Here is a 115,343-nt window from a genome sequence, read left to right on the forward strand (position 1 = left end):
CCCGCAACGCTATAATTGGCGTTCGATAGAGTTGCAGTGCTGTTGCTGTCGTAAGTCTTCGACACGGTGCCGGTCAAAGACACCGTCAACGTCGGCACGGTCACGAATCGGAAACCGTTGCCAGACCCCAGGAGAGGACCGCTAGTACCATATTGGAGAAAATCGGGAGTGAGGCCGCCTGCGGCCAGCGTGGTCGGATCGAGCGCAGTGACGAGCCAATGGCCGGCAGAGGTGACCAGCGCACCTGCGCCGCTGTTGTTGGTGAACTGGTTTTGGGCGGCAAGCGCAATGGCTGTGCCGGAAGCGGCACTCGTCAGAGTCACACCGGCATCAAGGGTAAGGTTGGTGGCTCCCCCCATCGTTATGGTGCCGGCGCCAGAGGTGGTTGCGCTCAGATCGACGTCGATTGCGCTGCCGTTGCCGACCACGCGGAGTGATTTGCCGGCAGTCGGGGTCAGCGTCGAGCCGGCACTCGCGTAAATAATGTCGGTGCTGGTCGACGACGCTTTGGCAGAGACCAGGTCGGACAGCTTGATCGCCGCGCCATTGCCATAAAGTGAGACCGTGTTGCCCAGCAGATCCATGCCGGTCGCGGTGCCGCTAAGGAACGTTTCGGCCGCATTGGCCTTGAAGCTGGCGCCGGTAACTGTCGTCAGCAGCGCGCTGCCGCTGGTAACGGTGCCGTTGTCGAGCAGGAAATAATAGTAACCGCTGGCTGCACTCGTCGCCTGCGCAAGCTGGGTGCCACCCTCGAGCAGGCTGATCGTGCTGCCAGTGGCCGCAAGCATTCCGGCACTGTCCTTGTAGGCTGTCCCGGCGATGATTTGCGGCATCGAACCGGCATAGCGCCAGCTTAACAAAGGATAGAATTTTCCGTCGAGAATGACCCACGGGCCGGCATTGAAGTTGTAACCCTTGCCAGCGAGCAAGGTAGCGTTTTGCGCTTGCGCGGTGGTCAGGCCGAGCGCCGCGGATACCGCCGTACCCCCTCCGGCGCCTGCGGCCTGACCGGTCGTGCCGATGTCCCAGAACGAATCGGCCGATACCGTGCCGCTGTTGGTGCCGAACAGGCCGCCCAGCGAACTGGCACCAGCCGCACCCGACACGGTTCCATAAGCGAAGGATTGCGATACACTGCCCTCGTTGTCTCCGACAAGGCCGCCCAGATCGACGCTGTTGGCGCCTCCGCTGACAGTCGATGACGCATAGGACTGGATCACCTGGCCGAGATTCTTGCCGATCAGTCCACCAATCAGCGCATTGTCCGAACCCGCCGCAACGGTGCCCGTGCTGTAGGACAGGTTGACCGCGCCGTCATTTTCGCCGACCAGACCACCCACGCCCTGGAAACTGGCTGCGGTCGTGACCGGCCCGGTCGAATAGGACTGACGGATGGTGCCTGTAGCCTCGTTGAGGCCGATCACGCCGCCAATGTTCGAACCGATCGCAAAGCCGGAGATCGTGCCCGCGGAATTGGCGTTGGAGACGGCCCCCCCATTGTCGCCGACCACGCCGCCAATCGAATAGCTGCCCGACACCGCGCCCGTGTTCGAAACGGCACTGGCTGTGCCGGTGTTGAATCCGAGAATGCCGCCCACACCGACGCTGGATGAATTGCCGGTGATTGCCCCGGTGTTGCTGACGCCGCTGACCGAGCCACCCGCAGAACCGGCGATGCCGCCGATAAACAGGTCGCCACTGATCGTGCCGGCGTTGTCCGACGCGGAAATCGTGCCATCCGTCTGGCCGACGATACCGCCGACGCTGTTGGCGCCGACGACCGTGGAACTGTTGTGGGAACCGGTGACACCGGATGCCGAACCGAGCGACTGGCCAACGATGCCGCCGACGAAAGCACTGCCGGTAACCGACCCGGTAACCGAAACCGATTGGACGCTGCCGGCACTCGTACCGACAAGACCACCGACGAAATTGCCGCCGGTGACCGCGACATTGGTCAAAGTGAGGCCTTTGGCTGTTCCACCAGCGCCCAACTGTGAAATCAGGCCGACATGATCCTCGTTTGGACGGTTGATCATCAACTGGTCGACAGTATGGCCGTTGCCCAACAGCGCGCCGGTAAACGCCGTCCCGGAACTGCCCAGCGATGCGAAGCCTGCACCCGCGTTCCAACCTGCGGTCGCGCTGGCGTCGATATCGCTTTGCAACAGATAATTGGCAGAAAGGTTATTCTGGACGTTCTGCAGGTCCTCTGCACTAGTCACGATCATCGCTGCGGTCAGGCCGGCGCCATGGCTGCCGAGCAGGACTTCGCTGACATATCCGGCGCTGCCGCCGGAATAGCCGATCGTCGATGTATAGCGCGCCGAATTGACCGTGTTGCTTGCAGCGCCGTCGAGCGGATTGTAACCTATAAGGACCTGGCCCGAACTGTTGGTAAAGTCCACCTTTGCGCCGGCGCCAAAGCTTACAGTGCCGCTGCCGGTGCCAGTGTTGTCGGCCAGCAGTTGCAATATGCCCGCACCGGTTTTGCCCGCATTACCGTTGCTAATGGTGATGCCCGAGCCGACCTGGACATCGTGATACGCGCTCAGAGTCAACGAAGCGCCGCCATTCCAGCCGATGTTGCTGGTAACCAGAATATCGCCCGTACCGGCCCCCCCACCGGCTGATGTCTGCTGGGTGACGTTGCTGCCATTATTGAGCGTAGTCGTGATTGTCGCCGCAGCGGCGGCGTCGATGGTCAGGCTTGCGGGATCAAGCAGCCAGCGCCCCCCAACACCAGGATTGATCGTCGCGCCCGAAAAATTGACTTTGCCGCCCGACGTCTCGATCTGGCCACCAACCGTACCGGTGGTTGCCAGTGCGCCCTTGATGGTTGCGCTGTTCCCGCCGCATATCGAGATGACGCCGCCGGCCGATGTCGTTCCTGCTGCGGTGATCTGCGAACCCGAGCCGACTGTCACATCGCCGCCATCCGCAACGAGCCATACTTTGCCATTACGGTTTGCGACAGCATTCGCGGCAATGACGCCACCGCCATTGCCCGCCAAGGCATAAATATTGCCACCTGCAGCGCGCAATTCAACACTGGCAGCGGTGATCGCACCCGAAGTGGTAAGGTTGCTGTCGCTGCCGACCTGGATGAAAACGCGCTGGTCGCCGCTGCCGTCCTGCAACAGGATTTGGGTGCCTGCGGCAAGTCCGATGGTGCCCGCCGCTGTCAGGCTGCCTTGGTTGCTGATGTTGCGGGCAATCAGGTAAACATCGCCGGCGCTGCTGGAAATCTGGCCCAGGTTGACGACGCTTGCCGTGGAGTTGCCCGAAAAAACGAATGAGCCGCCTTTCATGAAGGATGTATCCTCCATGTCGAGCGTCGAGGCCACGAAACCGCCGCGAGCATTGATCACCGCGTTGTGGCCAATCAGGATCCCGGCTGAATTGATCAGATAAACGCTGCCGCTTGCATTGATCGCACCCAATATCGCCGAAGGGGCATCGCCGATTACCCTGTTGAGCGTTGCGCCGCTTCCGTTCTGGAAACTGACGCTTGCCAGTTCACCGACCGAAAAACTGTTCCAGTTGATGATCGCGCGCGTCGTAGACTGGTTGATATCGAGATGCGTGCCGGCCTGAACCAGGGTGCCAGCGCCAGAAGTGAATGTGCCGCCTGCCGGTAGTGCGGCAGAGCCCGCAAGGGCAGGGACAGGCACAAAGACAAAACCGACGGTGGCTGTGGCGGCGGCAAAGGCAGCGCGGCGCTTGGCAAGGCGCGTCAGGCAATCGGCCCTGGCGATCGAGCCGGCTGAAGTATCGCCCAAAGTCTTCCGCACGCTCTGCCAGCGGGCAAAGCGAGACCTCGCAGTTGATGCAGTCACGCAGACTTGTCCTTCCGCTTGCAGGATTGCGTCCATTCCCGGCCTGGCCTTGAAATGTCGTGCCCCGATTCCCCAATCATCGTGGGCAATAACCGGATGAACCGCAAGGGACAACTACCCATTCAAAGAATGTGAGGAATTCATGACCGTGGTCTGTTTAATTACCAGCGAACCGGATGCCGATCTCGCGTGAATTTAAGCCGATCAGATTTGCAGTATTTACAGCAATATTTAGTATTTTCCTTTGATTCCAATATATCGTGATCATTGATGCGGCAATCGCGTCAAATTGCCTTGCGCAAACATCAACGCGGCAATACCCATCAATCTCATCAAGATTCTGGCATGACGGGATCGGCCTTGTCATGCAATCGCGCCCCAGGATTGGGTGCGGTGGGTGCTTGAATGTTTCGGAAATGTTTCAAATATTTCCGGAATAGCTTGGATTTGCTGGGGGGGCATATGAATAAGCCTTTAAACGCCAAAGATTTTTTGCTCAGTGGCCGGTCTATTTGGGCCAGGCTTCCGAAGCGTTCCACCAAACAACGGCTGCTTGAAGGCGTTGGTGGCGCTCCTTTGATAATCGAAGCGCTCGAGCCGAGAATCTTGTTGAGCAACACGCCAACTGGCACTGTCATTGCCAGCGATATCAATCCGGCGGCAGTCAAAGACACTGACGGTACGCAGATCCAGATCGTCATGACAGGTGCGGGCCACTGGCAATTGTTGCAGGGTGCCGGTGCGGATCCAACTCTTCAGTTCACCGGAACCAACAGCACCACGACCGTGACCATTCTCACTTCGGGGGGGGACGGTCGTTTCGCGCTTTCGGATGTCACGGTCGGCGGCTCGATCAAGGCGATTTCGGCCAGCAAGGTCGATCTCGACGGCAACGTCGCCATTTCGGGCAGCATTACCTCGCTGGTGCTTGGCAATGTCAATGGACCTTCAACTCTGTCGGTGACCGGTTCTGCAACGATCGCCAAGCTTTCGCTTGGATTGGTCAAGGATCTTACCGTCAATGCTGCCGGTTCAATCGGCACGCTGTCCGTGCAGGATTGGTCGAGTTCAGCGTCGGGCGTGAACCTGATCACAGGTTCGTCGATCGGCTTGTTGTCGAGTGCGGGCAATTTCAATGCCTCGCTCAACTTGTCCGGGCAAGGCACCGTCGGTGCCGTCCTGACCAGTGCGTCGATCAATGGAACGCTGGGTGGCGGAACCTGGTATGTAAAAGGCAATGTCGGCCAGATTTCGGCCAAAACGGTGGCGCAAGGCTGGCGCGGCGACGTCGTCGGCGCGATGAGCCAGCTTTTGACCAGCGGCGATTTCGATGGTCAGGTGGCAGTCGCCGTGCTCAACAGCCTGGCAGTCGGCGGCAATCTGGCAAATGCCGATATTTTAGTCGGGGCCGATCTGGGCCAGGATGCTACGCTTGGCGGCACTGGTCTCAATGCGGACACGTTTGGTCAAGGCGTGCTGGCCAGCGTGCGCGTTACGGGCGCTGTAACCAATTCGCAAATCCGAGTCGGTGTCGATCCGGTCGATGGCGTGTACGACAACGGTAACGACGTCCTGGCCTCGGGCAAGGGTAGTCAAATCCAGCAATTGGTCGTCGGCGGCGCACTCGACACGAATTCGCTGATCGAAGCACGCACTTTGCCGGTCAATGTCCGCGTCAACGGCAAAACGATCGATCCGTTAGCCGATAACCATTTCGTGACCAAGCCGCTCAACACGGTAGGAATCGCGCTGACGGGGGCGCTTGCTGTCGATACGGGCGTGTCGGCCAGCGACGGCATCACGTCAAACCCCGCGATCAAGGGCACGGCGATCGCAGCCGGTGGCAGCCAGGGCATCGCCAGTTTTACCGCCGGGCTCGATTCGGCGCCAACATCGGCCTATGTCAGTGAATTGGCCTCGGTCGCCTCAAACGGGTCGTTCCAGATCACCCAGGCGATGCTTAACGCCATGGCCGGAGGGACTCTGGCCGATGGCACGCATACAGTCCATCTGATCGCCATCGACAAGTCCGGCGCCAAAACCACGCTCGATATTACCTTCACGCTCGATACGGCAGCACCGACGACGCCGACATTCGATCTGTCGACGGCTTCCGATACCCCACCGACCGGCGATCATGCCACGGACCAGTCCACCGTCACATTGTCGGGTGTTACCACTGCCGGCACCACCGTGACGCTAGCGCCCGGCAACGGTTCGATCGTGGCCGGTACTGATGGCACTTTCAGCTTTACCAACGTGACGTTGAACCTGGGTGCCAACGCCCTTACCGCGACGGCGACCGATCTGGCAGGCAATACCTCCACTTATGCTCTGACGATCACGCGCACCGCGACCCCGACCGTCATCATTGCGCAACTCGCCAACGACACCGGCGCAAAATCAGACGACAAGATCACGTCCGATCCGTCGATTTCCGGCACGCTGACCAAGGATGCCGGGACCACCATCGCCAGCTTCACCGCAGGTTTCGACAACGCTGCCGGCAACACTTATGCCAATATCCTGAGCACGCTCACCAACGGGACGTTTGCGCTCAGCAAGACGTTGATCAACACGATTGCCGGCGGAACGCTGGCCGACGGTCAACATGTTCTGCATCTGATCGCGAAGGATGGCGCGGGCAATACCACGCAGTTGGATTTTAGCTTCACACTGCTGAGCGCCGCCCCTGCCGCGCCTGTCTTCGATCTTGCCGCCACCGACAAGATTGGCTCTACCGGGCATCAGACCAGTTCCGCCAATGCCGGCATCACCGGTACGGCCGTGGCGGGCAGCACCGTTACCCTGGGCTCGCTCACCACAATCGCCAGCAACAGCGGGACGTTCCAGTTCAGTTCGGTACCGCTGACCACCGGCGACAACGTGCTGACGGTGAAAGTCATCGATCCGGCGGGTAACACCAGCAGCGCTTCGCTGACCGTAACGCGCGTGGCGCCAACCAGCACCACCAACCAGTCGCTTGACTGGAACAAGATCACGCTACAGGCGGTCCAGAACGACGGTTCGGCGCCCGAAATCGCGTCTCGCACGCTGGCGATGGAAAGCATCGCGGTCTATGATTCGCTCGGCGCGATCAACGGCACGCCGGGCTATTACGTGACAACGACCGCACCCGCGGGTGCTTCGGCCGACGCGGCGACTGCTGCAGCGGCCTATGCGATCCTGTCCTATATCTACCCTGGACAGCAGGCCGCATTCGACTCGCTTTACGCCGCCGCCCTGGCCAAGATTCCCGACGGACAATCCAAGCTCGACGGCATGGTGCTGGGCAAGACGATTGCCGATCAGATCATCCAGATCCGCTCGACCGACGGCTTCAATGCCTATACGACATATGACGGCAGCACCGCGGTCGGACAGTGGCGCCCGACCGCGCCGATGTACAGCAACGCTGAAAACCCGCAATGGGCCAACCTGACCCCGTTCGCGATGACCAGCCCCAGTCAGTTCCGCCCGGCAGGCCCACCCGACATGACTAGCCAGGCCTATGCCGACGCGGTCAACAAGACCGAATCGCTTGGCGCCGCCAACAGCACCACCCGCACCGCCGACGAAACGCAAATCGCGCGGTTCTGGGCCGATGGTTCGGGCACGTATACGCCGCCCGGCGCCTGGAACCAGATTGCCGAAGACGTGTCGACGGCGAAGGGCACCAGCCTGCTGCAAAGCGCCAAGATGTTCGCGCTGCTCAACATTGCCGAGGGCGACGCGGCGATAGCGGCCTGGGATGCCAAATATGCCTTTGGGGCCTGGCGCCCCGACACCGCGATCCAGAATGCCAACCAGATCGGCAACAGCGCTATTACCCAGGATTCGACCTGGCAGCCGCTGTTGCTCGATCCCGCGTTCCCCGAATATATTTCGGGCCATTCGGCTTTCAGCGCGGCGGCCGCGACCGTGCTGGCCAGCATTTTTGGCGACAACACCAGCTTCACCACCACGTCGACCAGTCTCCCCGGTGTTACCCGCAGCTACACCAGTTTCAGCCAGGCCGCAGCCGAGGCCGGGGAAAGCCGCATCTATGGCGGTATCCACTTCGAATTTTCCGACCAGGATGGCCTGACGCTCGGCGCCGAAGTCGGGAACTGGGCCATCCAGGCGTTCAACCAGAAACAGGACACGCAACCGCCACGGCTGCTGATCGATCAGCCTGAAGGTATCTACACCAATCAGGCCCTGTCCGTTACCGGTCATATCACCGACAATCTGTCGGGCGTCGCCTCGCTTACCGTCTCGATCGACGGTGGCACGGCGCAGGCGGTCAGCTTTGACGCCAAGACCGGTGCGTTTTCGGTCGCAACAGGGCTGAAGCTGGATGGCACGGCAGATGGCGCGCACAAGCTGGTGTTCAACGCCGCCGATGCCGCCGGCAATGCGATCGCGCCGTTCACCTTTGATCTCACGCTATTGACCAAGGCTCCCGCCATCACGCTCGCCACCGGCAGCGTGACCGATGGCGCCACGCTGGATCCCACCGGCGCCTATCTGATCGGCACAGCCAAGCCAGGTGCAGGTGCGCTCGCCGGCCTGTCGTATCAGATCGACAGCGGCGCCAAAACCCCGATCAGTTTCGACAGCGCGGGCGCGTTTGCCCAGACTCTCGACCTGTCGGCGCTGGCCACAGGGGCGCACGCGATCACCCTGTCTGCCACCGATCTTGCCGGCAATGTCACCACCCAGGTGCTCAACGTTTCGCTGCCATCGCTTGTGCCGCTGACGGTATCCTCGCTGACCCCGGCTGATGGCGCGGGCGACATCGGCGTGACCCAGCGCCCCAAGATCACGTTCACGCGGGCGATCAACCCCGCTACACTGACCAGCGACAGTTTCTACGCGACCGACGCCTCGGGCAATACCGTGGCGGCAAAGATCGTCATCGCCAGCGACAACATGTCGGCCTACCTGTTCTTCACCGATCCGCTGCCGGGTTCATCGAATATCACGCTGCATGTCGATGGCAGCAAGATTCGGGGCGCCGCCGACGGCACGTTCCTCGATGCGGCCGGCACCGGCACCGCCGGCAGCGTGCTGACCCAGACTTTCACCACCGTCAGCACCAGCTTTGTCGCCAACACCAGCCTGACCGGCGTCGTGCTCGATCCGGGTCCGGACCTTCAACCGATGACGTTCGATGACGTCCGCGCCGGGCCAGACCAGACCTTGCATACCGCCGATGACAAATACCTGCTGCCGATCGCGGGGGTGAAGGTCTATATCCTCGGGCACGAGGATCAGGCCGTCTATACCGACGCCACCGGCCATTTCACGCTGACCAATGTGCCGACCGGCGATGTCAAGGTTGTGCTCGACGGCACCACCGCGACCAATGATCCGGCCAATTATTATTTCCCCACCATGACGATGGACTCCACGATCAAGGCGGGGCAGTCCAACACGCTGATGGGGTCGATGGGCACCGCTGCCGAGGCAGCGGCGAACGCGACGTATCCCGTAGTCTATCTGCCACGCGTGCAGATGAACATTCTGCAGACCGTGGCGGCCGCCGGCACGACCACCGTGACGGCGGTCCAGGGATCAACCGCAGCCACCACGATCCCGATCACCGATGCACAGCGCCAGATGATCAGCCTGACCGTGGCGGGCGGCAGCGTGCTCGACGCCAATGGCAATCCGTTGGCCAACCCGCAAGTGGGCATCAGCACCGTGCCGGCGGCGCTGGTCAAGGACATGCTGCCGGCTGGGCTTATGCAGCACACGTTCGACATCACCATTCAGGCGCCGGGCGCGTCGGTGTTCACGACGCCCGCGCAATTAACGATGCCGAACGTGTTCAATCTGGCGCCGGGGTCGAAGACTTATATTCTTTCGTTCGACCACCAGACCGGCAAGCTGGTCATTGACGGCACCGCGACGGTGTCTGCAGATGGTCTGACTGTTACGAGCGACCCGGGATCAGGCGTTACGGCGCCGGGTTGGCACGGGATTACGCCTGCCGGAAGCAACACTAACGACAACGCGTCAGGACCGCCCGCAACTGCGCCGGGAACTGCGCCTGGGGATTCAAACAGCAACGATAACGGTGGCGAAACGGGCGGCGATAGCAATCCTAAAGGCGGCCCAACTGATGGGCCCTCTCCGCCAAGCACTCCGCCAAAGCCAGACGACGGATATACAGAGTTTGAAATTGACGCCAGCCTCGTTGGAACGTGGAATGGGTTTACGTTCGACGCTCAAGCAAACGCGTCGCTACCCAGCTTCGGTACTGGCTCAGAAATTGCTTCTGCAGGTACCACCTTCAGCGATCCGGGGCTCGGATGGTTATCATATGCAGGTGAAGCAACCGCCAAACTGACTTCTACGAGCATTGCGCTGGATGCAAACGTTCATCTACCGATTGATCCCGTAACTTTTACAAAAGTACTTAACCCGATCTATGTTCAGGTTCCCGATTCCATCGCGCAATTTATTTCAGATGATTCAACGTTCAATATCGTAACTGCGCAGGGATCTTTGCAGCTTACTGGCAGTGTTGGCATCGAAGGTAAAGTTTCGATCGGCCCTTCCGGAGCCAGTATCTCTGGAACATTGGGGCCTTCGCTTTCGGCTTCTGGCGATTTCAAGATAACCAGTGGTATTCCCTATATCGGTAAGTACCTCAATATTGACGTTCCATTCACTATTCCTCTTGCAGGTCTGCCAACCAAAGATTTCACCATCAATGTTCCGCTGCCAGCCTCCCTGACACCAAGCACAACGTATTCTACGAAAATTGGCGCGGATGCTAGTATTTCGGCGAGCACATCGGGATCAGGATCGGTCAATGTCCACGTTTTCAAGATTGGTTCGACGAGCACTGCAGCTGCGACAAATGATGCTGTTGGTGTTGTCCGGAAGCTTGCTGGGTCGCTTTCAGCCCCGGTTATTGCCGATAGTTCTGCGCAGCAACCTGCAACAGCGGATGTAGCCGCGACACAGAGCCTGCTCGCTGCGACGTCGCCAACGGCTGACATTTTGGGGGTGTCTACATCGACCGGTTTCGGAACAGACAAGTCAATCTATTACCTTTACGTCTTGCCGGACGGTACTGAGATACGTGGGAAAACGGATTTATCCGGAAATTTTGGTGCATTTTTACCACCAAACACGGCATATAATCTCTATCTTTATCAACCATATACCAACTCATCTGGGATATTTAGAGGGACAAGTGGTGAATCTGGTCAGGATATGAACCACAGTTACAAATTTACGCATATTGGCGGTTTTGACGCTAACAATAATGGCATTCCAGACATAGGCGACTATGTGCTGGGGATTGGCATTGCAAATTCGAATGCCGATGGGCTGTCAGATGTCGCAAATCTCCAGCTTGGCATAAACCCCGCTGGTAATTCTGGTCTGAGCACTGGTGTCGTCAGCACTGCCAGTCTGACCGGCAATGCCCAAAGCATTGCGATAGCTGCGGCAAACGACAATTCCGGTATGACTGCCTATGTCGCCAGCGGTACAGGTGGCCTTGCGATTGTCGATGTTTCGAACTTCACCAAACCGACTGTTCTGTCGCAGCTTGCCCTCTCGGGGGACAGCACCGATGTCGCAGTAGATACCACCCGCAACGTGGCGGCAGTCATCACCGACGGCACGCTGAGTCTCATCGATATTTCCAATTCCGCGGCTCCCAAACTCAGCCAGACGGTTACCTTCAACGATGCCGCCAGCCGCGTCGTCCTGCGCGACGGCCTCGCCTATGTCGCCACCGGCAGCAGCATCAGCACCGTCAACATCCTGACCGGCGATATTCTCCAAACCGTCGATCTGTCCTCCAGCGGCGGCGGCACGCTGACCGACCTCACGTTCGATGGCGATACGCTGCTGACGTTCGACACCAATGATACTTTGCGCGCCTTCACGCTCAACGGCGAACTGCTCACCGCGCGCGGCACGCTGGCCGTGCCCGGCAGCGGAGTCGGTGATTCCGGCTTCAGCCGCTCCTATGGTCAGGGACGCATCTCGGCCGGCGGCGGCGTGGTCTATATCGAGGCCGGCAATGGCGGCACCGGCGGCTATCTGACCGTCGATGACAGCAACCCAGATGCGCTGAAGCTCGACAGCGATGTGCAGAAGTTCGGCATCGCCGGGACTGCCATGGCGCTCAATGGGTCTGGGCTAGGTGTTGCCGTCGGCGGCAGCAATTTCGTCTTCGGCGGCTTCCAGAGCCTTGATGTGCTCAACGTTGCCGATCCCACCAACACCGGCAACTTCGTTACCCGCATCAATCTGCCCAGCGCGCCCAGCGATGTCGCCATCGCCAATGGCATTGCCTTTGTGGCTGACGGCACCTCGGGCCTGCAGGTGGTCAACTACCTCGGCTTCGATACCAAGGGTGTCGCGCCAAAGGTTACAGTCAACGTGGGTGCGGTGGACCGCGATCCGAATACGGCGGGCGTTCAGGTGGTCGAGGGCGATGTCATCCACATCACGCCGACCGTCACCGACGATGTGCAAGTGCGCAATGTCGAACTGCTGGTCGATGGCAAAGTGGTCGAAAACGATCCCAGCTATCCGTTTTCGTTCTCCACGCTGGCGCCCAGCATCGCCACCGGCGGCACGTCGCTGTCGCTGCAAGTGCGTGCGACCGACACCGGCGGCAATGTAACCACCAGCGATCCGATCACGCTGACCGTGGTCAAGGACACGTTCCCACCGACCGTGGTCAAGACCAGCGTGGCGGAAAACGCCAAGCTGTTTTTTGCCAAATCGATCGACGTCACGTTCAGCAAGACGCTCGACCTGACCCAGCTATCCGCAGCAGGCGTTTCCTTGGTCAATGTTGGCCCGGACGGCGTCGCCGGCACCACCGATGATATTTCGGTCGCGTTCAAACTCGATACACGCGCCAATGGCCAGATCGTCTCGGTCCTTCCCACCGGCGACTTGCCGGCGGGGACGTATAATCTGACGATCGCCGCCGCCTCCATCGTCGATCATTCGGGCAATGTCGGGACCAGCCCGGTCACGCTCGATTTCACCATCCGCCCGGCCAGCAATATCAAGGCGACCAGCGGTGCGCCCGCCGCCACCCAGGCGCCGTCGGCGAACCCCGGCCAGTTGATCACCGTGCCGGTGCCGTTCGACCCTAGCACCGGCTATGCCACATTCAACGTGATCGATGGCAGCGGCGCCAAATCCACACGCGATGTCCAGGCCACCAGCTACGACAAGACCAAAGGCACAGCGACATTTGCGGTGCCCATCGACGCGGTCAGCGGCGATATCACCGTCTATGGCAAAGTCGGCACCACGGTCACCAATTTCACCGAAGGTACGTTCCCGCTTCAGGTCATACCTGTTGTGACGGGTGTGAGTTCGGTGAGCGTGAACGGGGATGGTACGGCGACGATCACGTTGACGGGCCTGGGCTTTGTCGAGGGCAACGGCAGCGTGTATCACATCGGCGGGAGCGATGTGTCGGATCCGAGCGTGAGCGCTGGGCCCGATGTGAGTTACCGCTACGACAGCACGCTGGGTTATGTTTACAACGGCGCGGTAACACTGCGGGTGCCGTTGGGTGCGGTGAGCGTTGGCGCGATCAGCGTGACGACGGCGGGCGGGACGAGCGCGGCATTCAGCGCGGGGCTGAGTTCGATCGTGGCGACGGCGTTGTCGGGGACCCCTGCGAACGCGGCGCTGGCGTCTGCGAACCCTGGGCAGGCGGTGACGCTCAAGGGCACGGGTCTGACGACATCGAGCCAGGTGGTGCTCAGCTATCTCGACAGCAACGGCACGCAGCAATGGACGGTGCTGGCACCCAGCCAGGCGTCGACCGACGGGACCAGTGCAACGCTGCAATTGCCCAACTATGTCAACGGCGCGTTCAGCGTGCAGATGTTTGGTGCCAGTGCGGCGCCGGTGCTGCAGATCGTGCCGGTGGTGACGGCGGTGACCGAGAACGGCACCACGCTGACACTGGGCGGTGCGGGTTTTGCCGAAGGGTCGGCAACGTCACCTGCGACGTACACCATCGGCAATGCCAGCGTGACCGACACCGCAGGCATTGCCGGGCCGGATGTGACCTCTGGCTACATCAACGGCGCGTACACGGCGGGCAATGGCCTGGTCAATATCACCGACCCCACGCATGGCACGGGCAATGTCACCGTCACCACCGCAGGCGGCACCTCGGCGGCGGTGAGCCAGCCGGTGATCGAGCCGGGCCTGGGCAATCTGGGTGAAGTCGCGGTCGATACCACCAGCGGCGCAACCTGGGTTGTCTCGGGCAGCAACCCGTCGGCAATCACCAAGATCAATCCGGCAACCGGCGCCACGCTGCAGACGATTGCGCTGCCCAGCGCAACCTTTGGCAATACGCAGATCGGGTATGCAGGCCTGCAGATTGCGCCGGCCGCGTTCACGCTGGGCACGACCAGCGTGGCCAAGGGCAGCCTGCTGTACTTCAACGGGTATAATTACAACGGTGCATCGGTGTTCGCACTGAACCCGGCCACAGGCGCGGTGATCGCCTCGCTCAGCCTGGGCAGCTTTGGCGGATACTTCACCAGCGGCCTTTACGATCCCACCAGCGGGCATTTCTTCCTGGCATCCACCAGCGACGGCAAGATCCACGAAGTCAACGCCCAGACCGGGGCAGAAGTGTCCAGCTTCGCTGCGCCAATGGGTGTCAGCTATAGCGGCCTGGCGATCGACCCGGTCACGGGCAACTTGTGGTTCGGCAGCAACGCCACCACGATCTACCAGATCGACCGCACCGGCACTGTGCTCAAGCAAGTCGACCTGTCCACCCAGGGCTTCTCCGGTACAATCTCCGGCCTTGCCTTCAATGCCGCAGGCAAACTGCTGGTCACCAACATCAGCGGTACGGTCCTGGTCGCCGACCTTGGCTATGATCCGGCGGTGAAGTCACCGACCTTGACGTCGGTAACGGCGCTGGCAGCAGATGGCACGCCACTGGCGACAGGGGTGGCTTCGGCCAACGTGGGGCAGGCGATCTTGCTGACCGGCACCAATTTCGGCGCGGGCAGCGAAGTGATTTTCCAGACTCGCGCGCAGGACGGAACGCTGGGCCAGGTGACGGTGGCGCCGAACGATGTCAGCGCCGATGGCACGACGATGCAGGTGATCGTGCCGACGCTGGCGGCGACCGGCAATATCCAGGTGGTCAATGTCGGTGCGCAGAATCTGGGTATCAACGGTACCGATGCGATTTATCGCAAGGTCACGCTCAGCTTCACGGCAACCGGCGCCACATCGACGCTGAGTTTTGGCGATGAAGGCTTGCAGAACGGGCTGAGTTGGGGTCTCGACAATGTTGCGGTGAGCCAGGGTGCGACGCCGGTATTCTCGGACACTTTCGAAGGCGGGGCCAAGACGAACTGGAGCAGCCAGGCCACCGACACCAGTGCGCCTGGCACGTTCAGCCAGTTTTCCGGCCAGTTCAGCAATGCCACGCAAAAACTCAGCCTGACCGGGCTGACCGCGGGCAAGACCTATACGCTCAGCTTTGACCTCGATGTACTGGGCAATTGGGCCGGAACGAGCGGATCCGATTTCTTCGATGTCACGGCGGACGGCACATCGCTGATGCACCAGGCATTTGTCAATGCCAGCCCCTACGCCACAAACAACGGTGCGGTGCAGACCTACAACACGAGCGCGGGTCATAAGTTGCAGATCGTGCCGACACTGAACGGACGGAGCGGTGCGGAACTGCTGGGCAGCGGCTTCCAGGCCGGTGCGACCACGGTGACCGTGGGCGGGGTGAAAGTTTCAGAACCCTATGCCAACCAGTCCGATCTCTATGTCAACAATTCGTCCAACAGCGACTTGCACTATACGGCGCCGTTGAGCCTGGATGGTCCGATCCAGGTGACCACCGATGGTGGCTCTGTCCAGATCGCAGGGTCTGCCTTTGCCGCACAACCGCCCGTGAACTTTACGGGTATCCAGTCGGTGGCCGCGCAAGGAACGGTTGCCGATACGTCGAAGGCCTCGGCCAATGCCGGGCAGACGATCACGTTGGTGGGTCAGGGCTTTACTGGAAACACACTGGTGCAGTTTGCCGCCACCGACGACAGCGGCACATCGGGCGTGGTGACACGCACCGGCACGGCCAGCAGCGATGGCACCAGTCTGACGATCGTGGTGCCTGAACTGGCGAAGACCGGGACGGTCAAGGTGCTGGGCAGCAATGCCAGCTATACCTTGCAGGTGGTGCCGGTGCTGCGCTCGGTGGGCGGCACGGTCACGGCGGGCCAGACGATCGAACTGGATGGCAGCGGGCTGGTCGGGTCCGAACTGCAAGTGGCGATCGACGGGATTGGCGTGGGCACGTTTGCCGTGCGCACGATCTCCGACGGCTCGCTCGCCAGTGGCAACCTGCCGCAGCAGGTGTTGACGCTGGTGGTGCCCAACGGGGTAGGCGCGGGCAAGATCACGCTGTCGACCAACGGCGGATCGGCCGCAATCCAGACCGGCACGACGATCGCCGCGCAAAGCGCGCTGACGCTGACAGGCACTGTCGACAACACATTGGCGAGCGCAACCGCGCTGACGCTCGGCCTGAACAGTTCGCAAGCGATCAATGCCTCGACCGACGATGCCGCGCATGACGGGCTGAACGTCAATCTCTATAAAGTCACCCTGACGGCCGGTGATCTGCTCAACCTCGGTTTGAACAGCAGCACGTATGAGCATCTGCGGATATTCGATGCCACGGGCAAGGAACTGCTGTCGCAATATACCAGCGGTACTACCACGTTGCAGTGGACAGCGCCGGCCGCGGGGACCTATTACATCGGGGTCAGCGGCTATTATAACACCAGCTACGACCCGGCCAAGGCGAACAGCGGCGCCAGTGGCGGGTATTATGGTACGTATCAATTGACGCTGGCGCGGCAGGCGTCGGGCAGCACCACGTTGACCGGGATCACCGCTTCGGCAACCTCGGGCACACCTGCCAAGACGGGTATCGCCTCGGCCAATACCGGCCAGACGATCACGATTACCGGCAATGGGCTGACGTCGTCGGATCAGGTGGTGTTCACCCAGGACTATAACGGGACGATCTCGACAACGACCGTTACGCCGGTCAGTGTTGCGGCCGATGGCAAAAGTCTGACGGTGGTAATACCAACGCTGGCGACAAGCGGCATGGTACGACTGGCGCGCGAACAGGCTGGCATCTTCCTGCAGGTGGTGCCGACGCTGGGCACTGTCACCATGAGTACCGGCGACGGGTTTGCCGGCCAGCAGTACACGATTACCGGAACCGGTTTCACCCAGGATGCCGAGAGCGTGACGATGGGCGGCGCGACGTTGAACGCGGTGGGCCATTATTACTACAACAACACGCAAGTTTACGTGACCGTGCCGAACGGGACAAATGTAGCAACCGGCCCGATCAGCGTGACCACGCTGGGTGGGACGAGCACGACCTTTCAACGTAGCCTGACCGGGATCACTGCCAGCGCGACGAGCGGCAGCGCGAAGACCACGGGCAAAGCCTCGGCCAATCCGGGGCAGACGATCACGATCACCGGTACCAACCTCACCGCCGATACGGTGGTGCTGTTCCAGACGATCGATGGCAATGGCACGGTCAGCGTGACCAAGGTCAATCCGGCAACGGTTGCCGCCGACGGAACTTCGGCGCAAGTCGTGGTGCCGCTTACGGTGGTCAGCGGCGTGGTGCGGGTGCTGGGCGACACCACCAACAGCGCACTGGCGCTTCAGGTCATACCTGTTGTGACGGGTGTGAGTTCGGTGAGCGTGAACGGGGATGGTACGGCGACGATCACGTTGACGGGCCTGGGCTTTGTCGAGGGCAACGGCAGCGTGTATCACATCGGCGGGAGCGATGTGTCGGATCCGAGCGTGAGCGCGGGTCCCGATGTGAACTACCGCTATGATAGCGTGCTGGGTTATGTTTACAACGGCGCGGTAACGCTGCGGGTGCCGCTGGGTGCTGTGAGCGTTGGTGCGATCAGCGTGACGACGGCGGGCGGGACGAGCGCGGCATTCAGCGCGGGGCTGAGTTCGATCGTGGCGACGGCGTTGTCGGGGACCCCTGCCAATGCGGCGCTGGCGTCTGCGAACCCTGGGCAGGCGGTGACGCTCAAGGGCACGGGTCTGACGACATCGAGCCAGGTGGTGCTCAGCTATCTCGACAGCAACGGCACGCAGCAATGGACGGTGCTGGCACCCAGCCAGGCGTCGACCGACGGGACCAGTGCAACGCTGCAATTGCCCAACTATGTCAACGGCGCGTTCAGCGTGCAGATGTTTGGTGCCAGTGCGGCGCCGGTGCTGCAGATCGTGCCGGTGGTGACGGCGGTGACCGAGAACGGCACCACGCTGACACTGGGCGGTGCGGGTTTTGCCGAAGGGTCGGCAACGTCACCTGCGACGTACACCATCGGCAATGCCAGCGTGACCGACACCGCAGGCAACGCCGGGCCGGATGTGACCTCTGGCTACATCAACGGCGCGTACACGGCGGGCAATGGCCTGGTCAATATCACCGACCCCACGCATGGCACGGGCAATGTCACCGTCACCACCGCAGGCGGCACCTCGGCGGCGGTGAGCCAGCCGGTGATCGATCCGGGCCTGGGCAATCTGGGTGAAGTCGCGGTCGATCCCACCAGCGGCGCAACCTGGGTTGTCTCGGGCAGCAACCCGTCGGCAATCACCAAGATCAATCCGGCAACCGGCGCCACGCTGCAGACGATTGCGCTGCCCAGCGCAACCTTTGGCAATACGCAGATCGGGTATGCAGGCCTGCAGATTGCGCCGGCCGCGTTCACGCTGGGCACGACCAGCGTGGCCAAGGGCAGCCTGCTGTACTTCAACGGGTATAATTACAACGGTGCATCGGTGTTCGCACTGAACCCGGCCACAGGCGCGGTGATCGCCTCGCTCAGCCTGGGCAGCTTTGGCGGATACTTCACCAGCGGCCTTTACGATCCCACCAGCGGGCATTTCTTCCTGGCATCCACCAGCGACGGCAAGATCCACGAAGTCAACGCCCAGACCGGGGCAGAAGTGTCCAGCTTCGCTGCGCCAATGGGTGTCAGCTATAGCGGCCTGGCCATCGACCCGGTCACGGGCAACTTGTGGTTCGGCAGCAACGCCACCACGATCTACCAGATCGACCGCACCGGCACTGTGCTCAAGCAAGTCGACCTGTCCACCCAGGGCTTCTCCGGTACAATCTCCGGCCTTGCCTTCAATGCCGCAGGCAAACTGCTGGTCACCAACATCAGCGGTACGGTCCTGGTCGCCGACCTTGGCTATGATCCGGCGGTGAAGTCACCGACCTTGACGTCGGTAACGGCGCTGGCAGCAGATGGCACGCCACTGGCGACAGGGGTGGCTTCGGCCAACGTGGGGCAGGCGATCTTGCTGACCGGCACCAATTTCGGCGCGGGCAGCGAAGTGATTTTCCAGACTCGCGCGCAGGACGGAACGCTGGGCCAGGTGACGGTGGCGCCGAACGATGTCAGCGCCGATGGCACGACGATGCAGGTGATCGTGCCGACGCTGGCGGCGACCGGCAATATCCAGGTGGTCAATGTCGGTGCGCAGAATCTGGGTATCAACGGTACCGATGCGATTTATCGCAAGGTCACGCTCAGCTTCACGGCAACCGGCGCCACATCGACGCTGAGTTTTGGCGATGAAGGCTTGCAGAACGGGCTGAGTTGGGGTCTCGACAATGTTGCGGTGAGCCAGGGTGCGACGCCGGTATTCTCGGACACTTTCGAAGGCGGGGCCAAGACGAACTGGAGCAGCCAGGCCACCGACACCAGTGCGCCTGGCACGTTCAGCCAGTTTTCCGGCCAGTTCAGCAATGCCACGCAAAAACTCAGCCTGACCGGGCTGACCGCGGGCAAGACCTATACGCTCAGCTTTGACCTCGATGTACTGGGCAATTGGGCCGGAACGAGCGGATCCGATTTCTTCGATGTCACGGCGGACGGCACATCGCTGATGCACCAGGCATTTGTCAATGCCAGCCCCTACGCCACAAACAACGGTGCGGTGCAGACCTACAACACGAGCGCGGGTCATAAGTTGCAGATCGTGCCGACACTGAACGGACGGAGCGGTGCGGAACTGCTGGGCAGCGGCTTCCAGGCCGGTGCGACCACGGTGACCGTGGGCGGGGTGAAAGTTTCAGAACCCTATGCCAACCAGTCCGATCTCTATGTCAACAATTCGTCCAACAGCGACTTGCACTATACGGCGCCGTTGAGCCTGGATGGTCCGATCCAGGTGACCACCGATGGTGGCTCTGTCCAGATCGCAGGGTCTGCCTTTGCCGCACAACCGCCCGTGAACTTTACGGGTATCCAGTCGGTGGCCGCGCAAGGAACGGTTGCCGATACGTCGAAGGCCTCGGCCAATGCCGGGCAGACGATCACGTTGGTGGGTCAGGGCTTTACTGGAAACACACTGGTGCAGTTTGCCGCCACCGACGACAGCGGCACATCGGGCGTGGTGACACGCACCGGCACGGCCAGCAGCGATGGCACCAGTCTGACGATCGTGGTGCCTGAACTGGCGAAGACCGGGACGGTCAAGGTGCTGGGCAGCAATGCCAGCTATACCTTGCAGGTGGTGCCGGTGCTGCGCTCGGTGGGCGGCACGGTCACGGCGGGCCAGACGATCGAACTGGATGGCAGCGGGCTGGTCGGGTCCGAACTGCAAGTGGCGATCGACGGGATTGGCGTGGGCACGTTTGCCGTGCGCACGATCTCCGACGGCTCGCTCGCCAGTGGCAACCTGCCGCAGCAGGTGTTGACGCTGGTGGTGCCCAACGGGGTAGGCGCGGGCAAGATCACGCTGTCGACCAACGGCGGATCGGCCGCAATCCAGACCGGCACGACGATCGCCGCGCAAAGCGCGCTGACGCTGACAGGCACTGTCGACAACACATTGGCGAGCGCAACCGCGCTGACGCTCGGCCTGAACAGTTCGCAAGCGATCAATGCCTCGACCGACGATGCCGCGCATGACGGGCTGAACGTCAATCTCTATAAAGTCACCCTGACGGCCGGTGATCTGCTCAACCTCGGTTTGAACAGCAGCACGTATGAGCATCTGCGGATATTCGATGCCACGGGCAAGGAACTGCTGTCGCAATATACCAGCGGTACTACCACGTTGCAGTGGACAGCGCCGGCCGCGGGGACCTATTACATCGGGGTCAGCGGCTATTATAACACCAGCTACGACCCGGCCAAGGCGAACAGCGGCGCCAGTGGCGGGTATTATGGTACGTATCAATTGACGCTGGCGCGGCAGGCGTCGGGCAGCACCACGTTGACCGGGATCACCGCTTCGGCAACCTCGGGCACACCTGCCAAGACGGGTATCGCCTCGGCCAATACCGGCCAGACGATCACGATTACCGGCAATGGGCTGACGTCGTCGGATCAGGTGGTGTTCACCCAGGACTATAACGGGACGATCTCGACAACGACCGTTACGCCGGTCAGTGTTGCGGCCGATGGCAAAAGTCTGACGGTGGTAATACCAACGCTGGCGACAAGCGGCATGGTACGACTGGCGCGCGAACAGGCTGGCATCTTCCTGCAGGTGGTGCCGACGCTGGGCACTGTCACCATGAGTACCGGCGACGGGTTTGCCGGCCAGCAGTACACGATTACCGGAACCGGTTTCACCCAGGATGCCGAGAGCGTGACGATGGGCGGCGCGACGTTGAACGCGGTGGGCCATTATTACTACAACAACACGCAAGTTTACGTGACCGTGCCGAACGGGACAAATGTAGCAACCGGCCCGATCAGCGTGACCACGCTGGGTGGGACGAGCACGACCTTTCAACGTAGCCTGACCGGGATCACTGCCAGCGCGACGAGCGGCAGCGCGAAGACCACGGGCAAAGCCTCGGCCAATCCGGGGCAGACGATCACGATCACCGGTACCAACCTCACCGCCGATACGGTGGTGCTGTTCCAGACGATCGATGGCAATGGCACGGTCAGCGTGACCAAGGTCAATCCGGCAACGGTTGCCGCCGACGGAACTTCGGCGCAAGTCGTGGTGCCGCTTACGGTGGTCAGCGGCGTGGTGCGGGTGCTGGGCGACACCACCAACAGCGCACTGGCGCTTCAGGTCATACCTGTTGTGACGGGTGTGAGTTCGGTGAGCGTGAACGGGGATGGTACGGCGACGATCACGTTGACGGGCCTGGGCTTTGTCGAGGGCAACGGCAGCGTGTATCACATCGGCGGGAGCGATGTGTCGGATCCGAGCGTGAGCGCGGGTCCCGATGTGAACTACCGCTATGATAGCGTGCTGGGTTATGTTTACAACGGCGCGGTAACGCTGCGGGTGCCGCTGGGTGCTGTGAGCGTTGGTGCGATCAGCGTGACGACGGCGGGCGGGACGAGCGCGGCATTCAGCGCGGGGCTGAGTTCGATCGTGGCGACGGCGTTGTCGGGGACCCCTGCCAATGCGGCGCTGGCGTCTGCGAACCCTGGGCAGGCGGTGACGCTCAAGGGCACGGGTCTGACGACATCGAGCCAGGTGGTGCTCAGCTATCTCGACAGCAACGGCACGCAGCAATGGACGGTGCTGGCACCCAGCCAGGCGTCGACCGACGGGACCAGTGCAACGCTGCAATTGCCCAACTATGTCAACGGCGCGTTCAGCGTGCAGATGTTTGGTGCCAGTGCGGCGCCGGTGCTGCAGATCGTGCCGGTGGTGACGGCGGTGACCGAGAACGGCACCACGCTGACACTGGGCGGTGCGGGTTTTGCCGAAGGGTCGGCAACGTCACCTGCGACGTACACCATCGGCAATGCCAGCGTGACCGACACCGCAGGCAACGCCGGGCCGGATGTGACCTCTGGCTACATCAACGGCGCGTACACGGCGGGCAATGGCCTGGTCAATATCACCGACCCCACGCATGGCACGGGCAATGTCACCGTCACCACCGCAGGCGGCACCTCGGCGGCGGTGAGCCAGCCGGTGATCGATCCGGGCCTGGGCAATCTGGGTGAAGTCGCGGTCGATCCCACCAGCGGCGCAACCTGGGTTGTCTCGGGCAGCAACCCGTCGGCAATCACCAAGATCAATCCGGCAACCGGCGCCACGCTGCAGACGATTGCGCTGCCCAGCGCAACCTTTGGCAATACGCAGATCGGGTATGCAGGCCTGCAGATTGCGCCGGCCGCGTTCACGCTGGGCACGACCAGCGTGGCCAAGGGCAGCCTGCTGTACTTCAACGGGTATAATTACAACGGTGCATCGGTGTTCGCACTGAACCCGGCCACAGGCGCGGTGATCGCCTCGCTCAGCCTGGGCAGCTTTGGCGGATACTTCACCAGCGGCCTTTACGATCCCACCAGCGGGCATTTCTTCCTGGCATCCACCAGCGACGGCAAGATCCACGAAGTCAACGCCCAGACCGGGGCAGAAGTGTCCAGCTTCGCTGCGCCAATGGGTGTCAGCTATAGCGGCCTGGCCATCGACCCGGTCACGGGCAACTTGTGGTTCGGCAGCAACGCCACCACGATCTACCAGATCGACCGCACCGGCACTGTGCTCAAGCAAGTCGACCTGTCCACCCAGGGCTTCTCCGGTACAATCTCCGGCCTTGCCTTCAATGCCGCAGGCAAACTGCTGGTCACCAACATCAGTGGTACGGTCCTGGTCGCCGACCTTGGCTGACAATGGCTGAGGAAGCGAACCGAGTTCCCCGCTATAGCGCGCATCGGGATTTTGGCTCGCGTCGGCGAAGGTGCAGTTCAGGTGCCGGAGATTTCGGCGAATCTGACCTGGCACTGCAGACCGGCGGGTAGCACGCGGCGGGGATTGGCCATTATCAGGCGTATGCCAAATGTCCCGCTGGCGGCATCGATCACGCTGTCTACAACGTCCACCCGCGCCGGATAGGCTCCCTTAAGCGGGGCTTCGGGCGAGACCATTGCGATTGAATTGCGGCGGATACGGCCGAAATAGCGGGTCGGAACGTAGACTTCGACACGCAACGGATCGACTTGTGCCAGTTTGAGTATGGCCGATTTCTCGTCGCGAAATTCGCCAGGATGCAACAAGATTTCGGTCACATAGCCTGAAAACGGACTGCGGATCATCTTTTGATCAAGGACCTTTTGAGTCTGAACCACTTCCAGTCTGGCAACTTGTACCGCTAGCCGGGCTTGTTCGAGTTGTTGTTCCGCAACATGCGCGTCAGAAACCACCTCATCGCGCAACGCGGGTGTGACAAAATGCCGCTCGACCAGTTTTTCGGCGCGTGCTTGGCGCGCATGCAGAAACGCCAGCTTGGCCTCAAGCGCGCCGATCGAAAAGCGGTCCTGCGACCGGGTCTGGGCGAGCGACAGATTTGCCTTCTCCACGTCGTCGGCAAGCCTGCCGAGGACCTGACCCTTTGCCACGAAGTCCCCGCGATCGAAGTAAAGTTTGCTGACAACCCCGACCGCCTGGGTGGCAAGCTTGATAGTCTGATAGGGTTCGATGACACAATTGAAACCGTTGCCGGCGTGCGAAGCGCTGGTGGTGATTGGCATGGCGACTGGGCGGTTTGCCCTTGCTGTAGAAACAACCAGGGCGGCCCCGGTGGCTAGAATCGCCACGAGCGCAGTGCCGATTCGGCGATAGGGCAGGCTGCCAAGCACGGCGGGTTCAGTCTGAGATTTCATGATACCGATTTTCTTGAAATTATAACAAAACAGTTCAACCGCAATGATTAATCGTTACAACGCATTAGTGACATTCATAAGCACGGAAACCATCATAACAAGTGATTCTTGTGCTGTTCAAGTCAAGCTATCAAGCTATGAGCTTGGTGAACTTCTAGTAGGCGGTTGGGAAGTACGTGCCACAATTGTGGCCTAGTTCGGGGCGGGGGCCTGGTGATTCGGCAACAAGATGCAGGACGATCGTCGGCGGCCGGCAATGCGGAACGCACTGCCGCTGGATTCGTGCTGCCGGTCGACGAATCTGCGGTCGCGGATTTCCATGTCCGTTGGTTGCGGTGGCAATGTGGAGAATTGGCAGGCGCCACTGCCGGAATGCTGGTTGTGCAGCATGACCTGACGGGCACATATCGGGTTGCCGCAAGCTGGCCTGATGCAATGCTCGACCTTGCCCATCTGGCCGAAATTGCACGGCAGGCTCTGGCGGGGCAGCATAGTCTCGTTGTCGAGCAGAATGTCGCTCCGTCGATCGGTCGCGCACCTGCAACGATTCCATCGCGGCGCATAGTCATCGGCGTGCCAGTCGCAATTGCGCACGGCGAGCCGCCAGTCGCCGCGGTCGCAGTCGAAATCGACCAGCCGGGCAAAGGCGACGCCGAGCTTCTGACGCGCCGACTGGAATTTGGCAGCGGTTGGATCGCTGCCGTTATGGGCCAAACATTGTTGACGAAGGCGCGCCAAGACGCTGCGCGCGTCGCAACTTTGCTTGATCTTGTGGCGCTGGCCGGGGAACACGACCATATCGGCAGCGCGGCACTAGCAGTGGCCAACGAGCTGGCGGCAACTTTGGAATGCATGCGCGTTTCATTCGGCACTGTCCACGGGACAACGCCTCGGCTGCTGGCCCTGTCGCATTCTTCAGCCTTCGACAGGCGTAGCCAGTTCGCCGAATTGATCGAAAATGCAATGGTAGAAGCCATTCACCAGAAACGCATGCTAGTTATTCCGGAGCACTCGGTGAGCGGCAGTGGAGTAGTGCTGGCTCATCGCCAACTTGCACGGCAGGGTGGGGCAGATACAGTTGTCTCAGTCATGCTGCGCGGACGGGGCGAGGCTGTCGGTGTGCTCACCGCGGAGCGTGGCAATGACCGGGTTTTTCAGCGGGGCGAACTCAGATTACTTGAAACCCTGGGTGCGACTCTGGGGCCGGTCTTCGAACTGATGCAGGAGCGGGATCGGTGGCTGGCTGGCCGCCCGCGGCAATTGCTGCGCGGCGCGGGCCGGCAACTGCGGCGGCGTGACCGGCCCATGATCAAGATATATTGCGCGATGGCCGTGCTGGCGCCGATCGCGCTGTTGCTGATCCCGGCCCCATTCCGGATTTCTGAAAAGTCGGTTCTGGAAGGACAAGTCCAGCGGGTGCTGGTGGCGCCCTTCGATGGCTTTATCCGCGAGGCGCCGGCCCGGGCAGGGGATGTCGTAACGGAGGCGACGGTTTTGGCACGCCTCGATGATCGTGACTTGCTGCTCGAACAGGCGCGCTGGAAAGGCGAGGTGCAAACCCTGCGCGCCAAATACGCCGATGCGTTTGCGCAAAACGACCGTTCCAATGTCATGATCCTGGAGGCGCAACTGCGCGAGGCCGATGCCCAGCTTGCCCTTGCCGACAGCAAGCTCGGCAAGACACGGGTCATCGCGCCGTTTGCCGGGGTCATCGTGTCGGGCGACCTCAGCCAGTCGCTCGGTTCTCCTGTCGAGCGCGGTAAGTCGCTGTTCGAGATCGCGCCGCTCGATCGATTTCGCGTGATAGTGCAGGTCGATGAGCGGGATATGCGGTATGTCCGCGTCGGGCAACATGGCCGCATCATGCTCGCAGGGCTGCCGAGCGAAATCATCCCGCTGACGGTGACCAGGACGACGCCGATTGCGACGGCTGAAGGCGGCCGCAACTATTTCCGCGTCGAAGCCAGCCTTGATCGTCCTGACCCGCGTCTGCGTCCGGGTATGGAAGGTGTCGCCCGGATCGATGTCGGAACGAGCCCGCTGCTGTGGGTCTGGAGCCGCACGCTGGTCGACTGGCTACGGCTATTTTTCTGGAAATGGCAGCCTTGAGGTCATGAGATGACCGCGCCGCTGCTTAGCTCTTCGTGGTACCGCATCGCCGGCCAGCGCGTGCGCTTGCGCGAGCATGTTACGGTGAGCGTGCACCGTTATCGCAAGCAGGTGTGGTATGTGCCGCATGATAACCTGACAGGCAATTCGATGCGGCTTGCAATGTCGGCCTATATGTTTCTGTCACTGCTCGACGGAGATCGGACGATCGATCAGGCGTGGCGGGACTTGGTGATGGGCATGGGCGAGACCGCGCCGAGCCAGGACGAGATCGTCAATCTCTTGTCGCGGCTGCATTATGCAGACATGCTGCTTTCCGACATGCCGCCCGACACCGGCGAACTGATCGTGCGGCGTGATAGCGGGCATCGGCGTAAATGGATTGGGCGCCTGCTCAATCCGATGTCGATTACATTGCCGCTTTGGGATCCTGACGCCCTGTTGACCCGCTTGCTGCCGCTCGCGCGGTTGATGTTCGGCCCGACCGGTGCGCTCGTCTGGTTGGCGGTGGTGGTGCACGCCGCAGTGCTGGCTGGGCAACACTGGAACGAGTTGACCAGCGGTGGCCCGGACAAGCTGATCGGCGTTCAGAATCTGATGGCGTTGTCGGTTTCTTTCCTGGTGATCAAGTTTCTGCACGAAATGGGGCACGGGTTGGCCGTCAAGGCTTTCGGCGGCGAAGTGCATGAACTAGGGGTCATGCTGATCGTCCTGCTGCCATCGCCCTATGTCAACGCGTCGGCGGCAAACGCGATGCGTAGCAAATGGCAAAGGGCGCTGATCGGCGCGGCCGGCATGGCGGTGGAACTGTTCGTTGCTGCGTTGGCCATGCAGCTTTGGACCGTGGTTGATCCCGGCCTGGTCAAATCGCTTTGTTACAACGCGCTGGTCGTGGCGAGCGTTTCGACGCTGCTGTTCAACGGCAATCCTTTGATGCGCTACGACGGCTATTACATTCTGTGCGATCTCATCGAAATGCCCAATCTGGCGCAGCGTGGATCGGCGTGGTGGGGGCGCCAGGTCGACAGGCTGCTGCTCGAACTGCCCGATGGACGGGCCCAGATACTAACCCGGCGCGAGCATTGGTGGCTGATGATCTATCCGCCCTTGTCGCTGGTTTATCGCTTGGTGGTGATGGTCAAGATCGCACTTTATGTGGCCACGGAATATTTCATCATAGGCGTGGTGATGGCGCTGTGGAATGTCGCCAGCGGCCTGGTCCTTCCTGCAATACGCAGCCTGGCAGGCCTGTGGCGCAGAGTCGCGAACCACCGGCAGCCGGTGCGGATGCGGATCAGAGTGGCCATGGCGGGGGCGGCGATTGCCGCATTGCTGTTTGCGATCCCTTTCCCCCATCATGCCACCGCCGAAGGTGTGACATGGCTGCCTGAATCGGCGATCATCCGAGCCGGTGCAGACGGTTTCATCGACCGGCAGACGGTGGCATCGGGCGTGCAAGTTCATAGCGGGCAGGTCCTGTTCCAATCGTCCGATCCCGAACTTGCGCTGCACATCGACGTCCTTCGCGCGAAAATCGATGCGCTCGATACACAGCGGCGCACCGATTTTTTCGGCGATCAGGCACGCGAAAACCTGACAGGAATAGCACTGTCGCAAGCGCGCGCCGAACTGGATCGCGAGGAGGAGCGAACAAGCGGGCTCGTGTCAATCAGCCGGACCAGCGGCGCTTTGATCGTCACGCGCGCCGACGAACAACTGGCCGATTTCCACAAACGCGGGGACATCCTCGCTTTTGTGCCTCCGGCGACATCACGCATCATCCGCGTTACGGTCAGCCAGGACGACGTTGGGTTGGTCAGGAACGAGTTACGTTCGGTCAGGGTCGTTCTTGCCAATGACCTGACCCGCAGCGTCCCGGTAACTTTGATCCGTGAGGTACCCGAAGGGTCCGAGGAATTGCCGAGCCGGGCGCTGGGCGAACAGGGCGGGGGAGGCGCTGCGACTGACCCAACCGACCCTCACCGTGAAAAGGCGATTGGACGTCTGTTTCAGTTCGATCTCGCTTTGCCGCGCGATGCGCCGGCCAGCATGATCGGGGTGCATGCCTATGCCCGCTTTGATCTGGGGTGGGAACCGATCGCGCAGCAATTCTACCGCCGGATGCGGCAGTTGTTTCTGTCCAGCCTGAACGCATAAACGGATGCACACTGAGCCGCCAATTGCCAATTCCGCGCCCTATGCGGAGCGCCCACCTCGACCGTCCATGTCTGCGATTGATCGCGCTGTCCTGCGTGCGGCAGGTCGGTTTCATGCGCGGTTCAATCTGCAGAACGGACGACTAAGGCGCTTTGCGCGCGAAGTGGCTGCGTATGGTGCCGCGCTGGAGACGCTTCGCCCAGAGGCGTTTTCCGCACGTGTCGATGATTGCAGGGCGGCGCTGGTCCGGTCGGATGGCGGCAGCGAACGGGACAATGTCGCGTGTTTCGCGCTGGCCCGGGAAGCGACCCGCCGCGTGCTCGGCTTTGCCCACCATCCGGTCCAAATCATGGGTGCGCGGGTCTTGCTTGAGGGCAATCTCGCCGAAATGGAGACTGGTGAGGGCAAGACCATCACCGCGCTCCTCGCCGTCGCGGCCCGCGCTCTGGGCGGAGCCCCCGTGCATGTGGTGACCGTGAACGAATATCTTTCCCAACGCGACGCCGAACAATTGCGGCCGGTTTACGCGCTGCTCAAATTGTCGGTTGGGCTTGCGCTGCCCGATCAGTCACCCGACGATCGCCGGACGGCTTATGCGCAGGACGTGACATATTGCACCAACAAGGATCTGGTATTCGACTATTTGCGCGACCGGATGGCTATTGGACAGCGGCGCGGCGTCGCCCGCCGGCTGATCATGGACATGCACGAGGATGGCGATGCCAGCCGCGCGCCGTTGCTGTTGCGCGGTCTGCACTTCGCGATTGTCGATGAAGTCGATTCGATTTTGATCGACGAGGCGCGCACGCCTCTGATCCTGTCACGCAACACGCACAACGACGACGAGGATGCGGCGCGACTGATCGCTCTCGACATTGCCGTCGATCTTGTCGAAGCGGTTGATTTTCGGCGCAGCCCGCATGGTAGGCAGATAGACCTGCTCGCCCCGGCCAGCGCGAGAATACGACAGGCAACCGAAGCACTTGCCGGCAATCCTTTGCTCGCGAGGGCGTCGGGTGAAATGGTTAGCCAGGCGCTGAGTGCGCTGCACTGTTACGCAAAGGACATCGATTACATCGTCGATCAGGGCAAGATACTGATCGTCGACGAGTTTACCGGCCGTGTCATGCCCGATCGCTCGTGGGAAAACGGGCTGCACCAAATGGTCGAGTTGAAGGAAGGGTGCGTTTCGACCGCCCAGCGCCTGACCATCGCGCGGATATCGTACCAGCGCTTCTTTCAGAGGTATCTGCGGCTGTCGGGCATGAGCGGAACTATCTCGGAAGCTGCCGGCGAGCTCTACGAGCATTTTGGCATGCGAACGGTCCGCATTGCGCCAAACCGACGGTCGCGGCGGCGCGACTGCGGGATGACCGTGCTGGTGGGTGAGGCGGCAAAGCTGGATGTGATTGCCAGCAGTGTTCGCCGCCATGGCGCAGAACGCGGCAGGCCTGTGCTGATCGGCACACGCTCGGTCGAGGTGTCGGAAAAGTTGTCGGCAACCTTGGCGAAAATGGGTCTCGACCATGTCGTGCTCAATGCACGCCAGACGAAACATGAAGCCGAGATCGTGGCCCAGGGTGGTCAGGCCGGGCGGGTCACGGTCGCGACCAACATGGCTGGACGCGGCACTGACATCAGGCTGTCGACAGAAGCCGCGGATGCCGGTGGTTTGCACGTCATCTTGACCGAATATCACGAATCGGCCCGCGTTGACCGGCAGTTGTTCGGTCGGAGCGCGCGGCAGGGCAATCCCGGTTCATTCGAGGCGATCGTGGCAAGCGATGACAAAATTTTCACCGATTTCCTGCTGCCGCACGAGCTTGCGTGGTTGCACCGGGCCGCGACGACTCCCGATGGCCCGAAGCGCCGAACCTGGCTGCACGCCCGGTTGCGCCGCATTGCGCAAAGTCGTGCGGAGCGCGCAAACCGCCGGATTCGCGATATGGCGGTGAAGCGGGACATCGATTTTGAAAGTGCCATGGCTTTTGCGGGCAAGGGAGAATAGCTATGCCGGGATCTGGAGAGTGGTCCAGCGCCGCACAGCGGTTCGACAGGATCGGAGCGTGTCGTACAATCGCCTTCACGCTGAAAATGACCAGCCGCCCAGGGCAAGGACAGTGTTCGAAGCGCATGGCAGGGTCATCACTTGCGCGGATCGCGAGCCTGCTCGCCTTGATCGGCCTTGCTGATTTCGCGCGGGCGGAGGATCTGCGTTCTGCTCTGGCTGCCGCCTATCGTTCCAATCCGACGCTTGCCGCATCGCGCGATGAGCTCAAAGTTGCCGACGAAACCGTGTCGATCGCGCGTGCTGACGGCTTGCCGTCGGCGAATCTGAGCGGTTCGGCGACCGATTTCCTCAAACGCAATCCGCTCGTCACACCAAATCCTGCGCGCAGCGTCACCGTGTCGGGTGGAATGTCCGTGCCGCTTTACATGGGCGGCGCGGTCCACAATGCCGTGCGTGCTGCGCAAGTACGGGTCGAGGCCGGCCGAGCCGACCTCGGTGGCAGCGAAAGCACGGTTTTTTCGCAAGTTGTCGGCGCCTATGTCGATGTGTTGCTCGGCAGTGAGACAGTGCGTGCCAAGCTTGCCAATGTCAAAATGCTGCGTGCCAACCTTCAGTCGGCCCAGGGGCGATGGGAGCTTGGCGATGTCACCAGCACCGACGTCGCACAGTCACAATCGCGCCTCGCGCTTGCCGAAGGCGATTGGCACAATTCGGAATCGAATCTGGTTGCTGCGCAGGAAAAATATGTCGAGATCGTCGGGGGCCCTGCCTATGATCTTCAGTCACCCCCGCCGCTTCCCGGTCTGCCGGTCGATGTCGATGATGCCGTTGAAATGGCGCTGAACAAAAACCCGGATCTTGCCGCTGCTCGCGCCCGCGCCCGCGCAGCAGGTTACGACGTCCACGTTGCCTCTGCCTCTCGCCTGCCTAAGCTTTCGCTCTTTGCTGACGGTCAACGCGACAATTACCTGGGGTCCTTGCCGAGCACGATTTTCGGTTCTCTGGCCAATGCGGTGACCACAGCTGACGTGGGTGTGCGTGCAACCATCCCGTTGCTGACGGGGGGGCGACCCGGCGCGCAGGTGCGGCAGGCCCATGCGCAAGAGGCTGTGGCGTTCGATCAGGAGATGCGCGCCCAGCGCTCTATCATCTATCAGGTGCGAGCCGCTTTCGCCGCATTCGTGGCGGCCAAAAAGGTGATCGCGTCAACCCAGATTGCGCTTGATGCCGCGCGCCTTGGTCTCGAAGGCGTGCAGGCGGAAAACAGCGCAGGCAGTCGGACAATTCTCGATATTCTCAATGCCGAACAGGAACTGGTCAATGCCGAAGTGCAACTCGCCACTGCACGGCGCAACGCTTATGTTGCCGGTTTCACCTTGCTAGCGGCCATGGGGCGGACCCAGGCCAAGGATCTGGGGCTCGATGGCGGACCACTGTTCGAACCTGACCTGCGCGATCGTGAAATGCGATCCGAATCGTGGAATTGGGGCCAGGATCCCATGCCGAACCACGCAAGTCCAGATCCCGGTGACCCAAGCTACTCTGAAAGCTCCATATCCGCAAATTAGCAATATAAAAATTCGGTTTTATTCAAAAAATTTCGAATGGAGATTTCTCAAATTGAGAGCAGCGAATTAGCGCGACAAGAAGTGTAGCTTAAAAGTTTAACTAGGCCGTGTTGACAAAAAATTGCAACCATAGTCTTGCTGCGGCGAGATTCAGGAAGCTCTCGAACGACAGGACTGTCTTGTCATAGCGCGTGGCGATGCGGCGCTGTTGCTTCAACTTGCCGAACATGCGCTCGACGCGGTTGCGATCCTTGTAGCGCCGGTAGTCCGGATGGGCTGGGACCTTTCGGTTCGAGCGGGGCGGAATGACGGGCAGAATGCCCCGCATCAGCAGGTTTTCTCGGAACCTGTCGCCATCATAGCCCTTGTCCGCCAGCAGTCCTTTAGGCGTAGGCAGCGGCAAGTTCATCAGGTCGTCAGCGGCGGTATAATCCGATGCCTCGCCACCGGTCAGGATGAAGCCAATAGGGAGTTCCTGATTGTCACACCGGGCGTGGACTTTGCTCGTAAAGCCGACGCGTGATCGACCAAAAGCCTGCACACAAGCCCCCCTTTTCCGCCCACTGCCGAAACATGGCCGCGAACCGTGGTGCTATCGATCATGTGTTGCCAATCGTCGGTCAGACCCAGATCGACCAGCGTTTGCAGCAGGGCATCCCAGACGCCCTGCTCGGCCCAGCGCCGGAACCGGACATAGACCGAGTTCCACTTGCCGTAGCGCTCGTGCATGTCGCGCCAGGGACAACCAATCCGCAGCACAGGAAGCATGCCATTGAGAAAACGGCGGTTATCACCTGCAGGTCGCGACCAGCGCCCGCGCTCAGATGGCAAAAGCGGTCCGATCAGTTCCCATTCCGCATCTGACAAGTCCCCACGTCCCATGACTGCTCCCCAAAGAGCAGCCTTGAATCAGAACTCGACCCGTTTGGGAATCTGGAGGGTTCTGTGAGGTCGCGCTGCGCCGAGGGTCGGGCTTGGCGCTGTGCGCGACCTCATTGAAGCCGGATTGAGCGAACCCGCTGACGCGCGCGGTACCTATGGGATTAGTGCGACAAAACTTGTCGCTGTGGGCCGGATTTGGATGATCCAAGACCACCATGCCAATGATGACGACGCCGAATTGATAACATCGGACGAGGCGATCGGCGCGCCGATCGGCAACTTGCACTGGTTTTCTGGAAGTAATTCTGTTCGGCGAGCGGATCTGCAAGATACCAGGCATGGGGGAGCGTCGCGTTCGGCGGCGCTGGTACCGCAACGCTGTTGTGTTTGATGCCGGATCGATCTCTTGTGGTCATGATGTATCTGGCCAGGGTTGCGGTCTCCTGATGCGCCATCGCGGCAGCGCAGCCGTGATCCGCAGAATGCCGCCACAGCATGGGCACTGGGTTGGGTCAAAGTGCGGAAGCTGCCTCGTGGTCTCGCCGACTTCGGCGGCAGCGGCTGCAGTCGGCTCCGTCAGCATCAAAAGTTGCCGGATGGTGGCGAGCCGTGCGCGGCGACAACCATTGGCGAGAAAACCATAGTGGCGGATACGATGAAAGCCGTCCGGCAGGCTGTGGATGAGGAAGCGGCGAATGAACTCGTGCGGATTGAGCGACATAAGTTTGGACGCGTTGCCATGACGGTAATCGCGCCAGCGGAAGGTCACGCTGGTCTCATCAGCGCTGACGAGGCGGCTGTTGGCAATCGCAACCCGGTGTGTGTAGCGGCCAAGATAGGCGAGAACATGTTCGGGCGATCCGAACGGCGGCTTGGCATAGACGATCCAGTTCTTGCGACGCAGCTTCCGGATCGCCGCCGCGAAGACATCGGGGTCGTCAAACCCATCCAGCTTACCGGAGAAGCGCAACCGTCCGGCCACATGTGCTGCCTGAAGCCGTTCGAGGAATAGCCGACGAAACAGGCGTGACAGAACATGGACGGGTAGGAAGAAGTTCGGTCGGCAACCGAGCCACCGACCATCCCGCGAGAGGGCGCCACCAGGGACAAGACAGTGAATATGCGGGTGATGCGTGAGCGCCTGTCCCCAAGTGTGAAGAATGGCCAGGAACCCGATCTCCCCGCCGAGGTGCTTGGGATCGGCGGCGATGGTCTTGAGCGTTGCCGCTACGGCGTCGAACAGGATCGCATAGACCACAGCCTTGTTGTGGAAGGCGATCTCGGCGACTTCGCTTGGCACCGTAAACACGACGTGGAAATAGGGCGCCGGCAGCAGATCGGCCTGGCGGTCGGCAAGCCAGCGTTCGCGCGTCGCACACTGGCACTTCGGACAATGCCTATTGCGGCAGGAGTTATATGCTACGCGGGTATGCGCACAGTCCTCGCAGGCTTCGACATGGCCACCGAGCGCAGCAGTTCGGCATAGTTTGTCAATCGGCGTCCAAACGGGACCCGCTATCGGCGTGCAAAAGGGGACCACTTGGCGGCGTTGCACTTGGGTTGATGCCGGGCGCTGATTTCGCGCTGGGGCTGGCGTAGGGAGGGCGTAGCCCGACCGGAGGCAGCCCCAGCGCGAAGTAAATTTTTATCGAGGTTTGGCCGGGTCAGTTGCGGTGTTTGAAGCGCCAGCTGTCGTTGCCCGTTTCGATGATGTCGCAATGGTGGGTGGTGCGGTCGAGCAGCGCGGTCGTCATTTTGGGATCGCCGAACACGGTCGGCCATTCGCCAAACGCCAGATTTGTGGTGATGATTACCGAGGTCTTTTCGTAGAGTTTGCTCATCAGGTGGAACAGCAATTGGCCGCCGGAACGGGCGAACGGCAGATAGCCCAGTTCATCGAGCACGACGAGTTCGATGCGGCTGAGCTGGGCGGCGAGCGCGCCGGCCTTGCCGATGCGCGCCTCATCCTCAAGCCGCGTGACCAGATCGACGGTGTTGAAGTAGCGGCCACGGGCGCCGGCGCGCACAACGCTGGCGGCGATGGCGATGGCCAGGTGGGTCTTGCCGGTTCCGGTGCCGCCGACCAGCACGATATTGCGCCTGCCCGGCAGGAATGATCCGGCCTGTAACGAGCGGACCAGTTCCTCGTTGATCGGCGTGCCATCGAACACGAACGCGTCGAGATCCTTGATCACCGGCAGTTTGGTGGCGCTCATGCGGTAGCGGATCGAGGCCGCGTGGCGGTGCGCGGCTTCGGCGCGCAGCAGATCGGTCAGGATCTCGGGCGTGGTGCGCTGGCGTTGCACGCCGGTGGTTACCGCCTCGTCGAACGCGCTGGCCATCCCCTTGAGGCCCAGCGCGCGCATGGCGTCGATCATCTCATGCCGCTGCATTGTGGCCTCGCACCGTGTCATAGATCGCGCAATCAGCGCGGGGCGGATGCTTGAGCTTGAGATCGACTACGACGCTGAGTGGCTGATCTGTTGGTGGTTCGCGCCGCCGCGCCAGAATATTGAGGATCACCTCGTCGCTGGCAGCGCCGGTATCGAACGCTTCGCCGATGGCGGCCTCGACCGCCTCCAGTCCGTCGGTGGATATGGCGGCCAGAACCCGCACAAAGCGGCGATCGGCTTCGTCTCCGCTGCCCAGCTTGCGCCGCAGCCGGGCCAGCGCCGGCGGCAGGGCCCAGTCCTGGAATGGCGCGCCGTTGCGCAGCGCACCGGGTTTGTGCACCAGCACCGGCAGATAGTGCCACGGATTATAGAGCGTGCGGTCGCGCCCAAAGCAGCGCGGGTGCTCGGCGACAACCTCATCCCCCAGGCGCACCACGATCCGGTCAGCATAAGCGCGCACCTGAACCGCGCGGCGCACCGCCCGCGCCGCCACGGAATAGCGGTTGCGGTCAAAGCTGATCAGACAGGTGCCGGTCACTGCGTGGCTCGTCTCGTGAAAGCCGTCGAACGGCGACAGCATTGGTTGCAGTGCGGGCCGCTCGGCCTCCAGGCATTGCGCAACGGTCATGTCCTTTTGCTCGGGGTGCGAGTGCATCGCCGCCCAGCGCAGGCACTCGGCCTCAAGCCAGCCATTCAGTTCCTCGATGCTGGCAAACTTCAGCCGGGGCTGGAAAAAGCGACCACGGATCGTCTGGACTTGGTTCTCGACCTGGCCCTTCTCCCAGCCTGCCGCTGGAGAACAGGCGGTCGGCTCGACCATGTAATGATCGGCCATGACCAGAAACCGGCGGTTGAACACGCGCTCCTTGCCGACAAATACCGTCGTCACTGCGGTCTTCATGTTGTCGTAGATGCCGCGCAACGGCACCCCGCCAAAGAACGCAAAGCCGCGGGCATGGGCGTCGAACACCATCTCTTGCGTCTCGCGCGGATAGGCCCGCACATACACCGCTCGCGACGCACACAACCGCATGTGGGCGACCTTCACCCGCATCGGCTTGCCCGCAATCTCTACGTCCTCGTGGCTCCAGTCGAACTGGTACGCCTCGCCGGGTTTGAACAGCAACGGAATGAATGCAGGCACGTCGCCGCCGGGATCCCTGCGGCGGCCATCCGCCCAGCGCCGGGCGTAGCGCCGCACCGCATCATACGAACCCTCGAACCCTTCACGCAGCAGCAGATCGTGGATCCGCGTCATCCGCAGCCGGTCACGCCGATGCCGCGCCTCGTTCTCGCTCAGCAGCGTATCGAGCCGTTCCTGAAACGGCCCGAGCCGAGGCCGCGGCTGAACCGTGCGATGATAGTCAAACGCGCCTTCCGTCGCATTGATCGCCTTGCGCACCACCTTGCGCGACAGCCGTAGATCCCGCGCGATCTCCCTGATCGCCTTGCCGCCCGCGTGCTCGCGCCTGATGCGTACAACTGTCTCCACCACCAACATCCCGATCTCGCCACCTGAAAATCCAGGCCGCTGTCTAAACCATCGGAATGGTGGTTCCCTTTTGGACGCCGATCACCCCGCTAGCCGGGTCCTTTTTGCACGCCGATCCACACTACTGTCCCACAGCTATGATCTCGTCCATTTCGCGGGGCATGCAAACGCCGAGGGCATCGAGTTGTTGGACGACGAAGGGTATAAGTTGACGTTGGAATACACCACTCTTGGAGAGATGCTGCGTGAACAAAAAAATCTCCAATGTCTTTTGCTGAACGCTTGTGACTCTATGAATGGCATCGCAGAGGCAATTGCTCCGTTAGTAATCGGGATGATCGATGAGATCGACGATGAAGAGGCGATTGAATTTACCAAGGGCTTTTATGACGCGTTGGCATCTGGGCGGAGCCCTGATGACGCATTCAGCATTGGATGCCAAGCAATGGCCGCCAAGGGGATGGACTCCAATATTGTTACAAAGATGTATCGAAGTGCAGTCAAAATTTCCGGCTTAGATAAAGTTTATTGAATTGGTGCATTTAAACTACTTTATTATCGATATAACATTGCGTCCCTTCTTGGTAACTACTCTTTTTACGTGGCTAGTGATATCTGAAACCGAGTAATCTATAGCCAGTTCCACAGCCCGTTCCGTTCGGCCTCGCCGTGAACGCCAATGGGCGTAGGGATACTGCGGTATGCGAGAAAAGATGCTTTCATCGCGTGGGTGTGGCATCGGTTTGGTGCAGCCACTGTTTATAGGGCAGAGCCAAATCTTATCGCGGTGGGCGTCTATCAGCGATCGAGTATCCACTTCGAGAATATCATGCTCATCATCCCGATAGGCCTCGGCTTGGGTGAGCTTGTGCAAACGATCCACCGACAGCCAGAAAAAGACCTTGGAGTTAAGGAGAGCGTACCAGTCGCTCGGTTCGAGGCGCGACGGGAGGGCCCGCTTTAGACCGGCGTCGCTCATTGGTATCTGATCGCGTATAACCGCGCCAGGTAGGCCATTAGCGGCAATGGAAATGCTTTTGGGCCGATGTGAAAGCTCGATTTGCGCCCGCCGCGCACCCTCGATTTCATATAGGTCCATGAGTGCCGAGGTGCTGCACAACCCGTATTGTTCGATTGCGGGCCACGAGCCGCGCTCTGCCATATGGTAAAGCGTGGGGCAATTTGAAATGAGCTCGTCTAACTCGGCGTCGGTCACCAAGATCTCCTATCAATCACGTTGCGCCAATTAAAATCGGTTGAGAGCAGGGAAACTGGCCGCCCCGAGACCCTCTCGACCTCTTCTACAAACCTTATAGTTTCGGGAGTAAGTTGCTCGAAACGAAAGGCTTTGCGGTTTTTGATCCCGAAGTAGTCCACAAAGGTCAGCGCTATGTCAGTAGGTCCATTTAACTGCACCGAATCCTTGAATTGAGCCCAATCAAATTCGGCGATGCGCCGTTCCTTGTTCGTCGTTGTGGTTCGCTCAGCAAGTTTCAGAGGATCAAGCGGAATACCGCTACGACGGTGAATCTCCTCCATATCTACCTCATATTCCATCGGGCCCGACGGCCCCCCCACTCGAATTGGGTAGGTTCTGCAGACCATGATGACACGGCGGACGTTCGACGGCGCGATGCCGGCGTCGGCCAGGCATCCGGCGACTGTCGTATCGCGGCTTGTGACATGAGGGTATTGCCCATGGTGGAGGCTAAGTGACGTGCCTTGGGTTCCTTCGAGGAGGATGCGATGGCCTCTTACAAATGCGTCTGCTAAGACTTTACGCGCATTGCCAAGAAAGGGTTGCAGATCGTCGCAATCCTTGGCCAGAAACAAGTCGGTCCCGGCTTTGTAGTCTGACCTGCCCGTCAATTTACGCGCTGAAGCGATCCCGACGCCTTGGGCGGTGGAACTAATATTGCCAAAGCGCACCTTTTCCTGTTCGATGTCGTCGTTGCTGATGACTATAGCCTGCCGATCGATGATTAGGCGCTCGTTTGATATTCCATGCTTCGCGATCTCGTCTAGCAGCTTCGTGGGATTGATCACAGCGCCGGGGCCAAGCAAGAGCTTAGCGTTGGGTGCGCGTTGCGTACCCGATGGCAGATGGAAGTATTTTTCCGGCTCAGGCTCGGCGAAAACCTGATGCCCGGCGTTGGGGCCTCCGACCCGAACGAGCAAATCATATTCGGGTGCGATGTGCCCGACGATATTGCCTTTTCCCTCGCTGCCGTATTGGCCGCCGATCAACACGTCGACTAATTTTTCGGCACCGCGAGGATAGAGATTGAGAAGTGCGGTCGCTCGCACAAGCACACTGGCGGATGAGCATCGACCAGTATCAACGACCACGTCCGCAATCTCCGCGAGAGACTCGATATTGCGTTCGGTCTTGTTTTTCTTCAGGGAATCATATTCGAGACCGGCATCGTCAGCGCGAGAGCGAGCGAGAAAACGCTGCTTCAACACTTCGGGATCGGCCTTGACGTGGATATGGAAAACCTCTGGGCCATGTGCCAGGCGTATGGCGTTCACCTGCCCCTCGATGCGGACGCAGTCGACTACGTAAAGGCCTCTTGGTGTTTTGTGACGCGGATCGGCGTCAAGTTCCCGCTGTAGAGCTTCAGCAACCCATTGGCCACCATCGTTCTTGTCGAGCTTCTCTCCGGCACGCTGGAGCGACCGCCGTTCTATCTCAACCTTCGGAACCTTCCGGATGATGAGATCCTTGGTTTTGATTACCCTCGCGCTATGGTTTTCGCGTAACAGCTCAACCAAGGCGGATTTACCGGAACAGATTGCCCCCGAGACAAGCACCACCCGAAATGACGCTTGCCCGTTCATCAGTTGAAAAGCTCGAATTGCTCGCGCTTGGGCGGAAGATAATAAACGGTTACAGTCAAGCTAGCTCGGACCAATTCGTCCTCAATGATCTCTTCGACAACCCCCCAATCGCCCCCTGCGGCGCCTGTTGCGATCCTCGGCATGTGTATGCCTGCGCCGATCTGTCTCGCATGCACTGCCACCTCTCGCAGACCAGCCTGAAGGGCCCCATAGCGCAATCGTGGATATAGTGATGGCCCGAAACCCTCCTGTGCCACAATGCTAGCCAACCACACCCCCTTACCCAATTCGACAATCAATGCTCGCCCGAGGCGATGGTCGGAGGGCATACTCATAAAAAACTTTGTATATTCTAGCTCAGCTTCGGGATACTTTCGCGCGAACTTCTTTGCTACGCCACCACCCCATTTTAGAGCGCGATCATTGACTAACTGACAAATGATCTTCGGCTCTTCGCCAAGTGTGTCAAGTATATTCCCATGAATATACCGTATCGGGCTCTTGCCGAATTGCCTCGATGCGAACCGAACTACACCCGCTACCCTCGGATATCTCGAGCCGGGATACCCCGGAATACCGACGAATTCGATGGGGGTTGGGCTTCCAGAAAACCAGCTTTCGACTGAACGGTCGGTGTGGCCGATCGCTGTGCAATTGCGGGCGGCGCTTTGCATCGGGAGCACGAGCCCTTCAACCTTCAGGAAAGGCGCTAGAGGCGAGGGCACCGCGTAATCGACACGATAGCGGCGATCGTTATCCAAACCGGCGATCGGGGACGCAAAGAAGACCGATATCGGGGTTGCGGCGATTTTTGCCAGGCGGATGAGAAACGCCTCCGCGGAGACATCGTAGCGTCGCCGCTCGCGCATAAGCTCTTCGATGGGCGCCACTTCAATCGCGGCGGGTAGGCTGCCAACAGGCAGTACGAATTCCGAAGCCGCGATGTTACAAAGCATTTCAAGCTGCCAATCGTCCGACGCAGCGGTTTGTGCGCTTCTGTTGCGGACCTCCTCGCGCCAATCGGGGAATAACATGTGGGCAAGCTCATGGGCGATAGAAAAGCGCACCCTTTCTCTAGGTTGCTGGGGATTGAACTCAATGGTTGCACCGTCGGATGTAGCGAGGAGGCGCGCGTCGGCGATATTTGAATTAGCTGATATCTTCGCACCGAGCAGTTCGACGATTTTGACGGGATTAAACGGAGGTCCTTCCCATCCCGCTTCCCGCGCTTTCAAAACGAGCTTGCGCGCGGCGTCTTGGATTGCAGAAACTGGATCTGTCCGGTTTGCCAGAGCCAAAGCGGATTTATTTGTCCAAGTGATGCCGTCTGTGGTTCCCATTGCTCAGTGGTAGCCCAACAATGTTGATACGGCCAGAGCGCACGACGCATAGACGCCAGGGCTATGCGGCGGGTGCTGCCGTTTCACTGGCGCGGCAAGCGCCTCGAAATCCGTCGTTCGTTCACGTGTGTCCCAAGAGTATTTGGTCTGAGCGGTAGGCCCGATGGAGCCGGTGAGGAAAGATGGATCGATGCTAAGGCTTCGGCATAGGCTACCGTGGCCTTCCGTTCTCGATCCGCCGCCGAGTGCCGGCAGCCTAGCTAGGTGTCTTCGACGGAGGCGGTGCTATCGGCCGGTGTCCATGGTGCACGCTGGCCGCGAGGCGGGATCATACCCGGGCGCTGGACCACGACGACTGCGCCTATCCTGCGATCGCGTTGAACTAGCGCCGCGCGAAGCGTGTCGTAGCGTTCCGAGTGGTGCACATCACAGTCGTCGTATACATAAACGATCATGCGGTCCCAGTTTCTCGGGTCGCTGAAATAGAGGCCCAGGTCACCGGCGACTTCCTCCTCGATCTTGGCGAAATCGCGCAGGCTGCGGACGATCTTCACTTCGACGATAGTCTTAAGCGCGCGGACGGCGAAGTCGAAGCGCGCCTGCTTTTGGCCGAAGCCCGGGAGGTACTGCTCATCGACGAGATCGTCGCCGAAGCGCGGCTCGAGAATGGCCCACAGAAACGCTTGGAGGTGGGCCTCGGTGTCGATCAGCCAGCGGGCGGGGCCAATGAAACGCCGATTGGGCTGGGTATCCCATACCCAGCGCCGAAAAGCCGATTGCGTCGCCTCGAGCGTCGTCACCAGACTGCTATAATCCGGGACGAGCTCGGCGGAAATGCGCTGCACGAGCTGACCAGCCGCTGAGAGCCAGATTGCCGCGCGCTCGAGTTCGCCCGGAGCCGGTGCGGCTGTAGAGAGCAGCGCCGCCATCAACTCTCGACGCTGCTCGACGGTAATCGGCGGCACTGTCGCAAAGGCGCGCGGCCAGCGCTGGCGCAGCACCGTGTCGAGTGCCATGGCATCGGCCTGGCCCTGCGGGTCGGCGCGGAGCCGCCCGGCGCCGTCGAGCAGGTCCGCCGCTAGCTGGCGCGCCCGGTTTGACCAAGAATTCGGTTCGGCATTTTCATTAGCGAGGTCGAGCAGCCATCGACGCCGCTCAGCATCGGATCCATCTTTGTCATCTACCGCAGCGAGGCCGGCCGCTATGCCAAGAATGGCAAGGTCGTCAGGGCCCAGCTGTCCGCGCCCAGCCTTGCCGCGGCCCCGCAATCGATCAAGTGCTCTGATGAAGCCGGCGGGATCGAAATCGGCGCTCCCCGCAAGAAATCCGGCGCGGGCCAAAGCGGGGATGCCACCATAGTCTAGGTCGCCCGCAGCGCGCGCGCTGTTCAGGAGCTCTGCGCGGCCAGCCAGCACGGCTTGGGCAAAACCGAGCGAGGTTTCCGATGCCAGCTCCAGCGAGCCGGTGACCGCAGCCTCGAGCGCTGCGCGCTTCGCCGCGAGGAGATCCCAGGCGCTCAGAGAAACCACATCCGGCTGCGCAGGTGTCCGACTGTCAGTGAAGTGCTATTCCAGCCGGGGACTGATCGCAGGTTTCCCAGCGCGTTTGCGATCAGCCGCGAATAGGTGATCGAGACCGGCTCCAGCGCTGGGAAGTAGCTGCGCCATGATAGGTATGAGAAGTGGTAGACTTGGCGCGCAAGATAGGTGAGATCGCTGAAATCGGAATCGGGATGGAGCGTGAGCCGCAGTGGGCGCGGCAGGCCCTGCTCGGCGGTCTTGACCTCCTTCGATCCTGTCAGCTGGAGCAGAGCCGAACGCTGGTCGAGCTGTATGCAGATGCCGCGCAGCGGAACGCCCACGCCCTTCAAGAGCTGCCGCCTGTCGGCATAATAAGTCACACCTTCTTGTGAGGGGTCAAACAGCGCAAAATCGTGGAAGCGCGAGATATCGAGGAAGGCGAATTCGACCTCATGCTCGCCTTTAAGCAATTCGGCAACGAGCCGCTTTATCGCGTGGATCTCGATGTGTTTGAGCGGCTTATAGACATGAAAGACCAGCCGCACGCGGTCGCGCGGCTGCCAGTTGTTGTCCTTGCGCACTGAATCGATTGTCGTTTTGAGGCTCGCGAGTAACGCATCGGCATAGTTCTCAAATTCGACCTCGCGCGTCTGTCCCCAGACCAGGTAGCGCCCATCGCCTTGGAAAACCGTGGTAATGCCGACAAACCTCGACTTGGGGCCGAACCGTCCTTCACTTACCTCAGTGTAGCCGAGCCCCACGACCAGTTCGTGCGTCGCCGGCATCCGGGTTGAGATCACGAAGGGAGATCCACCCAGCTTCGCATATGCGGCGAGCGCCAGATTATTGGTCATATAGGCGAGGTTGGCAAGCTGCATGTCCGCGGTCTCAGCCTGGACGCTCTGCACCGGCACGCCTACCGTCATGAATGCGGCCTTAGCGGCGAAGTAGGGATTGCGCTCGTTGCGCAACTGCTTGAAATCGGCCCGGACTTGGACGAGTGCCAGATCAGGCGTCTCGGGGAGTCGCGCGAGCAGTCGCTGAATCGCCTGGCGATAGGCCTCGGGCGTCGGCTCCGTGACCTCCTCGAACTCGAATTGCACGCGCGAAAGTCGCAGCTTGCCAATCAGACCGCCGCGGAAAGGATTGTCCGGAACCTTGCTGCGGCCGCGCATGGCCTCCTGCCAGGCATTCTCGTCGGCTCCGTCCCTGAGCGTTCGGGCAAGCTGGTCGATCCGCCCGCGAAACCGCGATTCACAAATTACTGCGACGATCGGTTCGTTGCGCTCGTGCTGCATGTATTTGTAGGGACCATGCTGCTTGATACCGTGATCCGGATAGGCGCCCGTCTCGCGCCCTTGGGGACCGAACAGGAAGCCGGGCCGCTCGGTTGAGACAAGCGGCGGGAACAGCGTGCTGCTTCGCTGCAGGAGGGCCCCGATCTCGACAGACATGCCAGCGATGCGCAGCGTCTCGAGATAGCCGGCAACGCCGCCATGAACCTTGCGGATCTCAGCAAGCTTGGCGTTAGCGGTCGCGTAAGGCGCACGCCGCTTGCGCAGACCTTGGAGGATTTTGGGCGCATTGCGCGGATAGAAATGGCGGATCAGCGCTTCGAGATTCTCCTGCCGCGGCTCAAGGATGACGGCGCTGGGGTTGACGAATTCCTCGCCAGTAAAGTCGTTGAGCTGTAGCTTGCCATTCTTTAAACCGAGGATGCGACCGAGCGTTTCCAGGCGGGCAAGGACGTTGGCTTCGCCGCTGTCGGCGCGGGTGCAGATGTAGCAACCCCTGGGATCGAACTGCTCCTTCAAGAGTTCGTCGAGGGAAATGTCGAGCTCGTTCGAGGTGCTGACGTCGAGCACCAGCGCCAAGTAGGGTTCGCTCGCATGGTGGGGCGCACCGAGCACGCGCAGGTCGAAGCTGTGACGGACCAGCACGTCGAGGCCGGACTTCGCCTCAAGACCCTGATCACGTATAGCGGCCGAGAGCAAGGCGGCCTTGCGGCTACCTAAAGCCTGCAGCGGGCGCGCTCGCCGCAGGATGGTGCGGCGGGGGGTAAGCCATTCGAGCAGGGCGTGGTTGACAGCCTTGCCCAGTAGCGCGAGGTGCTCTTGCGTTCTCAAGCTGATCGGTGCGCCCAGCGGCGCGGCGTCAATCACCATTGCGATGTCGTAGATTGCCCGGTCGCGCACGTCGTAGCGAAACGCATGGGTCGCCTGATGCTTCTCGCGAAGTCCCCGGTATTGCGCGTCGTCTTCGTAGGGTGTTCGGCCTGCTTCGAACGTGTCTTGTGAGAAACTCACTGGCGCAAGATTAAGGCTCAGCCCATCCGAATAGCTGAACTGTTTAATGAACGGTCCGGAAGCGGCGGTGCGGCTACCGGTATCGTCATGCTCGCGGGTCTGTAACTGGGCTTTCACTCTGCCAGAATAGCACTCGTTCCCGATATGTCCAAGCTGACCGGACTTGAATTCCACAAGAGATTCGGTCTGCTGATCTCGATAATAGCGACGGCCGTCCGGCTGGGCATCGCGCTTCATTTCCGCGAAGTCTGAGGGACGCCTCGGCAAGGGGGAGGAGCGCGGCCTAGTTCGGCCCTAAGCCTGGGGATCCAAGCCCTAGCCTGGTTGGGCGACAATCCTCGCCGTGGGTGTCCTTAAAATTGATGAACGACCGCTTCGGTCCACGGCAAGCCAACAGGACATTCTTCGGTCAGTTTCTATTAGCCGTAAATTCGAGCGAAGTTTGGCCGGGCGCCAATGTGAAAATGTCAGCGGCCGAAATTGTCCGGAAAAGCCACCGATTTTGAAACTGTACTAGGCATTTTCGGGCCGGAGAAAGGCGGCAATGTCAGTCAGAAGTTGGATAGCAAAACTGCTCTCCATAGTGCGGTTTGGCTATTAAAGATCCCAGACTTGCGCCATTTTCGTGTCATTGGTCCGAACCAAGGCCCAAATCCATGACTCGTTGGCTGAGCAAGCAAGATTCGAAACTCGAAATTACAGCCTCGGCAACTCATTGAAAAGTCGCCATTAATTTTGGGAGTGTCAACCACAGAGAACGGCCCAGAGTTGCAGTCGCCCGCGACGGGCCAATTTGGCCGTTGCAGAAACGCTCCTTGGGCACGTCGCCTTAGCAGGCGCGTAACAGCAGCAATTGGGCCGACAGTGGACGGGCGGCTTCAAACGAGCCCATCTACAAAATGATCCAGCGTGCCGACACGCCGGCGCCTTTCAGATCAAATGTCGGGCGCATGTCGATGCTAACTCGTATCAAACCGAACAAATTCTACGACCTTGTCATCTAGGTCGCCGATCGTTGGCAAGGCTTTGCGCCGGTCGAAGCCAACCAGTTGCGAGGCGCCATGGCGACTTTAAAGCTCGCTGGCGGCGTCAGCCATTTCTACGACAAACAGGTCGGCGGTATGGCTACGCGCGGTTGTCCCGAAGACTTTGCGGAGTGGACTTTTAAACAGATCGCGGGGTTTGGCTGTGGATCGGCGTGCAAAAAGGACCCGGCTAGCGGGGTGATCGGCGTCCAAAAGGGAACCACCATTCCGATGGTTTAGACAGCGGCCTGGATTTTCAGGTGGCGAGATCGGGATGTTGGTGGTGGAGACAGTTGTACGCATCAGGCGCGAGCACGCGGGCGGCAAGGCGATCAGGGAGATCGCGCGGGATCTACGGCTGTCGCGCAAGGTGGTGCGCAAGGCGATCAATGCGACGGAAGGCGCGTTTGACTATCATCGCACGGTTCAGCCGCGGCCTCGGCTCGGGCCGTTTCAGGAACGGCTCGATACGCTGCTGAGCGAGAACGAGGCGCGGCATCGGCGTGACCGGCTGCGGATGACGCGGATCCACGATCTGCTGCTGCGTGAAGGGTTCGAGGGTTCGTATGATGCGGTGCGGCGCTACGCCCGGCGCTGGGCGGATGGCCGCCGCAGGGATCCCGGCGGCGACGTGCCTGCATTCATTCCGTTGCTGTTCAAACCCGGCGAGGCGTACCAGTTCGACTGGAGCCACGAGGACGTAGAGATTGCGGGCAAGCCGATGCGGGTGAAGGTCGCCCACATGCGGTTGTGTGCGTCGCGAGCGGTGTATGTGCGGGCCTATCCGCGCGAGACGCAAGAGATGGTGTTCGACGCCCATGCCCGCGGCTTTGCGTTCTTTGGCGGGGTGCCGTTGCGCGGCATCTACGACAACATGAAGACCGCAGTGACGACGGTATTTGTCGGCAAGGAGCGCGTGTTCAACCGCCGGTTTCTGGTCATGGCCGATCATTACATGGTCGAGCCGACCGCCTGTTCTCCAGCGGCAGGCTGGGAGAAGGGCCAGGTCGAGAACCAGGTCCAGACGATCCGTGGTCGCTTTTTCCAGCCCCGGCTGAAGTTTGCCAGCATCGAGGAACTGAATGGCTGGCTTGAGGCCGAGTGCCTGCGCTGGGCGGCGATGCACTCGCACCCCGAGCAAAAGGACATGACCGTGTCCCAGGCGCTGGAGGCCGAGCGGCCCGCACTGCAACCAATGCTGGCGCCGTGAGCCAAAGTCGTTTTGGGGCTTTCACGAGACGAGCCACGCGGTGACCGGCACATGCCTGATCAGCTTTGACCGCAACCGCTATTCCGTGGCGGCACGCGCGGTGTGCCGTGCGGTTCAGGTCCGCGCCTATGCCGACCGAATCGTGGTGCGCCTGGGGGATGAGGTTGTCGCCGAGCACCCGCGCTGCTTTGGGCGCGACCGCACGCTCTATAATCCGTGGCACTATCTGCCGGTGCTGGTGCACAAACCCGGTGCGCTGCGCAACGGCGCGCCATTCCAGGACTGGGCCCTGCCGCCGGCGCTGGCCCGGCTGCGGCGCAAGCTGGGCAGCGGAGACGAAGCCGATCGCCGCTTTGTGCGGGTTCTGGCCGCCATATCCACCGACGGACTGGAGGCGGTCGAGGCCGCCATCGGCGAAGCGTTCGATACCGGCGCTGCCAGCGACGAGGTGATCCTCAATATTCTGGCGCGGCGGCGCGAACCACCAACAGATCAGCCACTCAGCGTCGTAGTCGATCTCAAGCTCAAGCATCCGCCCCGCGCTGATTGCGCGATCTATGACACGGTGCGAGGCCACAATGCAGCGGCATGAGATGATCGACGCCATGCGCGCGCTGGGCCTCAAGGGGATGGCCAGCGCGTTCGACGAGGCGGTAACCACCGGCGTGCAACGCCAGCGCACCACGCCCGAGATCCTGACCGATCTGCTGCGCGCCGAAGCCGCGCACCGCCACGCGGCCTCGATCCGCTACCGCATGAGCGCCACCAAACTGCCGGTGATCAAGGATCTCGACGCGTTCGTGTTCGATGGCACGCCGATCAACGAGGAACTGGTCCGCTCGTTACAGGCCGGATCATTCCTGCCGGGCAGGCGCAATATCGTGCTGGTCGGCGGCACCGGAACCGGCAAGACCCACCTGGCCATCGCCATCGCCGCCAGCGTTGTGCGCGCCGGCGCCCGTGGCCGCTACTTCAACACCGTCGATCTGGTCACGCGGCTTGAGGATGAGGCGCGCATCGGCAAGGCCGGCGCGCTCGCCGCCCAGCTCAGCCGCATCGAACTCGTCGTGCTCGATGAACTGGGCTATCTGCCGTTCGCCCGTTCCGGCGGCCAATTGCTGTTCCACCTGATGAGCAAACTCTACGAAAAGACCTCGGTAATCATCACCACAAATCTGGCGTTTGGCGAATGGCCGACCGTGTTCGGCGATCCCAAAATGACGACCGCGCTGCTCGACCGCACCACCCACCATTGCGACATCATCGAAACGGGCAACGACAGCTGGCGCTTCAAACACCGCAACTGACCCGGCCAAACCTCGATAAAAATTTACTTCGCGCTGGGGCTGCCTCCGGTCGGGCTACGCCCTCCCTACGCCAGCCCCAGCGCGAAATCAGCGCCCGGCATCAACCCAAGTGCAACGCCGCCAAGTGGTCCCCTTTTGCACGCCGATAGCGGGTCCCGTTTGGACGCCGATTGACAGGTTTGGCAGCTACGTCTTCCCCAGAGCTACTTCGCCTCATTCGCCAAAATCACTCGCCGTTCGCCAGATCGGTGTACTGCAAACTGGAGATCGGTAACCCGTACCCGCTCCGCAGGCGCCATAAGGCTCAGTGTAGATTTAAGAAAGTGCGCAAGCGGCGCAATTTGCGGCCGAACCGCATCGGACCGCAGCAGGCCTATAACGAGTTCTCCATAACTCCCGTCGAGGCGCACGCCCGCAGGCTGCTCAAAATTCAAGGTGCTTGCGGGCAGCAGCGAAGCGCAAAATCCGTCGGTGACCGCGGCCTGGATGCTCGCTAGGCTGGTTGACCTGAACGCGACGCGAAATGCGCCCTGTTGGCGTTTTGCGGCGCTCAGGGTCATGTCGCGCAATGGGCAGTCCACGTCAAGAAGCCCGATCGGCAATGGCTGATCGGCGCCGCAGAACCTGGCAGGCTGAGCCCAGACAAGCGCTTCACGCCAAAGGATATCACCTTCGTCAAGGGCGGGTTCCAGCGTGATTATGGCCAAATCGAGCTGATCGCGTGCGATCTTTTCACGCAACCGGCGACTGAGGTCGCATTCGACCGAGACAATGACGCCGGGAAAGTTGGCATTGAGATAAGGCAATGCGACCGAGAGCAACGACGGTGCGTAGTCGGTTGGAACTCCGATCCTGATCTCTCCCGCCAGGCGTGTCTCGTGCATGTCACCCACCGCAGCGGTCTCGAGCCGGAGCAAATTGCGCGTGTGCGCGCGCAGTTTCTCACCGGCCGGCGTAATCCTCAAGCCCTGGTTGCTGCGCTCCAGCAGCCTTTGCCCGAGCACCTCTTCAAGGCGCTTGATCTGCATGCTGACGGCGGATTGGGTCAGATTGCTGTGTTCAGCTGCACGTTTCAGACTGCCCGCCAGACACACCGCATCAAACGTCTGGAGCAAGTTCAGATCAAGTCTCGCGCGCATCCCAATCCTACGTCTAAATCACAAATGTTGAACCACTGATCGACATAAATTCGATATCGTGATGATCACACGCCGCGTAGAGCAACGCAACACCTGATGAGGAAACAGCGAGATGCCTGATCAAACCTCCGTTGCAGGCGATAGCGCGGACGTCCGGCACTACCGACTGGCGCGGGTGCGCGCTGCGCTGGTTAAAGCTGGCCTCGATTGCGCCGTGCTGTTCGACCCGATCAACATTCGTTATGCGACCGGGACCCGCAACATGCAGGTCTGGTCGATGCACAACATCTGCCGCTATGCCTTTGTTGCGGTCGACGGTCCGGTGGTGCTGTTCGATTACGCCGGAAGCGCTCACCTTGCGCGCGGCATAGAGACCGTCGGCACGATCCGCCCGGCCCGGTCATGGGACTATTTTGCCGCTGGCAGCAGGAACGTCGAACAGGCCCGTAAATGGGCGGCCGAAATAGCGGATCTGGTCAGCGCCCATGGCACCCGCCGCCGGATCGGAGTGGACAGGTTGGACCTGCTGCCCTTGCGGGCGCTCGAGGCGCTCGGCCTTGACGTCGAGGACGCCAAGCCCGCCCTGGAGCGCGCACGATCGATCAAGTCGGACCAGGAAGTTCGCCAGATGGAGTTCGCTTATGCAGGCTGCGCCGATGCAATACGAACTATGCGCGAAAGTCTTCGCCCCGGTATGCGCGAGAGCGATGCGCTGGCGACCCTGTCGGCCGCGAACATCACATTTGGCGGGGAATATTTGGAAACCCGTCTGCTGACTTCGGGCCCCCGAACCAATCCCTGGCTCCAGGAAACTTCGAACCGGGTGATGCTGGACGGAGAAATGATGGTCTTCGATACCGATCTGGTTGGCGCCCATGGCATTTTCACCGACGTCTCGCGCGCCTGGGTAATTGGTGACACGAAGCCCGATGCCGAGCAGAGAATGCTCTACAGCCTTGCCCACGAGCAGCTACAGCACAACATCGGGCTGCTTGCGCCGGGCGTGGGTTTCCGCGAATTTGCCGACAATGCCTGGCCGATCCCAAGCAGGTACGAGGCCAACAGATACGCAGAACATGTGCATGGTGTCGGCTTGGCTGTCGAATATCCGCTCGTCTACCACAAGCAGGATGCGGCCGAATGGCAATATGACGGCGAGTTCGAACCCGGCATGACCGTTTGCGTTGAGAGCTACATCGGCGCGGAAAATGGCTGCCAAGGCGTAAAGCTGGAGCAACCGGTCTTCATCAGCGAGAACGGCGTGCGCGTGCTGTGCGATTATCATTTCGAGCAGGACATGATTGGCTGAGGCTGGTCTTGAAAAGGAATATTGCATGAAAATCGGCTTTGTCGGCCTGGGCAGCATGGGCGCGCCTATGGCAAGAAATCTGTGTGCAGCGGGTTATGACGTAACGGTCTGCGATCTTGATCCGGACCGCATGCTGCCTTTTACGGAAGCCGGCGTGAAGACAGCGACGTCTGCGCTGTCCGTTGCCGCCGGCGTCGACGTGCTGATGACTTCGTTGCCGGGTCCAAAGCAATCACGCGTCGCGATGCCCGCGTTGATCGCGGCACTGGCGCCCGGAGCCTTGTGGATAGACCTGACCACGAACGATCGGGATCTGCTGGCCGAATTGGCCGCCGCCGCCTCTGCGCGGGGAATCGAAACCTTGGAAGCGCCAGTCACAGGGGCAGTCGACGGGGCCCGAAAAGGCGAACTGACGCTGTTCGCTGGTGGTGAGCTGGCGGTGCTGTCACGAGCCGCAAACTTCCTGGCGCCACTTGGCAAGGTCGTCCATTGCGGCGGCCTTGGCACGGGCACGGTCGTCAAGCTGCTCTCGAACCAGCTCTGGTTTATTCATGCGGCGGCAGTGGGCGAGGCACTGACCCTTGGTGTCAAAGGCGGTGTTGATGTCCTTACCGTCTGGAATGCCCTCAAACAAAGCGTCGGGGATTCCTTTGTTTGTCGTCATGATGTGCCATCGATCTTCGCCGGGCACTATGACCCTTCGTTCAGCCTGGATTTGTGTTGCAAGGACCTGGACCTTTTGCGCGGGCTCGGTAACGAGCTCGCGTTGGATATGCCCATGACGCTTGCTGCCCGTGACCGTTTTGCCCTGGCCCGCCGCATGTACGGCGGTGGCGCGGCCGAACTCCACGTATGCAAGCTTATCGAAGAACAGGCGGGGATTTCGCTACAAGTGAGCGGCGATTGGCCTAACCACTCCGAGGCGTGAAACATCTCACTCTGGCGAGCCTCTATTGTTTTGCAATCGCTGGTGCAAAGCTTGTCATAGCGGTCATCGGCGGATTTCGCCGCCTGCGGGGCGGTCGCTGCACGCATAGGCCCGAATTTACCGGGTCTTGGTCCGGCCGTACCCGGACTGAGCGCAGGTGCTGTCGTCTCGTCGCAAACAATCGCTCAAAGCGAGGATCATTGGCGCTGGTCCCGATGGCTCGCCGACATCGTTCGGCCGCCGGGGCGGCGGGTGAGAGCGCCAAAGGCTGGTTTTCTGCAGCCTGTCGGGACTGCCGCTCAATCTGCATCGCCGCGCCTGGCTATTCACATCTCCGATCCTGGATATCAAATACCGGCAAACTGCTCGGCGAGCCCCTGTTGTTTGAAAGCGTTGACGATCCAATCGACAAAGGCGCGCGTTTTTGCGGGCAGGAGCGTGCGCGAAGCATAGTAGATCGAAATTGCGCCCGCATCGGCGTACCATTCGGGCAAGAGGCGGACCAGACGACCGTTTTCGATTGCTGACAGCACATCAGGAACCGCGACCATGGCGACGCCCAGCCCGAGCAGCGCCGCCTCGCGCATTGCGCTCGGGTCGTTGACGATGAGGGATGGCGTAAGAGCTCCAAGCATCTCGCGGCCTGTCGTATCGCGCATCATCCAGTGTCGCAGGCGGCCGGTTTGTAGTGAGCGCATGCCGATACCGTCGAGCGCCTGAAGGCCTTCCGGATCGGCTGGCAGCGCGCGACCAAGCATATAGGCGGGCGAAGCAACAGCAATGATGTGCGCGGGGGCCAGCGTCCGCGTGATAATTCCCGGGGTCAGTTCGAAACCACCGCCGATCGCTGCATCGTAGCCTTCTTCAACCAAGTCGACCGTGCGGTTTTCAAAGTGCCATTCCGGGCGGATGCGCGGATAGCGTTCGAGAAACTGGGGCAACAGTGGCAACAGGTGCGTCATGCCCAATGTCGGCGCCATGCTGATTTTCAGCGTGCCGGTCGGTGAAGCGTCCGCAGCGGCCACACCCGCAATCGCAACTTGGATGCCCTCCAGATTGCTGGCGATCGCGAGGCGAAAGGCTTCCCCCGCTTCGGTCAGCGTCAGCTTGCGGGTGGAGCGGTGGAACAACCGAATTCCCAGGTTGCGTTCCAGCATTGCCACATTCCGGCTGACCGCCGCCGGCGTCACGGAAAGCCGCCGGGCGGCTTCGGAAAAGCTGCCACAAGAGGCGCTGCGAATAAAGGATTCCAGATTTGCGAGTGTTTCCATACCCCATCTTACAACGGATAATTGAAAGACAGGCAAGCCATTTAGGGCTAAACCGAATGGAATTCGCGGGCCATTATCACTTCATCGAACAACCTGAGGAGTGACCATGATGACCCGGATTTCACAGCCACTTGCCGGCAAAGTTGCGCTCGTTACCGGTGGATCGCGCGGGATCGGCGCGGCCATTGTCCGACGGCTGGCGGGTGACGGCGCCGATGTCGTTTTCAGCTATGCCGCATCACCCGATCGCGCCGATGACCTTGTGCGCGAGCTTCAGGACCTTGGCAGCCGGGTCGTTGCGATCAGAGCGGATCAGGCGCTTGCCGCAGACGTCGCAATGCTGGTCCGGCAGGCCCATGCCACATTTGGCCGGCTCGACATTCTCATCAATTCCGCAGGCGTGTTCGTAACCGGCATAGTCGGCGACGAAAGCGCCGATATCGCGGCTTTTGACCGGCAGATCGATATTAATGTCAGGGGCGTGGTGGCAGCGGTTCGCGCCGCGGTGCCTGTGATGTCCGATGGCGGCCGGATCGTTTCGATCGGCACCACGGGTGCGGTGCACATCCCGTTCGCCGGCGCGGCCGACTACGTCGCGACCAAGGCTGCGGTGGCGGCTTACACGCGCGGGTGGTCGCGCGATCTGGGGCCGCGCAACATCACGGTCAATGTCGTGCAGCCCGGCGCGATCAACACCGAGATGAACCCGCAGGACGGGCCCTTTGCCGAAACGCTGAAGGGACTGACCCCGCTTGGTCGCTATGGCCAGCCCGAGGATATCGCGGCGGCGATCGCCTTTCTGGTCGGCCCCGATGCCGGATACATCACCGGCGCCACGCTCAACGTCGATGGCGGACAGTCCGCCTGATAGGCACAATCTTGCACGCTTGGAAAAATTGGATAAGAAAATGGCTCAGATCATCCGCATGCATGAACATGGCGCGCCCTCAGTCCTGCGCCTGGAGACCATCGAAGTCGGCAAGCCGGGGCCCGGCGAAGTACGGCTGGTGCAGGACGCAATCGGCGTCAACTATGTCGATACGATGGTGCGCGACGGGCGTTTCGCAATGCCCCTCCCGCTGGTTCCCGGGTTCGAAGGCGCAGGCGTGATTGCTCAGGTCGGACCCGGCGTCGATCATTTGAAGGTTGGCGACCGGGTCGGCTATTTCTTTGCGATCGGCGGATATGCATCGGAACGGCTGATCGCGGCGAGCGCCCTGGTCAAGCTTCCCGACGATATCACGACCAGGCAAGCCGCCATGTTCCTTTCCGCTGGTCTGACTGCGTGGATGGCCTTGAGATCGTTGCATCAACTCCAGGCCGGCGAGACTGTTCTGGTGCTGGGCGCGTCAGGAAGCGTTGGATCGATCCTGGCGCGGTGGGCGAGGATGCTTGGGGCGACTGTTATTGGCGTTGCCGGATCGCAAGCCAAGCTTGCGCAAGTCACAGCGGGCGCTGATCACGCCTTCCATTCCGGCGACCCGCGACTTGTGGACAAAATCCGCGCGATTGCTTCTGATGGCGTGGACGTCGTCTACGATTTGGTGGGGGCAGCCACAGCAGCGCTGACGATCGCTGCACTGCGTGACGGCAGCAAAATTGTCGCCATCGGAGCTGCGTCAGGGCCACCCGCTTTCGACCCGGCCGAACTTGCTCGGCGCCGGATCGAAGTAACCGGCGGCGGGACACCGCAGCATGTTCACGCCGGTACGGTCGATGGCGCTTCGTCGGAGCTGTTTGCGGCAATCCGCGGCGGTCTGTTCGCGGACCTGCCCGCCGTTGGGTATCCGCTCAGCGACGCGTCGCAAGTCCATGAAGACATTGCCGCACGCCGCATTGCGGGGCTGCCAATCCTGCTTCCGTGATTGAACAAGCTGCGCTGACGCGCTGTCAAGCCAGCGCGTCCCTTCAAACCTTGCAGAGAGGTGCCACGCCATGTCGATATCCCCTGAAGAAGCCGCAAAAGCTATCGTTCGTCGCAATACGCAAGAGGTCCAAGTGGGCGGAGACTTCGCCCTGTTCGATCAAATCTTCGCCGATGATTTCGTCGATCATACCCCACAACCCGGTGCCGGGTCGGACAAGGATGGTGTCCGCATGCTCTATACCGCACTGCGCGCCGCTTTTCCCGACCTGCAATGTGATATCGGATGGCAATCGGTAGAGGGCGATCTGGTGACGACCTATAAGATATATTCCGGAACGCATTCGGGGCCATTCCTTGGCCTTGAGCCATCCGGCCACGCTGTCCATTTTGAAGCGGTCGATGCCATGCGTGTCCGTGCCAGCAAGATCACCGAGCACTGGGGCGTCGGCAATCTCTACTCGGCTGTTCAGCAAATATTACAAACACGGGGCAGCAGCATACTCGCATCGCCAGATCGGTTGATCTGAACGCGATCCGACGGGCGTCTACAAAGTTTTATGCCAACTTGTTTGACGCTTGAACTCGGCCTTAGCGGGACGCTGCCCGCCCTCGGGAGCCAGCCCGATGAAGCGCATATTTAAATGGCGGCAAGGATGGGATTCATAGCATGCTGCGCGTCCGACACTGGCGTCGACTATGACGGTGTCATGCATATTGTGCGTTAGGGAACTGCAGCTCGCTCATTGGGATCACACGAAATCTGCTGACAGCAAACGGCCAATTTCAGGCATTTCCGCAATAGGGTTCGGAAAAATGCCCGACCCCAATAGTGTCAACCACGGGAAATGGCCTTAGAGAAAGGGCCAATAGAATCGGCTTTTTGACGGGCATAATTTGTCTCTGTGGTTGACGCCGACCACCGGAATGCCGCGGAAGTCCGCCACTTATGCCGTAGCGGGAAAAAGTCCTTCCAAAACAAGGACTTACTGGCTGGGGCGGCAGGATTCGAACCTGCGGATGCCGGCATCAAAAGCCGGTGCCTTACCACTTGGCGACGCCCCAACACGAGGCTTGCGCCTATAGCGCGTGGGGCGCGGATGGAAAGGGGGGATTGTGGCCTATCTGTTGCAGTGTGGGGATCAGCGCGTCGAAATGGTCGATGACCGCGTCGGCGCCGAGGTCTTGCGGGGGCTGGTCGCAAAACCCGAAGCTGACGGCGACGACCGGCAGGCCGGCGGCGCGGGCGGCGCCGACGTCGTAGGTGGTGTCGCCGACAAACGCGGTGCGGTTGGCGCTGGTTCTGCGGATCATTTCATGCAGCATGTCGGGTTTGGGTTTTGCGCGGTCGGGGCCCAGTGTGTCGCCGCCGATAATCGTGGCGAAGCGATGGGTGAGGCCCAGGGTGTCGAACAGGCGTATGGCCAGCGCTTCGCGTTTGTTGGTTGCGACAGCCAGGGTGACGCCGCGTGCCGCCAGGTCGTTCAGCATCGCTTCGCCGCCGGGGTAAAGCCTGGTGTGGCACGCGATGTTGGCTTCGTAATACGCGACCAGTCTTTCGGTCAGGTCGGGCAGGATTGCCTCATCCACGCCGCCGGTGCGCGCCATGCCGTTGCGCAGCATCTGGCCGGTGCCGCCGCCGATCAGGCTGCGTACATCCGCCAGCGGTATGGTGGCGCGGCCGATCGAGGTCAGCGCGTGATTGAGCGCGTGGCCCAGGTCCCAGGCGGTGTCGAGCAAGGTGCCGTCGAGATCGAATCCGACGCAATCGTAGGGAAAATCAGCCATAGGGGCGCCGAGTGCCGGAGCGTTCTGGAAACTGCAAGAAAATGCTGGCAAGGACCGATTCATGATCGAGACAACCCCCGATATCGCCGCTCCGCTCGCTGTCGTCATCCTTGCCGCCGGCAAGGGCACGCGCATGAAAAGCGATCTGCACAAAGTGCTGCATCCGATTGCGGGACGGCCGATGCTGTTGCACCTGATGGCCAGCGTGGCGCAGCTGGCGCCGGCGCACCAGGTGGTCGTCGTCGGCAGCGGGCGGGAGCAGCTGGAAAAGGCGGTCGGTGATACTGCGACGATCGCGGTGCAGGATCCGCAGCACGGGACCGCGCATGCGGTGCAGCAGGCGCAATCGGCGCTGGCAGGGTTCACCGGCGATGTGCTGGTCTTGTATGGCGATGTGCCGTTTGTGCGCGCAGAAACGATGCGCACCATGATCGCGCGGTTGCATACCGATGATGCGCCCACCGTGGTCGTGCTGGGGTTCGAACCCGATGACGCGCTGGCCTATGGACGGGTCATTGCCGAGCAGGGGCTGGTGCGCAAGATGGTCGAATTGAAGGACGCGAGCGCAATCGAGCGCGCGACCACCTTGTGCAATTCGGGCTTGCTGGTGGCGCGCGCGCAGGATCTGTTTGCGCTGCTGGCGCGGGTGGGCAACGACAATGCGCAATCCGAATTCTATCTGCCCGATGTCGTCAATATTGCGCTCGCCGATGGCAGGGGCGCAGCGGTGGTCGTGACCGGTGATGCCGATGAAGTCGCCGGGATCAACAGCCGCGCCGAACTGGCGCAGGCCGAGGAACGCTGGCAGGTGCGCCGGCGCGAGGCGGCGATGGCCGATGGCGCGTCGCTGGTCGCGCCGCATACAGTGTGGTTTGCGTGGGATACGGTCGTGGGCCGCGATGTCGTGATCGAACAGAATGTCGTATTCGGCCCTGGCGCCGTGGTTGCGGACAAGGTCGTGATTCACGCGTTCTGCCATATCGAGGGTGCACATGTGGCGAGCGGCGCCTCGGTCGGGCCCTTTGCCCGGTTGCGACCCGGTGCAGATCTGGCCGAAGACAGCAAGGTCGGCAATTTTGTCGAGGTGAAGAACGCGAAGCTCGGCAAGGGGGCCAAGGTCAACCACCTCAGCTATGTCGGCGATGCCGATGTCGGCGCCGCGGCCAATCTGGGCGCGGGCACGATCACGTGCAATTATGACGGGTATTTCAAGTATCGCACCGTGATCGGCGAGCGCGCGTTTATCGGATCGAATTCCGCGCTGATCGCGCCGGTGCGGATCGGCGCAGATGCGATCGTGGCAGCGGGCAGCACGGTCAGCCGCGATGTGTCCGACGGCGAATTGCGACTGGTGCGCGCCGAGCAGCTGGTCAAACCGGGTTGGGCCGACCGCTTTCATGACGCGATGAAAAAGAAAAAGGCCGAAAAAAAGGGCTGACGGGCAAGGCGTTGTTCACTTTGCGCACCGCATGTGACAGCACGCTACGGGGGCGGCGTGCTGCGCCTCCTGCAAGATTGAGGGCGTCATAGCATGTGCGGAATTATCGGAATTGTCGGCAAGGATCACGTGTCGGACCGACTGGTCGACGGGCTGCGGCGCATGGAATATCGCGGCTATGACAGCGCTGGCGTATGCACGATTTACGAGGGGCAACTGGTCCGCCGCCGCGCCGAGGGCAAGCTGAACAATCTGGTCGTCGAACTGGCGCACAATCCGGCGCCCGGCGCGATCGGTATCGCGCACACGCGCTGGGCGACGCACGGTGCGCCCACCACCAGCAACGCACATCCGCATGCCACTGGCGAAGTTGCGCTGGTCCATAACGGCATCATCGAAAACTTCCGGCCCTTGCGCGAAGAACTGATCGCGCGCGGCCGCACGTTTGAAAGCGAGACCGACACCGAAGTCGTCGCGCATCTGGTGTCCGAACAGATCGAGGCCGGCGCGTCGCCGACCGACGCGGTCAAGGCCGTGCTGCCGCGCCTGCGCGGAGCATTCGCGCTGGCGATCGCGTTTCGCCAGCATCCCGATCTGCTGATCGGTGCGCGGCTGGGCTCGCCGCTGGTGGTCGGGTATGGTGATGGCGAAACGTTTCTGGGTTCCGACGCGCTCGCATTGGCCCCGCTGACACAACGCGTCAGCTATCTTGAAGAGGGCGACTGGGTAGTGATCACCCGCGAAGGCGCCAGCGTGTTCGACATTGCCAACAATCCGGTCACACGCGCGATCGTTGCGTCGGGCGCATCGGCGGCCGCGATCGAAAAGGGCAATTTCCGCCATTTCATGCAAAAGGAAATCTACGAGCAGCCGATCGTCGTGGCCCAGACGCTGCGCTCGTATCTGCGCCGCTATGAGCAGCAAGTGTCCCTGCCGCAGATCGATTTCGACCTGGCGAGCATCAAGCGCGTAACGATCGTTGCCTGTGGCACCAGCTATTATGCCGGCATGGTCGCAAAATACTGGTTCGAACAGTTCGCCCGCCTGCCGGTCGATATCGATGTCGCCAGCGAGTTTCGCTATCGCGACCCGGTGCTCGAAGCCGGGGGCCTGGCGATCTTCATCTCGCAATCGGGCGAAACCGCCGATACGCTGGCCGCGCTGCGGCATTGCAAGGCCGCCAAGCAGACGATCGCCGTCGTCGTCAATGTGCCCACCAGCACCATGGCGCGCGAGGCCGATCTGCTGTTGCCCACACACGCCGGGCCTGAAATCGGCGTCGCCTCGACCAAGGCGTTCACGTGCCAGCTGGCCGTGCTTGCGGCGCTTGCGGTGCATCTGGCGGTCAAGCGTGGCAAGATCAGCCACGAGGAAGAAATGCATATCGTCGGGCAGCTCGACGAGACGCCGGCCGCGCTCAACGCAGCGCTGGCCCATGACGAGGATATCGCCAGGATCGCGCCATTGATCGCGCCGGCGCGCGACGTGCTGTATCTCGGGCGCGGTCCGGATTATCCGCTGGCGCTCGAAGGCGCGTTGAAGCTCAAGGAAATCAGCTATATCCATGCCGAAGGCTATGCCAGCGGCGAAATGAAGCACGGACCGATCGCGCTGATCGACGACAAGGTGCCCGTGATCGTGCTGGCGCCGTCGGGGCCACTGTTCGAGAAAACCGTCTCGAACATGCAGGAAGTGCGCGCGCGCGGTGGCAAGATCGTGCTGATTTCGGATGCGCAAGGCATTGCCGAAGCGGGCGAGGGGTGCATGGCGACGATCGAGATGCCCAAGGTGCATCCGCTGATCGCGCCGCTGGTCTATGCGGTGCCCGTGCAGTTGCTGGCCTATCACGTCGCGCTGGCCAAGGGCACCGATGTCGATCAGCCGCGCAATCTGGCAAAGTCGGTCACAGTCGAATAAAGCGGCAATCCGGACGCCACGCTTACGATTGGGCAAGCATTCACGGGGTAAACACCGGGCGTGACTCACCCGCTGCGCCCCCCTGCTTTTGCTGGTCCGCCAGATCAGGCCAAACCTCTCCTGCCGTCGCGCCTGCCGTGGCTGGCGGTGCTGGGGCTGGTCGATCCTGCCGATGGTGACTGGGGCCGGTTGCGCAGCCTGCAATTGTCGGGGCTGACCCGGCGCACCGTTTCGCGTATTCTGGCGCAGGCGCTGTGCGCGGTGCTGATGATGCGTGTGCTGCTGCCGAGTACGGGGCTGGCGCTGTCGACCGGCTGGCTGGTCATGATTATCATGGCAGTGATCGGTACGGCGATGCTCGATCGGCAGATGTGCCCGGTGGATCAGCGGCGCGTGGGCTTGCGCGAAATCCGGATCCAGGCGCTGGGTACTGCGGGTCTGGCCGCCGCGTGGGCGCTGCCGATGCTGGTGTTCGGCCCATGGCTGCGCCCGACCGACATCACGCTGGTCTGGGCGATCATGGCCACACTGATGGCGGGCATGGCGTTTGCGCTGGCGGCGGTGCCGCTGGGTGCCGAAGTGTTTGCGATCGTGCTCGGTCTGTCGGGGATTGCCGGATTTCTTGCGCATGGCGAAATGACCGGGGCGGCGGTCGCGTCGTGTTTCCTGGTGTTCATCATGGTCGGCGCGTTCGAAACCGCGCGCACCGCGCTCGATGCGCGGCTGTTGCAGGCAGGGCTGGTCGACAAGGATGAAGTCGTTTCGCTGCTGCTGCGCGAATTCGAAGAGGGTGAGGCCGACTGGCTGTGGCAGGTCGATCCTGCGCGCCGCGTGCGCAATGTATCCCCGCGCTTTGCCTTTGCCCTGGGCGAGGATGCCGACGAGATCGAGGGCAAGCCGCTGGTGCAGTTGATCGCCGGCGACAGCTGGAGCACCGGCGCGTTCCATTCGTCGCTGCACGATCTGGCCGAGCGGTTGAAACGGCGCGAAAGTTTCAGCGACCTGATGGTCCGCGCGACACTGGCCGGGCAAAACCGCTGGTGGGAATTGTCCGCCAGCCCGCGGTTCGATGAAAATGGCGTGTTCGTCGGCTTTCGCGGCGTGGGCTCCGATGTGACCGAGCGTCGCGCCAGCGAAGACCAGATTGCGTATCTCGCGCGGTTCGACACGCTGACCGGGCTGCCCAATCGCATGCAATTGACCGAATCGCTCGACGCAGCCATGCGCCGCGCCGATCAGTTCCGCAGCCGCTGCGCCTTCCTGATGATCGATCTCGACCGGTTCAAGGCGGTCAACGACACGCTGGGCCACATGATCGGCGATCGCCTGCTCGAGCTCGTCGCCGAGCGGCTCGGGGCGCTGGTGGGCGAAACAGGCCTGGTCGGGCGCCTGGGTGGCGACGAATTTGCCGTCGTGCTGAGCGAAAAGGTCGACAGCGGCAAGATCGACGCCGTGGCGCAGCACATCATCGGCGGGCTGTCGGCGGCGTATATGGTCGATCACCATGTGCTGTATATCGGCGCCAGCGTCGGCTCGGCGATCGGGCCGCGCGACGGCGCGACGGTCGAAACGCTGATGCGCAATGCCGATCTGGCCATGTACCGCGCGAAGAACGAAGGCGGCGGCCGACATGCGCCATACGAACCATCGCTGCACACCGATGCCGAACAGCGCCGCGTGCTCGAAGTCGCGCTGCGCACCGCGCTGGACCGAAACGAATTTTCGCTGGTCTATCAGCCGGTCGTCGATGCGCAAACGAGCAGGGTGCTCAGCTTCGAGGCACTTGCGCGGTGGACGAGCGCCGAACATGGCACGGTCAGCCCGGCAAGATTTATCCCCGTTGCCGAAGACGCGCGGCTGATCGTGCCGATCGGCGAATGGGTACTGCGCACCGCGTGCCTGGAAGCGGCGCGCTGGCCCGAAGCGATCAAGATCGCGGTCAATGTCTCGGGCGAGCAATTGCTCGACGCGCGCTTTTCGCAAACCGTGGTGTCGGCGCTCGCCGCCAGCGGATTGCCGCCGCACCGGCTGGAAATCGAAGTGACCGAGACGGTATTCCTGCGCGACGGCACCGCCGCGCTCGAAACATTGCGGCGGATCATCGCGCTGGGCTGCGGTGTGGCGCTCGACGATTTCGGCACAGGCTATTCCTCGCTGGGCTATCTGCGCAAGATCCGCTTCTCGACGATCAAGGTCGACCGCACATTCGTCCAGGGTGCAGCACGCAACAATGCCGAAAGCCTGGCGATCGTGCGCGCGGTGGTCGCGATGGCCGACAGCCTGGAGATCTCGACCACAGCCGAAGGCGTCGAGACCGAAGACGAATTGACGTCAATGCGCGAACTGGGCTGCCGCAAGATCCAGGGATACTATTTCGGCCGCCCGATGGCGCCAGCGGATGCGTTTGCACTGGTCGCATTAAAGGCAAAACCGGTGAAGATCGCGGCGGGCTAAGGTGGGGGCCGCCGGCTGCCAAGGGCGATGGCCCATAGGCGCTAACATAACAATACAGTCGCCCCGGGCTTGATCCGGGGTCCCGCTTCTTCGGCACGGAAACGCGCGAATTTGAAGGTACCGAGAAAGAAAAGCGGGATCCCGGGTCAAGGCCGGGAAGATGAAAACAAACACAGTCAGCGCCTATGGGCGATGGCCCTTGGCCGCAGGAGGCTCTGTAAAACCAGACCCGGATTTACGCCGCAACACCCACCGCGCGCAGCACGCTCTCGAACACCACGCGGCCATCGCTGCCGCCGTGCGCCGGCTCGATCATGCGCTCGGGATGCGGCATCATGCCCAGCACATTGCCCGCGTCGTTCAGCACGCCGGCGATAGCGCGCTGCGACCCGTTGACCGGCTCGGCATAGCGAAATGCCACGCGGTCTTCGCCTTCCAGCCGGTCGAGCGTATCTGCATCGGCATAGAAATTGCCATCATGATGCGCGACCGGGATCGTGATCCGCTGGTCCTTGAAAAACCCGTTGGTAAACAGCGACTGGCTGGTGCCTACGGTCAGCGCGATGTCGCGGCACACGAACCGCTGACCGCCATTGCGCAACAGCGCGCCGGGCAACAGACCCGCTTCGGTCAGCACCTGGAACCCGTTGCACACGCCCAGCACGGCAACACCGCGCGCGGCCTGTGCGATCACCGCCTGCATGATCCGCGACCGCGCCGCCATCGCGCCCGACCGCAAGTAATCGCCATAGGAAAAACCGCCGGGCAGCCCGATGAAATCGAGCCCTTCGGGCAAGTCGCTGTCGCCGTGCCAGACGCGATGAACGGTGCCGCCGGTGATGTCTTCGATCGCGACGGCCATGTCGCGATCGCAATTCGATCCGGGAAACGTGATGACAGCGGCGGTAAAACCCATGGGTCAGCTCACCTTTTCAATGCGGTAATTTTCGATCACCTGATTGGCCAGCAACTTTGCGCACATCTCGTCGATGGCGGCGTCGGTCACATCATCGGCCAGATCAAGCTCGATCAGGCGCCCGGCGCGCACATCGTTGATCCCGACAAAGCCCATGCCTTCCAATGCGTGATGGATGGCGCGGCCCTGGGGGTCGAGCACGCCGTTTTTCAGGCTGACATGGACACGCACTTTCATCGCCTGCACTCTTTCGCCGGAGTCTTCGTATGACGGCCCTATGCCTCCACCACGCCTGTGGTGCAAGACCAGACCGGGGTGGGCCAGTCGCGCCAGGGCCCCCGTGCCTGTTCATACCAATGCGACACGCGCAGCACGCCGATATCGTCAAACCTGCGCCCGGTGATCTGCAACCCGATCGGCAGACCGTCGGCGGTCTGGCCGCAATCGATCGAGGCGGCGGGCTGCTGCGTCATGTTGGCGGGCATCGTGAACGCGATATGGTCGAACGGACGCTGCGGATCGTTATTGGGCCCGGGCAAATGCGCGGCAAACGCGGCCATCGGCGCAACCGGCGACACCACGTAATCGAACCGTTGGCTGAACCGCACGCCGGTTTCGTGGATCGCGGCCAGTTGCTGGTAGGCCTGATACACGTCAAGCCCGCTCGCCTGCGCGCCGCCTTCGACCCATTGGCGGATGTACGGCAGGATCAGGTCATACCGTTCGTGCGGCAATTCGCGCGTGACGGCCCAGAACCGGGTCCGGAAAAACGTGTCGAAACCGTCGAGCATCGCAGGCGTCAGCCAAGGCGCGACCGGCTCGATAACCGCGCCGCCCGCCTCGAACACGCGCGCCGCCGCCTCGACCGCCGCGCGCACGGCGGGCTCGGTCGGCGTGCCGGCACCGGCATCCAGCATCAAACCGATGCGCAGTCCCGCGACATCGCGCTCAAGATCCATCCACGGCAGGTCGGCGGGTGGCAGGCTCATGAAATCGCGCGGGTCGGGCCTGCTGATCGCGGTCATCATCAACGCCGCGTCGGCCACGGTGCGCGTCATCGGCCCGGCCACCCGGCCCAGATACGGCGGATCGATCGGCACCCGGCCATTCGACGGCTTCAGCCCGAACACTCCGCACCATCCGGCAGGCAGGCGGATCGAGCCGCCGATATCGGTGCCGACATGCAACGGGCCATACCCCGCCGCCGCCGCCGCGCCTGCGCCGCTGCTCGATCCGCCCGGCGTGCGGGTCAGGTCCCACGGGTTGCGGGTCAGCGGATGAAAGCTCGACAGGCCCGATGACAGCATGCCGTAATCGGGCGCGGTGGTCTTGGCGAAAATCACCGCGCCGCTTTCGCGAAGCCGCGCCGAGACCGGCGCATCGTCAGGCGCAGGCGTCAAATCCATCGCCGCTGTCCCCATTGGCACTGGCACGCCTTTGGTCGCGATCATCTCCTTGATCGTCACCGGCACGCCGTCGAGCGGCCCCAACGGAATTCCCCGGCGCCAGCGCGCTTCTGACGCATGCGCCGCATCACGCGCCTGATCGGGATCGCAAGCATATGTCGCACACAGCGCGCCGTCGTGCGCATCGACACGCGCGAGCACCGCCGCGATCACATCGACCGGCGACAACGCGCCGCTGGCAAAGGCGGGGGCAAGCTCGGTGGCGGACAGGTCGGCCAGATTCGTCATCGTTCGGTCATGCGCGCATCATGACGCCACAACGGCGCAGGTCAAAAGACAACATGCGTGAGGCCGCATTTTTTTAGCCATTATAACGCTTGCATGGACACCGCCAGATTGACTGAAAGTGGAGGGAAGCGGACGTACTTAGTCGAAGAATTTGCGGGAGTCATAATTCGCAATCGTCAATGCCAATGAGCGCGGGCTAACGCCATGATGATTTGTTTGGTAAGGATCGGCACCGGCTGCGAGCAGCACCGTGATACACTCCGCTTCTCCACGATATGAAAATACAGCTCGGAAGAGTGGAGAGTTGCCATGAATGTCATGCGCGGCAGGCGATGCGCCACCTTTCAATAGTATGGCTGCGATGCTGGCGTCGTTGTTTTGAGCGGCGAAATGTAGCGCAGTCCAGCCGTGTTGATCGGCGGCATTTGGATCAGATTTGCGCGCAAGGTTTCGTACGACCGCGTCGGTGTCACAGTCGATCACCGCGTTTATAAGGTCCGTCCGTCCATAAAGGTCATGCGTCATTTCATGAGCCAATCCCAAAAAAAGTGACAGCAATTGCGGCGCAAACCGCCGTCAGAAAATCTCGCCGTTTCGATAGGCCAGCTTGGCAGACCCTGCGACGCGAGTGCCTCTTCTCGTCACTTCCAAGCCGATCTGACGGTCAATTCTGGTCATCAGGATGCCGATGCAGTCGTATTTCGCCAGTCCGACATCTCGATCAGTTTCAACGTGAATATCAAGGCGCTTTGGGTCCGGGCCGAAATTGCGCAAGACCGCGTCTTCGCCATAAAACTGCCTCACCGTGTCGGCGATAAAGCTGGCTTCCTCTTTCGCCAATTGCGCCGGAGCGACGGGTTCGCTTTTGGGTCGAGCAGGAGGCATGCTAACGACCATAATCCGCTCCGGAACGTTTACAATAAGCGAGATGGGGGATCGGTTGGAGCGGTAAGTTTCAGGATGGCTATCTGGCGCATTGAATTGCCGGAATTGGGGCGTTAGCTGTCATGCGCCAATTCGCATTGAAAACGATCTAGCTGCCAGCCTTCTGCGCCACTTTCGCACCAGCCGGCACCACCAGAATTTCCAGCGCGCGATCTGGTTGCAGATACCGCGCCGCCGCCGCCTGCATATCCCCCGCCGTCAGGCTCAGCAATATGTCCCTGGCCGCCTCGTGTCGCACGATCCGGTCGGGCCGCGTCTGCGCACGCGCGACCAGCGCCAGCCAGCCGGCGTTGCCTTTCAGCCCGTTGTCGATCCGCTCGACCAGCGGCGCGCGCGCCCGCGCGATCAGGTCGGGATCGGCCGGCGCCGCGATCAGCGCGGCGATCGTCTTGCGGATCGCCGCGCGGGTCGCATCGACATCGGCCGTGGTCACAGACGCCTGCACCGCGAATGTGCCCCAGCCCGGCCACAGGTCCGATTGCGACGAGGACGCGCGCGGCGAATAGGTCTTGCCCATCGTTTCGCGCAAGGTGTCCTCGACTGCGATCGTGACCATGGCCTGGATCATGTCGAGCGTCAGTTCCAGTTTTTCGTCGTGATCGTCAGTCGTCGGCCATTCGAAGCGGACGATCGCTTGCGCCGCCGGGCCCTTGTGCGTGACGATCAGGGGCCCGCGCCGGTCGGTAAACTTGCGCTGCACGGCTGCAGGATCGACGTGAAAATCGGCCTCGCGCACGGGCAGCGCGGCGAACGTGCGCGCAATATCGGCGATCGCGGTGGCTTCATCGAAATCACCGACCATGCCGATCTCGATCGCGCCATGCGCCAGCCGATCACCGATCACGCCGCGCAGCTTTGCGAAATTCAGCGCGCGATAGGTCGCGATATCGGCCAGCGTAAAGCGCGGGTCGCCATCGCTTTCGATCCTGCCCAGCGCATTGGCAAGCGCGGCATGCGGGGTCGCATCGCGCCGCACGATCACATTGGCGATCCCTTCATGGAACGCCAGCTCGGCCTCGGGCCGATAGCCCGGATCGCGCACCATCGCTGCCAGGTACGCGCATTCCAAGGCCAGGTCGCGCGGGGTAATTTCGGCCGCGGCGACGAACGCATCGCCCACCGCCGTCAGCGATCCGCCGACCGAATGCCCGGCCAGCAGCGTCTGCAGATCATCCGCGCTGTGTTTGCGCAAGCCCCCGGCCGCCATGAACGACACCATCGTCACGGCTTGCGGATCGGCACGCGTGGCCAGCGGCAGCCCGCCGGCCAGCGACAGGCTGATCCGCACGCGGGCGCGATCGAGATCGGTGTGCTTAAGGTTCAGCCGCACGCCGTTGGCAAAGCGGATCATGCGAATGCCCAGCACCGGATCACGCTGGTCAGATACGATCGCGCCGGGCGATCCGACATCGCCATAGCCGAACGGTCCCGCGACCGGGGTAAATACCGCGCCCGGCGCGGTTTCGCCCTCTGCCCACGCGCGGCGCACATCGGCCGCGCCGCCCTTTGGCGCATGGCGGCCCTGAAACCGCAACAGCGGCGCGTCGAGCGGCAGCGCATCGGCGCGCAACGCTTCGAGCACAGCGGCGGGCGTGATCGTCGGCATAAAGGCGTTGAACCGCGCCAGCGCATCGGCGGGCGTTGCGGGCACTTTGTCGTCGGTTACCGCGGCCAGCGCGGTACGCAGCAAGGCGGCGTTGGAGCGTGTCTGCGCTTCGGCTGCGGCATTTTCCAGGCCTTCGCGCAGTTCGGCGATCTGTTCGTCAAGCTCGGCGCGGGTAAATCCCCGGGTCAAAGCCTGGCGCAGCGCGGCGCTCGCGGTGATCAGGCCGCGGCGCCATTTGCCGTCTTCGGTATCGACCACCAGATTGGTCGTGCGTCCGGCATGAAACACGTCCGCGGTGCCGAACCCTGCGCCGTGAAACGGCGGATCGGCGCGGCGCGACAAACTCTGGAACCTGCGGTTGACAATGCGATAGCCGATGTTGCGCAACAGCGCGCGGCGCCGGTTGGCAATCGTGTCGGGCTCGTCGGTCCACGGCCCGTGGCGCGATGCCGTCACCCGTTCGCTCAACGCCGGGTCGGTCCATATATCGACGCGATCATGCCTGTTGCGATCCACGCGGCCGGCATCGATCCGGCCCGGCGGCGGCGCGGGATTGGGCTGCCAGTCGCCGAAATGCGCCTTGATCGCAGCGTCCATCTTTGCGGCGGGAAAATCACCGATCACCACCACTGTCGTGCGATCGGGCCGATAATGCGCCTGCCAGAATGCGCGCAACGCGGCGGCATCGGCCTGCATGATGCTATGCTCGGTTCCGATCGGCAGGCGCTGGATATACGTCGCCTTGGGGTACAGGAACTGCGCCATGTCGTGCCAGTCGGTCAGCGTGAAGCCTTTGCCCTCGCGCAGTTCGGACAGCACGACGCCGCGTTCGCGATTGACCGCATCGGGGGTAAACCGCAATTCGCTGGCGGTTTCGCGCATCAGCATCAGCGCGGTGTTCAACAGCGTGGGATCCGCGCGCGGCAGGTCGAGCTGATAAATCGTGCGCTCGAACGAGGTCGAGGCATTGGTATCGGCGCCAAATGCCAAGCCGGCGCGCTGCAATACCTTGATCATGTCGCCGTCGGGCAGATGCGTGCTGCCCTCGAACGCCATATGCTCGACGAAATGCGCCAGGCCGCGCTGGTCGTCGCGCTCGTCGAGCGATCCTGTGTCGATCACCATCCGCACCATCGCGGTGCCCGCAGGCGTTGCGTTGGATCGCACGATCGTGCGCACGCCATTGGCCAACCTGCCGAAGCGATAGCCCGGATCGGGCGCGATATCGCTGCTCGCCATCGGCCAGACGGGTTTTGGCGCGGGCGCGATAAGGCGCGTGTTTTCCGTCGCGCAACCGGCGAGCAGGGCGGTGGCGAGCGCAACAAGCGCAAACCTCACCCCATGCGTCGCCCCGGACTTGATCCGGGGTCCCGCTGCCTTTTCGATGTTGCGCATAAAGAAGCTTGGTCCCGGATCAAGTCCGGGACGACGAATGCGGGCTAAGCTGTTGCGTACAAAGGGCGGTTTCGTGATAGGCATCGTTAATCAGCTTGTGGCCCCAACCGAGTGGCCGGGCAATCCCCACCATATTACAATGCGGTCAGGTCATTGCACCACGGGCAGATCGATATACGTTCCGTCAGCGCCGCCCACGCTCACTTTCTGCACGGTCTTCACGTAATCCGCCGGCTTGGCGTCCATCACCGAGGGTACGAACGTCTGCGGATTGCGATCATACAGCGGAAACCAGCTCGACTGGATCTGCACCATGATGCGGTGCCCGGGCAGGAATACGTGGTTGGCCTGGGGCAGCGCGAATACGTATGCCAGCGGCGTATCGGGCGTGATCGGCTCTGCTTTCGACAGGCTCTGGCGATAGCGGCCACGAAAAATATCCATGCCCACGGCCAACTGATAGCCGCCCATCGCCGGATCGGTCGCGACTTCATCGGGGTAGACGTCGATGAGCTTGACCACCCAGTCGCTGTCGGTGCCGCTGGTCGATGCGGTCAGGTGGACCATCGGCATCCCGGCGATCGTCACTGCATGATCAAGCATCGGGCCGGTAAAGGTCAGCACGTCGGGACGGCCGGAGACCGGACGCTGATCGGTGGTCAGCCAGGTCTTCCACGGATTGTTTTCATACCCGACGAGCTTGTTCGGGCGCGGCAGGAACGTGACCGGCGTGGCGGGATCGGACACATAGTCGATCCGCGCAGCACTGTCCGACGGCGCCATGCCGAGCGACCGGTCGGCATGCAGATACAGCTTCGTCGTCGCCGGCGCAGTCGGCCAGCCGGGCAGGCGCTGCCATTCGTTGGTGCCCGACTGGAACGCGGTGACAGTCGCGACATCCATCGGCTTGTCGTACAGGAAATGCGCCAGGAACGGCGCCAGCACATGCATGCGCCACCATTTCGCGGTGTCGGCATCCCACCGGATCGGGCCGAGCATATCGGCGCGCTCGATTTCCTGGCCATGATACCACGGCCCGATCGACATATACAAATTGCCGGCCTTGTCGGCGGGTTTCAGCGCGCGCCACACCGCGGGCGAGCCATAGATATCTTCCTGGTCCCACAGCGAATGCACCAGCATCGTCGGCACGGTCAGCGGCGCGCGCGCCAGGATCCTGTCCATCGCCTGCTCCTGCCAGAAACTGTCATAGGCCTGATGCGCCTTCAGCTTTTGCCAGAACCCGATCTGGTCGAGCCCGTGCCCGCTGGCCAGCGCGCCGGCCGATCCGGCGCGCATGAACATGTCGTAGACATCGGCATTGGGCGTTTCGAAATGGTCGGAATTGTCCTTCGTGCCGACCTGTTCCCACACATAGTCGTCGTTGTACTGGCGATAGGCGCCGTTGTGGAACCAGTCATCGCCGCGCCAGCCATCGACCATCGGGTTCATCGGCACCGCGACTTTCAGCGCGGGATGCGGATTGACCAGCGCGGCGAGCGCGGTAAATCCGTCATAGCTGATCCCCAGGATGCCGACGCGCCCGTTGGATTCGGGCACATGCTTTACCAGCCAATCGATCGTATCGTACGTATCGGTCGCGTGATCGACTTTGGTCGGATTGAGCGAGGAGCCGACGAACGGCCGGTTCATCACATACGTCCCGCTCGAGCCGTATTTGCCGCGCACGTCCTGCACCACCCGGATATACCCGCCGCCGATCACCACATCGGGCGCGCTGTCATAGCCGTCGAGGCGGCTCGCCAGATGCGGCGAATGGCCATAGCTGGTCTGGTCTTCGGCATTGTACGGCGTGCGGGTCAGCAACATCGCCGCGCCCTTGGCGCCCTTGGGCACCAGGATCACCGTGTGGAGCTTTACCCCGTCGCGCATGGCGATCTCGACCACGCGGCGGTCGAAATCGCGAAAATCGTTCGGGTTGGCAAGCTTGGCGGGGCGTTCATCATAGGTCGCGGGCGATGCGATCGCCGGAACCGCTACGCCGAGCATCAAGGCCAAGCCCAGCGCATATTTCCAGACCATCGTTTCGCCCCACCTTGCCGATTCTGCGCGAAGGCTATCGGCTTCATCCAACTGAGGCAACGGCCTATACCGGAATGCCCCGGTGCAAACCAAATCCCCGGGAGGGGGGGGATTATATCTCGGCGTGATCCAGCCGATCGGCGATCAGGCTGCCCAGCCGTGCCAGTTGCGCCTTCAATAGCCGGTTCTCCGCCTCGATCTGCCCGGCGTGCAGCGCCGCCATCGCCAGAGCGACATCATGCGCCGCCCAGCCGAGCACATCGACTTCATCAGGCCGGTACAGCGCGCCGGGACCTTTCAGGTCCAGCAGCACCAACCCGGAAAGCACGCCGTGATCGAGCATCGGCAGCGCCAGCACACCGGGCAGGTCGGTCAGCGTGTCGGACAGGTCGATCGCACGGCGTTCCGCGCGCATCAGCGCAAACGCAGGGTCATCGACGGGCAGGGTGCGCGGCGCGGTGTCCCACGATCCGGCCATGCGTTCCAGGATCGCGTCATGCGTACGATCGCGCCGCCGGTACAGTGCAACCCGCGCGTCGCCCGAAAACCGCGACAATTCGTCGGCGAACGACCGCGCCAGTGCGCGCTCATCCTCGAAATGCGGGGCCGATGCGACAAACCGGCGCAGGATCGCTTCGTTGGCATGCCATCCGCGAAAGAACACATGCTCGACCCGGTTCTCGACCGCCTCGTGCACGCGGTGGAACGCCAGATAGACCAGCAAAGCGGCGCCTGCGTCGATCCATACGCTGGCCTTGACCCAGCTTTCGGGCAGCCAGTGTTCCACGCCCCATTCGATAAGGCCGAAACAGCCCAGCAAAAGCGCGCTGATCGAACCGAACGCCAGCGTGCGGTTGACGACAAAGCCAAGGTCGATGACACGGTGGCGCAGCAGCGCATAAGCCAGCAGCAGGGGAAACACGACCGAGGCAATCAGCGTCGAAGCGGTCTCAATCGTGAATTGTGCAGAACCGTGCAGCGACTGCAACCCTGCGCCAGCCACCAGCGAAAGCAGCGCTCCGATCACGACCAGAGCATCGGCGAGCAACAGCACGGTAAACCGGTTGCGCACCGCACCGCTGCCGTCGCGCATTCCGCGCCATGCCCAATAGACCGACACGCCAGGGCCCACGACAAGCAGCGCGGCAATCGCATTCGCGATACCAGGCGGCAAAGGCCAGGGCCTCCACGCAATGACGACCGAAAACCCGAGCTCGCAAGCCGCCAACGTCGCCACGAGTCCGACGACGAGCCAGGCACGCCACCCCACCCTGGCAACCGCCTTGTCGTAAAGCAGCACCGGCAGGACCAGCAAGCCGATGCTGCAGCAATTCAGCAGCACGATTCCTGCGAGAAATAACGGCATCGCGTCCGACACCGTCATCCACCAAGGAACATCCGCGCCCGCGACATACCCGATCAGTCCAAGGCCGAGCGCCAGCGCGGCACGATTGCCCCAGCCGCGCCACAGTACGACCACGCCCAGCGCAATGGCAAACAAACCGCCACCGATGATGGACAGCCACAGCGCCGGTCTGGCGGCAGGAGTATCCATGCGGGGCATTGCCGCGAAATGCAGCCAGACATGATGCACACCATAAATTACCGCCGGGCCGGAACTGCGCTTGGCGGGCGGACCATGCGCCGGCTCCCCTGCAGTCAGACCGGCGATGGCCCCCGGGGGCGGGTTCGAGGCGATGATCTTGTCAAAACGGATCAGCCCACCAGGGCGGATGCCGGCGAGCTCGGCGGCTCCGCCGCGATCGACGTGATCGACTGTCAACCATCCGGGTGCAACGCTGGAGGGATGATAGCCCATGCCCGCAGATCCGACGCGCGTCTTGCCCAGCAGGCCGGTGCGGCCCGCGACCGCGGTCAACTGCGACAAACACAATGCCACCGCCAGCACGCAAACCAGTGCGGTTATCCACCCGCGTAAGCCGGTGAACAGCCGATCGGGCGTCGTTTCTGGCAATCTCCCGTTAACCATGAAAAAATCCCCACCGCATCAGCGGCAGGGGTAGCAATCGTTGGTTAACGGTCAACCGGAGATGCTTCCGGTAAACCCCTTACTTTTTGGTGCGCAGCTTGCGATGCGCGCCAAGGTCCAGCACTTCGGACGGTCCGCCATCGTTTTCGAGCAGGCCCAGGCGCCGCGCGACTTCCTGATAGGCTTCCTCTTCGCCGCCCAGATCCTGCCGAAACCGGTCCTTGTCCAGCTTTTCGCCGCTGACCATGTCCCACAGCCGGCAGCCGTCGGGGCTGATCTCGTCGGCCAGGATCACGCGCGCATAATCGCCGTCCCAGATACGACCGAATTCGAGCTTGAAGTCGACGAGGCGGATATTGACGGCGGCAAACATGCCGCACAGGAAATCGTTCACGCGGATCGCCATCGAGGAAATGTCGTGCATTTCCTCGTTGTTGGCCCAGCCGAAACACGCGATGTGCTCCTCGGAAATCAGCGGATCACCAAGCGCGTCGTCCTTGTAGTAATATTCGATCAGCGTGTGCGGCAGCGGCTCGCCCTCGGCGATGCCCAAACGCTTGGAAATCGAGCCGGCGGCGACATTGCGCACGACGACTTCGATCGGAATGATTTCGACCTGGCGCACGAGCTGTTCGCGCATGTTGAGCCGGCGGATGAAATGCGTCGGGATGCCGATATGCGCCAGGCGGGTGAACACATATTCGCTGATGCGGTTGTTGATCACGCCCTTGCCGTTGATCGTGCCACGCTTCTGCGCGTTGAACGCGGTGGCATCGTCCTTGAAATACTGGATCAGCGTACCGGGCTCCGGGCCCTCGTACAGGATCTTGGCTTTGCCTTCATAAATCTGGCGGCGACGGGACATGGAGCTATCTTCCTGTAGCGGCGGGCAACCCCCACTAGCGCCTTTCGGGTCGGCGCAAAACGGGGTGAGCCAAATATCCCCGGCAAAACAAGGTAGGCCGAGGGGGATGTGAAGGCTGGGCGCATAGGCCAAAACGGCGCCTCGCGCAATCATGCCCGGCTATTCGAGAAAATCAAACGAGGCGTGTCGTTTTATCCGGCTGCACAGGAAAGTTCTGACGCGCCATTGGAACAACGGTCGCCATGGGCGCTTGGCAAGACCATGGTGATACCCATTCTTTACGGAGCTGTCTCATGAGCAAAGTCCTCGTCCTGTACTATTCCAGCTATGGCCATGTCGAAACGATGGCCCACGCCATCGCCGAAGGTGCGCGCGCCACGGGCGCCAGCGTCGATGTCAAGCGCGTGCCCGAAACCGTACCGGACGAAGTGGCCGCTGGCGCACACTTCAAGACCAACCAGTCCGCGCCGATCGCGACGATTGCCGATCTCGAACATTATGACGCGATCATCATCGGCACCGGCACGCGGTTTGGCCGGATCGGGTCGCAAATGGCGGCGTTCCTCGACCAGGCCGGCGGCCTGTGGATGCGCGGCGCGCTGAACGGCAAAGTCGGCGCAGCATTCACGTCGACCGCCAGCCAGCATGGCGGCCAGGAAACGACGCTGTTCTCGATCATCACCAACCTGCTGCACTTCGGCATGACCATCGTCGGCCTCGATTACGGCTTCCAGGGCCAGTTGGGCCACGACGAAGTCCTGGGCGGCGCCCCCTATGGCGCCACCACGATCGCCGGCGGCGACGGCAGCCGCCAGCCGAGCAAAATCGAACTGGCCGGCGCGCGCTATCTGGGCACAAAAGTGGCCAATACCGCGACCAAGCTGTTCGGCTGATCAACGAAAAGTGGCCTCCGGCGGGCAAGGGTTAACACCCTTGCATCCCGGGTTCTTGATCCTCCCCGGCACGGGGAGGGGAACCGCGCGCAGGGTGGTGGAGGGGCGTGGCCCAACAAAACCACGCTCCTGCCCCAAGGCGTTGTGAGCGTCCCCCACTCGCGTCATCCCGGGCTTGATCCGGGATCAGGCTTACTTTCTGCTCGTCGAGCGTCGCAAAGAAGCTTTATCCCGGGTCAAGCCCGGGATGACGCGAGGGTGGGTGGATTACGGATTAAGACGGCAGATGCGAAAACTGCCAAATCGGGACGTACTTCCCATCGTTCCAACTTCGCCAAGACATCTGGTGGATGTCGGACCAGGAAGCGTTAAACGTCTCATCAAATGCCATCCCCGGCCGGTGGCGATTCCAACTTCGCTCGGTCAAGGTACGCCAGCATATCACTGGGCTGGGTCGTGCCGCCACGCCGCTTGAGAAAATCGGCTGCGGTTTCCACAACGCCAATCTTCTGCGCGATTGCCACGGCAATCCACTGGTTCAGCGACACACCGTCTTCCCTGGCAAGCCGGGCAGCAGCTTCCTTGACCGATGCCGGGAGCTTGAGCGGATAAGATACTTTGCTCATGATCGTAATTCCTTCAACAACTCTCCGGGTCTCAGCACTCTCAATCCGAACCGGGCGGCGCCTTTGGCAAAATCCCGCATATTGTGCGTAACCAGCGCGTCGGCTTGGCCGTTGACCGCCGCTTCCAGCACCATTTCGTCATTCGGGTCCGATAACTGTGGTCGCCATTGAAAACTGACTTCCACCGCATCGCAGGCGCTCGCAAACGCGGCCAGGAAGTGGTCCACGTCGCCCAGTCCAAGGCCAAGGGCCAACCGTTGCTCGGCGCGCTTCAGCACAGACTCGTATTCCAGAAACAGCGCCGGAGTCACCAGCGGCGTCAATCGTCCATGGGCAGCTTCGCGTAGCACCGCATTGCTGCCGCCAGACGCACTTCGCAGCGCTGTCACGATAACGTCGGTATCAAAAACAACGCGAAGCATATCCTATGAGATATCATACTGCCAGCAATATTCCAATGGAATCCCACCAAAACCCCCCATACATTTTTCTGATCCCGCCATTTTGCCATAGCGCGCCCGGGCGGTGGCATTATGAACGAGGCCAGACCGCTATCCGGAGACGACCAATGCCGCGCGCCGCCACACTCGCCCTGCTCGAACACTATTACGCCGCATTCAACGCTGGTGACTGGCAGGGCATGCTCGATTGCCTGTCGGACGATGTCGCGCACGACCTGAACCAGGGTAGCCGCCAGACCGGAAAGGCGGCGTTCAAGGCATTCATCGCGCATATGGAGCGCTGCTACAAGGAACGGCTCGACGACATCGTACTGATGGTCAGCGAAGACGGCACGCGCGCGGCGGCGGAATTTGTCGTGCATGGCCAATACCTCGCCACCGACGAAGGTCTGCCCGAGGCGGATGGCCAGACGTATGTGCTGCCCGCCGGCGCATTCATCGCGATCGACGCGGGCAAGATCACGCGGCTGACAATGTATTACAACTTGGCCGACTGGACCGCGCAAGTCGATCCAGCCGCATGACGATTGCGGTTCGCCCGCTGACCGGTGACGAACTCGCCGGTGCCCTGGCGCCGCTGGCGCAACTGCGCATCGCAGTTTTTGCGGCATTTCCGTATCTGTATGACGGCGATGCGGCATACGAGACGGATTATCTGCGCGAATTTGCCGCCGCGCCCGATGCGGTGCTGGTCGCGGCGTTCGATGGCACCGTGATCGTCGGCGCGGCCACCGCGGCGCCGATGGTGCATCAGAAGTCCGAATTTCGTGATCCGTTTGTCGCGCGCGGCATCGATGCCGCGCGACTGTTCTATTTCGGCGAAAGCGTGTTGTTGCCGCAGTATCGCGGGCGCGGGGTCGGCCATGCGTTTTTCGACCACCGCGAGGCGCAGGCGCGCAGATGCGGCGCGGCAGCGGCATGTTTTGCCGCCGTCATCCGCCCCGCCGATCATCGCGCGCGCCCCGCCGATTATGCGCCGCTCGATCCGTTCTGGGTGCGGCGCGGGTATGCCCCAGTGCCGGGCCTGGTCACGCAACTGGGGTGGAAAGACCAAGGCGATGCGGATGAAACGATGAAACCCATGCAGTATTGGATGCGCGAATGGTGACAACCCGGTGGTGATGTCTCAATGGCGCGTGGCCGCCGCGCAATATCCGATCGACGCACTGGCCGACTGGGAGGCCTATGCGGCCAAGCTGACGCGCTGGGTCGGGCAGGCGGCGCAGGCGGGCGCGGCGCTTGCGGTGTTTCCCGAATACGGCGGCATGGAATTGGCCAGCCTCGATCCGGCGACGATGGGCGATCTGCAAGGGTCGATCGAAACGGTTTCGGCGTTGTTGCCCCGCGTCGATGCGCTGCACGCAGACCTTGCTCGCACGCATGCGATCTGGATCCTGGCCGCAAGCGCCCCGCGCAAGCGCGCCGATGGCCGGTTCGTCAACACCGCGCGGCTGTTTTCGCCCACCGGCGGCGTCGCGTATCAGGACAAGTTGCTGATGACCTGCTTCGAAAACGAGGACTGGGGCATTGTGGCGGGGGACCGGCTTAATGTCTTTGCCACTCCGCTGGGGCGCCTGGCGGTGCTGATCTGTTACGACAGCGAATTTCCGCTGCTGGCACGCGCCGCGGTCGAGGCCGGCGCGCAGGTTCTGCTGGTGCCGAGTTGCACCGAGACGATGCGCGGATACTGGCGCGTGCGGCTGGGCAGCCAGGCGCGCGCGCTCGAGGGGCAATGTTACGCCGTCCACAGCCCGACCGTGGGTGAGGCAGCGTGGTCGCCTGCGGTCGATCATAACCGGGGCGCGGCGGGGATTTACGGCCCGCCCGACCGGCATGACGGGTTTGCCATGCCCGAGGACGGCGTGCTCGCGATCGGCGAGGAATCGGCGGCGCAATGGGTCTATGCCGATCTCGATCTCGATCATGTCGCGACCTTGCGCGCCGACGGCGGCGTGCTGAACATGCGCGATTGGGCGTTGCAGGCAGGCGCCGGGCCTTTGCCAGCAGTGACTGTCGTCGATTTGACCTGAACGCGTGCCACGGTACTGTACAGATCTGAACGGGAGCTTTTGATATGCGGATGGCACGGCGCGATTGTCTGGTAGCGGGCGGCGGCCTGGCGGCGGCGCTGCTGACCGGGCTGGGCACGAGCGCGCATGCGGCGAAACGCCCGGCCACGCCGGTCGTGCTCGGCCATCGCGGGTGCAGCGCGCTGCGGCCTGAGCATTCGCTGGGGTCCTACGCCAAGGCGATTGCCGATGGCGCCGATTATATCGAACCCGACCTGGTCGTGACCAGGGACGGCGTGCTGGTCGCGCGGCATGAAAACAACATTGTCGAAACCACCGACGTGGCGATGCATCCCGAATTCGCCGGACGCAAGACGACCAAGATCGTTGATGGCGCGTCGCAGACCGGCTGGTTTACCGAGGATTTCACGCTCGACGAACTGCGCACGTTGCGGGTGAAGGAACGCATGGTCGGCGAGGGGATGCGCACCGAAAGCCATTCGTACGACGGCATGTTCCGCATTCTGACTCTGGCCGAGATCGCCGATTTCCTCGCCGCGGAATCGGCGGCGCGCGGGCGTGTCGTCGGGCTGATCCCCGAAATCAAGCATTCGACGTATTTCGCCGGGATCGGATTGCCGATGGAGGACCGGTTTTTGAAGGGCCTGGGCGAAAGCAAATATCTGGCGACCGCGCCGGTGATCGTCCAGTCGTTCGAAATCGCCAATCTGAAAATGCTGCGCCGCGCGCTGCACGACAAGCCCAATATCCAGTTCATGCAACTGATCGACGACGACGCGCAACGGCCGGCCGATGTGGTCAAGGCCGGCGGCGCCACGACCTATGGCCAGATGACAAGCGCACGGGGCCTGGCCGAAATCGCAACTTATGCCGACTGGGTTGCGCCTTGGACGCGGCAATTGATGCCGCTGCGCGCCGATGGCAAGTTGGGCGAACCCAAACCGATCTTTGCCGATGCGCACCGCGCCGGGCTGCTGGTCGGGTGCTATACCTTCCGCCCCGAAAACCAGTACTTGGCCGCCGACTTTCGCAATGATGCCGGCGCCAACGCGCGCAATCCCGAGGGCAGCGTCGCCGAAATCCGCCGCTATGTCGCGGCCGGGCTCGACGGGTTTTTCACCGATGACCCGGCATTGGGGCGGCGTGCGCTCGCGACCTAGCGCCATAATGGACGAATTTGTGGCGAACCGCCCAAGATGCTGGACATTCGGGTCCATAACGGGTTGGATCGCGCTTGGAGAGGATGTGAACCTGATTGGTTGATTCCATTCAACCTGAGGATCTGCATCCCGCGATGAGCCAAAAAGCCGTTCTGTTCGTGTGCCTGGGCAATATCTGCCGTTCGCCGATGGCCGAAGCCGCCCTGCGCGCCGAAGCGGTGGCGCAAGGCCTGGCGCTGACTATCGATTCTGCTGGAACCAACGGGCTGCACACCGGCCAGCACGCCGACCCGCGCGCCATCGCCGAGGCGGCCCGCCACGATATAGACCTGACCCGCCATCGCGCGCGTCAGCTTACCGAAGACGATTTTCTGCACTTCGGCCATATCTATGCGCTCGATCACCAGAACCTGCGCGAGATCGGCCGCATCGCACCGCGCCGGCATTCGGCCAAAGTCGCGTTATTGCTAGATATGGTGCCCGGCCGTGGCGGCCAGGCGGTGCTCGACCCGTACTATGGCGATGCCGAGGATTTCGCGACCGCGTGGGACGATGCGGCCCAGGCGGCAAAGTATATCGTGGCGCAGTTGGCGCGCTAGGCAGCGTGGACAAATTCGGGCCACACATTGATGGCCGCTTACGGCCTTGCGAAAATCTAAACCTGCGTGCCAGCAATCGCCCCATTAGCAGACGCTTGACCTGTCATCATCGGCTCCCGTTAGCGGCCATCTGCAACTCCAAAAACCAAAGATTGCAATGGTCCTGATAGCGTTCCATGCTCGTCGCCATGCAGGACATAATAGGAATAGCATTTTTCTGCGTGATTTTTGTGGGTGTGCCGCTATTTTGCTTTTGGCTTGTTATTCACAGCATTCGCAATGGGGTGGTTCGCGCTAGGGGCGCATCTTACAAGCGCACAGACAATCCCAAGTCCTTTTGGATGATGGTCGCGGTTTACGCCGCACTGGGTATTTGGATTGTTTACTTAGCATCACTCATCGGCGTAGACATTTGGCGACATCCGTAGCCGCTTACTTTAACGCAGACGGCGGCTATTTCGCAGCAGCAACCAAAAAGCGAATGGCAGCTTTCCTCCACTCCCCGCCGTTCAATGGCGAGAGGCTCGCGCGATTATTGCCACGGCAGCTTACGACCTTTTTGAAGACACGGACCAATTACGGAGTTCGCCAACCAAGCACGGTTAAACGCCCCAGCGGATTGATGCTCATAGCAATGACGAGCACCATAAAAGCCATCGTGATGTATCGCAGCCAACCACGCAATCTTAGAACCTGGCAACCGAGCACGATGAGGCTGATGGCAGTGGCAATGGCCCAAAATCGCAGAAGCTCACCATATTTTCCTGTTGCACTTGAGGCATACCCAACGAACCCACCGCTTAATGCAATTAACACTCCGAAGAGGGTCACTGCAAAATTCAATGCTTGGCCGCGTGCAATCATTTAGATAAAATGCAACGGTTCGCGCAACAAAGCAACGGCAGCTTCCCTCCATTTCTTGCCGTTCGGGACGCACGCACAACATCCTCAATGTGGACATTCCGTTCGCGCAATTTGTGCATGATGCCTGGAATTGCTTTTTACACGTGCTTTATGTGATCCATTTTGTCTGTCCGGGGTGACGATAGTCCTATGCTGGGCGTGGCCCGCGGTGTCGCGCTTGCGCAAAGCGGCTTGAGACGTTGCAGCTTGCGGCGGGTTGCAAGAGCTGGATGGCAAACAATCCAGGATAGTAACGGGATCCAAGGGCATTGGCCCTTGGCCGCCGGAGGCCCTAATAACGCCCGCCGGAGGCCCTAAAAACGCCCGCCTAAGCCGTCTCGCGCACGATCAACTGCGGCGTGAATTGTATCGATTGCGTATCTGCGCCTTCCATCCGGCGCAGCAGCAGGTCGACCAGCATGCATGCGCCGCCTTCGACATCCTGGCGGATGGTGGTCAGCGGCGGGTGGCACAGGCGGGCCAGCAGGATGTCGTCGAAGCCGATGACGGCCATATCGTGCGGGGTGACAATGTCGAATTCGCCGGCGGCGCCGATCACGCTGATCGCGCCGACGTCGCTGGCGGCAAAGACGCCGTCGGGGCGGTTTCCGGCGGCGAAATAGTCGTGCGCGGCGATGTGGCTGGCTTCAGGCGCGACGGAGCTGGCGACGACGGTGGTGTCGCGGCGGATATCTTCGGGCAGGGCGGAAAGGAAACCGGCCCGGCGCGCAGCGAATTCTGGCGTATCGCCGTGGCCGAAATACGCCAGGCGGCGGCATCCGCGCTGGAGCAGATGGCGAGCGGCAAGCACGCCGCCGGCGTGGTTGTCGGAGCCGACAGTGGTATAGGCGTTGCCGGGATCGTGGGCCCCCCACACAACGATCGCGCGATGGTGTCTGGCGGCGCGATCGAGCACGGCGTGCTGGTCTGACTGGCCGATCATGATGATGCCATCGGTGCGGCCCGAGCGGATGAAATCGTCGAGCCACATATCGCGTTCGGGCACGACGCGCGACAACAGCAGATCGTAACCGCGCTCGGTCAGCGCCTCTGCGATATGGCCCAGCATCGTGGAAAAGAACGGGTCGGACAAGGCCTGGCCGCGTTGGTTGCCCAGCGGCAGCAGCACACCGATCGCGCCGGTTCGGCCCAGCCGGAGATTCTGCGCCGCGACGTTCAGCCTGAAACCGTGTTCGGAGGCGATGGCGCGGATGCGGTCGCGCGTGGCCTGGTTCAGGGTGCCCTTGCCGGTCAGCGCGCGCGACACGGTCGACACCGACACGCCCGCGATCAGCGCGAGATCGGATATGCTGCGAACCGAGGACGGTACGGAACCCATGTTGGCCTGTTCCTATGAAGGCGTATCGGACAAGGTTGTATTGCGCGAACACGAACCGGGCCTGCCACACGGAGGTTGCAATGTACCGCATTGGTTTTCGGCGCGCAAAGCCTATTCACCCGTCGTTTTCATGATGGCATTTTACAGGTATTGCAAGATGTTCGGTGCTTTTGCGATCCGGTGAGAAAAACTGTCGTTGCTATTCCGGCGCGACGACGATTTTCAGCCGGATGAGCTTGCCGTGATGGCCAACCTTGACGTGTTGGTCGCTGGCCAGTCTGATTTTCAGCCGCTTTGCCTGATCGGGTGCAATCGCCAGCGTGTAATCGCCCGGGCGGATCTGTTCCATCAGCACGAAACCATCGCTTTCACTGCGCACGCGCGCGACGCGGTGGCCCCGGGCATTGATCAGATACAGCACCAGCCCGGCAACGCCGCGCTTGTTCCTGCCATTGGCATAGACGGCGGTGCCTTCGATATCGCTCAGCCGCTGGATCGCGAACTGCACGATCGGGATGCGGCCCGGGCGCGCGATCAGTTCGACGCCCGGGCGCGATGGGGCCATCGCGATATCGGGCAATGTCGCACCGTCGATCCTGACCACGGTGCGTGCGCCGTCGCCGATCCCGGTCATGACCGCGTCGCCTGCGGCATTGGATGTCACGTGCTGCGATCCGGTGAAATACCCGACTTTGCCGATCATGGCTTCATCGGGATCGCGGTGGTCGTCGCCGTTCATGTCGTCGAACGCGCGCACCGCGACTGCGCCGCTCGATGACAGTCCGGGGCGCGCGACGAACATGTGCCCGTTCAGCGGATTGCGGCCAAAGCTGAACCCCAGCCGCAGCGTGAAGGCATAATTGCGCGATGGCGCGGTGTACGTCGAATCGAACGACAGCGCGATCGGCCCGAACTTGTGCGTGGCCGAAAGGCCGATCGTGGTCTGGCCGATGGTCTGGCTGGCCAGGGTCTGTCCGGCTGCGGCCTGTGCCGCCAGGATCTGTGCGACGGTGGTCTGGGTGATCTGCGCTTGGGCCGCGGTGGTTTGCGCAACCGTTGCCAGGCTCTGGTTGAACGTGCGCGTCAGCGATGCACGCACGCTCGTCGTCGCGCTGATATCGCGGTCCACTTCGGCGCTGATCGACGTGACGTGCGGGTGGCTCCCGAGCGTATAGCCCAGTTCGCCGCGGTATTGCGTGTGGCTGCCGGCAAAGGTCGTCAGGTCGAACGTGCCGTTGGCCAGGTGCGTGGCTGCGCTGCCGCGGCTGGCGGTATCGGTATAATTGATCACATTGGCGGCCAGCACGCGGCCCACGGTGACCGTCTGGCGGAAAGAGGCGGTGTCGGTGGTCTGGCCATCGGCATAAGCCAGATGCTGCCACGAAAACGACAGCGGCATCGTGTGCTGCCCGATATGCAGCGTCTTGGTCAGATCGAATTCTGTCATCGAGGTCAGCGCCAGCCGCGCCGGCGAGCGCATTTCATCGACGAAGCCGTGGCTGTAATTGGCATGCACCGCGACGATCGTGGCGCCCAGCAGCCGCCCGGCCAGCCCCAGTTCCAGCGCGGTGGCGCCGCCCGACCCGATCGCGGCGTCGAACTTTGCCGCCCATCCGCCAAGCCCGGTGCGAATGCCTGCCGAGCCAAGCCAGCGCTGTGCCCCGCCCGATCGATACAGCGCACCGCTGCCGACGATCGTCACCGCGCTGGTCAGCCCGTACTGCATCGCAAAGCCTTCGCGCGCGGCGCCGTAATCGTACGGGGGCACAAATTGCGGCGGCGTGACATTGATCACGCTCTTGTCCTTCTGCACCGCAAACAGATTGTAGGTGAACACACCCTTGGCCAGGCGCCCGTCGCCGACGCTGACCCGCCGCACGTCCTCGCGCCGCTGCCCCTGCGGGCCGTAGAACACCAGGCGAAACACATTGAGCCCGAATTCGACCGGTACCTTCAGGAATTCGTACTGGCCATTGATCGCATCGCGGGTCGATGCGACGAGCGCATCGTTGCGGTACAATTCGACTTCGAAACCCGACTGAAGATCGCCGCGAAAATCCATGGTTTCAAACACCGACGCCCGCTCGATCGGCTCGTTGGTCAGTGCAAAACCGCGCCCGGACACCCCGCGCAGACCGATCGGCATCGATGTGGTTGCGACATCGCCCATTTCGAATTCGGTCGCGCGCAGCGGGCCCAGCAGATGCGCCTCGGGATCGCGGCGGCCCAGTTCCACGCGCGCCGCGATCAGGCCGCTCGACGAGGACACGCTGGCGAACGTGCGCGCGGTCATGAACAGGAAATCGCCATCCGCGCGCAGATCGCCTTCGAAATGGGTCTTGATCCCCTGCGCGCCGCTCGTGCGCAGTTCCACTTCGGAAATCGGTGCGTCGATCAGCAGGTAGGGCGTATCCTGGCGTTCGAATACCGGCGCTGCGCCGTGGCCGCCGGCATTGGTCAGCCGCGCGCGCGCGTTTTCGCGATCGGCCTTCTGCTCGAACGGAAACGGTTCGAGCGTCTTGACGACCACCGATTGCGCGCGCAGGTCGGTGGTCAGCCTGATCGGCAGGATGTCGGACAGGCGCTCGGCCTTGACCCACAATTCACCGTCGTAGGCGGCAAAATCGGCCTTGTTGACGGCGCTTTCCTTGCCCGCCAGCGTGATCGTGCCCGCACGCAGGTTGATCGACACCGTGCGCAGCGGCGACAGGTACCAGCCATTGGCGTAGTGCCCGTCGTCGCTGACGCTGATCGGCAGGTCGAGAAACCGCGCGATGTCGCTCATCGGCAGGTAGACCCCGCCGCGCAGGCCATGCGCGGTCAGCGTGTCGGTCATTTCGCGGTGCTGTGTGCGGACCTCAAGGATCAGTTCGTCGTCGGCGGACAATGTCGGATAGGCGCTGGCGACTGGCTGCCCGGGCATGGCCGCGTGCGGCGATGCGCCGGGGCCGGGCAGGGGCGGCGTGCTGGGGGGAGAGGCGATCTGCGGCGGAACCGGATCGGGGGCAGGGCCGGGGAGCGGGCCCGGCGCAGGCTCCGGCGCCGCATAAGCGGCGACCGGCAGCGCAAACAGCGCGGTTGCGGGCAGGACGCACCAGCGGCCCGCGCCGCGGTTGCGGGCGGGCGAGGCAGGCGTTGGAATGGAGGCAGCTGTGGGCGCCTCCGGCCGGGTCACGGAATGACGAAGTCCTGTTTGGCAAGCGTCTGGCCGGGAGCAAAGTCATCATCGACATACGTTGCTGTCAGGTGCGTGCCGCTGGCGGTAAACCGGGCATCGACCGCCGGATCCACCGCCACGGTGATCATCCGCTGGTCGACCTCGGTATAGACGCCAACGCCCCTGATCAGCGCGATCGGCTTTGGCGCGCCGGGCGCGGTGAATGTGATATCGCCGAATGACGATCGCGTGCCGCTGCGCGTGATGGTGATGTGGATCAGCCGTTCACCCGTCGGCGCGGCACTGACGCTCAGGTCCTTCAACCCGGCGTTCAGCGTGGTGTCGCCGACGCGGATGATCACCGGGATCGAAATGCCGAAGCGCGGGATGATCTTCACGCCGATGCCGCTCGCCGCCGGCTTGCCGTTGGTGGCTTCATCGATGGTCAGGCCGTCGTCGCCGGGCGGGACCGCGATCGTCGAGAAATGGGTGCGATATTCGCCCGGCGGTAGATCGGGCGAGACGCGCGCCATGATGCGCACCATCTGCGATTCGTTGCCGGGCAGGGTAAAGCGGTGCGGCGACCAGCGGACCATGTCGCCTGCGCCTTTCAGCCGGCCGAGCGCGGGATCGCCGTTATGGATCGACGCGGGCTCGACCAGGCGGCCGTCGCTGGTCATCACCATGTCGGCGATCGTGATGTCGTAGTCGCCGGTGTTGCCGGTCTTGTTGTAGATGCCGACGCTGGCCACGCGGTTGCGATCGTCGATCACCACGCGCTTGGGATAGAGATTGATATCGCCCATGCCGCCGACCGCGCCCTCGGGTGCCTTCGCCGCTGTCGGGCCTTCACCCGGAAACGGCGCCTTGGCCGCACGCGTGACCGTCGATGACGCATTGCCGCTGGGCACGGTCGAGATCTGTGATGGGCTTTGCGCCAGGGCGCCTGCCGGCATCGCCGAACACAACAGCAGCGCCAGGCCGGCGCGGGCGCCGCCGATAGAGGCCAGAGGCACGATCATTGCGAGATACTCCAATTGGGCCACGTGGAATTGGTCAGTAATATTGGACGATGATCGGAAACGTGCCGGTGTATGCGCCCGGCGCCTGCCGCGCCGATGCGGTCAGCGTGCCGCCGATATCGAAACTGCTGGTCCCGCCTGCGCCCAGCTGCCCGATCGCAAGCCCGACATCGGTGGTAAACTGGCTCACGGTCATTGTCGCCGATCCGTTGGAGATCGTTACCGAGGCCACGCCGTAGATCCCGTATGATGCGCCGGGCGTGCCCGAGACGGTAAAGGCGGCCGCACCGCGCGTGGTCGGCTGGGCCACGCCGCTGGCGCTGGTCATGCCGCCGGTCGTGGTAAAACCGCCCTGCGGCGCCATTACCATCGTTCCGGCGGTCGTTGGCTGCGCAAACGTGCCGAAGCTCAAGGGCTTGACGGCCACCAGCGCGATCGGCGCGGCGACTTGCCCGCCGACCGTGCCGCCGGCAACCGTGGTGCCGGCGGAACCGGCCAGCGCCGGCTGGGCGGCCAGGCAGGCCAGCGCCGCAGCACTCGATGCCAGCTGGGATCGAAATCCCGTCATGATCATTCCCCCAACGCCGCACACTGCGCGCCCGGTCCCCAACATCGGTTGCGTCCCGCAAAGGCGCCGCCGTGTTCCGGACCGGGCATGGTCTCGTCTGTCAGCGATTTACTGATAGACGACTGTTGCATTGTACGTCCCGGTATAGGCGCCGGCGGTTTCGGTGCCGACTGCGGTCAGGGTACCGCCGACGGTGAAGTTGTACGTGCCGGTCGCGCTGGTCGTGCCGCTGGCCGATGATGGCGCGGTGGTGAAGGCCATCGACTTGGCGCCGTTGCTGATCGTGCCGTTGGTGGTGGTGATGCCGAATGCGCGGCTGATATCGCCGGTCAGCGAAAACTGGTCGGCGGTGGTGGTCGATCCGCCTGGAACGAAACCGACATCGCTGGTGGTCGTGCCGGTGCCGGTTGCGGTAACCACGACCGTGCCGCCGGTGCCGACGGTGAATTTACCGAAATTGAGCGCCGCGCCCGGAGTATGGATCAGCACGATTGGCGCCACGATCGTCGCGGTCGCGGTGCCGGCTGCGGTCGCGGTGTTGCCCGATGCGGCATTTGCCGTGGCGGCTGCCCCGAACACGCCCGACAGCGCGACGATGGTTGCGAGATACGTTTTCATGATCACAAGACCTTTCCTGAAGCAGCGAAGGTCTGTGCGTCCCTTCGTCTGTGCAAAGCAGCTGCAGCCGGACCCGTTGATCGTTGCCGATCGCCGCCATCCCCCGCAATCGGGTGCTAGGCCATTTTGGTTAACAACCGGTTAGGTATAAACCGCAGTGGGTGAGGGCGAGTGCAGCGCGCCCGGCGCTTGTTTATGGTTGGAACGCTTCGGAACGAGACGCTCAGTTATATGCGACAGTGGCGCTGTAAGTGCCCGTATAGGTGCCCGGGGTTTCGGTGCCGATCGCGGTCAGCGTGCCCCCGACGGTAAAGTTGTAGGCGCCGGTGGTGCTGGTCGTGGCGCTGGTGGCCGAGGGCGTCGTGGTAAAGGCCATCGATTTCGCGCCGCTGGTCACGGTGCCACTGGTCGTGGTGATCGTGAAATTGCGCGCAATATCGCCGGTCAGCGCAAATTTGTCAGCGGTGACGACCGAACCGCCCGGTACAAATGTCACCGCGCTGGTGGTCGAACCGGTACCCGCAGCAGTAACCACAACGGTTCCGCCCGTGCCCACGGTAAAGCTGCCGAAGCCAAGCGTCGCTCCGGCAGTATGCGTCAGCTTGATCGGCGCGATTACGGTGCCCGCTGTCGTGCCGGCTGCGGTTGCGGTATTGCCCGAGGCTGCGCTCGCGGCGGTCGTCGACCCCATCGCAAGCGCCGCGATCGCGGTTGTCATCGCAGCGACCCGCCCGAATTCTGTCCCGTGTGGCATTGCAACATCTCCCGCCTGTCGTCGTCACCCGATCCCTCGTGCCATTCGGGCACGCGTCACTCAGGTTTTAGAACCGAACACCGGCGTTAGGCGGGAATGGTTAACAGGCGGTTAGGTATAGTGCGCAAGCATTTGGCAATTCGCCATTTTCGACGCCTTATGGCCGGATCTCAGTTCGTTGCCTGAAAACCAAAAACGGGCAGCACGATCCGCAAGGATCGCACTGCCCATCATGGCCCCCCGACAAGGCTGTGCCCGAACGCGTACCGGCGCTGGTCTCCCCCCGAAAACCGGCGCCAGGTTCGCCTTAGTTGTAGGCGACGGTCGCGTTGTACGAGCCGGTGTAGGCGCCGGCCTTTTCGGTGCCGAGCAGCGTCAGCGTGCCACCGACCGAGAACGTATACACGCCCAGCGCGCTCAGCGAGCTTGAAGCGGCCGACGGCGTGGTCGAGAACGAGATCGTGGTGGTGCCGTTGGCGACCGTGCCGGGTGCGGTCGAGATCGTGAACGACCGCGCGCCCTGGCCGGCGACCGTGAACTGGTCGGCGGTCACAAGATTGCCGGTTACGAATGCGGTATCGCCCGTGGTGCTGCCGGCGCCTGCCGGGGTCACCACGACAGAGCCGCCGGTGCCGGTGCTGAAGATGCCGAAATTCAGTGCGGCGGCCGGCGTGTGGATCAGCGTGATCGGCGAAACGACTGTCGCCAGCGCGGTGCCCGATGCGGTCGAGGAATTGCCCGATGCGGCGTAGGCAGGAGCCGAAACGGTTGCTGCTGCGGCGAGGACCAGAACGGACGAAAGAAGGATCTTGGTCATTGTATATTCCTGTGCGTTGTACCGGCCAGTCACGTCGGCCCGTAATCGGTGAACCCATTTCGCAAGTGACCGGCCGTAGAGGCGACCGCGTTTGGCGATGTCTGTTCCCTAGGCCCGCAGGATTAAACTATGGCCTAGTAATTATACTTACCATTTGGTTCATATCTCGAAAACCATCACAAAAAATGGCGTAAATCTGCCATTTTTATTGTTAATTTCGTCAAAATTACGGTTAATATCCGAAGAATTCAGCCGGAATTAACGATGAGCTTTCATAGCGTCGGACACGCTGGAAAGGCACATTGATCGTGCCAAGCATCGGTTTTCGTGAGGCAAATTGATGAGGGGGTCACGGCGGGGAAGGTAAATTTCCTCCGGCCGGAGCGGGCCAATTCGGTTAGCGTGAAAAAGTTTCGGCGGTGCCAAAAAATTTTTACGGTGAATTGCGCGGGTCAGACGTAGCTGACGATCACCGTAAAGCTGGCGCGATAGCGTGCCGGCGGCAGATCGGCGGGCAGGGTTATCGTGCCGCCGACTTCGAAGCGATCGGTGCCTGCGGCGTCGAGGCGCGGCGCGGTCGCACTGCTGGCGCTGCGCACGGTCAGGCCAGTGACGGTGAGCGCAGGAACGCCGGCGCCCGACTGGGTGGTGCCAGTCGCCACGATCGCCGCGGGCAACTGGATGGTGTAATTGCGTTGCGGTTCGCCGCTGACCGAAAAGCGTGCGGCATGCGCGTCGGCGCACGCCGAGCCGGTACAAGCCGCGCTGGCCCCGCCGGCGAATTGCGCGCCCGCGGCGCCCGGGCTGACCGTCACGGTGCCGCTGCTGCCGTCCGCATGCGTGATTTCGCCAAATTCCATCGGCGACAGCGCGATCACGCGCAACGGGCTGACCAGCGTTGCCGATGCAACACCAGTCGCAGTTGCCGACCCGGCCGCCAGCGCGGACGTGCCGCATAACGCCGCCGCTCCCGCTGCGGCAAGGCTTGCAATGATGCGACCTGCCATCATGCCAAAATTCCGATCATCCCAGCACTTGCGTCACTGTTGCCACCAGCTGGAGGGGAAACACCAGTTGCGCGCCCTGGTTCCCGCTGGTGACATTCAGCGTGCCACCGACATGAAAGACGATCGTGCACGTTGGGCTAAAGCAATTGGTTACCGTGGCGGTACCGGTCTGGCCTGGCTGCAGCGACGCCATGCCCGGCAGATCGGTGGTAAAATTCGATATCGTACCCTGCACGCCATTGATCGTGACACTGTTGGCAGACGGCATCGTCACCTGGATCTGCAGAAAATAAAACAGGAACAGGCCGCTGGCATGCGTATAGGTCATTGTGAATTGCGCCGGGCCGCTGATGCTGTCGCCCAGCGGCAGGATGCCGGTGCTGGTGCTGGTGCCATCGGGTGCGATCGTGCGCGACCCGCTGCCCGAAACGACCAGCGTGCCGAAGGACAGCGGTTGATTGGCGGTTGCGGTAAACGTGGCTGCGGCCGCATGCGCCTGACACGGCATGATCACGAAAAGCGTCGGCGCCAGGCGCGTCAGCAACCCCCGGGCAAAATTCCGGAAATACAATCGTGATTTGGGCATTCTGGCTTGCACGAAACCACCATAGGGCTCGCACGATGGACAGCGCAAGCGATCGCATCGGCGGTGCGTCTGGTTGCGGGACATATGCGCGACCAGGCCCAGGCGGTGCGCCGGGCGAAAAGAAAGAATCCCAACCGGACAAATAGAGATTGTGCGCGGGGTCCTTGCCCTATGCCCGGTTCGCCCGTTATGCGGGCTGGATACCGTCGCCGCTCCATTTGCAGGATACGCCATGCTGGCCCATTTCGATCTTGCCCAAATCGACGCGCTGCATGTCTTTGCCGGGCTGCTGGTCGGGTTTCTGGTCGGTCTGACCGGGGTTGGCGGCGGATCGCTGATGACGCCGGTGCTGGTCCTGCTGTTCGGAGTAAGCCCGACGACGGCGGTGGGCACCGACCTGCTGTTTGCCTCCACCACCAAGATTGTCGGATCGGCGATCCACGGCACCCGCCACAGCGTCGATTGGTCGATCGTGCGCCGCATGGCGATGGGCAGCGTGCCCGCCGCGATTGTCACGCTGGTGCTGATGTCGCAGTTCGGCCATCCGCCTCGCGCGGCCAACCACACGCTGATGGTCGTGCTGGGTGCCATGCTGGTCCTGACCGCGATCGCCACCCTGTTCCAGAAACGCCTGGCAGCATTTGCGCGCGCCGGTGTGCCCGAACCCGTCGAAGGCGAACCCGCGCCGTCGGCGCCGGGCCGGACGATCCTGCTCGGCGCGGTGCTGGGTGTGGCCGTCACGATGTCATCGGTGGGTGCGGGCGCAATCGGGGTGACCGCACTGCTGATGCTGTATCCTGCGCTGCGCGTGGCGCGCATCGTCGGCAGCGACATTGCGCATGCGGTGCCGCTGACGATGATCGCGGGGTTTGGCCACTGGGTGATCGGCGATGTCAGCCTGGTGCTGCTGGTCAACCTGCTGATCGGTTCGTTGCCCGGGGTGGTGGTCGGCAGCCTGCTGTCGACGCGATCGCCCGATTATGTGTTGCGCCCGGTGCTGGCGGCGGTGCTCTTGTTTTCCGGGTACAAACTGATCACGGGCTGAATCGATGGCAGACATTCACGAAACATTCCCCGGCTTTGATGGGCAGCCACTTGCGCTGACCTGCGTGGGCCCCGGCTCCGACCGGAACGCGCGCCCGGTCATCCTGCTGCACGGGCTGTTCTCCTCGGCCGAGGTAAACTGGGTGAAGTATGGGACGGCGGCGCAATTGGCGCAGGCTGGCTTTACGTGCCTGATGCCCGATCTGCGCGCGCACGGCGCCAGCGCCGCGCCGCACGATGCCGATGCCTACCCGGCCGATGTACTGGCCCGCGATGCGCAGGCGCTGGTGCGATATCTCGGGCTGGATGAGTTCGACCTCGTCGGGTTTTCGATGGGATCTCGCACCGCGGTGCGTGCGGTGGTTGCCGGCCTGCGCCCGCGCCGGCTGGTGCTGGGGGGCATGGGGCTGGAGGGCCTGGCCGGATGGGCCGGACGGCGCGATTTCTTTCGCGAGGTGATCGACCGGTTCGGTACGATCCGGCCCGGCGATCCGATGTACATGGAGCAGCAGTTCCTCAAATCGTCGGGCACCGACCGTGTCGCGGTGCGGCACTTGCTGGGCGCGATGGAGGATACCCCGCCAAGTGCGCTGGCCGCGATCACGATGCCAACGCTCGTGCTGTGCGCAGACCAGGACCATGACAACGGTTCGGCCGACAACCTGACGGCGGCCTTGCCCAATGCCGTGCGCGGCACAATCCCGGGCACGCATATGAGCTGTGTGACGAAACCCGATCTGGGCGCGGCGCTGGTCGAATTCCTGACGCGGGACGGCGTGTAACGAAGGCGAACGATCGCGGGTTGCCGCTACGGTTCGTTTGTGCAAAACTCGGGACAATAAAAAAATATACCCCGAGGATGTCTGACTATGAAATCGGTGTTTTCCTCGATTGCCAGGGCCACAATTCCCGCGATTTTTTGCGCAATGGCCTGTGGCGTGCCGGCCTTTGCCGAATCGTTCACGCCCGTTTCCGCCACCGATCCTGCGGGTATCGTCAGCGTGTTGCAGGCGTCGGGCGACAAGGCGCAACTGACGCATGACGACAGCGGCGATCCGCTGATCAAGGCGCAGATCGGCGGCTGGACCACGCAGATCGTGTTCTACGATTGCAACGAGATCACGCACAGCGAATGCCAGTCGTTGCAGTTCAACGCCAATTTCATGCCCGAAAAACCGTTCGACGCCGCGGCCGCCGCTGCGTTCGTGCGCGACAACCGGTTCGGCGCGGTGACGGTCTCGCCCGATCGCACCGTAAACGTGACCTGGGATGTGATCACCGGCCGCGGCATCGATCCTGCGGTATTTTCGCTGGTGGTCAAAAGCTACCGCCTCGCGCTCGACACGATCGGCAGCCAGGTGTTCAGCCCCGCCCACATGTCGCACCTGGCCAGCGCGAGCCGCTAAATAAAAGCCTTCATCCTGATGGGAAGGGCTAAGGTAAATTACCGAAACGGCGGCTCGTTAAATGCGCGCAGTTTGCGCGAATGCAGCCGGTCGCCCTGTTGGCGCAGCAATTCGCACGCGGTCGTCCCGATCGCCAGATGCGCGGCGATCGCTTCTTCGTAAAACCGGTTAGCCTGCCCCGGCAGCTTGATCTCGCCATGCAGCGGCTTGTCCGACACGCACAGCAGCGTTCCGTAGGGGACACGAAAGCGATAGCCCTGCGCCGCAATCGTTGCCGATTCCATATCGATGCCGACCGCGCGTGACAGGTTCAGCCGCCGGGCGGAATGCGAATACCGCAGTTCCCAATTGCGATCGTCGGTGGTGACGACGGTCCCGGTGCGCATCCGCCGTTTCAGATCGGTGCCGCCGATGCCGCTGACCTGTTCGGCGGCGGTCTGCAAAGCGACCTGGACTTCGGCAATCGCGGGTATCGGAATTTCGGGTGGCAACACCGGGTCGAGCACGTGATCATCGCGCAGATAGGCATGGGCCAGCACATAATCGCCGATCTGCTGCGTCGGGCGCAGGCCACCGCAATGCCCGATCATCAGCCACGCTTCGGGCCGCAACACCGCCAGATGGTCGCAGATCGTCTTTGCATTGGATGGCCCGACGCCGATATTCACCAGCGTGATGCCCGTACGATCGGGCGCGACCAGGTGATAGGCCGGCATCTGGTGACGGCGCCACGCGGTATCGGACAGCCGCGCGCGCGCATGGTCGGTCCGTGTGTCGATCGACAGCCCGCCGGCGCCGGTCAGCGCGACAAACCGTTCGCCATCGAGCTCGCGCCCGGCCCAGTCGACGAATTCATCGACATAGCGATGGTAGTTGGTGAACAGGATATAGCGCTGAAAATCCTCGGGCCGGGTGCCGGTGTAATGCGCCAGTCGCGCCAGGCTGAAATCGGTGCGCAAGCCATCGAACAGCGACAGCGGCATCGGCCCGGTGCCGGGATCGTATTCGGCATCGGCAATCTCGTCACCGATGGCCGCCAGGTCGGTCGAGGGAAAATGCCGCGCCATGTCCTGCGGCCGCACGACACCGATGCCCGCGCCGAATGCGCCGTCGAGCACATAGGGAAACGGAATTTCCTGGCTTGAAGGATGGACCGTGATCACGACATCGTAATCTTCAAGGATCAGGCGCAATTGCGCGGCCAGGTAATCGGCGAACAGCGCGGGCCGCGTGACCGTGGTGGCATAGACGCCACGCTGGGTCAGCCGGCCGAACGCGCGTCCGGTCGACACATTGTCGGGATCATTGGGCAGGTTGATCCGCAATTCGGGATAGGCATACGAGCCATCGTCGCGGCGGCTGGCGGGCGGTATGGTGCCATCGGTGGCGAAAGCGGCGATGTCTGCGCGCAATGTGGCGATGGCGCGGTCGTGCAGCCGCGCAAGTTCGGCCAGGACGGCAGCGATGATGGTATCGTGATCAGTCATGCCCGACACCTATCGCGCTTCGGTGACAACTTGAAGCCTTTCTCCCTCGGTGGCCGTTTGCTTCAGCGGCGCGTCAGCGTTTCGGTCGATGCGACATGCCCGGCCAGTTCATCGGGCCAGAAATGCACCGGTCGCAGATCGCCTGCCGCGTACCGCGCCACCTGGTCGGAAAAATGCGACGAGGCAGGATTGTTGCTTTCCCCGCCGATACTGACCGCACGCGCGGACACGCGCGGGCCGAACTCGACCACCGCGACAAAGCTGTTGCCGCTGGTCCCGTAATACCGTGTCGTGCCCGGATACCGCCGCGCGCCGAACGATGCGAGCGAGCCCCACCGCGCGCTGGCAAACGGGATCGGCACCGATGGCTTGCGATCATCGAACACCTGCTCGATCGCGCCGTCATTGCGCTGATAGCGATTGATCTGTCCCCACGGCACGCGCCAGTCGCCAAAATCGGTGCGCAACCGCATGATCGCCGCATCCAGCGCGGCCAGGCGCAGCGCCGGGCTGGCCCGCGTCGCCATCCAGTCCCACGCCGACAGGCCGGCGTCCGCGGGATCGGTGTGCGTGGCGTGCATATCCCACAACGCCTCGCCCCAGTTCACCGCCAGCGTCGTCGCGGTGGAATCAATGGCCCACCGGTGGTCCCAGCCTTTCAACAGCGCAATCGCGGCCTGGCGATCGGCATTTCCCGGATCTGCCTCTCCCGCAGCAATCAGCGGCGGCAACTGTCGCTCGAATTCGGGCAGCCATGAATCGTACGCCGCGCCGATCAGCCGACCGAGCGTGAAATCGGCCCGCGCGCCCAGCACCCGGGTGGCATGCCACCCGCGCGGATTTGCGCCGACCTGGTCCATGTATGCCGGATACTTCGCCTTGACCGGGCTGTCGGGCCCGGCGGCATGCCAGGGCGCATCGTTGCTGTTGTACGCCCACCCGGTTTTGGGATCGATCACGCTGGGCAACTGGTCGAGCGGGGTCAGGCCCTTCCAGTCGGTCGCCGGGTCGCTGCCATCGACGGGCCGGGTGTAATCGAACCGCGTATCGCGCACCGGCACGAACTGCGGATGCAGATACGCGATATGCCCGCTGTCATCGGCAAACAGCGTGTTGTTCGAACTGTTCGCGCGCAATTCGGCGACTTTGAGAAACGATGCCAGATCGTGTGTCTTCGTGCGTTCGAAACTTTGTTCGAGCGCAGGCACAGGCTTGTTCATCAGCGCAAACGCAATCCATTTGCCGTTATCCTCGCGCACGATCGGGCCATGGTGGCTGGCCCAGGTGACAAAGCTGCGCGTGCCCATCGTGCCATCGGTGCGGCGGTACCGCAGCGTGACCTTGCCTTGTGTCAGCGGCCGCGTTGCGGCGCCATAGCGATAGGCTTTGCCGCCGGGCGCATCGACCACCGTTTCGGCAAATTCATCGACATTGTCGATCCCGCTCGATGTGTGCATCCATCCGGCATGGGGGTTGAACCCCTGATAGACGAAAAACTGCCCCCAAGTGACCGCGCCATAGGCGTTCAACCCCTGGTCGCTGGTCATCTGCAGTTCGGACCGGAAAAAGAAACTGGTATGCGGGTTGATCAGCAGCAGCGCATGACCACCCGCCGTGCGTGCCGGCGCGATCGCCATGCCGTTCGATCCCGATGGTTCGCGCCAGATTACGCCGCGTTCGTCGGCGTTCATCGCGACCTGGCGGTGCTCGTAAAACGCCTGCAACTGCGACAGCGGCACCCGCTCGATATCGCCGCCGATGCTCCCTTCGGTAAACGACAGCGCCATCCACGGTTCGAAATGCGTCAGTACGCGGGGTTTGACCGCCGGATGATCGGCCAGATAGGCATTGAGCCCCGCCGCCCATGCAACCATCAACTGCTTCAGCCAGGCCGGGCTGGCCGCGTAATCGGCCTGCAATACGACAGGATCGATAAACAGCTGCTGGCGCAGATCCGACCAGATCGCGGTCTCGCCCTCGTCTTCGGCCAGCCGTCCCAGATTGACGAGATAATTGCGCTCGATGCGGGGAAAGTCGTCCTCGGCCTGCGCATAGATCATGCCATAGACCGCGTCGGCATCGGTGGCGCCGTGGATGTGTGCAATGCCCCATTCGTCGCGCGTGATCGTGACGGGGGCGGCCATCGCGGACGGCGCCAGCACAGGCAACGCAAGCAGAATGGCGGCAAGACGGCGCATGGCATTTTCTCCCCCAATCCTCCCCGATTCGGCCCGATTCGGCGAGGTTGACAATGCAAGGCATGGTGGCGGGGCCTCTCGCCCGGCACAACACCTGCCAGGATTTACCGGGCGACAAAGCCGTTTGCGCCACAGTCGCCAGGTTGCCTCAAGAGCGAGGTTCTTGGTGGACCGCCGCAGGGTAGGACGGGGAAATTGCTCAAATACACATTTTTTTGCAACAAGTCCCGGGGCGCGACATTGGCTAAACATCGCAGTTCATCATGGGAGGGATGACATGGACTATGCCGGACAGTTGGTCGAAAAAGCCGATCGCGTCCTGCACGAGGGATTGAGCCCATACGTCTTGTCGCTGCGAGCAGAACTTGCCGCGCAATCGATGCGCGTTATGGAAACGTTTCCGCTGGGTGACATGCGGGTGGATGTCTGCCAGGGGTGCGACTCGCTATGGGCCATCGTGCGCCGCCCGGGACAAGGCGGCCTGGCCCTGCGCCTGGCGTTTGCGCCCGGTGGTTTCGAAACGGTGCGCCGCCAACGCGCGCATCCGGGCGAAACGCTGCGCCTGCGCGCCGATAGCGCGATGGGCCGCCATGTCGTCATGCTGAAAACCGATGGGCTGGACTTGCATCGGTTCCGCGCGACAGTCGATCTCACTCCCGCAGCGCCCCTGCTGCTGCCGTTTGTGCCGCGCGATCTCTATCCGCTTGACGCGCACGACGATCCCGCGCGCGCGTCGGGCATAGTCGAGGCAGCGCAACGCGGTCTCAACGCCGGCCTGTTGTATTTTCATATCGACCGCCCCGAACTGGGCAGCGTGCTGTACCTGCAGAACCTGACCGCAATGAACGCATACTACCGCGCAACCCATACCACGCCTGCCGGCGCAGTTGGCGGTTTGTGGCCAGAGCTGGGGTATCTGCCGCCCACGCCGCCGCAAAGCGGTACGCCGCCCACGGCACCGCTGCCAAAGGGTAAGCCGGTGACCATCTCCGACGCCATCCTGGTCCTGCGTGATCGAACTCCGCCCGATGAACGTGATTCAGCCCGGCGCTTCATCCAGATGCTCGGCGCCGCCTATACTGCGCTCGATCTGCCGCCGGTCGAATATCATGATTGGGTCGAACGCGCGGGGCGCACGCTGGATGATCTCGACACGTCGCCCAAGGCCACGATCAAGCATTATGGCCACCGCTATGCGCATCCCTATACCCAGGCCGAATATCCCGACAGCATGGTGCAGATGGCGTTGATTGCGCCGATGCACGACTTTGCCTTGTGGCGCGATACGCCGATCGCGTTGCAGGGTGAATTCGAGGCGGGGCTCGAAAAATTCTATGATCCGGCGCTCAAATCGATCCGGCGCTATTTGCCCAATGTCGGCAAGGACAAGGACGCCGATGCCGTCGACAGCTGGTATCTGTATCACCCGCTGATGAACCTGGGCCGCCTGGCGATTGCCGGAAACGACAAGGCGCGCGACCTGTTTGTGCGGTCGGTGGATTTCGGGATCAAGGCGGCCCGGCATTTCAAATACAAATGGCCGATCCAGTACAACGTTGTCGATTTCTCGGTGATCACGCGTGTTGCCGGGGCCGACGATCGCGGACAGACCGACGTTGGCGGAATGTATGCCTGGGTCATGCTGCAGGGTTATGAACTGACGCGCGAGGACCGGTTTCTGCACGAGGCGCAGGCTGCCATCGATGCGGCCGAAGGCATGCGTTTCAATCTGAACTATCAGGCCAATCTGACGGCGTGGGGCGCGGCCGCGTGCCTGCGGTTGTGGCGGATCACCAATGTCGAGCGCTACCGCGAACAGAGCTATGTCTATCTCGCCAGCTTTTTTCACAACTGCGTCATCTGGGAATCCGAGATCGAGCGCGCCGCGAGCTATCGCAATTTTCTGGGGGTGACTTGCCTGCAGGATGCGCCCTACATGGCGATCTACGAGTGCTTCGACAGTTTCTGCGCCTTCGAACACTACTTGCGCGACAGCGGCCCCGAACTCGAACCGGCCGCGCGCATGCTGATCAGCGAATATTGCCGCTATGCGCTCGACCGGGCATGGTATTTCTATCCCGATGCGCTGCCGGCGGATGCGCTGGCCACGGACAACCGCAACGGCCACATCGATCGCGACCTGTCGTTTCCGCTCGAAGACCTGTATGTCGATGGTCAACCTGCAGGCCAGGTCGGGCAGGAAATCTATGGCGCGGGGGCGGCACTGGTCTTTGCCTCGCGCGCCTTTCATACGGTGGCGGACTCGCCGTTTCGCCTGTTCTGCGATCATTTCATCATGGCGAGCGAACGCACCGGTGAACGGGCCATCAGCGTCATGCTCGAAGGCGGCGAAACCTGCGCCGCCATGCTGGCGATGGTGCGGACCGGGCGGGCGGCGCTGCCCCGTTTCACCGTGCAGACGGCGGGGGGCGATCCGCTGCGCCCCATCAGACGCGGCAAGGACCGGGTCGAATACCGCGTGCCCGCCAATGGCCGACTGATCCTGAGCTGGAACTAGTAATCGGTAGTCGAATGTCCTGACTCAAAAACCGGCGAACGGCGAAGTATGATAGTGCGCCAGCAACGCCTCCGCATTTTCATAAACGACACTCGCGCCTGCTTGCTTGAGAGCGCTGGTCGTCACACCACCTGAACGCACGGCAACGCTTCGCACCCCGATTTTTGCCGCCGCTTCGATATCCCAGACCGTATCACCGATTACGACGGCATTCTCGGGCGCGACGCTCACTTTGTGTAGCGACGCAGCGAAAATGTCCGGCGCTGGCTTCGACTGCTTGACATCGTCAATGCCTGTACTCGCCGCCACAACATCAGCGACTCCGAGCAAATCGATATAATGATCGATCTCTGCGCGCTCGGCCGAAGACGCCAGAACCACCTGCCAGCGATCCGCATGCACTTTGCGCAACAATGCTGTCGCACCCGCAAAAGGACGCGCGAGTGCAAGATATCGGGACTTGAATATCTCTCCATTCCGCTTGGATATTCGTTGGTGTACATCATTGCCGGCGTCAGGAAGCAAGGCGGGGAGCAGGTTGTCGCCACCTTTACCGATCTGGGCGCGAATGCTGTCGAGCGCGATCTCGCAACCCGCCTCGCGAAACGCCTCGTTCCATGCTTTGACATGCAGTTCGTTGCTATCGATCAGCGTGCCGTCGATATCAAACAGCGCCGCGCGGGGCGTAGCGGGACTGCTCATCGCAAGCTCAGACATTCAACCGCCCGCACGCTGTCGCCGGGTTTCCCAGCCCTTCCTGGCAGCCGCTGAACGGTCCGAATGGCCTTGGCTCGAACTGCCGATATGGCCGCCTTTGCGTGCGCTTTCCTGGTTTTCCGCATGACCGCGACCTGATCCCGACTTGTTGCCGCCACCCGATGTCTTGTTGACCGTCGCCCACGCCCGGGCTTCGGCTTCATCCTTGGCCACGCCGCGCTGCTCGTAGCCCTCTTCGATATGTTGGGCCTTGCGTTTTTGCTTGTCGGTATAGCTCGACTTGTCACCCTGGGGCATGACGGCTCTCCTTTCAGAGCATAACCGCCCAATCTTTTTCGGGTTCCGCAGCGCAGATGATTGGCGACGCCGCCCGCCGGGCCGGTTAGGAAAGGGCGATGGAACCCGACCGCATGATCACCGACCAGACATTGACGCGCGCCGAGGTGGCGGCATTGACCGGCACGCCGGTGCATCTGATCGATTGCGATCTCGCCGATGCGGACTTGTCGGGCCTCGATCTCAGCGGGTGGCGGTTCGAACGGTGCGATGTGCGCCGGGCGGAACTGGCCGGGGCGCGGCTCGAAGGCGCGCAGTGGCAGTCGTGCCGGGCGGGAATGGCGGGGCTGGTGCGCGCGGATCTGACCGACGCAGTGTTCGCATCGTGCGATTTCAACAATGTGCCGTTTCGCATGGCGCGCCTCGCCGGGGCGCGGTTTACCGGGTGCAAGCTGACCGGGGCGGACCTGTCGGACGCGACCGCGATCGATGTGCAGTTCGAGGAGTGCCTGTTGATCGGGGCCAGGCTGCCGGGGTTTTCGTTCAAGCGGCAGACCCTGCGCAAGGTCGATTTCGGGCAGGCCGATTTGCGCAAGGCCGATTTTCGCGAGGCGGTGCTCGACGGGTGCAGCCTGCGCGATGCAAATCTGGCCGGCGCGCGGTTCGACAAGGCGGATTTGCGTGCATGCGATCTGGGCGGATTGCGGCTGGTCGATGCAACCCTGTTTCGCGGTGCGGTCATCTCGCGCGAGCAGGCGGCGTTGCTGATTGCCGAACTCGGCCTGCGGCTGGGCTGATGTACCGGCTCGATGCAACGGCGGACGAGATCGCGGTGGCTTTGGGCGCGCAGGCAGGGCGCGATGTGTGGCAGGGCGGGGGCGTCGTGCCCGGAGGATTTGCGCCGGTGGTGGTGCAGGGGCGGGACACGCGCCGGCTGGTGCCGCGCCTGTGGGGTGTGCCGCCTCCGCCGCGCGGGTTGAACGTGGTGACGCATGTGCGCAATCTGGAAAGCCCGTTCTGGATCGGCACTTTGCGGCATAGCGAATACCGGTGCCTGATCCCGATGACGGCGTTTCGCGGGGGGCGGGACTGGTTCGGGGTCGAGGATCAACCTGTGTTTGCGTGCGCAGGGATCTGGCGCGATTCCGAAGTGGTAAGTTTTGCGATGATCACCGTGGCGGGGGATGGGTTGTATCCGGCGGAGAAAGTAGCGACTTTGCCGCTGATCCTGGCGCCGCAGGAATTCGGGGTGTGGTTGCGGGCGGATTGGAAACTGGCGCGCGATCTGGTGCGAATCGGGGCGAGCGGGTTGCGGCGGATCACGTAGCCCCACCTGATCCGCAAGCACCCACTTCTCGTCATCCCGGGCTTGACCCGGGATCCCGCTTGCTTTCGCGCTGACGCCAGACCTGTGTGTTCCGCATAAAGGCGGGGCGACGATGATGTAGGGTTAGCGCCCCTAATCCCCACCATTGCGTGTCGGCAGGCGGTCGAACGGCAGCGTGCCATTGCCCAGGTTCAGCTGCGCATTCATCATCGCGCTGCGTTGGGCGCGTTCCTGGTCGCCGGTGCTGCCGACCGAGACGAGCGTAGCCTGGCTGGTGATGAAATCCTTCAGGCGTTTCGCCAAAGCAGCCGCGAGGTCGGGTTTGCCCAGCATCGACAGCATATAGCGCGCACCATCCTTGCCGAACGCGGCGGAGTGGACTTCGGCGACCCACAGCCGGAACGTCATGCCTTCGATCTGCACGACCTGGCTGCTGGCATGGAGGTTCGACGTATAGCGGTTGCCCTGCGCGACTTCGGCGGCGGCGTATGTGCCGTTCATTTCCATCCAGATCACGGTCGACCGGAAATCGAAGCGCAGGCGCAGGAACCGCGCGACGGCAAACGCCGCCTTGGCCAGCGCCCACACAAACAGCGTGCATGCCGCAAGTGACCCGACGCCCGACCCACCACCGGTCAGCGCGCCGACCAGCAAAAAACTGGCAACCGACGCGACCAGCACCAGCAGCAGCGCATAGCCGTTGATCAAAGTGATGATCATCGGATTGCCCGAGGCAAACGGCCGGTCGCCGTCGGGCTCGCCCTCGATCCGCGCGCCATCGATCACGAATGGCACGGGCTGGGTTTCCTCGACGATGCTGCCCCGGAATTCGCCGGTGCGGTCGGCCAGGTTTACGATCGGATCGATCCGGCAATAGCGGCGGTTGGGGATCTTTTCCCACCAGCCGTCCTGCATCGCGCGCATGAATTCGGCCGACAGCATCGCGGGATTGACCGAAATGTTCCAGGTGTCCTGGATCATCGACACGGTGGTCGATGGTGCGGCCATGCGGTGCCGGATGACGGCGGTGAAGAACAGGCCGTGGAGCACGCCGGCCAGCACCAGCAGCAACAACAGCGTGGTCGCGCCGATGCCGAACGGCGGCGCGGGCAGGCTGTTGCCGACCAGCGCGATCGCGACCGGGCCGAGCACCGAAAACGCGATCAATGCGGCCATCTTGGGCACCGACAATACGCTGATGCCAAGATCCGCATTGGCGCCCGATCGCGGATTGAGCAGACTGGGCGCGGAAATGACGAACAGGATGATCGCGACCCAGCCAGACACGCGGCCGCCTTCGCCGTCACCCAGGATCGCCGAGATGAGCAGCCCGCCGAGCAGTGCCACGGTGAGGATACCCGCCTGAAACTGCCGTTCGGCAAAGGCGCGCACGGGGCGCGGGGCATAGATCAGGTCGGGCACCAGCGAATAGAGCAGGCCCGACAGCGGGTCGGCGGGCTCGGGATATTCGAGCGCCTGTTGCCGCAGCGATTCCTTGATCACGGCCTCGGCTGGTGTGCTTGTGCCGATCTGGTCTGGCGCCAGTTGCGGTGCCAGCCCTTGCGGGCGGCCACGACCGAAGAAAAAGCGCAACTGGCTGAACACCTGGAACAGCAGGTATCCGCCGACCATCATCAGCGCAAAAGCGACAGCCGCGGCCGCGAGCGCCTCGAGATGCGCGCCGCTGCGCAAGGCGGCACGCGCCTGAAACAACAGGATGAACCCGGTCAGCCCGGATATCGCCGCCGCCGCGCCGACAAACAGATTGTGTTCGCGCAACGGGTTGGGAAAGGTGAAGTTCTGACTGCTGCTGCTGCTATATTCGTAGCTCACAAAGCCACCCCACCTTCCGTAATCTCACGCCGGCCTTCTGGCAGCGCGCCATACTGCGCGCAAGCTCCAAGGCTTGCAGGCTGCGTCGAGTGTGGCCAGGTCCTTGGCTTGCGCAACCGACGCGGCACCTGCCGACAAACCTTGTTCATCGCGCGTAACATTGCATCTTTTTAAAACCACGCGCACACGCCTGTTCGCTATCGCTTGCCGCCCCTGTTTCGCCGCCCCTATCCCGATCGAGTTCCCATGATGCGCACTGTTCGCAACGTCACCATGACCATGGCCTGTCTGCCTGCCCTGTGCCTTGCGCTGTGCTGGCCGGGCGCGCAGGCATGGGCTGATCCCGCGCCTTTCGACCTGGCGGGCCCGAACATCACCGTTGCGGTCACGCGGCAGGGGGTCACGCTGCCGATCGCGTCGGTGCCCCAACTGGCGCCCGGCGACACGGTCAGGGTGCAGGTGGTCCTGCCCGCGAGCGAAAACGCGCATTACCTGCTGGTCGCCGCGTTTCTGCGCGACCCGACCAATCCGCCACCCGACAGCTGGTTTTTCCGGTCGGAGACATGGAAAGCGGCGCGGCGCGGCGGCGGCGCACTCAATCTGACCGTGCCGGCCGGCGCCAACCATCTGGTGCTGTTCATGGCGCCGGCGACGGGCGGCGATTTTGCCACCTTGCGCAAGGCGGTGCAGGCGCGCCCGGGTGCCTTTGTCCGCGCTGCGCAGGATCTGGAACAGGCGTCGCTCGATCGCAGCCGGTTCGAGACCTATCTGGCCACTATCCGGCGGGTCGCGGCCAAGGCGCCCGATACGCTGGTCCATGATGCGCCGGTGATTGCGGGCAGCCTGCGAATCAAGATCAACGACGAGTGCCTGCAACGCCAGGCCGAGTTTCAGGCCGCCTGCCTGCTCGATTCGAAGCAGTCGGTGGTGCTTGGTGGTGATGGCGCCGCCAATACCAGTACACTGACCGGCGCTGCGGCCGACCTGCTGCTGAACCTGAGCGCGACACCGCAGGGTGGCGCAGGCTATTACAGCCCTTACATCGGTGCGATCCGCGACATCGTCGGGATTTTTGGCGCGATGCGCACCGCCCGGTATCAGTACATTCCCGCGCTGGGGCTGGCGCGCGGTGGCAATCTGGCGCTGGTGCTCAACACGCCGCCCTCGTTTGCCGATCCGAAATCGGTGTTGATGGTCGCCTTGCCCGAGGTCAAGCCGGCAATGGCGCTGGTGCCGCATCGCGAACCCGGTGCCGTGGCGGCGTGCCTGGGCGCAAAGCAACCGATCGTCCCGGTGACCATCAGCCCGCTCTATTATGCCACCGATTTTGCCCACGACCTGACGTTGCGCGTACATCTTGCAGGCGACGCCGCGGCCGATCTGCCGGTTGTGCCCGATCCGGTTCGCGGCGGCCTGGTCATCGCGCCCGGCGCGACGCTGCCGGCCGACAGCACCGGGCCGATGTCCGCAACGCTGCACGGTATGTGGGGGTTCGAGCCGTTTACCGGGCCCGACGTGGCGCTGGCAGTGCCGGGCGCATGGCATTGGCAGCGCAAGGATGCGGGCAAGACCACAAGCAAGGATGACGGCCCGCTGACGCTGACCGGCGCAGCATCGGCCTGCATCGTGTCCGTCACGGCAACGGCGCCGCACGGCACGCCGCAACCGGCAAGCTGGAAACCTGTGGGCCCCGACGAAATCACGATCGTGTTGCCGGCAAAGGAAGACCGGCACGACCAGATTGCGATCAGCATAGAAGGGCCCAAGGGGACTGCGCCGGCCACATTGATGGTCGCGCCGCCAGCCAAGGCGCCGCCGCCTGCCGCGCGGATCATTGCGCGCGTGTCCGAACCGCCAACGCCCGAATCCGCGAATGCTCCGACGTTTCAACTGGGCAACACGGACGAGATCCCGGCAAATGCGCGGCTCAGTTTTACGCTCAAGGCGGAACCGGGTGACAAATTTGCCGGGCGCGATGCGGTCGAAGTCGGCACCACCGGCAATGACACCGTGGCCCACCTGACCGTGGGCAGCGGCCTCACGCTGGTCGATCCCACGATCCTGGTGGTCAGCCTGACCCCGGCCCAGGCGCTGGGCAGTTCGGCCTATGGCCCGTTGCGCGTCAGGCTGATGCGCGGTGATGTCGCGGGTGACTGGCTCGGGGTCGGCACAATGGTGCGACTGCCCACGCTCAAGGCGCTCGATTGCAAGACCGGCACGGCAGGCAAATGCACGCTGCGCGGCGACGCGCTCTATCTGCTGGCCTCGGTATCGGCCACGCGCGGGTTCGACAGCGCGACAAGCGTTGCCGACGGCTATCCCGGCACGACGCTCGCGGTTCCCAGGCCCTTGGCGGATGCGAAGCCGGGGCCGGATAGTACACTGTTCGTGCGCCTCCACGACGCGCCCGAAGTGATCAACCAGGTCACCTTTCACGCGGCGGACAGCGCCAATTAAGGGCAGCCAGATGCCCGGTAGCGGGTAATGGTTTGGCGTGCGCTTGCCGTATCAGCCCCGAAACCTACAATCGCGCCAGGGCGTGCGCCCCTGCAATCACCGCCGCGCACGCCGCCAAAGTCACCCATGGCAGCACGCCAGCCTTGCGCACCATGCGCCCGTTGCCGTCCAGTGCGTAATCGTCGACCAGCGAGCGCGGAAACACGCCCTTGTCCTGCACATAATGCCGGAACGCAAACACCGGCACGATCAGCAGCAGCGCGATCAGCCCGTTGCGCAAGGTTCCTGCGCCCCACACTTCGGCGCCGGCGCCCATGAACACCATGTTGATAAACCCGAACGTGCAGCCCAGCGCCAGCAACCACGTGGGGCAGCGGAACGGGCGTTCGCGCTCCGGCCGGTCGATGCGGTGGATCCAGCCGGCCTGGAGGTTGAGGAAATTGAACGCCAGGTAGCAGACGTTGCTGATCATCAGCACCGCGAAATAGTCGGACGCCAGCAGCAGGATCAGGTTGAAGCCGAGGTCGGTCCACATCGCCGCGGTGGGCGCACCGTGGGCATTCACACGGCTGAGGTATTTCGGCAGCCAGCCATCGACCGATGCCTGGTACAGCGTGCGTGACGATCCCATCATCGAGGTCATCACGATCAGTAGCAATGACAGGATCAGCATCGCGATGAACACATTGGCGACGATGATCCCCGTGCGGCTGGTCGCCGCCGCGCCGATACCCTTGACCACGATCGAGGCCAACGCCTGCGCCACGCCCGACCCGTCATAGATATCGGGCGCAAGCATGCGTTCAAGACCGAGCGAGGCCTGGAACGCCAGCGGCACCAGCGAGAAGATCAGGATGCACAGGATGCCCGACGCGATGATCGCGCGCGGCGTGTCGCGCGCGGGATTGCCGAATTCACGCGTGTAGCACACCGCGGTCTCGAACCCGTACGTCGACCAGCCAGCGCCGAACATTGCGCCCATCAGCAGCGTCAGGCCATAGGCATTCCACGTACCGAAATGCACGGCCCCGGCGGCGTGCACCATCGGCAGCAAGGGGAACAGCCGGTCGCTGGGCAGATCGCCGGTAATCAGCGGGATCAGGCCGACCAGGATCAGCGGCGCCAGGCACGCGGCACCAAGGATTTTTTGAATATACGCCGCGCGCGCCGCGCCATGATGCTGCATCACAAAGGTCAGCAGCAGGAATGCGGTCGCAATCAGCGATACCGCATTGATCCGCAGCGTCAGCCCCGGGCGCACGAGGCCCAGGTCCATCAGCGTGATCTGCCAGTGATTGATCGCGGCCGTGGGGGCAAACAGCACCGCCATGATATAGCCTGCGCCAAGGCTGGTCGCGAGCGTCAGCACCGGCGACCATGCCAGCCAGTTGGCCCAGACCGAAACCGGCGCGACAAATTTGCTGTAGGGCAGCCACGCCGCCGCGCCGTAGACCGACGCGCCGCCCGATTTGTGCGGATAGAGCCCGGCGATCTCGGCGTAGACGAAGCTTTGCACAAACCCCATCATGATCGAGACGATCCACACGACCCAGCTCGGCTGCCCGATCGTGGCGGCAATTCCGCCAACAGTCAGCAGTACGCCGGCAGGTACGCCCGATGATGCCCAGAATGCGCCCTTCCAGTCGAGCGTGCGATGCAGTTCTCCGGTGCCCGCATCGCCGTGGGGAGGATGTGCCACATCGCCCGGCAGGCTTTGCGCAATCGCGAGGTCTTCACCGATCATCGTTGCTGGGTTTCCCATTCGGGGTGAACGTAAAACGGTTCGTTCGCCGGCGCCAGCATCGGCCGTCCCAGGATGTGATCAGCCCCTTTCTCGCCGATCATGATGCTCGGCGCATTGAGATTGCCGGTGGTGATCGAGGGCATGACCGAGCTGTCGACGATCCGCAAACCTTCGACCCCGATCACGCGCAATTCCGGATCGACCACCGCCAGCGGATCGTTCGCGCGGCCCATCTTGCAGGTGCATGACGGGTGCAGCGCGCTTTCGACATGCTCGCGGATAAAGTCGTCGATCTGCGCATCGGTCACGCAATCGGCGCCGGGCTGGATCTCGCGGCCACGGAACGGCGCAAACGCATCCTGCGCAAAGATTTCGCGCGTCAGGCGCACGCATTGGCGCATTTCCACCCAGTCCTGCGGATCGCTCATATAGTTGAACAGGATCTTGGGCTTGTCGTGCGGATCGGCGCTGCGCAAGGTGACGGTGCCGCGGCTCTTGCTGCGCATCGATCCGACATGCGCCTGATAGCCATGCTCGGTGGCGAGCGACGAGCCGTCGTAATTGATCGCCATCGGAAAGAAATGGTACTGGATGTCGGGATATTTCACCCCGGCATTGCTGCGGATAAAGCCGCAGCTTTCGAAATGGTTCGAGGCGCCAAGGCCGGTCTTGCGCAGCAGCCATTCGGCGCCGACCAGCGCCTTGCCGATCAGGTTGGCGCTGCCGAACAGCGTGATCGGCTGGCTGCACGCGACCTGGAAATAGAATTCCAGATGATCCTGCAGGTTGGCACCGACGCCCGCGCGATCGGCCACGACCGGGATGCCCAGCGCCGAAAGCTCTTCGGCGGGGCCGATGCCCGACAGCTTGAGCAATTGCACCGTGTTGATGGGGCCGCCGGCGAGGATGACCTCCTTGCCCGCGCGCACTTCGTGCATCGTGCCGCCCTGTTCGTAGGCGACGCCGACCGCGCGTTTGCCTTCGAACACGATACGGCTCGCGAGCGCGTGCTGGATGACAGTCAGGTTGGGGCGCTTGACCGCGTCATACAGGTACGCCTTGGCCGAGGAACAGCGCTCGCCATTGCGCACGGTCATGTCCATCCGGCCAAAGCCTTCCTGACGGAACCCGTTGTAATCCTCGGTTTCGGTATACCCGGCCTGCCTGGCGGCATCGATCCACGCCTGGTGCAGCGGGTTCTTCAACGAGCCATAGGTGGTCGACAGCGGCCCGTCGCCGCCGCGATACGCATTGCCGCCTTCCTTGCGCGTCTCGGCGCGTCTGAAATAGGGCAGGACTTGCGCATAGCCCCAGCCGCGCGCGCCTTCGTCTTCCCACCGTTCGAAATCGAGCGGATTGCCGCGCACATAAACCAGCCCGTTGATCGATGACGACCCGCCCAGGCCCTTGCCGCGCGGGCAATTCAGCCGGCGGTTGTTGAGATGCGGCTCGGGCTCGCTTTCATAGCCCCAGTTCCACCGTTTGGTGTTCATCGGAATGGCCAGCGCAGCGGGCATCTGGATATACAGCGACCGGTCCGATCCGCCGGATTCGAGCAGCAGCACCCGGTTGTGACCGTCCTCGGTCAGGCGGCTGGCGAGCACGCATCCGGCGCTGCCCGCACCGACGATGATATAGTCATAGGCTGGATCGATCGCGCTGCCGTTCGTCATATCCAAGCCTGTTCCTCAAAAACGCAAAACTGCATGATGCGCGCAGACTACGCAACGGCCTTCGCACGCAAATTATGACAGGCATTAGCGCGGGTGATGTCAACGTATGATCCATGTATGCCGACCCATCCCTCGTCGCCCCGGATTTGATCCGGGGTCCCGCTGCCTTTGCGCAAACGGTGCGTTCACCAAAGCCGCTTGACAGCAAACCCGTCGAACATCGTTTCGTTAGATACCAGCGTCATGTCTTCGACAAGCGCTTGCGCAATCAACAGGCGATCGAACGGATCCTTGTGGGCGATAGCCAACGATCCGGCGAATTGGGCATGGCGAACGGTGATGGGCAATTCGAAAAACCCTTGCGCAGCAACCGCGTCTGCAAAATTCTGCGCCAGCCGCGCTGCGTGCTCCAGTTTGCCGATCCGGAATTTGGTCGCAACTTCCATTGCAGACGCAGCGCTGATCGCAATGGTATTGTCCAGGTTCGCAATGGCTTCTCGTGCAGACACGCTGAGTGCATCATCGCCGGCCAGCCACCAGATCAGCGCATGGGTATCGAGCAGGAGCTTCAAGCAGGGTTCCAGCCGTCCAGTTCCTCGTCGGGCAGGGGCTCGTCAAAGTGCTCGCCCATCGCGATCTTGCCTTTGAGCGCGCCGAATTGCCGATGGCCGCGCGGTTCCAATGGCACCAGACGCACGACGGGAATGTTGCCGCGCGCAATGACAACGTCACCACCAGCCAGCGCTTGGGCAATCAGGCGGGACAAATTGGTTTTGGCGTCATGAACCGAAAACTGGGCCATCGAAGAACTCCCTGGCTAAATACCTAGCTAAGGCATATGCCTTTGACAAGTCCGATGCCTCATCGATGTGTTGACGCCGGGAATTTCGCATGGGTTATCGCGCGTGTTGCGCTAAGTGCCGAGCCAGCACCCCAGGAAAGTTGCCCCGCCGATGAACCCGATTGTGACGACCAGACACCTCCTGGAAGCAGCTGAAGAAACCATTCTGCATGAAATCCGCAAGACGCGGCGCGCCGATCGCATGCGCAAGGCGCGCGATGCGCACGAGGGCACTGCGCATCTGACAGTGGGGCAGAAGGTTGCCGACACGGTTGCCGCGGCAATGGGATCGTGGAAATTCATCATCATCCAGTCAGGCTTGCTGTTCCTGTGGATCGTGCTCAATGTCACGGCGTACGTCCAGAAATGGGACCCCTATCCGTTCATCCTGCTCAACCTGGCGCTGTCGTTTCAGGCCGCCTATGCCGCGCCGTTCATCATGATGAGCCAGAACCGGCAGCAGGATATCGATCGCGAGGCGGCGGCCTGCGATTACCAAGTCAATATCAAGGCCGAGCTCGAAATCGAGCTGCTCCACCAGAAGCTCGACCAGTTGCGCGAAAGCGAAGTCTATGCGCTGACCCAGGCGGTCGCCGACCTGACGCATCTGCTGCACGAAACCAGGGCGGAATTGCGCGAATCGCGTGCCGAGCGCGACGAAATCGCCAGGGATGCGTCGGGAGGAGGCGGGTTGTTCAAGCCCTGAACAGATCTCGTTTGCTTTATCGGCGCCTGCCAGCCACGCTGTGACACATACGGCAAGTGACGTATCTGTGGGGCACCCTTTTGCGGCTATCGCTGGCGCACAAGCATGCCGAACGAACGGGATCGACACGGAATAAACGATGAAAGCCATTCTTTTCAGCCTCGTCCAACCCGCATTTATCGCGGTGATCATCGCGTTCTGGTGGCTTGCTCCCCCCGCCTGGGTCAACAATCCCAATGCGATCCTGTTTGCGGTGATTGCCACGACCGCGCTGATTCAGGCGCTCGAATGGGTCAAGGAGCGGCACATCGGCTGGCGTATGACTCGCCAGGAGTTTTTCACCGATGTGTTTTATGTCGTGCTCGGCTTTACCGCGATCGATTTCCTGACGTCGCACCTGGCCGAAGATCCGCTGAAAGCGTTCAAGGTCGCGCTTGGTCTGGGCACGCCATGGATTGCGCACCTGCCGTTCGTTGCACAAGTCGCACTGGTTATCTTCCTGGTCGAATTCGGCCAGTACTGGATGCACCGCGGCATGCACAATTTCACGCCCCTGTGGTTGGTCCATGCGCCGCATCACCACATTACCCAGCTCAACACGATGAAAGGCGCAGTGGGTAACCCGATCGAGCTGTTCCTGATCAGCCTGTCGGTGATCGCGCTGCTCGATGTGCCCCTGACCGCAGTGCTGTGCGCTGCCAATATCGGCGTCGCGGTGTCGTCGTTCGCGCATGCCAACGTGCGGCTGGACCCGCCGCGCTGGTATGCGTTCGTGTTCACCACGATCCGCCATCACAGCCTGCACCATTCGGTCCCCTATGAAGACACGCGCTGCAACTATGCCAATTCGCTGATCGTGATCGACCGCATGTTCGGCACCTTCCGCAATGGCGAGGCCGAAGTGGTCGGCCAGGACGAGCGCAAGCGCCTGTCGATCCGCGAACAGTGGCTGTTTCCGGCAATGCCGGTGATCGCGATGGTCAAGGCGCGCCGCGTGCAACCGGCTGCAGGTTCAGTCTAGACGATCGCGCGCGCATATGCTCAGGGGCCGGTGATTTCCATTACAGGACCCAAGCCATGTCGATCAAACTCACCCTGACCGAAGACGAAGCCGAAATCATCCTGGACGCTCTCGAAGCGGACATGGAAGGCTACAGCGAATCCGCCAAGGAAGCGCGTGGCAACAACAATCGCGCCGATGTGAAGACATTCAGCGAAGCGGCCGAACGCATTGCGGCGCTGATCGCCCGCATCCGTCCCCTCGTGGAATAACAGTTTTCGAATCGGGACTGGGGGACCATGCCCGACCCGGCAGAGGAAGTGATGAGGGGGCTTCCGGGCGCGCCGGGTTGAATCGCATCGCAAACGGCGCCAACGGCCGCTTCCAAAGTAAACTTCTCAATTATTTGTTTGTGTTAAGGATCAATCGCGCTGCTTTCTTCATTCTTGTATAACCAGGCGACGATCGAAGCGCCCGGGAATCCGGAGAACGAGCATGATCAGAATTCTAGCAACGAGTGTGCTGGCAATTTCACTTGCCATTGCCACCCCCGCGTTTGCCCAGGTGTCGGGCGGCGGTGCAGGTGGGTCGGGGGCCGGAGCGGGAACCGGCACTGGCGGCAGCACGATGCCGGGCACCACCAACCCCGGCGGCACGGGCGGGATGAAAAAGACCCACCCGGGCTCGTCCAGGACCACCCACCACAGCACCACCGGCTCCAGCCGGACCAGCCATCGTCACACCACCGGTTCGTCGGGCGGCATGACCTCGTCCGGCGGAATGTCGTCGGGCGGCACGTCATCGTCGGGCGGGATGTCATCCTCGGGCGGGATGTCATCCTCGGGCGGGATGTCATCCTCGGGCGGGATGTCATCCTCGGGCGGGATGTCATCCTCGGGCGGGATGTCATCCTCGGGCGGGATGTCATCGTCGGGCGGGATGTCATCGTCGGGCGGCACGACGTCGTCGGGAGGAATGAGCTCGGGCGGCGGCACCACGCCGTAAGCGTCTGACGCAATCAACCTGCCGGGGGGAGCTTGCAGGGCCCCCCCCGGACAGGCAAAAAAAAGGCGCCCCACTCGCGAGGGGCGCCTTTTTTCGATCAATCGATAAACGATCAGGCGTCGGCAGGCGCCGCGTCGTCGTCGAGCAGGTCGGTCGGGATTTCGCCCGGTTCCGCATTGGGATCGTACGCTTCGGTAAAGCCGCCGCTTTCGCCGTCGAACATCGCGTCGATCACGTCGACGCCCTTCGATTGCAGTTCGGCTTCGTCGGCCGAACGGGCGACGTTGGCTTTGACCGTGACCGACACTTCGGGGTGAAGCTGGACACGCACGGTCGAGACACCGATGAACTTGATCGGGCGATCCAGCACGACCATGGCCTTGGTGACCTTGCACCCTTGCGCGACCAGGCCCTCGGCGATGTCGCGGACCGAAACCGAGCCGTACAGCTGACCGGCGTTGGACGCGGCGCGGATCAGCACCACTTCCTTGCCTTCAACATTGCCGGCTTCGGCCTGGGCTTCGTCACGGCGGACTTCGTTGTCGGATTCGATCTTTGCCCGGTTGGATTCAAAGATTTTCCGGTTGGCGTTGTTGGCGCGCAGGGCCTTTTTGTTCGGCAGCAGGAAATTGCGCGCGTAGCCATCCTTTACGGTGACTTCATCGCCAATGGTGCCCAGCTTTTCGATGCGCTCGAGCAGGATGATCTGCATGGTGTGCGCTCCTTACTTGACGAGGTACGGCAGCAGGCCGATGTGCCGGGCGCGTTTGATCGCCTGGCCCAGTTCACGCTGCTTTTTTGCCGAGACCGCAGTGATGCGGCTGGGGACGATCTTGCCACGTTCGGACATGAAACCCTGCAACAGGCGTACGTCCTTGTAGTCGATCTTGGGCGAATTCTTGCCCGAAAACGGGCAGCTCTTGCGGCGGCGGAAAAACGGACGAGCCATGGTTTATTCCCCTTCGCGTTCGCGACGACGCGTGCGTTCGCGGTCGTTCTTGCGCATCATCACCGACGGGCCGGCTTCGAGTTCGTCGACGCGCACGGTCAGGAAGCGGATGATGTCTTCGTTGATCGCGGTCTGGCGTTCGAGTTCGGCGACGACGCCCGGAGGGGCTTCGACGTTGATCAGCACGAAATGCGCCTTGCGGTTCTTCTGGATCTTGTATGCCAGCGACCGCAGACCCCAGCTCTCGACCTTCACGACTTTGCCGTGGTTGGTCTCGATGATCTCGGTGGCGGTGGCGGCAAGCGCGTCGACCTGAGCCTGGCTCAGATCCTGGCGCGCAAGAAAGACATGCTCGTAGAGCGGCATGGCCGTTGCGTCCTTAATACTCTAACCGATCGCTGGCGATCCGCGGGATTGCGGGGCCCCTCCGGCTTTCTTGGTGTTTCGTCCCGCATGCGGGGCGAAGCGGTGGCCCTTAACGACTGATGGTGCGAATGCAAGCGATCAGTTTGGATGCGCCTGTTTCTGCACGAGCGCGACTGCGGCCGCAACGGCAGCCTCGGGCGTCAATGCCGAGGTGTCGAGCAATTCCGCGTCCTCGGCCCGGCGCAAGGGTGCGGCGGCGCGGGCGGTGTCGCGGGCGTCGCGTGCGGCCAGGTCGGCGGTGATGGCGTCGCGGCTGACGTCTTCGCCGCGTTTGCGCATTTCGAGGTAGCGGCGCAGCGCGCGCGCGGCGATGCTGGCGGTGACGAACAGTTTTGCGTCGGCGTGGGGTGCGATCACTGTCGCGATATCGCGGCCGTCGAGCACGGCGCCGCCCGGTTGGTCGGCAAAGAGGCGTTGACGGGTCAGCAGCGCGGCGCGCACTTCGGGGTGGACCGAGACGCGGCTGGCCAGTGCGCCGGTCGCTTCGCTGCGCAGTGCAGGCTCGTCCAGCAGGTCATCGGCAAATGCCGTCGCGGCAAGGGCATCGGCGGCATTGTCGGGATCGCCGTCGACCAGCACGACCTGGTATCCGACCGCACGATACAACAGGCCGGTATCCAGATGCGGCAGGCCGAAATGGCGGGCCAGCGCCTTGGCAATCGTGCCTTTGCCTGATGCGGTGGGCCCATCGACGGCAATGATCATGCCGCGCCCGCCTGATGCAGCAGCTGCTCGAACATCGGGAAGCTGGTGGCGATCGGGCGGGTGTCGTCCACCGTCACACCGTTGTCGCTGGCGAGGCCCGCGACGGCCATCGCCATCGCGATGCGGTGATCGAGATGCGTGACGATCGCGGTGTTTCCGCTGCCAGTCAGGCGCTTTCCACCGCTGCCGTCGATGACCATGCCGTCGGGCGTTTCGCACAAGGTTGCGCC

General features: G+C 62.3%; 79 protein-coding genes, 1 tRNA gene and 3 pseudogenes (2 of these 83 cut by a window edge). 32 read left to right on the top strand and 51 right to left on the bottom strand.

What is annotated here, in order from left to right; genetic code table 11:
- A protein-coding gene (locus ACOOE2_RS06570) for a YDG domain-containing protein (RefSeq protein ID WP_420382220.1) crosses the window boundary here: on the bottom strand, positions 1-3,839 show its start. 4,198 nt of this gene lie to the left of the window's left edge; only the first 3,839 of its 8,037 coding nucleotides appear in the window; it begins with the start codon at positions 3,837-3,839; its stop codon lies off the left edge, out of view.
- A 609-nt stretch (positions 3,840-4,448) separates the two neighbouring features.
- Between ACOOE2_RS06570 and ACOOE2_RS06575 the strand changes: the two genes are divergently transcribed.
- A complete protein-coding gene (locus tag ACOOE2_RS06575; RefSeq protein WP_420382221.1) occupies positions 4,449-23,546 on the top strand; it encodes an Ig-like domain-containing protein in 19,098 nt (6,365 codons plus the stop codon).
- 77 nt (positions 23,547-23,623) lie between these two features.
- On the opposite strand, the gene ACOOE2_RS06580 is transcribed toward ACOOE2_RS06575, so the two are convergent.
- A complete protein-coding gene (locus ACOOE2_RS06580; protein WP_420382222.1) occupies positions 23,624-24,538 on the bottom strand; it encodes an efflux RND transporter periplasmic adaptor subunit in 915 nt (304 codons plus the stop codon).
- Positions 24,539-24,973: 435 nt separating this feature from the next.
- Here ACOOE2_RS06580 and ACOOE2_RS06585 point away from each other — a divergent pair, with 435 nt between their 5' ends.
- From ACOOE2_RS06585 to ACOOE2_RS06600, 4 genes are all read left to right on the top strand, one after another.
- Complete coding sequence (locus ACOOE2_RS06585) at positions 24,974-26,647, top strand: HlyD family efflux transporter periplasmic adaptor subunit (RefSeq protein WP_420382223.1); 1,674 nt, start codon at positions 24,974-24,976, stop codon at positions 26,645-26,647.
- 9 nt (positions 26,648-26,656) lie between these two features.
- Positions 26,657-28,804 carry a peptidase M50 gene (locus ACOOE2_RS06590; RefSeq protein WP_420382224.1) on the top strand — a complete coding sequence of 716 codons (2,148 nt, stop codon included), beginning with the start codon at positions 26,657-26,659 and terminating at the stop codon, positions 28,802-28,804.
- A 67-nt stretch (positions 28,805-28,871) separates the two neighbouring features.
- Complete coding sequence (locus ACOOE2_RS06595; RefSeq protein WP_420382225.1) at positions 28,872-30,812, top strand: RNA helicase SecA; 1,941 nt, start codon at positions 28,872-28,874, stop codon at positions 30,810-30,812.
- A gap of 125 nt (positions 30,813-30,937) precedes the next feature.
- Entirely contained in the window at positions 30,938-32,383 is a 1,446-nt protein-coding gene (locus tag ACOOE2_RS06600; RefSeq protein ID WP_420382226.1) for a TolC family outer membrane protein, read from the top strand.
- 100 nt (positions 32,384-32,483) lie between these two features.
- Here the strand turns inward: ACOOE2_RS06600 and ACOOE2_RS06605 are convergent.
- The 4 genes and pseudogenes from ACOOE2_RS06605 to istA (ACOOE2_RS06620) form a co-directional block, all read right to left on the bottom strand.
- A pseudogene (locus ACOOE2_RS06605) lies at positions 32,484-33,265 on the bottom strand (IS5 family transposase).
- 412 nt (positions 33,266-33,677) lie between these two features.
- Positions 33,678-34,754: pseudogene (locus tag ACOOE2_RS06610) on the bottom strand (IS91 family transposase); the annotation flags it as partial.
- Positions 34,755-34,929: 175 nt separating this feature from the next.
- Positions 34,930-35,658, bottom strand: coding sequence for an IS21-like element helper ATPase IstB (istB, locus tag ACOOE2_RS06615; protein ID WP_420382216.1), 729 nt, complete (start codon positions 35,656-35,658; stop codon positions 34,930-34,932).
- A complete protein-coding gene (gene istA, locus ACOOE2_RS06620; protein WP_420382215.1) occupies positions 35,645-37,159 on the bottom strand; it encodes an IS21 family transposase in 1,515 nt (504 codons plus the stop codon). Before istA (ACOOE2_RS06620) ends, istB (ACOOE2_RS06615) begins: the two co-directional genes overlap by 14 nt.
- Here istA (ACOOE2_RS06620) and ACOOE2_RS06625 point away from each other — a divergent pair.
- Positions 37,131-37,682: a CHAT domain-containing protein gene (locus ACOOE2_RS06625; RefSeq protein ID WP_420382227.1), complete on the top strand. Its 552-nt coding sequence runs from the start codon at positions 37,131-37,133 to the stop codon at positions 37,680-37,682. The two genes, istA (ACOOE2_RS06620) and ACOOE2_RS06625, sit on opposite strands and share 29 nt — an antisense overlap.
- 15 nt (positions 37,683-37,697) lie before the next feature.
- On the opposite strand, the gene ACOOE2_RS06630 is transcribed toward ACOOE2_RS06625, so the two are convergent.
- The 5 genes from ACOOE2_RS06630 to ACOOE2_RS06650 all read right to left on the bottom strand — a co-directional run bounded on the left by ACOOE2_RS06630 (position 37,698) and on the right by ACOOE2_RS06650 (position 45,394).
- A complete protein-coding gene (locus ACOOE2_RS06630) occupies positions 37,698-38,366 on the bottom strand; it encodes a DUF7002 family protein (protein WP_420382228.1) in 669 nt (222 codons plus the stop codon).
- Positions 38,363-39,991, bottom strand: a complete 1,629-nt coding sequence (locus ACOOE2_RS06635; protein WP_420382229.1) for an adenylosuccinate synthetase — start codon at positions 39,989-39,991, stop codon at positions 38,363-38,365. Before ACOOE2_RS06635 ends, ACOOE2_RS06630 begins: the two co-directional genes overlap by 4 nt.
- On the bottom strand, positions 39,991-41,331 hold the full coding sequence (locus ACOOE2_RS06640) for an ImmA/IrrE family metallo-endopeptidase (protein WP_420382230.1): 1,341 nt from the start codon (positions 41,329-41,331) through the stop codon (positions 39,991-39,993). Before ACOOE2_RS06640 ends, ACOOE2_RS06635 begins: the two co-directional genes overlap by 1 nt.
- 260 nt (positions 41,332-41,591) lie before the next feature.
- On the bottom strand, positions 41,592-42,860 hold the full coding sequence (locus ACOOE2_RS06645) for a hypothetical protein (protein ID WP_420382231.1): 1,269 nt from the start codon (positions 42,858-42,860) through the stop codon (positions 41,592-41,594).
- Positions 42,848-45,394, bottom strand: coding sequence for an argonaute/piwi family protein (locus ACOOE2_RS06650; protein WP_420382232.1), 2,547 nt, complete (start codon positions 45,392-45,394; stop codon positions 42,848-42,850). The genes ACOOE2_RS06645 and ACOOE2_RS06650 overlap by 13 nt, the downstream gene beginning before the upstream one ends.
- 1,062 nt (positions 45,395-46,456) lie before the next feature.
- Here ACOOE2_RS06650 and istA (ACOOE2_RS06655) point away from each other — a divergent pair.
- Both istA (ACOOE2_RS06655) and istB (ACOOE2_RS06660) read left to right on the top strand, forming a co-directional pair.
- A pseudogene (gene istA, locus ACOOE2_RS06655) lies at positions 46,457-47,984 on the top strand (IS21 family transposase).
- Positions 47,971-48,699 (top strand): IS21-like element helper ATPase IstB, encoded by a 729-nt coding sequence (gene istB / locus ACOOE2_RS06660; RefSeq protein ID WP_420382216.1) that lies wholly within the window; start codon positions 47,971-47,973, stop codon positions 48,697-48,699. Before istA (ACOOE2_RS06655) ends, istB (ACOOE2_RS06660) begins: the two are co-directional and overlap by 14 nt.
- Before the next feature lie 203 nt (positions 48,700-48,902).
- Here istB (ACOOE2_RS06660) and ACOOE2_RS06665 read toward each other — a convergent pair whose 3' ends face one another.
- Positions 48,903-49,814 carry a LysR family transcriptional regulator gene (locus ACOOE2_RS06665; RefSeq protein ID WP_420382233.1) on the bottom strand — a complete coding sequence of 304 codons (912 nt, stop codon included), beginning with the start codon at positions 49,812-49,814 and terminating at the stop codon, positions 48,903-48,905.
- A gap of 136 nt (positions 49,815-49,950) precedes the next feature.
- Between ACOOE2_RS06665 and ACOOE2_RS06670 the strand changes: the two genes are divergently transcribed.
- On the top strand, positions 49,951-51,147 hold the full coding sequence (locus ACOOE2_RS06670; RefSeq protein ID WP_420382234.1) for a M24 family metallopeptidase: 1,197 nt from the start codon (positions 49,951-49,953) through the stop codon (positions 51,145-51,147).
- Between the two features lie 25 nt (positions 51,148-51,172).
- Positions 51,173-52,075: an NAD(P)-dependent oxidoreductase gene (locus ACOOE2_RS06675; RefSeq protein WP_420382235.1), complete on the top strand. Its 903-nt coding sequence runs from the start codon at positions 51,173-51,175 to the stop codon at positions 52,073-52,075.
- Between the two features lie 347 nt (positions 52,076-52,422).
- On the opposite strand, the gene ACOOE2_RS06680 is transcribed toward ACOOE2_RS06675, so the two are convergent.
- The gene (locus tag ACOOE2_RS06680; RefSeq protein WP_420382236.1) at positions 52,423-53,346 is read right to left on the bottom strand and encodes a LysR family transcriptional regulator; all 924 of its coding nucleotides are present in this window, start codon (positions 53,344-53,346) and stop codon (positions 52,423-52,425) included.
- 109 nt (positions 53,347-53,455) lie between these two features.
- On the opposite strand from ACOOE2_RS06680, the gene ACOOE2_RS06685 reads away from it, so the two are divergent.
- The 3 genes from ACOOE2_RS06685 (at position 53,456) to ACOOE2_RS06695 (ending at position 55,740) form a co-directional block, all read left to right on the top strand.
- Complete coding sequence (locus tag ACOOE2_RS06685) at positions 53,456-54,214, top strand: SDR family oxidoreductase (protein WP_420382237.1); 759 nt, start codon at positions 53,456-53,458, stop codon at positions 54,212-54,214.
- Positions 54,195-55,211: a zinc-binding dehydrogenase gene (locus tag ACOOE2_RS06690; RefSeq protein ID WP_420382238.1), complete on the top strand. Its 1,017-nt coding sequence runs from the start codon at positions 54,195-54,197 to the stop codon at positions 55,209-55,211. The genes ACOOE2_RS06685 and ACOOE2_RS06690 overlap by 20 nt, the downstream gene beginning before the upstream one ends.
- A 70-nt stretch (positions 55,212-55,281) precedes the next feature.
- Positions 55,282-55,740: an ester cyclase gene (locus tag ACOOE2_RS06695; protein ID WP_420382239.1), complete on the top strand. Its 459-nt coding sequence runs from the start codon at positions 55,282-55,284 to the stop codon at positions 55,738-55,740.
- Between the two features lie 460 nt (positions 55,741-56,200).
- Here the strand turns inward: ACOOE2_RS06695 and ACOOE2_RS06700 are convergent.
- Both ACOOE2_RS06700 and ACOOE2_RS06705 read right to left on the bottom strand, forming a co-directional pair.
- A tRNA-Gln gene (locus tag ACOOE2_RS06700) sits at positions 56,201-56,275 on the bottom strand.
- 15 nt (positions 56,276-56,290) lie between these two features.
- Positions 56,291-56,998: an HAD family hydrolase gene (locus ACOOE2_RS06705; protein WP_420382240.1), complete on the bottom strand. Its 708-nt coding sequence runs from the start codon at positions 56,996-56,998 to the stop codon at positions 56,291-56,293.
- Between the two features lie 61 nt (positions 56,999-57,059).
- Here ACOOE2_RS06705 and glmU point away from each other — a divergent pair, with 61 nt between their 5' ends.
- From glmU to ACOOE2_RS06720, 3 genes are all read left to right on the top strand, one after another.
- Positions 57,060-58,436: a bifunctional UDP-N-acetylglucosamine diphosphorylase/glucosamine-1-phosphate N-acetyltransferase GlmU gene (gene glmU, locus ACOOE2_RS06710; RefSeq protein ID WP_420382241.1), complete on the top strand. Its 1,377-nt coding sequence runs from the start codon at positions 57,060-57,062 to the stop codon at positions 58,434-58,436.
- Positions 58,437-58,529: 93 nt separating this feature from the next.
- Complete coding sequence (glmS, locus tag ACOOE2_RS06715) at positions 58,530-60,353, top strand: glutamine--fructose-6-phosphate transaminase (isomerizing) (protein WP_420382242.1); 1,824 nt, start codon at positions 58,530-58,532, stop codon at positions 60,351-60,353.
- Positions 60,354-60,413: 60 nt separating this feature from the next.
- Positions 60,414-62,807, top strand: a complete 2,394-nt coding sequence (locus tag ACOOE2_RS06720; protein WP_420382243.1) for a putative bifunctional diguanylate cyclase/phosphodiesterase — start codon at positions 60,414-60,416, stop codon at positions 62,805-62,807.
- Positions 62,808-63,042: 235 nt separating this feature from the next.
- Here ACOOE2_RS06720 and purQ read toward each other — a convergent pair whose 3' ends face one another.
- The 9 genes from purQ to purC all read right to left on the bottom strand — a co-directional run bounded on the left by purQ (position 63,043) and on the right by purC (position 74,261).
- Positions 63,043-63,723, bottom strand: a complete 681-nt coding sequence (gene purQ / locus ACOOE2_RS06725) for a phosphoribosylformylglycinamidine synthase subunit PurQ (protein ID WP_420382244.1) — start codon at positions 63,721-63,723, stop codon at positions 63,043-63,045.
- Between the two features lie 3 nt (positions 63,724-63,726).
- Positions 63,727-63,960: a phosphoribosylformylglycinamidine synthase subunit PurS gene (purS, locus tag ACOOE2_RS06730; RefSeq protein ID WP_420382245.1), complete on the bottom strand. Its 234-nt coding sequence runs from the start codon at positions 63,958-63,960 to the stop codon at positions 63,727-63,729.
- Between the two features lie 38 nt (positions 63,961-63,998).
- Positions 63,999-65,417 (bottom strand): amidase, encoded by a 1,419-nt coding sequence (locus ACOOE2_RS06735; protein WP_420382246.1) that lies wholly within the window; start codon positions 65,415-65,417, stop codon positions 63,999-64,001.
- A 138-nt stretch (positions 65,418-65,555) separates the two neighbouring features.
- Positions 65,556-65,942 carry an ankyrin repeat domain-containing protein gene (locus ACOOE2_RS06740; RefSeq protein WP_420382247.1) on the bottom strand — a complete coding sequence of 129 codons (387 nt, stop codon included), beginning with the start codon at positions 65,940-65,942 and terminating at the stop codon, positions 65,556-65,558.
- A gap of 51 nt (positions 65,943-65,993) precedes the next feature.
- The gene (locus ACOOE2_RS06745; protein WP_420382248.1) at positions 65,994-66,314 is read right to left on the bottom strand and encodes a hypothetical protein; all 321 of its coding nucleotides are present in this window, start codon (positions 66,312-66,314) and stop codon (positions 65,994-65,996) included.
- 136 nt (positions 66,315-66,450) lie between these two features.
- Positions 66,451-69,363 carry a M16 family metallopeptidase gene (locus tag ACOOE2_RS06750; RefSeq protein ID WP_420382249.1) on the bottom strand — a complete coding sequence of 971 codons (2,913 nt, stop codon included), beginning with the start codon at positions 69,361-69,363 and terminating at the stop codon, positions 66,451-66,453.
- Positions 69,364-69,513: 150 nt separating this feature from the next.
- On the bottom strand, positions 69,514-71,406 hold the full coding sequence (locus ACOOE2_RS06755; protein ID WP_420382250.1) for a CocE/NonD family hydrolase: 1,893 nt from the start codon (positions 71,404-71,406) through the stop codon (positions 69,514-69,516).
- Between the two features lie 112 nt (positions 71,407-71,518).
- A complete protein-coding gene (locus ACOOE2_RS06760) occupies positions 71,519-73,396 on the bottom strand; it encodes a hypothetical protein (RefSeq protein ID WP_420382251.1) in 1,878 nt (625 codons plus the stop codon).
- A 79-nt stretch (positions 73,397-73,475) separates the two neighbouring features.
- Entirely contained in the window at positions 73,476-74,261 is a 786-nt protein-coding gene (gene purC / locus ACOOE2_RS06765) for a phosphoribosylaminoimidazolesuccinocarboxamide synthase (protein WP_420382252.1), read from the bottom strand.
- A 293-nt stretch (positions 74,262-74,554) separates the two neighbouring features.
- On the opposite strand from purC, the gene wrbA reads away from it, so the two are divergent.
- Entirely contained in the window at positions 74,555-75,154 is a 600-nt protein-coding gene (wrbA, locus tag ACOOE2_RS06770) for an NAD(P)H:quinone oxidoreductase (protein WP_420382253.1), read from the top strand.
- A gap of 380 nt (positions 75,155-75,534) precedes the next feature.
- Here the strand turns inward: wrbA and ACOOE2_RS06775 are convergent, their stop codons facing one another.
- Both ACOOE2_RS06775 and ACOOE2_RS06780 read right to left on the bottom strand, forming a co-directional pair.
- Positions 75,535-75,780: a pilus assembly protein HicB gene (locus ACOOE2_RS06775; RefSeq protein ID WP_420382254.1), complete on the bottom strand. Its 246-nt coding sequence runs from the start codon at positions 75,778-75,780 to the stop codon at positions 75,535-75,537.
- The gene (locus ACOOE2_RS06780) at positions 75,777-76,202 is read right to left on the bottom strand and encodes a putative toxin-antitoxin system toxin component, PIN family (RefSeq protein WP_420382255.1); all 426 of its coding nucleotides are present in this window, start codon (positions 76,200-76,202) and stop codon (positions 75,777-75,779) included. The genes ACOOE2_RS06775 and ACOOE2_RS06780 overlap by 4 nt, the downstream gene beginning before the upstream one ends.
- A 146-nt stretch (positions 76,203-76,348) precedes the next feature.
- Here ACOOE2_RS06780 and ACOOE2_RS06785 point away from each other — a divergent pair, with 146 nt between their 5' ends.
- The 5 genes from ACOOE2_RS06785 (at position 76,349) to ACOOE2_RS06805 (ending at position 80,030) form a co-directional block, all read left to right on the top strand.
- Positions 76,349-76,765 (top strand): ketosteroid isomerase-related protein, encoded by a 417-nt coding sequence (locus tag ACOOE2_RS06785; protein WP_420382256.1) that lies wholly within the window; start codon positions 76,349-76,351, stop codon positions 76,763-76,765.
- Positions 76,762-77,349 carry a GNAT family N-acetyltransferase gene (locus tag ACOOE2_RS06790; RefSeq protein ID WP_420382257.1) on the top strand — a complete coding sequence of 196 codons (588 nt, stop codon included), beginning with the start codon at positions 76,762-76,764 and terminating at the stop codon, positions 77,347-77,349. Before ACOOE2_RS06785 ends, ACOOE2_RS06790 begins: the two co-directional genes overlap by 4 nt.
- A 13-nt stretch (positions 77,350-77,362) precedes the next feature.
- On the top strand, positions 77,363-78,271 hold the full coding sequence (locus ACOOE2_RS06795) for a carbon-nitrogen hydrolase family protein (protein WP_420382258.1): 909 nt from the start codon (positions 77,363-77,365) through the stop codon (positions 78,269-78,271).
- A 44-nt stretch (positions 78,272-78,315) separates the two neighbouring features.
- Complete coding sequence (locus ACOOE2_RS06800; RefSeq protein ID WP_420382259.1) at positions 78,316-79,431, top strand: glycerophosphodiester phosphodiesterase family protein; 1,116 nt, start codon at positions 78,316-78,318, stop codon at positions 79,429-79,431.
- A 134-nt stretch (positions 79,432-79,565) separates the two neighbouring features.
- Positions 79,566-80,030: a low molecular weight protein-tyrosine-phosphatase gene (locus ACOOE2_RS06805; protein WP_420382260.1), complete on the top strand. Its 465-nt coding sequence runs from the start codon at positions 79,566-79,568 to the stop codon at positions 80,028-80,030.
- Positions 80,031-80,606: 576 nt separating this feature from the next.
- Here ACOOE2_RS06805 and ACOOE2_RS06810 read toward each other — a convergent pair.
- The 10 genes from ACOOE2_RS06810 to ACOOE2_RS06855 all read right to left on the bottom strand — a co-directional run bounded on the left by ACOOE2_RS06810 (position 80,607) and on the right by ACOOE2_RS06855 (position 90,801).
- Positions 80,607-80,894 carry a hypothetical protein gene (locus ACOOE2_RS06810; RefSeq protein ID WP_420382261.1) on the bottom strand — a complete coding sequence of 96 codons (288 nt, stop codon included), beginning with the start codon at positions 80,892-80,894 and terminating at the stop codon, positions 80,607-80,609.
- A 367-nt stretch (positions 80,895-81,261) separates the two neighbouring features.
- Complete coding sequence (locus ACOOE2_RS06815; protein WP_420382262.1) at positions 81,262-82,272, bottom strand: LacI family DNA-binding transcriptional regulator; 1,011 nt, start codon at positions 82,270-82,272, stop codon at positions 81,262-81,264.
- A 199-nt stretch (positions 82,273-82,471) separates the two neighbouring features.
- A complete protein-coding gene (locus ACOOE2_RS06820) occupies positions 82,472-85,447 on the bottom strand; it encodes a hypothetical protein (RefSeq protein ID WP_420382263.1) in 2,976 nt (991 codons plus the stop codon).
- Entirely contained in the window at positions 85,444-86,451 is a 1,008-nt protein-coding gene (locus tag ACOOE2_RS06825; protein ID WP_420382264.1) for a hypothetical protein, read from the bottom strand. The genes ACOOE2_RS06820 and ACOOE2_RS06825 overlap by 4 nt, the downstream gene beginning before the upstream one ends.
- Positions 86,452-86,485: 34 nt before the next feature.
- Positions 86,486-87,019, bottom strand: coding sequence for a DUF4402 domain-containing protein (locus tag ACOOE2_RS06830; RefSeq protein ID WP_420382265.1), 534 nt, complete (start codon positions 87,017-87,019; stop codon positions 86,486-86,488).
- A gap of 108 nt (positions 87,020-87,127) precedes the next feature.
- On the bottom strand, positions 87,128-87,637 hold the full coding sequence (locus tag ACOOE2_RS06835; protein WP_420382266.1) for a DUF4402 domain-containing protein: 510 nt from the start codon (positions 87,635-87,637) through the stop codon (positions 87,128-87,130).
- 223 nt (positions 87,638-87,860) lie between these two features.
- On the bottom strand, positions 87,861-88,391 hold the full coding sequence (locus ACOOE2_RS06840; RefSeq protein WP_420382267.1) for a DUF4402 domain-containing protein: 531 nt from the start codon (positions 88,389-88,391) through the stop codon (positions 87,861-87,863).
- A gap of 307 nt (positions 88,392-88,698) precedes the next feature.
- Entirely contained in the window at positions 88,699-89,208 is a 510-nt protein-coding gene (locus tag ACOOE2_RS06845; protein WP_420382268.1) for a DUF4402 domain-containing protein, read from the bottom strand.
- 452 nt (positions 89,209-89,660) lie between these two features.
- Positions 89,661-90,218, bottom strand: coding sequence for a DUF4402 domain-containing protein (locus ACOOE2_RS06850; RefSeq protein ID WP_420382269.1), 558 nt, complete (start codon positions 90,216-90,218; stop codon positions 89,661-89,663).
- A gap of 13 nt (positions 90,219-90,231) precedes the next feature.
- Positions 90,232-90,801, bottom strand: coding sequence for a DUF4402 domain-containing protein (locus ACOOE2_RS06855; protein WP_420382270.1), 570 nt, complete (start codon positions 90,799-90,801; stop codon positions 90,232-90,234).
- A 232-nt stretch (positions 90,802-91,033) separates the two neighbouring features.
- Here ACOOE2_RS06855 and ACOOE2_RS06860 point away from each other — a divergent pair, with 232 nt between their 5' ends.
- The 3 genes from ACOOE2_RS06860 (at position 91,034) to ACOOE2_RS06870 (ending at position 93,251) form a co-directional block, all read left to right on the top strand.
- Positions 91,034-91,846 carry a sulfite exporter TauE/SafE family protein gene (locus ACOOE2_RS06860; RefSeq protein WP_420382271.1) on the top strand — a complete coding sequence of 271 codons (813 nt, stop codon included), beginning with the start codon at positions 91,034-91,036 and terminating at the stop codon, positions 91,844-91,846.
- A gap of 4 nt (positions 91,847-91,850) precedes the next feature.
- Complete coding sequence (locus ACOOE2_RS06865) at positions 91,851-92,627, top strand: alpha/beta fold hydrolase (protein ID WP_420382272.1); 777 nt, start codon at positions 91,851-91,853, stop codon at positions 92,625-92,627.
- 87 nt (positions 92,628-92,714) lie between these two features.
- A complete protein-coding gene (locus tag ACOOE2_RS06870; protein ID WP_420382273.1) occupies positions 92,715-93,251 on the top strand; it encodes a YbjN domain-containing protein in 537 nt (178 codons plus the stop codon).
- Between the two features lie 38 nt (positions 93,252-93,289).
- Here ACOOE2_RS06870 and ACOOE2_RS06875 read toward each other — a convergent pair whose 3' ends face one another.
- Together ACOOE2_RS06875 and ACOOE2_RS06880 are read right to left on the bottom strand one after the other, a co-directional pair.
- Positions 93,290-94,738 (bottom strand): AMP nucleosidase, encoded by a 1,449-nt coding sequence (locus ACOOE2_RS06875; protein ID WP_420382274.1) that lies wholly within the window; start codon positions 94,736-94,738, stop codon positions 93,290-93,292.
- Between the two features lie 62 nt (positions 94,739-94,800).
- On the bottom strand, positions 94,801-96,936 hold the full coding sequence (locus tag ACOOE2_RS06880) for a penicillin acylase family protein (RefSeq protein WP_420382275.1): 2,136 nt from the start codon (positions 96,934-96,936) through the stop codon (positions 94,801-94,803).
- Between the two features lie 277 nt (positions 96,937-97,213).
- Between ACOOE2_RS06880 and ACOOE2_RS06885 the strand changes: the two genes are divergently transcribed.
- Positions 97,214-99,454 carry a hypothetical protein gene (locus ACOOE2_RS06885; RefSeq protein WP_420382276.1) on the top strand — a complete coding sequence of 747 codons (2,241 nt, stop codon included), beginning with the start codon at positions 97,214-97,216 and terminating at the stop codon, positions 99,452-99,454.
- Positions 99,455-99,478: 24 nt separating this feature from the next.
- On the opposite strand, the gene ACOOE2_RS06890 is transcribed toward ACOOE2_RS06885, so the two are convergent.
- On the bottom strand, positions 99,479-100,171 hold the full coding sequence (locus ACOOE2_RS06890) for an HAD family hydrolase (RefSeq protein WP_420382277.1): 693 nt from the start codon (positions 100,169-100,171) through the stop codon (positions 99,479-99,481).
- Positions 100,172-100,468, bottom strand: a complete 297-nt coding sequence (locus ACOOE2_RS06895) for a plasmid stabilization protein (RefSeq protein WP_420382278.1) — start codon at positions 100,466-100,468, stop codon at positions 100,172-100,174. It abuts the gene before it with no gap.
- Positions 100,469-100,566: 98 nt separating this feature from the next.
- Here ACOOE2_RS06895 and ACOOE2_RS06900 point away from each other — a divergent pair, with 98 nt between their 5' ends.
- Together ACOOE2_RS06900 and ACOOE2_RS06905 are read left to right on the top strand one after the other, a co-directional pair.
- Positions 100,567-101,244, top strand: a complete 678-nt coding sequence (locus tag ACOOE2_RS06900) for a pentapeptide repeat-containing protein (protein ID WP_420382279.1) — start codon at positions 100,567-100,569, stop codon at positions 101,242-101,244.
- On the top strand, positions 101,244-101,774 hold the full coding sequence (locus tag ACOOE2_RS06905) for a DUF159 family protein (protein ID WP_420382280.1): 531 nt from the start codon (positions 101,244-101,246) through the stop codon (positions 101,772-101,774). Before ACOOE2_RS06900 ends, ACOOE2_RS06905 begins: the two co-directional genes overlap by 1 nt.
- A gap of 132 nt (positions 101,775-101,906) precedes the next feature.
- Here ACOOE2_RS06905 and ACOOE2_RS06910 read toward each other — a convergent pair whose 3' ends face one another.
- Positions 101,907-103,607, bottom strand: coding sequence for a hypothetical protein (locus ACOOE2_RS06910; RefSeq protein ID WP_420382281.1), 1,701 nt, complete (start codon positions 103,605-103,607; stop codon positions 101,907-101,909).
- 246 nt (positions 103,608-103,853) lie between these two features.
- Between ACOOE2_RS06910 and ACOOE2_RS06915 the strand changes: the two genes are divergently transcribed.
- A complete protein-coding gene (locus ACOOE2_RS06915; protein ID WP_420382282.1) occupies positions 103,854-106,064 on the top strand; it encodes a hypothetical protein in 2,211 nt (736 codons plus the stop codon).
- A gap of 64 nt (positions 106,065-106,128) precedes the next feature.
- Here the strand turns inward: ACOOE2_RS06915 and ACOOE2_RS06920 are convergent, their stop codons facing one another.
- From ACOOE2_RS06920 to ACOOE2_RS06935, 4 genes are all read right to left on the bottom strand, one after another.
- Complete coding sequence (locus tag ACOOE2_RS06920) at positions 106,129-107,808, bottom strand: APC family permease (protein WP_420382283.1); 1,680 nt, start codon at positions 107,806-107,808, stop codon at positions 106,129-106,131.
- A complete protein-coding gene (gene betA, locus ACOOE2_RS06925; RefSeq protein ID WP_420382284.1) occupies positions 107,805-109,481 on the bottom strand; it encodes a choline dehydrogenase in 1,677 nt (558 codons plus the stop codon). The genes ACOOE2_RS06920 and betA overlap by 4 nt, the downstream gene beginning before the upstream one ends.
- Before the next feature lie 185 nt (positions 109,482-109,666).
- Positions 109,667-110,053 (bottom strand): type II toxin-antitoxin system VapC family toxin, encoded by a 387-nt coding sequence (locus ACOOE2_RS06930; RefSeq protein WP_420382285.1) that lies wholly within the window; start codon positions 110,051-110,053, stop codon positions 109,667-109,669.
- On the bottom strand, positions 110,050-110,283 hold the full coding sequence (locus ACOOE2_RS06935) for a type II toxin-antitoxin system Phd/YefM family antitoxin (RefSeq protein WP_420382286.1): 234 nt from the start codon (positions 110,281-110,283) through the stop codon (positions 110,050-110,052). Before ACOOE2_RS06935 ends, ACOOE2_RS06930 begins: the two co-directional genes overlap by 4 nt.
- Positions 110,284-110,446: 163 nt before the next feature.
- Here ACOOE2_RS06935 and ACOOE2_RS06940 point away from each other — a divergent pair, with 163 nt between their 5' ends.
- The 3 genes from ACOOE2_RS06940 to ACOOE2_RS06950 all read left to right on the top strand — a co-directional run bounded on the left by ACOOE2_RS06940 (position 110,447) and on the right by ACOOE2_RS06950 (position 112,300).
- Positions 110,447-111,028: a DUF1003 domain-containing protein gene (locus ACOOE2_RS06940; RefSeq protein WP_420382287.1), complete on the top strand. Its 582-nt coding sequence runs from the start codon at positions 110,447-110,449 to the stop codon at positions 111,026-111,028.
- A 139-nt stretch (positions 111,029-111,167) separates the two neighbouring features.
- A complete protein-coding gene (locus ACOOE2_RS06945; protein WP_420382288.1) occupies positions 111,168-112,049 on the top strand; it encodes a sterol desaturase family protein in 882 nt (293 codons plus the stop codon).
- A 56-nt stretch (positions 112,050-112,105) separates the two neighbouring features.
- On the top strand, positions 112,106-112,300 hold the full coding sequence (locus tag ACOOE2_RS06950) for a hypothetical protein (protein WP_420382289.1): 195 nt from the start codon (positions 112,106-112,108) through the stop codon (positions 112,298-112,300).
- 465 nt (positions 112,301-112,765) lie between these two features.
- Here ACOOE2_RS06950 and ACOOE2_RS06955 read toward each other — a convergent pair whose 3' ends face one another.
- The 6 genes from ACOOE2_RS06955 to aroA form a co-directional block, all read right to left on the bottom strand.
- Positions 112,766-113,050 carry a hypothetical protein gene (locus tag ACOOE2_RS06955; RefSeq protein ID WP_420382290.1) on the bottom strand — a complete coding sequence of 95 codons (285 nt, stop codon included), beginning with the start codon at positions 113,048-113,050 and terminating at the stop codon, positions 112,766-112,768.
- A gap of 95 nt (positions 113,051-113,145) precedes the next feature.
- Complete coding sequence (rplI, locus tag ACOOE2_RS06960) at positions 113,146-113,745, bottom strand: 50S ribosomal protein L9 (protein ID WP_420382291.1); 600 nt, start codon at positions 113,743-113,745, stop codon at positions 113,146-113,148.
- 12 nt (positions 113,746-113,757) lie between these two features.
- A complete protein-coding gene (gene rpsR, locus ACOOE2_RS06965; protein WP_420382292.1) occupies positions 113,758-113,982 on the bottom strand; it encodes a 30S ribosomal protein S18 in 225 nt (74 codons plus the stop codon).
- 3 nt (positions 113,983-113,985) lie between these two features.
- On the bottom strand, positions 113,986-114,348 hold the full coding sequence (rpsF, locus tag ACOOE2_RS06970) for a 30S ribosomal protein S6 (RefSeq protein ID WP_420382293.1): 363 nt from the start codon (positions 114,346-114,348) through the stop codon (positions 113,986-113,988).
- Between the two features lie 138 nt (positions 114,349-114,486).
- A complete protein-coding gene (locus ACOOE2_RS06975) occupies positions 114,487-115,113 on the bottom strand; it encodes a (d)CMP kinase (RefSeq protein ID WP_420382294.1) in 627 nt (208 codons plus the stop codon).
- A protein-coding gene (aroA, locus tag ACOOE2_RS06980; protein ID WP_420382295.1) for a 3-phosphoshikimate 1-carboxyvinyltransferase crosses the window boundary here: on the bottom strand, positions 115,110-115,343 show its final stretch. It continues 1,107 nt past the right edge of the window; 234 of the gene's 1,341 nt are visible here — the last part of the coding sequence; the start codon falls outside the window, past its right edge; it ends in the stop codon at positions 115,110-115,112. The genes ACOOE2_RS06975 and aroA overlap by 4 nt, the downstream gene beginning before the upstream one ends.

Origin of the sequence: Novosphingobium sp. (assembly GCF_965214355.1) — a bacterium.
Classification (GTDB): Bacteria; Pseudomonadota; Alphaproteobacteria; order Sphingomonadales; family Sphingomonadaceae; genus Novosphingobium.

Excerpts from the sequence above, each read along its gene's own strand:
- ACOOE2_RS06650 (WP_420382232.1), bottom strand. The coding sequence starts at position 45,394 with ATGAAGCGCGATGCCCAGCCGGACGGCCGTCGCTATTATCGAGATCAG.
- ACOOE2_RS06855 (WP_420382270.1), bottom strand. The coding sequence starts at position 90,801 with ATGCCCAAATCACGATTGTATTTCCGGAATTTTGCCCGGGGGTTGCTG.
- ACOOE2_RS06835 (WP_420382266.1), bottom strand. The coding sequence starts at position 87,637 with ATGAAAACGTATCTCGCAACCATCGTCGCGCTGTCGGGCGTGTTCGGG.
- ACOOE2_RS06580 (WP_420382222.1), bottom strand. The coding sequence starts at position 24,538 with ATGAAATCTCAGACTGAACCCGCCGTGCTTGGCAGCCTGCCCTATCGC.
- ACOOE2_RS06915 (WP_420382282.1), top strand. The coding sequence starts at position 103,854 with ATGATGCGCACTGTTCGCAACGTCACCATGACCATGGCCTGTCTGCCT.
- ACOOE2_RS06950 (WP_420382289.1), top strand. The coding sequence starts at position 112,106 with ATGTCGATCAAACTCACCCTGACCGAAGACGAAGCCGAAATCATCCTG.
- ACOOE2_RS06845 (WP_420382268.1), bottom strand. The coding sequence starts at position 89,208 with ATGACCAAGATCCTTCTTTCGTCCGTTCTGGTCCTCGCCGCAGCAGCA.
- istB (WP_420382216.1), bottom strand. The coding sequence starts at position 35,658 with ATGCAGCGGCATGAGATGATCGACGCCATGCGCGCGCTGGGCCTCAAG.
- istA (WP_420382215.1), bottom strand. The coding sequence starts at position 37,159 with ATGTTGGTGGTGGAGACAGTTGTACGCATCAGGCGCGAGCACGCGGGC.
- ACOOE2_RS06585 (WP_420382223.1), top strand. The coding sequence starts at position 24,974 with ATGCTCGACCTTGCCCATCTGGCCGAAATTGCACGGCAGGCTCTGGCG.
- purC (WP_420382252.1), bottom strand. The coding sequence starts at position 74,261 with ATGTCCCGTCGCCGCCAGATTTATGAAGGCAAAGCCAAGATCCTGTAC.
- ACOOE2_RS06945 (WP_420382288.1), top strand. The coding sequence starts at position 111,168 with ATGAAAGCCATTCTTTTCAGCCTCGTCCAACCCGCATTTATCGCGGTG.
- ACOOE2_RS06600 (WP_420382226.1), top strand. The coding sequence starts at position 30,938 with ATGGCAGGGTCATCACTTGCGCGGATCGCGAGCCTGCTCGCCTTGATC.
- ACOOE2_RS06640 (WP_420382230.1), bottom strand. The coding sequence starts at position 41,331 with ATGGGAACCACAGACGGCATCACTTGGACAAATAAATCCGCTTTGGCT.
- ACOOE2_RS06895 (WP_420382278.1), bottom strand. The coding sequence starts at position 100,468 with ATGCCCCAGGGTGACAAGTCGAGCTATACCGACAAGCAAAAACGCAAG.
- ACOOE2_RS06890 (WP_420382277.1), bottom strand. The coding sequence starts at position 100,171 with ATGTCTGAGCTTGCGATGAGCAGTCCCGCTACGCCCCGCGCGGCGCTG.
- ACOOE2_RS06625 (WP_420382227.1), top strand. The coding sequence starts at position 37,131 with ATGCGTACAACTGTCTCCACCACCAACATCCCGATCTCGCCACCTGAA.
- ACOOE2_RS06805 (WP_420382260.1), top strand. The coding sequence starts at position 79,566 with ATGAGCCAAAAAGCCGTTCTGTTCGTGTGCCTGGGCAATATCTGCCGT.
- ACOOE2_RS06830 (WP_420382265.1), bottom strand. The coding sequence starts at position 87,019 with ATGACGGGATTTCGATCCCAGCTGGCATCGAGTGCTGCGGCGCTGGCC.
- ACOOE2_RS06780 (WP_420382255.1), bottom strand. The coding sequence starts at position 76,202 with ATGCTTCGCGTTGTTTTTGATACCGACGTTATCGTGACAGCGCTGCGA.
- ACOOE2_RS06675 (WP_420382235.1), top strand. The coding sequence starts at position 51,173 with ATGAAAATCGGCTTTGTCGGCCTGGGCAGCATGGGCGCGCCTATGGCA.
- ACOOE2_RS06880 (WP_420382275.1), bottom strand. The coding sequence starts at position 96,936 with ATGCGCCGTCTTGCCGCCATTCTGCTTGCGTTGCCTGTGCTGGCGCCG.
- ACOOE2_RS06875 (WP_420382274.1), bottom strand. The coding sequence starts at position 94,738 with ATGACTGATCACGATACCATCATCGCTGCCGTCCTGGCCGAACTTGCG.
- purS (WP_420382245.1), bottom strand. The coding sequence starts at position 63,960 with ATGAAAGTGCGTGTCCATGTCAGCCTGAAAAACGGCGTGCTCGACCCC.
- glmS (WP_420382242.1), top strand. The coding sequence starts at position 58,530 with ATGTGCGGAATTATCGGAATTGTCGGCAAGGATCACGTGTCGGACCGA.
- ACOOE2_RS06865 (WP_420382272.1), top strand. The coding sequence starts at position 91,851 with ATGGCAGACATTCACGAAACATTCCCCGGCTTTGATGGGCAGCCACTT.
- betA (WP_420382284.1), bottom strand. The coding sequence starts at position 109,481 with ATGACGAACGGCAGCGCGATCGATCCAGCCTATGACTATATCATCGTC.
- ACOOE2_RS06790 (WP_420382257.1), top strand. The coding sequence starts at position 76,762 with ATGACGATTGCGGTTCGCCCGCTGACCGGTGACGAACTCGCCGGTGCC.
- ACOOE2_RS06685 (WP_420382237.1), top strand. The coding sequence starts at position 53,456 with ATGACCCGGATTTCACAGCCACTTGCCGGCAAAGTTGCGCTCGTTACC.
- ACOOE2_RS06755 (WP_420382250.1), bottom strand. The coding sequence starts at position 71,406 with ATGGTCTGGAAATATGCGCTGGGCTTGGCCTTGATGCTCGGCGTAGCG.
- ACOOE2_RS06735 (WP_420382246.1), bottom strand. The coding sequence starts at position 65,417 with ATGACGAATCTGGCCGACCTGTCCGCCACCGAGCTTGCCCCCGCCTTT.
- ACOOE2_RS06815 (WP_420382262.1), bottom strand. The coding sequence starts at position 82,272 with ATGGGTTCCGTACCGTCCTCGGTTCGCAGCATATCCGATCTCGCGCTG.
- ACOOE2_RS06635 (WP_420382229.1), bottom strand. The coding sequence starts at position 39,991 with ATGAACGGGCAAGCGTCATTTCGGGTGGTGCTTGTCTCGGGGGCAATC.
- ACOOE2_RS06795 (WP_420382258.1), top strand. The coding sequence starts at position 77,363 with ATGTCTCAATGGCGCGTGGCCGCCGCGCAATATCCGATCGACGCACTG.
- ACOOE2_RS06680 (WP_420382236.1), bottom strand. The coding sequence starts at position 53,346 with ATGGAAACACTCGCAAATCTGGAATCCTTTATTCGCAGCGCCTCTTGT.
- ACOOE2_RS06760 (WP_420382251.1), bottom strand. The coding sequence starts at position 73,396 with ATGGTTAACGGGAGATTGCCAGAAACGACGCCCGATCGGCTGTTCACC.
- glmU (WP_420382241.1), top strand. The coding sequence starts at position 57,060 with ATGATCGAGACAACCCCCGATATCGCCGCTCCGCTCGCTGTCGTCATC.
- ACOOE2_RS06850 (WP_420382269.1), bottom strand. The coding sequence starts at position 90,218 with ATGATGGCAGGTCGCATCATTGCAAGCCTTGCCGCAGCGGGAGCGGCG.
- ACOOE2_RS06745 (WP_420382248.1), bottom strand. The coding sequence starts at position 66,314 with ATGGTCGTTAGCATGCCTCCTGCTCGACCCAAAAGCGAACCCGTCGCT.
- rpsF (WP_420382293.1), bottom strand. The coding sequence starts at position 114,348 with ATGCCGCTCTACGAGCATGTCTTTCTTGCGCGCCAGGATCTGAGCCAG.
- ACOOE2_RS06885 (WP_420382276.1), top strand. The coding sequence starts at position 97,214 with ATGGACTATGCCGGACAGTTGGTCGAAAAAGCCGATCGCGTCCTGCAC.
- ACOOE2_RS06690 (WP_420382238.1), top strand. The coding sequence starts at position 54,195 with ATGGCGGACAGTCCGCCTGATAGGCACAATCTTGCACGCTTGGAAAAA.
- ACOOE2_RS06750 (WP_420382249.1), bottom strand. The coding sequence starts at position 69,363 with ATGCGCAACATCGAAAAGGCAGCGGGACCCCGGATCAAGTCCGGGGCG.
- ACOOE2_RS06905 (WP_420382280.1), top strand. The coding sequence starts at position 101,244 with ATGTACCGGCTCGATGCAACGGCGGACGAGATCGCGGTGGCTTTGGGC.
- purQ (WP_420382244.1), bottom strand. The coding sequence starts at position 63,723 with ATGGGTTTTACCGCCGCTGTCATCACGTTTCCCGGATCGAATTGCGAT.
- ACOOE2_RS06870 (WP_420382273.1), top strand. The coding sequence starts at position 92,715 with ATGAAATCGGTGTTTTCCTCGATTGCCAGGGCCACAATTCCCGCGATT.
- ACOOE2_RS06590 (WP_420382224.1), top strand. The coding sequence starts at position 26,657 with ATGACCGCGCCGCTGCTTAGCTCTTCGTGGTACCGCATCGCCGGCCAG.
- ACOOE2_RS06670 (WP_420382234.1), top strand. The coding sequence starts at position 49,951 with ATGCCTGATCAAACCTCCGTTGCAGGCGATAGCGCGGACGTCCGGCAC.
- ACOOE2_RS06705 (WP_420382240.1), bottom strand. The coding sequence starts at position 56,998 with ATGGCTGATTTTCCCTACGATTGCGTCGGATTCGATCTCGACGGCACC.
- ACOOE2_RS06595 (WP_420382225.1), top strand. The coding sequence starts at position 28,872 with ATGTCTGCGATTGATCGCGCTGTCCTGCGTGCGGCAGGTCGGTTTCAT.
- ACOOE2_RS06800 (WP_420382259.1), top strand. The coding sequence starts at position 78,316 with ATGCGGATGGCACGGCGCGATTGTCTGGTAGCGGGCGGCGGCCTGGCG.
- ACOOE2_RS06740 (WP_420382247.1), bottom strand. The coding sequence starts at position 65,942 with ATGACGCATGACCTTTATGGACGGACGGACCTTATAAACGCGGTGATC.
- ACOOE2_RS06810 (WP_420382261.1), bottom strand. The coding sequence starts at position 80,894 with ATGATTGCACGCGGCCAAGCATTGAATTTTGCAGTGACCCTCTTCGGA.
- ACOOE2_RS06775 (WP_420382254.1), bottom strand. The coding sequence starts at position 75,780 with ATGAGCAAAGTATCTTATCCGCTCAAGCTCCCGGCATCGGTCAAGGAA.
- istB (WP_420382216.1), top strand. The coding sequence starts at position 47,971 with ATGCAGCGGCATGAGATGATCGACGCCATGCGCGCGCTGGGCCTCAAG.
- ACOOE2_RS06975 (WP_420382294.1), bottom strand. The coding sequence starts at position 115,113 with ATGATCATTGCCGTCGATGGGCCCACCGCATCAGGCAAAGGCACGATT.
- ACOOE2_RS06920 (WP_420382283.1), bottom strand. The coding sequence starts at position 107,808 with ATGATCGGTGAAGACCTCGCGATTGCGCAAAGCCTGCCGGGCGATGTG.
- ACOOE2_RS06785 (WP_420382256.1), top strand. The coding sequence starts at position 76,349 with ATGCCGCGCGCCGCCACACTCGCCCTGCTCGAACACTATTACGCCGCA.
- ACOOE2_RS06860 (WP_420382271.1), top strand. The coding sequence starts at position 91,034 with ATGCTGGCCCATTTCGATCTTGCCCAAATCGACGCGCTGCATGTCTTT.
- ACOOE2_RS06900 (WP_420382279.1), top strand. The coding sequence starts at position 100,567 with ATGGAACCCGACCGCATGATCACCGACCAGACATTGACGCGCGCCGAG.
- wrbA (WP_420382253.1), top strand. The coding sequence starts at position 74,555 with ATGAGCAAAGTCCTCGTCCTGTACTATTCCAGCTATGGCCATGTCGAA.
- ACOOE2_RS06935 (WP_420382286.1), bottom strand. The coding sequence starts at position 110,283 with ATGGCCCAGTTTTCGGTTCATGACGCCAAAACCAATTTGTCCCGCCTG.
- ACOOE2_RS06840 (WP_420382267.1), bottom strand. The coding sequence starts at position 88,391 with ATGCCACACGGGACAGAATTCGGGCGGGTCGCTGCGATGACAACCGCG.
- rplI (WP_420382291.1), bottom strand. The coding sequence starts at position 113,745 with ATGCAGATCATCCTGCTCGAGCGCATCGAAAAGCTGGGCACCATTGGC.
- ACOOE2_RS06695 (WP_420382239.1), top strand. The coding sequence starts at position 55,282 with ATGTCGATATCCCCTGAAGAAGCCGCAAAAGCTATCGTTCGTCGCAAT.
- ACOOE2_RS06825 (WP_420382264.1), bottom strand. The coding sequence starts at position 86,451 with ATGATCGTGCCTCTGGCCTCTATCGGCGGCGCCCGCGCCGGCCTGGCG.
- rpsR (WP_420382292.1), bottom strand. The coding sequence starts at position 113,982 with ATGGCTCGTCCGTTTTTCCGCCGCCGCAAGAGCTGCCCGTTTTCGGGC.